The sequence below is a fragment of the Leisingera sp. ABD4_442 genome (assembly GCF_056160905.1).
In genome coordinates this window covers 164,429-275,551 of the sequence record NZ_JBSWYB010000002.1, presented here as the reverse complement: position 1 = coordinate 275,551, position 111,123 = coordinate 164,429, and the positions used below count along the sequence as shown (strand labels likewise).

General features: G+C 62.2%; 117 protein-coding genes and 2 tRNA genes (1 of these 119 running past the window's edge). 31 read left to right on the top strand and 88 right to left on the bottom strand.

Annotated features, from left to right (window positions below; all coding sequences use genetic code 11):
• Positions 1-306 carry the start of a mechanosensitive ion channel family protein gene (locus ACXAHG_RS03315; protein ID WP_475040975.1) on the bottom strand. Its footprint begins 1,026 nt before the window's first position, so the window shows 306 of its 1,332 coding nt (coding positions 1-306); it begins with the start codon at positions 304-306; its stop codon lies off the left edge, out of view.
• A 223-nt stretch (positions 307-529) separates the two neighbouring features.
• Between ACXAHG_RS03315 and ACXAHG_RS03310 the strand changes: the two genes are divergently transcribed.
• From ACXAHG_RS03310 to ACXAHG_RS03275, 8 genes are all read left to right on the top strand, one after another.
• Positions 530-628: an isopropylmalate isomerase gene (locus ACXAHG_RS03310; RefSeq protein WP_475055852.1), complete on the top strand. Its 99-nt coding sequence runs from the start codon at positions 530-532 to the stop codon at positions 626-628.
• 53 nt (positions 629-681) lie between these two features.
• On the top strand, positions 682-2,085 hold the full coding sequence (gene leuC, locus ACXAHG_RS03305) for a 3-isopropylmalate dehydratase large subunit (protein ID WP_475055850.1): 1,404 nt from the start codon (positions 682-684) through the stop codon (positions 2,083-2,085).
• Between the two features lie 16 nt (positions 2,086-2,101).
• A complete protein-coding gene (locus ACXAHG_RS03300; protein WP_475055849.1) occupies positions 2,102-2,929 on the top strand; it encodes a glycosyltransferase family 32 protein in 828 nt (275 codons plus the stop codon).
• Positions 2,929-3,534 (top strand): 3-isopropylmalate dehydratase small subunit, encoded by a 606-nt coding sequence (gene leuD, locus ACXAHG_RS03295; protein WP_475055847.1) that lies wholly within the window; start codon positions 2,929-2,931, stop codon positions 3,532-3,534. Before ACXAHG_RS03300 ends, leuD begins: the two co-directional genes overlap by 1 nt.
• Positions 3,535-3,904: 370 nt before the next feature.
• Positions 3,905-4,741, top strand: a complete 837-nt coding sequence (locus tag ACXAHG_RS03290; RefSeq protein WP_475055846.1) for a hypothetical protein — start codon at positions 3,905-3,907, stop codon at positions 4,739-4,741.
• Positions 4,738-5,781, top strand: coding sequence for an endonuclease/exonuclease/phosphatase family protein (locus ACXAHG_RS03285; protein ID WP_475055845.1), 1,044 nt, complete (start codon positions 4,738-4,740; stop codon positions 5,779-5,781). The genes ACXAHG_RS03290 and ACXAHG_RS03285 overlap by 4 nt, the downstream gene beginning before the upstream one ends.
• A 125-nt stretch (positions 5,782-5,906) precedes the next feature.
• Positions 5,907-7,010, top strand: coding sequence for a 3-isopropylmalate dehydrogenase (leuB, locus tag ACXAHG_RS03280; protein ID WP_475040964.1), 1,104 nt, complete (start codon positions 5,907-5,909; stop codon positions 7,008-7,010).
• Between the two features lie 174 nt (positions 7,011-7,184).
• Positions 7,185-7,261: transfer RNA gene (locus ACXAHG_RS03275), tRNA-Pro, on the top strand.
• 102 nt (positions 7,262-7,363) lie between these two features.
• Here the strand turns inward: ACXAHG_RS03275 and ACXAHG_RS03270 are convergent.
• Positions 7,364-9,745, bottom strand: coding sequence for a transketolase (locus tag ACXAHG_RS03270; RefSeq protein WP_475055843.1), 2,382 nt, complete (start codon positions 9,743-9,745; stop codon positions 7,364-7,366).
• Positions 9,746-9,755: 10 nt separating this feature from the next.
• Complete coding sequence (locus ACXAHG_RS03265; RefSeq protein ID WP_475055841.1) at positions 9,756-10,958, bottom strand: methionine gamma-lyase; 1,203 nt, start codon at positions 10,956-10,958, stop codon at positions 9,756-9,758.
• A 115-nt stretch (positions 10,959-11,073) separates the two neighbouring features.
• Here ACXAHG_RS03265 and ACXAHG_RS03260 point away from each other — a divergent pair, with 115 nt between their 5' ends.
• A complete protein-coding gene (locus ACXAHG_RS03260; protein ID WP_475055839.1) occupies positions 11,074-11,532 on the top strand; it encodes an Lrp/AsnC family transcriptional regulator in 459 nt (152 codons plus the stop codon).
• A gap of 24 nt (positions 11,533-11,556) precedes the next feature.
• Here ACXAHG_RS03260 and ACXAHG_RS03255 read toward each other — a convergent pair whose 3' ends face one another.
• The 10 genes from ACXAHG_RS03255 to ACXAHG_RS03210 all read right to left on the bottom strand — a co-directional run bounded on the left by ACXAHG_RS03255 (position 11,557) and on the right by ACXAHG_RS03210 (position 21,264).
• Complete coding sequence (locus tag ACXAHG_RS03255) at positions 11,557-12,477, bottom strand: LysR family transcriptional regulator (protein WP_475040955.1); 921 nt, start codon at positions 12,475-12,477, stop codon at positions 11,557-11,559.
• A gap of 14 nt (positions 12,478-12,491) precedes the next feature.
• Positions 12,492-13,535, bottom strand: a complete 1,044-nt coding sequence (locus tag ACXAHG_RS03250) for an ABC transporter ATP-binding protein (protein WP_475055837.1) — start codon at positions 13,533-13,535, stop codon at positions 12,492-12,494.
• Positions 13,532-14,527, bottom strand: coding sequence for an ABC transporter ATP-binding protein (locus tag ACXAHG_RS03245; RefSeq protein ID WP_475040952.1), 996 nt, complete (start codon positions 14,525-14,527; stop codon positions 13,532-13,534). The genes ACXAHG_RS03250 and ACXAHG_RS03245 overlap by 4 nt, the downstream gene beginning before the upstream one ends.
• Positions 14,528-14,531: 4 nt before the next feature.
• Positions 14,532-15,482, bottom strand: coding sequence for an ABC transporter permease (locus ACXAHG_RS03240; RefSeq protein WP_475040951.1), 951 nt, complete (start codon positions 15,480-15,482; stop codon positions 14,532-14,534).
• The gene (locus tag ACXAHG_RS03235; RefSeq protein ID WP_475040949.1) at positions 15,479-16,459 is read right to left on the bottom strand and encodes an ABC transporter permease; all 981 of its coding nucleotides are present in this window, start codon (positions 16,457-16,459) and stop codon (positions 15,479-15,481) included. The genes ACXAHG_RS03240 and ACXAHG_RS03235 overlap by 4 nt, the downstream gene beginning before the upstream one ends.
• A 146-nt stretch (positions 16,460-16,605) precedes the next feature.
• On the bottom strand, positions 16,606-18,165 hold the full coding sequence (locus tag ACXAHG_RS03230) for an ABC transporter substrate-binding protein (RefSeq protein ID WP_475040948.1): 1,560 nt from the start codon (positions 18,163-18,165) through the stop codon (positions 16,606-16,608).
• A 261-nt stretch (positions 18,166-18,426) separates the two neighbouring features.
• Entirely contained in the window at positions 18,427-18,558 is a 132-nt protein-coding gene (locus tag ACXAHG_RS03225; RefSeq protein ID WP_475055835.1) for a hypothetical protein, read from the bottom strand.
• Between the two features lie 55 nt (positions 18,559-18,613).
• Positions 18,614-19,372, bottom strand: coding sequence for a gamma-glutamyl-gamma-aminobutyrate hydrolase family protein (locus ACXAHG_RS03220; protein ID WP_475055833.1), 759 nt, complete (start codon positions 19,370-19,372; stop codon positions 18,614-18,616).
• 80 nt (positions 19,373-19,452) lie between these two features.
• Positions 19,453-20,427 carry an amino acid ABC transporter permease gene (locus ACXAHG_RS03215; protein WP_475055831.1) on the bottom strand — a complete coding sequence of 325 codons (975 nt, stop codon included), beginning with the start codon at positions 20,425-20,427 and terminating at the stop codon, positions 19,453-19,455.
• Between the two features lie 9 nt (positions 20,428-20,436).
• Positions 20,437-21,264, bottom strand: coding sequence for a transporter substrate-binding domain-containing protein (locus ACXAHG_RS03210; protein ID WP_475055829.1), 828 nt, complete (start codon positions 21,262-21,264; stop codon positions 20,437-20,439).
• Between the two features lie 111 nt (positions 21,265-21,375).
• On the opposite strand from ACXAHG_RS03210, the gene ACXAHG_RS03205 reads away from it, so the two are divergent.
• From ACXAHG_RS03205 to ACXAHG_RS03195, 3 genes are all read left to right on the top strand, one after another.
• Entirely contained in the window at positions 21,376-22,371 is a 996-nt protein-coding gene (locus ACXAHG_RS03205; RefSeq protein ID WP_475055827.1) for a LysR substrate-binding domain-containing protein, read from the top strand.
• A 118-nt stretch (positions 22,372-22,489) separates the two neighbouring features.
• A complete protein-coding gene (locus ACXAHG_RS03200) occupies positions 22,490-23,554 on the top strand; it encodes a GSCFA domain-containing protein (protein ID WP_475055825.1) in 1,065 nt (354 codons plus the stop codon).
• Complete coding sequence (locus tag ACXAHG_RS03195; protein WP_475055824.1) at positions 23,551-24,312, top strand: hypothetical protein; 762 nt, start codon at positions 23,551-23,553, stop codon at positions 24,310-24,312. Before ACXAHG_RS03200 ends, ACXAHG_RS03195 begins: the two co-directional genes overlap by 4 nt.
• A 61-nt stretch (positions 24,313-24,373) precedes the next feature.
• Here ACXAHG_RS03195 and ACXAHG_RS03190 read toward each other — a convergent pair whose 3' ends face one another.
• From ACXAHG_RS03190 to ACXAHG_RS03155, 8 genes are all read right to left on the bottom strand, one after another.
• On the bottom strand, positions 24,374-25,312 hold the full coding sequence (locus ACXAHG_RS03190) for a 3-hydroxyacyl-CoA dehydrogenase NAD-binding domain-containing protein (protein WP_475055822.1): 939 nt from the start codon (positions 25,310-25,312) through the stop codon (positions 24,374-24,376).
• Positions 25,312-26,052: an SDR family NAD(P)-dependent oxidoreductase gene (locus ACXAHG_RS03185; RefSeq protein ID WP_475055821.1), complete on the bottom strand. Its 741-nt coding sequence runs from the start codon at positions 26,050-26,052 to the stop codon at positions 25,312-25,314. Before ACXAHG_RS03185 ends, ACXAHG_RS03190 begins: the two co-directional genes overlap by 1 nt.
• Positions 26,052-27,470 (bottom strand): aminobutyraldehyde dehydrogenase, encoded by a 1,419-nt coding sequence (locus tag ACXAHG_RS03180; protein WP_475055819.1) that lies wholly within the window; start codon positions 27,468-27,470, stop codon positions 26,052-26,054. The genes ACXAHG_RS03185 and ACXAHG_RS03180 overlap by 1 nt, the downstream gene beginning before the upstream one ends.
• Positions 27,471-27,482: 12 nt before the next feature.
• Complete coding sequence (locus ACXAHG_RS03175; RefSeq protein WP_475040931.1) at positions 27,483-28,283, bottom strand: SDR family NAD(P)-dependent oxidoreductase; 801 nt, start codon at positions 28,281-28,283, stop codon at positions 27,483-27,485.
• A complete protein-coding gene (gene betC, locus ACXAHG_RS03170) occupies positions 28,267-29,808 on the bottom strand; it encodes a choline-sulfatase (protein ID WP_475055817.1) in 1,542 nt (513 codons plus the stop codon). Before betC ends, ACXAHG_RS03175 begins: the two co-directional genes overlap by 17 nt.
• Entirely contained in the window at positions 29,805-30,944 is a 1,140-nt protein-coding gene (locus tag ACXAHG_RS03165) for an aromatic ring-hydroxylating oxygenase subunit alpha (RefSeq protein ID WP_475055815.1), read from the bottom strand. Before ACXAHG_RS03165 ends, betC begins: the two co-directional genes overlap by 4 nt.
• Before the next feature lie 96 nt (positions 30,945-31,040).
• Positions 31,041-32,069: a GlxA family transcriptional regulator gene (locus tag ACXAHG_RS03160; RefSeq protein ID WP_475040926.1), complete on the bottom strand. Its 1,029-nt coding sequence runs from the start codon at positions 32,067-32,069 to the stop codon at positions 31,041-31,043.
• A 224-nt stretch (positions 32,070-32,293) separates the two neighbouring features.
• Positions 32,294-33,454 (bottom strand): MFS transporter, encoded by a 1,161-nt coding sequence (locus tag ACXAHG_RS03155; protein WP_475055813.1) that lies wholly within the window; start codon positions 33,452-33,454, stop codon positions 32,294-32,296.
• 29 nt (positions 33,455-33,483) lie between these two features.
• Between ACXAHG_RS03155 and ACXAHG_RS03150 the strand changes: the two genes are divergently transcribed.
• Positions 33,484-34,881: an aminotransferase-like domain-containing protein gene (locus tag ACXAHG_RS03150; protein ID WP_475055812.1), complete on the top strand. Its 1,398-nt coding sequence runs from the start codon at positions 33,484-33,486 to the stop codon at positions 34,879-34,881.
• Positions 34,882-34,923: 42 nt separating this feature from the next.
• Here the strand turns inward: ACXAHG_RS03150 and ACXAHG_RS03145 are convergent, their stop codons facing one another.
• Both ACXAHG_RS03145 and ACXAHG_RS03140 read right to left on the bottom strand, forming a co-directional pair.
• The gene (locus tag ACXAHG_RS03145) at positions 34,924-35,322 is read right to left on the bottom strand and encodes an ectoine synthase (RefSeq protein WP_475055811.1); all 399 of its coding nucleotides are present in this window, start codon (positions 35,320-35,322) and stop codon (positions 34,924-34,926) included.
• A gap of 23 nt (positions 35,323-35,345) precedes the next feature.
• Positions 35,346-36,095, bottom strand: coding sequence for an SDR family oxidoreductase (locus ACXAHG_RS03140; protein ID WP_475040919.1), 750 nt, complete (start codon positions 36,093-36,095; stop codon positions 35,346-35,348).
• A 118-nt stretch (positions 36,096-36,213) separates the two neighbouring features.
• On the opposite strand from ACXAHG_RS03140, the gene ACXAHG_RS03135 reads away from it, so the two are divergent.
• Positions 36,214-37,092, top strand: a complete 879-nt coding sequence (locus ACXAHG_RS03135; RefSeq protein ID WP_475055810.1) for a LysR substrate-binding domain-containing protein — start codon at positions 36,214-36,216, stop codon at positions 37,090-37,092.
• 229 nt (positions 37,093-37,321) lie between these two features.
• Here the strand turns inward: ACXAHG_RS03135 and ACXAHG_RS03130 are convergent.
• From ACXAHG_RS03130 to ACXAHG_RS03115, 4 genes are all read right to left on the bottom strand, one after another.
• Positions 37,322-37,398: transfer RNA gene (locus ACXAHG_RS03130), tRNA-Arg, on the bottom strand.
• Between the two features lie 132 nt (positions 37,399-37,530).
• Positions 37,531-38,916 carry a sensor histidine kinase gene (locus ACXAHG_RS03125; RefSeq protein ID WP_475055809.1) on the bottom strand — a complete coding sequence of 462 codons (1,386 nt, stop codon included), beginning with the start codon at positions 38,914-38,916 and terminating at the stop codon, positions 37,531-37,533.
• Positions 38,917-38,931: 15 nt separating this feature from the next.
• On the bottom strand, positions 38,932-40,350 hold the full coding sequence (locus ACXAHG_RS03120) for a dihydrolipoyl dehydrogenase family protein (RefSeq protein ID WP_475055808.1): 1,419 nt from the start codon (positions 40,348-40,350) through the stop codon (positions 38,932-38,934).
• 2 nt (positions 40,351-40,352) lie between these two features.
• Positions 40,353-41,117: a TVP38/TMEM64 family protein gene (locus ACXAHG_RS03115; RefSeq protein ID WP_475055925.1), complete on the bottom strand. Its 765-nt coding sequence runs from the start codon at positions 41,115-41,117 to the stop codon at positions 40,353-40,355.
• Between the two features lie 329 nt (positions 41,118-41,446).
• On the opposite strand from ACXAHG_RS03115, the gene rpmH reads away from it, so the two are divergent.
• The 3 genes from rpmH to yidD are packed head-to-tail and all read left to right on the top strand — an operon-like array spanning position 41,447 to position 42,317.
• Positions 41,447-41,581: a 50S ribosomal protein L34 gene (gene rpmH / locus ACXAHG_RS03110; RefSeq protein WP_008554144.1), complete on the top strand. Its 135-nt coding sequence runs from the start codon at positions 41,447-41,449 to the stop codon at positions 41,579-41,581.
• 23 nt (positions 41,582-41,604) lie between these two features.
• Positions 41,605-42,030, top strand: coding sequence for a ribonuclease P protein component (gene rnpA, locus ACXAHG_RS03105; protein WP_475055807.1), 426 nt, complete (start codon positions 41,605-41,607; stop codon positions 42,028-42,030).
• A gap of 56 nt (positions 42,031-42,086) precedes the next feature.
• Entirely contained in the window at positions 42,087-42,317 is a 231-nt protein-coding gene (gene yidD, locus ACXAHG_RS03100; RefSeq protein ID WP_475055805.1) for a membrane protein insertion efficiency factor YidD, read from the top strand.
• Positions 42,318-42,319: 2 nt separating this feature from the next.
• Here the strand turns inward: yidD and ACXAHG_RS03095 are convergent, their stop codons facing one another.
• A complete protein-coding gene (locus ACXAHG_RS03095) occupies positions 42,320-42,856 on the bottom strand; it encodes a hypothetical protein (protein ID WP_475055804.1) in 537 nt (178 codons plus the stop codon).
• Positions 42,857-42,967: 111 nt separating this feature from the next.
• Between ACXAHG_RS03095 and ttcA the strand changes: the two genes are divergently transcribed.
• The 7 genes from ttcA to ACXAHG_RS03060 all read left to right on the top strand — a co-directional run bounded on the left by ttcA (position 42,968) and on the right by ACXAHG_RS03060 (position 50,645).
• Entirely contained in the window at positions 42,968-43,855 is an 888-nt protein-coding gene (gene ttcA / locus ACXAHG_RS03090; RefSeq protein WP_475055803.1) for a tRNA 2-thiocytidine(32) synthetase TtcA, read from the top strand.
• A gap of 66 nt (positions 43,856-43,921) precedes the next feature.
• A complete protein-coding gene (locus ACXAHG_RS03085) occupies positions 43,922-45,466 on the top strand; it encodes a putative bifunctional diguanylate cyclase/phosphodiesterase (RefSeq protein WP_475055801.1) in 1,545 nt (514 codons plus the stop codon).
• 133 nt (positions 45,467-45,599) lie between these two features.
• The gene (yidC, locus tag ACXAHG_RS03080; RefSeq protein WP_475055800.1) at positions 45,600-47,405 is read left to right on the top strand and encodes a membrane protein insertase YidC; all 1,806 of its coding nucleotides are present in this window, start codon (positions 45,600-45,602) and stop codon (positions 47,403-47,405) included.
• Complete coding sequence (locus ACXAHG_RS03075) at positions 47,405-48,157, top strand: MOSC domain-containing protein (protein ID WP_475040904.1); 753 nt, start codon at positions 47,405-47,407, stop codon at positions 48,155-48,157. The genes yidC and ACXAHG_RS03075 overlap by 1 nt, the downstream gene beginning before the upstream one ends.
• Positions 48,157-48,804, top strand: a complete 648-nt coding sequence (yihA, locus tag ACXAHG_RS03070; protein WP_019298036.1) for a ribosome biogenesis GTP-binding protein YihA/YsxC — start codon at positions 48,157-48,159, stop codon at positions 48,802-48,804. Before ACXAHG_RS03075 ends, yihA begins: the two co-directional genes overlap by 1 nt.
• A 5-nt stretch (positions 48,805-48,809) precedes the next feature.
• Positions 48,810-49,175: a DUF2946 family protein gene (locus tag ACXAHG_RS03065; RefSeq protein ID WP_475055799.1), complete on the top strand. Its 366-nt coding sequence runs from the start codon at positions 48,810-48,812 to the stop codon at positions 49,173-49,175.
• 72 nt (positions 49,176-49,247) lie between these two features.
• Positions 49,248-50,645 carry a PepSY-associated TM helix domain-containing protein gene (locus tag ACXAHG_RS03060; RefSeq protein ID WP_475055798.1) on the top strand — a complete coding sequence of 466 codons (1,398 nt, stop codon included), beginning with the start codon at positions 49,248-49,250 and terminating at the stop codon, positions 50,643-50,645.
• A 183-nt stretch (positions 50,646-50,828) separates the two neighbouring features.
• On the opposite strand, the gene ACXAHG_RS03055 is transcribed toward ACXAHG_RS03060, so the two are convergent.
• Positions 50,829-51,557, bottom strand: a complete 729-nt coding sequence (locus ACXAHG_RS03055) for an SDR family NAD(P)-dependent oxidoreductase (RefSeq protein WP_475055796.1) — start codon at positions 51,555-51,557, stop codon at positions 50,829-50,831.
• A gap of 134 nt (positions 51,558-51,691) precedes the next feature.
• On the opposite strand from ACXAHG_RS03055, the gene argB reads away from it, so the two are divergent.
• The 4 genes from argB (at position 51,692) to ACXAHG_RS03035 (ending at position 54,506) form a co-directional block, all read left to right on the top strand.
• Positions 51,692-52,552, top strand: a complete 861-nt coding sequence (argB, locus tag ACXAHG_RS03050; RefSeq protein WP_475040896.1) for an acetylglutamate kinase — start codon at positions 51,692-51,694, stop codon at positions 52,550-52,552.
• 195 nt (positions 52,553-52,747) lie between these two features.
• Positions 52,748-53,449 (top strand): ferredoxin, encoded by a 702-nt coding sequence (locus ACXAHG_RS03045; protein WP_475055795.1) that lies wholly within the window; start codon positions 52,748-52,750, stop codon positions 53,447-53,449.
• Entirely contained in the window at positions 53,446-53,943 is a 498-nt protein-coding gene (locus ACXAHG_RS03040) for a SixA phosphatase family protein (RefSeq protein ID WP_475040893.1), read from the top strand. Before ACXAHG_RS03045 ends, ACXAHG_RS03040 begins: the two co-directional genes overlap by 4 nt.
• A gap of 110 nt (positions 53,944-54,053) precedes the next feature.
• Positions 54,054-54,506 (top strand): DUF411 domain-containing protein, encoded by a 453-nt coding sequence (locus ACXAHG_RS03035; protein ID WP_475055794.1) that lies wholly within the window; start codon positions 54,054-54,056, stop codon positions 54,504-54,506.
• Between the two features lie 100 nt (positions 54,507-54,606).
• On the opposite strand, the gene ACXAHG_RS03030 is transcribed toward ACXAHG_RS03035, so the two are convergent.
• From ACXAHG_RS03030 to rpmC, 35 genes are all read right to left on the bottom strand, one after another.
• On the bottom strand, positions 54,607-55,398 hold the full coding sequence (locus ACXAHG_RS03030) for an amino acid ABC transporter ATP-binding protein (protein WP_475040890.1): 792 nt from the start codon (positions 55,396-55,398) through the stop codon (positions 54,607-54,609).
• Positions 55,399-55,410: 12 nt separating this feature from the next.
• Positions 55,411-56,715 carry an amino acid ABC transporter permease gene (locus ACXAHG_RS03025; protein WP_475040888.1) on the bottom strand — a complete coding sequence of 435 codons (1,305 nt, stop codon included), beginning with the start codon at positions 56,713-56,715 and terminating at the stop codon, positions 55,411-55,413.
• Position 56,716: 1 nt separating this feature from the next.
• Entirely contained in the window at positions 56,717-57,985 is a 1,269-nt protein-coding gene (locus ACXAHG_RS03020) for an amino acid ABC transporter permease (protein WP_475040886.1), read from the bottom strand.
• 125 nt (positions 57,986-58,110) lie between these two features.
• The gene (locus ACXAHG_RS03015; protein ID WP_475040884.1) at positions 58,111-59,127 is read right to left on the bottom strand and encodes an amino acid ABC transporter substrate-binding protein; all 1,017 of its coding nucleotides are present in this window, start codon (positions 59,125-59,127) and stop codon (positions 58,111-58,113) included.
• Positions 59,128-59,358: 231 nt separating this feature from the next.
• Complete coding sequence (locus tag ACXAHG_RS03010; protein WP_475055792.1) at positions 59,359-60,063, bottom strand: ATP12 family chaperone protein; 705 nt, start codon at positions 60,061-60,063, stop codon at positions 59,359-59,361.
• A gap of 3 nt (positions 60,064-60,066) precedes the next feature.
• On the bottom strand, positions 60,067-60,735 hold the full coding sequence (locus tag ACXAHG_RS03005; protein WP_475040881.1) for an HAD family hydrolase: 669 nt from the start codon (positions 60,733-60,735) through the stop codon (positions 60,067-60,069).
• Positions 60,732-61,778: an RluA family pseudouridine synthase gene (locus ACXAHG_RS03000; RefSeq protein WP_475040879.1), complete on the bottom strand. Its 1,047-nt coding sequence runs from the start codon at positions 61,776-61,778 to the stop codon at positions 60,732-60,734. Before ACXAHG_RS03000 ends, ACXAHG_RS03005 begins: the two co-directional genes overlap by 4 nt.
• Positions 61,775-62,155 (bottom strand): fluoride efflux transporter CrcB, encoded by a 381-nt coding sequence (gene crcB / locus ACXAHG_RS02995; RefSeq protein WP_475040878.1) that lies wholly within the window; start codon positions 62,153-62,155, stop codon positions 61,775-61,777. Before crcB ends, ACXAHG_RS03000 begins: the two co-directional genes overlap by 4 nt.
• Before the next feature lie 167 nt (positions 62,156-62,322).
• On the bottom strand, positions 62,323-63,630 hold the full coding sequence (locus ACXAHG_RS02990) for a replication-associated recombination protein A (protein WP_475055791.1): 1,308 nt from the start codon (positions 63,628-63,630) through the stop codon (positions 62,323-62,325).
• Between the two features lie 62 nt (positions 63,631-63,692).
• A complete protein-coding gene (locus ACXAHG_RS02985; RefSeq protein WP_475040875.1) occupies positions 63,693-65,099 on the bottom strand; it encodes a trypsin-like peptidase domain-containing protein in 1,407 nt (468 codons plus the stop codon).
• A 194-nt stretch (positions 65,100-65,293) separates the two neighbouring features.
• Positions 65,294-66,343, bottom strand: coding sequence for a TauD/TfdA family dioxygenase (locus ACXAHG_RS02980; RefSeq protein WP_475055790.1), 1,050 nt, complete (start codon positions 66,341-66,343; stop codon positions 65,294-65,296).
• A gap of 30 nt (positions 66,344-66,373) precedes the next feature.
• Complete coding sequence (locus ACXAHG_RS02975; protein WP_475055788.1) at positions 66,374-66,535, bottom strand: hypothetical protein; 162 nt, start codon at positions 66,533-66,535, stop codon at positions 66,374-66,376.
• A 206-nt stretch (positions 66,536-66,741) separates the two neighbouring features.
• Positions 66,742-67,821, bottom strand: a complete 1,080-nt coding sequence (locus tag ACXAHG_RS02970) for a 3-deoxy-7-phosphoheptulonate synthase (RefSeq protein ID WP_475055786.1) — start codon at positions 67,819-67,821, stop codon at positions 66,742-66,744.
• Between the two features lie 297 nt (positions 67,822-68,118).
• Positions 68,119-70,542: a methyl-accepting chemotaxis protein gene (locus ACXAHG_RS02965; RefSeq protein WP_475055784.1), complete on the bottom strand. Its 2,424-nt coding sequence runs from the start codon at positions 70,540-70,542 to the stop codon at positions 68,119-68,121.
• A 172-nt stretch (positions 70,543-70,714) separates the two neighbouring features.
• Positions 70,715-71,143: a 50S ribosomal protein L17 gene (gene rplQ, locus ACXAHG_RS02960; RefSeq protein WP_475040866.1), complete on the bottom strand. Its 429-nt coding sequence runs from the start codon at positions 71,141-71,143 to the stop codon at positions 70,715-70,717.
• 136 nt (positions 71,144-71,279) lie between these two features.
• Positions 71,280-72,296 carry a DNA-directed RNA polymerase subunit alpha gene (locus ACXAHG_RS02955; protein WP_008553505.1) on the bottom strand — a complete coding sequence of 339 codons (1,017 nt, stop codon included), beginning with the start codon at positions 72,294-72,296 and terminating at the stop codon, positions 71,280-71,282.
• 113 nt (positions 72,297-72,409) lie between these two features.
• Complete coding sequence (gene rpsK, locus ACXAHG_RS02950; protein WP_192965437.1) at positions 72,410-72,799, bottom strand: 30S ribosomal protein S11; 390 nt, start codon at positions 72,797-72,799, stop codon at positions 72,410-72,412.
• Between the two features lie 14 nt (positions 72,800-72,813).
• Positions 72,814-73,182: a 30S ribosomal protein S13 gene (rpsM, locus tag ACXAHG_RS02945; protein ID WP_019298012.1), complete on the bottom strand. Its 369-nt coding sequence runs from the start codon at positions 73,180-73,182 to the stop codon at positions 72,814-72,816.
• Between the two features lie 321 nt (positions 73,183-73,503).
• Positions 73,504-74,151 carry an adenylate kinase gene (locus ACXAHG_RS02940; protein WP_475040864.1) on the bottom strand — a complete coding sequence of 216 codons (648 nt, stop codon included), beginning with the start codon at positions 74,149-74,151 and terminating at the stop codon, positions 73,504-73,506.
• The gene (secY, locus tag ACXAHG_RS02935; RefSeq protein WP_475055783.1) at positions 74,148-75,512 is read right to left on the bottom strand and encodes a preprotein translocase subunit SecY; all 1,365 of its coding nucleotides are present in this window, start codon (positions 75,510-75,512) and stop codon (positions 74,148-74,150) included. Before secY ends, ACXAHG_RS02940 begins: the two co-directional genes overlap by 4 nt.
• Before the next feature lie 112 nt (positions 75,513-75,624).
• On the bottom strand, positions 75,625-76,095 hold the full coding sequence (rplO, locus tag ACXAHG_RS02930) for a 50S ribosomal protein L15 (protein WP_475055782.1): 471 nt from the start codon (positions 76,093-76,095) through the stop codon (positions 75,625-75,627).
• Positions 76,096-76,255: 160 nt separating this feature from the next.
• Entirely contained in the window at positions 76,256-76,969 is a 714-nt protein-coding gene (locus ACXAHG_RS02925; RefSeq protein ID WP_475040860.1) for a restriction endonuclease, read from the bottom strand.
• Between the two features lie 508 nt (positions 76,970-77,477).
• Entirely contained in the window at positions 77,478-77,690 is a 213-nt protein-coding gene (locus ACXAHG_RS02920; protein WP_475055780.1) for a DUF1127 domain-containing protein, read from the bottom strand.
• A gap of 264 nt (positions 77,691-77,954) precedes the next feature.
• Entirely contained in the window at positions 77,955-78,167 is a 213-nt protein-coding gene (locus ACXAHG_RS02915; protein WP_475040857.1) for a DUF1127 domain-containing protein, read from the bottom strand.
• A gap of 284 nt (positions 78,168-78,451) precedes the next feature.
• Positions 78,452-78,640 (bottom strand): 50S ribosomal protein L30, encoded by a 189-nt coding sequence (rpmD, locus tag ACXAHG_RS02910; protein ID WP_019298002.1) that lies wholly within the window; start codon positions 78,638-78,640, stop codon positions 78,452-78,454.
• 13 nt (positions 78,641-78,653) lie between these two features.
• The gene (rpsE, locus tag ACXAHG_RS02905; protein WP_475040855.1) at positions 78,654-79,223 is read right to left on the bottom strand and encodes a 30S ribosomal protein S5; all 570 of its coding nucleotides are present in this window, start codon (positions 79,221-79,223) and stop codon (positions 78,654-78,656) included.
• 116 nt (positions 79,224-79,339) lie between these two features.
• Positions 79,340-79,699: a 50S ribosomal protein L18 gene (gene rplR, locus ACXAHG_RS02900; protein ID WP_475040853.1), complete on the bottom strand. Its 360-nt coding sequence runs from the start codon at positions 79,697-79,699 to the stop codon at positions 79,340-79,342.
• Positions 79,700-79,710: 11 nt separating this feature from the next.
• Entirely contained in the window at positions 79,711-80,244 is a 534-nt protein-coding gene (gene rplF / locus ACXAHG_RS02895; RefSeq protein WP_475040852.1) for a 50S ribosomal protein L6, read from the bottom strand.
• Positions 80,245-80,256: 12 nt separating this feature from the next.
• Entirely contained in the window at positions 80,257-80,649 is a 393-nt protein-coding gene (rpsH, locus tag ACXAHG_RS02890; protein ID WP_008554600.1) for a 30S ribosomal protein S8, read from the bottom strand.
• A gap of 13 nt (positions 80,650-80,662) precedes the next feature.
• Entirely contained in the window at positions 80,663-80,968 is a 306-nt protein-coding gene (gene rpsN, locus ACXAHG_RS02885; protein ID WP_039125969.1) for a 30S ribosomal protein S14, read from the bottom strand.
• Between the two features lie 19 nt (positions 80,969-80,987).
• Positions 80,988-81,551 (bottom strand): 50S ribosomal protein L5, encoded by a 564-nt coding sequence (gene rplE, locus ACXAHG_RS02880; RefSeq protein ID WP_475040851.1) that lies wholly within the window; start codon positions 81,549-81,551, stop codon positions 80,988-80,990.
• Complete coding sequence (gene rplX / locus ACXAHG_RS02875) at positions 81,551-81,856, bottom strand: 50S ribosomal protein L24 (protein WP_475040849.1); 306 nt, start codon at positions 81,854-81,856, stop codon at positions 81,551-81,553. Before rplX ends, rplE begins: the two co-directional genes overlap by 1 nt.
• Before the next feature lie 2 nt (positions 81,857-81,858).
• On the bottom strand, positions 81,859-82,227 hold the full coding sequence (gene rplN, locus ACXAHG_RS02870) for a 50S ribosomal protein L14 (protein ID WP_005621870.1): 369 nt from the start codon (positions 82,225-82,227) through the stop codon (positions 81,859-81,861).
• 100 nt (positions 82,228-82,327) lie between these two features.
• Positions 82,328-82,558, bottom strand: a complete 231-nt coding sequence (rpsQ, locus tag ACXAHG_RS02865; RefSeq protein ID WP_005621877.1) for a 30S ribosomal protein S17 — start codon at positions 82,556-82,558, stop codon at positions 82,328-82,330.
• 11 nt (positions 82,559-82,569) lie between these two features.
• Entirely contained in the window at positions 82,570-82,770 is a 201-nt protein-coding gene (rpmC, locus tag ACXAHG_RS02860; RefSeq protein WP_039125973.1) for a 50S ribosomal protein L29, read from the bottom strand.
• A 310-nt stretch (positions 82,771-83,080) separates the two neighbouring features.
• Between rpmC and ACXAHG_RS02855 the strand changes: the two genes are divergently transcribed.
• Positions 83,081-83,716: a DMP19 family protein gene (locus ACXAHG_RS02855; RefSeq protein ID WP_475055779.1), complete on the top strand. Its 636-nt coding sequence runs from the start codon at positions 83,081-83,083 to the stop codon at positions 83,714-83,716.
• 127 nt (positions 83,717-83,843) lie between these two features.
• Positions 83,844-84,053 (top strand): DUF6122 family protein, encoded by a 210-nt coding sequence (locus ACXAHG_RS02850; RefSeq protein ID WP_475040845.1) that lies wholly within the window; start codon positions 83,844-83,846, stop codon positions 84,051-84,053.
• 442 nt (positions 84,054-84,495) lie between these two features.
• On the opposite strand, the gene ACXAHG_RS02845 is transcribed toward ACXAHG_RS02850, so the two are convergent.
• From ACXAHG_RS02845 to rpsL, 18 genes are all read right to left on the bottom strand, one after another.
• Complete coding sequence (locus tag ACXAHG_RS02845; protein WP_475055924.1) at positions 84,496-85,116, bottom strand: TIGR02466 family protein; 621 nt, start codon at positions 85,114-85,116, stop codon at positions 84,496-84,498.
• Positions 85,117-85,281: 165 nt separating this feature from the next.
• Positions 85,282-85,602, bottom strand: a complete 321-nt coding sequence (locus ACXAHG_RS02840) for a hypothetical protein (protein WP_475040842.1) — start codon at positions 85,600-85,602, stop codon at positions 85,282-85,284.
• Positions 85,603-85,879: 277 nt separating this feature from the next.
• The gene (gene rplP / locus ACXAHG_RS02835) at positions 85,880-86,293 is read right to left on the bottom strand and encodes a 50S ribosomal protein L16 (RefSeq protein ID WP_039125980.1); all 414 of its coding nucleotides are present in this window, start codon (positions 86,291-86,293) and stop codon (positions 85,880-85,882) included.
• Positions 86,294-86,305: 12 nt separating this feature from the next.
• Positions 86,306-87,016 (bottom strand): 30S ribosomal protein S3, encoded by a 711-nt coding sequence (rpsC, locus tag ACXAHG_RS02830; RefSeq protein WP_019297987.1) that lies wholly within the window; start codon positions 87,014-87,016, stop codon positions 86,306-86,308.
• The gene (rplV, locus tag ACXAHG_RS02825) at positions 87,016-87,396 is read right to left on the bottom strand and encodes a 50S ribosomal protein L22 (RefSeq protein ID WP_008557868.1); all 381 of its coding nucleotides are present in this window, start codon (positions 87,394-87,396) and stop codon (positions 87,016-87,018) included. Before rplV ends, rpsC begins: the two co-directional genes overlap by 1 nt.
• Before the next feature lie 3 nt (positions 87,397-87,399).
• Positions 87,400-87,678, bottom strand: coding sequence for a 30S ribosomal protein S19 (gene rpsS / locus ACXAHG_RS02820; RefSeq protein ID WP_008554066.1), 279 nt, complete (start codon positions 87,676-87,678; stop codon positions 87,400-87,402).
• 3 nt (positions 87,679-87,681) lie between these two features.
• Positions 87,682-88,524, bottom strand: a complete 843-nt coding sequence (rplB, locus tag ACXAHG_RS02815) for a 50S ribosomal protein L2 (RefSeq protein ID WP_019297986.1) — start codon at positions 88,522-88,524, stop codon at positions 87,682-87,684.
• A 215-nt stretch (positions 88,525-88,739) separates the two neighbouring features.
• The gene (locus tag ACXAHG_RS02810) at positions 88,740-89,270 is read right to left on the bottom strand and encodes a hypothetical protein (protein WP_475055777.1); all 531 of its coding nucleotides are present in this window, start codon (positions 89,268-89,270) and stop codon (positions 88,740-88,742) included.
• A 6-nt stretch (positions 89,271-89,276) separates the two neighbouring features.
• Positions 89,277-90,428, bottom strand: a complete 1,152-nt coding sequence (locus ACXAHG_RS02805; protein ID WP_475055775.1) for a hypothetical protein — start codon at positions 90,426-90,428, stop codon at positions 89,277-89,279.
• Between the two features lie 143 nt (positions 90,429-90,571).
• On the bottom strand, positions 90,572-90,868 hold the full coding sequence (locus tag ACXAHG_RS02800; RefSeq protein WP_475055774.1) for a 50S ribosomal protein L23: 297 nt from the start codon (positions 90,866-90,868) through the stop codon (positions 90,572-90,574).
• Positions 90,865-91,482, bottom strand: a complete 618-nt coding sequence (gene rplD / locus ACXAHG_RS02795) for a 50S ribosomal protein L4 (protein WP_475055773.1) — start codon at positions 91,480-91,482, stop codon at positions 90,865-90,867. Before rplD ends, ACXAHG_RS02800 begins: the two co-directional genes overlap by 4 nt.
• A complete protein-coding gene (rplC, locus tag ACXAHG_RS02790) occupies positions 91,479-92,183 on the bottom strand; it encodes a 50S ribosomal protein L3 (RefSeq protein ID WP_475034380.1) in 705 nt (234 codons plus the stop codon). Before rplC ends, rplD begins: the two co-directional genes overlap by 4 nt.
• Positions 92,184-92,201: 18 nt before the next feature.
• Positions 92,202-92,516, bottom strand: a complete 315-nt coding sequence (gene rpsJ / locus ACXAHG_RS02785) for a 30S ribosomal protein S10 (protein WP_019298501.1) — start codon at positions 92,514-92,516, stop codon at positions 92,202-92,204.
• A 329-nt stretch (positions 92,517-92,845) separates the two neighbouring features.
• Positions 92,846-93,919: a hypothetical protein gene (locus tag ACXAHG_RS02780; protein WP_475055772.1), complete on the bottom strand. Its 1,074-nt coding sequence runs from the start codon at positions 93,917-93,919 to the stop codon at positions 92,846-92,848.
• Between the two features lie 143 nt (positions 93,920-94,062).
• Positions 94,063-95,238 carry an elongation factor Tu gene (gene tuf / locus ACXAHG_RS02775; protein ID WP_475055770.1) on the bottom strand — a complete coding sequence of 392 codons (1,176 nt, stop codon included), beginning with the start codon at positions 95,236-95,238 and terminating at the stop codon, positions 94,063-94,065.
• Positions 95,239-95,301: 63 nt separating this feature from the next.
• Positions 95,302-97,419: an elongation factor G gene (fusA, locus tag ACXAHG_RS02770; protein WP_475040831.1), complete on the bottom strand. Its 2,118-nt coding sequence runs from the start codon at positions 97,417-97,419 to the stop codon at positions 95,302-95,304.
• Positions 97,420-97,437: 18 nt separating this feature from the next.
• Positions 97,438-97,908: a 30S ribosomal protein S7 gene (gene rpsG / locus ACXAHG_RS02765; protein WP_019298618.1), complete on the bottom strand. Its 471-nt coding sequence runs from the start codon at positions 97,906-97,908 to the stop codon at positions 97,438-97,440.
• Between the two features lie 15 nt (positions 97,909-97,923).
• Positions 97,924-98,295, bottom strand: a complete 372-nt coding sequence (rpsL, locus tag ACXAHG_RS02760; protein ID WP_008204009.1) for a 30S ribosomal protein S12 — start codon at positions 98,293-98,295, stop codon at positions 97,924-97,926.
• Between the two features lie 363 nt (positions 98,296-98,658).
• Here rpsL and ACXAHG_RS02755 point away from each other — a divergent pair, with 363 nt between their 5' ends.
• Positions 98,659-99,465, top strand: coding sequence for a putative rhamnosyl transferase (locus ACXAHG_RS02755; protein ID WP_475055769.1), 807 nt, complete (start codon positions 98,659-98,661; stop codon positions 99,463-99,465).
• Here ACXAHG_RS02755 and ACXAHG_RS02750 read toward each other — a convergent pair.
• The 6 genes from ACXAHG_RS02750 to rplJ form a co-directional block, all read right to left on the bottom strand.
• Complete coding sequence (locus ACXAHG_RS02750) at positions 99,462-100,343, bottom strand: DMT family transporter (protein ID WP_475055768.1); 882 nt, start codon at positions 100,341-100,343, stop codon at positions 99,462-99,464. The two genes, ACXAHG_RS02755 and ACXAHG_RS02750, sit on opposite strands and share 4 nt — an antisense overlap.
• Complete coding sequence (locus ACXAHG_RS02745; protein WP_475055766.1) at positions 100,340-101,155, bottom strand: glycosyltransferase; 816 nt, start codon at positions 101,153-101,155, stop codon at positions 100,340-100,342. Before ACXAHG_RS02745 ends, ACXAHG_RS02750 begins: the two co-directional genes overlap by 4 nt.
• A 129-nt stretch (positions 101,156-101,284) precedes the next feature.
• Positions 101,285-105,529, bottom strand: a complete 4,245-nt coding sequence (gene rpoC, locus ACXAHG_RS02740) for a DNA-directed RNA polymerase subunit beta' (RefSeq protein WP_475055764.1) — start codon at positions 105,527-105,529, stop codon at positions 101,285-101,287.
• Positions 105,530-105,582: 53 nt separating this feature from the next.
• On the bottom strand, positions 105,583-109,719 hold the full coding sequence (gene rpoB / locus ACXAHG_RS02735; protein WP_475055763.1) for a DNA-directed RNA polymerase subunit beta: 4,137 nt from the start codon (positions 109,717-109,719) through the stop codon (positions 105,583-105,585).
• A gap of 248 nt (positions 109,720-109,967) precedes the next feature.
• Positions 109,968-110,342: a 50S ribosomal protein L7/L12 gene (rplL, locus tag ACXAHG_RS02730; protein ID WP_027236232.1), complete on the bottom strand. Its 375-nt coding sequence runs from the start codon at positions 110,340-110,342 to the stop codon at positions 109,968-109,970.
• A gap of 81 nt (positions 110,343-110,423) precedes the next feature.
• Positions 110,424-110,942: a 50S ribosomal protein L10 gene (gene rplJ / locus ACXAHG_RS02725; protein ID WP_475040819.1), complete on the bottom strand. Its 519-nt coding sequence runs from the start codon at positions 110,940-110,942 to the stop codon at positions 110,424-110,426.
• Between the last annotated feature and the right edge of the window lie 181 nt (positions 110,943-111,123).

The window sequence follows — 111,123 nt, the reverse complement described above, 5'->3', positions numbered from 1 at the left end:
GATCAGCACCACGAACAGGATCCCGCGGATCCGTTTGTGCAGTACCAGCGCCATCCGCATCCGCCAGCGCGGCCAGCCGCTGCGGCTGCGCAGCCAGTCATGAAAACCGCGCGCCAGCGGCCGCGCGATCAGGCTGGCCAACACAAAGACCGCCAGCGCTATCCCCACCTGGTAAGCGTTCCAGGGCCGCAGCAGCAGCTCTGCCCCCTGCGCCGCCAGTTCCCACAGGCGCTGGCCAAGCTCCAGCGCCTCGGCGGTGCTTTCTGCGATCGCGTCCCTGGGTGGTGTCTGCTCTTCCGGCTCCATCGCGCGCCCCTTTTTTCCGGCAGTGTGCCGCCCGGCGGCTTCTGGATCAAGGCAAGAGCCTTCCTGCCGGGCTTTCCGATTGGCTGGAAGCAGTACCGGCCGGTGCACAGGAGGTGTACAGGGGGTGCACGCCCTGTGCCGCCCAGGCTGAGAGCGGGGCGCTTTCTTTTCCGGCCCCAGAACGAATCTTGATTGACGGCCCGCCGGGATGTATCTGACAGCCATGACCCTCGTATTGGCGCACAAGATCGAACTGCAAGACCACGCGCGGCTGCGCGAACGGTTCTTTGGCGCCGCCCGCACGGTCCTGGCGCGCCTATAAGGTGCCTGCCCAGCCCAAAGCCAGCATACCCAATACATCACGGGAGAGGACCCATGTCCCCCAAGACACTCTATGACAAGATCTGGGATGCGCATGTTGCGCATGAAGCAGAGGACGGCACCAGCCTGCTCTATATCGACCGCCACCTGGTCCACGAAGTGACCAGCCCGCAGGCGTTCGAAGGCCTGCGCATGGCCGGCCGCAAGGTGCACGCGCCCGAAAAGACCATCGCGGTGCCGGACCACAATGTGCCGACCACGCTCGACCGCGCCAAAGGCATCGAGAACGAGGAAAGCCGCATCCAGGTGGAGGCGCTCGACAAGAACGCCAAGGAATTCGGCGTGCATTACTACCCGGTGGATGACGTCCGCCAGGGCATCGTGCACATCGTCGGCCCGGAACAGGGCTGGACCCTACCCGGCATGACCGTGGTTTGCGGCGACAGCCACACCGCCACCCACGGCGCCTTCGGCGCGCTGGCGCATGGCATCGGCACCTCCGAAGTGGAGCACGTGCTGGCCACCCAGACGCTGATCCAGAAGAAGTCCAAGAACATGAAGGTGGAGATCACCGGCAAGCTGAAGCCGGGCGTCACCGCCAAGGACATCACCCTGGCAGTGATCGGCGAGACCGGCACCGCCGGCGGTACCGGTTATGTCATCGAATACTGCGGCGAAGCGATCCGCGATCTGTCGATGGAAGGCCGGATGACTGTCTGCAACATGGCGATCGAAGGCGGCGCCCGCGCGGGCCTGATCGCACCGGACGAGACCACCTTTGAATACGTCAAAGGCCGCCCGCACGCCCCGAAAGGCGCCCAGTGGGAAGCCGCGCTGAACTGGTGGAAAACCCTGTTTACCGACGAGGGAGCGCATTTCGACAAGGTCGTCACCCTGAAGGGCGAAGACATCGAGCCGGTCGTGACCTGGGGCACCAGCCCTGAGGACGTGCTGCCGATCACCGGCGTGGTGCCGAACCCCGAAGACTTCTCCGGCGGCAAGGTCGAAGCAGCCCGCCGCTCGATCGAGTACATGGGTCTGACCCCCGGCCAGAAGCTCACCGACATCGAGATCGATACCGTGTTCATCGGCTCCTGCACCAACGGCCGCATCGAAGACCTGCGCGCCGTGGCAGACGTGGTGAAGGGCAAGAAGATCAAGGAAGGCATGCGCGCCATGATCGTTCCGGGCTCTGGCCTGGTGCGGGCGCAGGCTGAGGAAGAAGGCCTGGCCGAGATCTTTGAAGCCGCCGGTTTCGAGTGGCGCCTTGCGGGCTGCTCCATGTGTCTGGCGATGAACCCTGACCAGCTGGCCCCGGAAGAGCGTTGCGCCGCAACCTCGAACCGGAACTTCGAAGGCCGCCAGGGCTACAAGGGCCGCACCCATCTGGTGTCGCCTGCAATGGCCGCCGCCGCTGCCTTGACCGGCAAGCTGACGGATGTGCGTGAGCTGATCTGAACCTGAGGGGCCAACGATGCCGTCCAGCCCTTCCCTTCCCGCGGTCGCAAGCCTGTGGATCGGTGACAGCCTGAACTGGCTGCACGAACTGTCTTTGGCCAGTTTCGTGCAGCGCGGCCACGAGGTTGTGCTGTTCCACACCGGGCCTGCGGCGCCGCCGATTCCGGCAGGTGTGCGCACCTGCCCGGCGGCGGAAATCTGGGATCCTGCCTTGGCAGGGCACGGGGAGGCACCGGCCTCGATGCTGTCGGATCTGTTCCGTCTTTACCTGCTGAAGAAGACGGACATGATCTGGATCGACACCGATATGATCTGCTGCCGGCCGTTGCCGGACGCGGACTATCATGTGGGCTATGAGCCGACACGGTCGATCAATGGCGCGGTGCTGCGGCTGCCGAAAGGCTCCGCAACGCTGAACCATCTGCTGGACTGGTTCGAGGACCCCGGGTTCGTGCCGCCCTGGCTGGGCCGCAAGATCCGCAAGGAAGTGGAAGCCGCGCCGCCCGGCAAGCGCCTGCTGACAGCCTTCGAGCTGCAGCGCCCGTCGCTTGGCCCCCGTGCGCTTGACTATACGCTGAACCTGACCGGAGAGGTCGAGCACGTGCGCGAGCCGGAAGTCTTCTATCCGATCCGCGGTGTTCTGACCGACGTGCTGTTCAGCGGCAGCTGCCAGGAAGACGGCTGGCTGACCGAAAACACGCTGGCCGTTCATCTCTATGCATCCATGGTGCGCCGATACCACAAGGCGCACCGGCCCGAAAAACACAGCTTCATCGCACGCCATGCGCAGGAGATCGGCTTTGATCTCAGCGGTTTGAAGCACCAGAAACAAGGAAACGAGTAATGGAAAAGTTCGAGAAACTGCAGGGTATCGCAGCCCCGATGCCGCTGGTGAACATCGACACCGACATGATCATCCCCAAGGTGTTCCTGAAGTCCATCCAGCGCACCGGCTTTGGCAAGAACCTGTTCGACGAGATGCGCTATAATCGCGACGGCACCGAGATCGGGGATTTCGTCTTGAACAAGCCGCAGTACCGCAACGCCGAGATCCTGGTGGCGGGCGACAATTTCGGCTGCGGCTCCTCGCGCGAGCACGCACCGTGGGCGATTGCCGATTTCGGCATCAAGTGCATCATTTCGACCTCTTTCGCCGACATTTTCTTCAACAACAGCTTCAAAAACGGCATCCTGCCGATCGTGTTGCCGCAGGAGCAGGTCGACATTCTGATGGCCGACGCGGAGAAGGGCGAAAACGCCCGCATGACCGTGGACCTGGAAGCGCAGGAGATTACCACTTCCGACGGCGAAGTGATCCCGTTCGAAGTGGATGCATTTAAGAAGCACTGCCTGCTGAACGGTCTCGATGACATCGGCCTGACCATGGAAAAGGCCGACTCGATCAAGTCGTTCGAGGACAAGGCCGCGCAGGAGCGCCCCTGGGTCTGATCCCGCGGCCTTGGCTGAAACACGTGAAAACCGCCCTGCCCCGGGCGGTTTTCTTTTGCCTGCCAGATTCGCGCCGCATTTCCGCCGCAATTCGCTGCCGGCGCCAGCCTTGTGCGCCTCGCGCGCAGGCACACATCATCTAGTGGCCTCACGGTCAACGCCCTCAAATTCAACCAAAACCCTGATGCAATCCGGCACCAGTGCGGCGAAGAAAGTGGCCGCGCACCGGGCGGCGCCTCTTGAGCGGAAAGCCGCCTGCCTGCCACAATGGGGCAAAAATGAGGCAGAGCGCCCCGGACCACTTTCCCGGGGGGCTTCAAATCCGGACAAAGAGGCAAAACGCCCGCGCTGGTTTGAAGGGATTAAGGACGTGTTTGCACGCATCACAGGCGCGGTGTTCCGCGGCATACTGGTGGCCATGCTGTTTGCGATGCCGACGCTGATTCTGCCGGCATCCGCCACCGAGGCGCCGGAAATCATCCTGTTCATCGCACTTTTGGGCTCGGCCTTGGCCTTTACCGAGTATTACTCGCATTTCCCGAGCTTCGTGGAGTTCCGCAACGCGCCGCCGATCAACCGGATGCGGTTTGCCGCGGCTGCCGCCACCGTTGGCGCGCTGAGCCTGCTGGCCGCGCATCCGCTGGCACCAACCGGGCTGACAGCCCTGGTGCAGCGGCTGGGCAGCTGGCTGGGCGGCCAGCTCGACTTTGCCTATTCGCCGGTGCAGCTGACAGTGCTGATGATGCCGCCGCAAGTGCCGGAGGCGGTGGTGCTGTTGGTGCGCGATGCCGCCGGGCTGGCCTGCGCGATTGCCGGAACCGCGATTGCCGTCTTTGCGCTGGTGATCCGGGTCGGCCATTGGCCGGTAGGCAACGGCGCCTTCAACGTTTGGGTCAACCTGCCGCTGTTCGATCCCACCACCGGCGGCGATGTGGTGCAGCGGCTGCAGCGCGACGGGCGGGTCAACATCGTTGGCGGCGTGTTGCTGCCCTTCATTCTTCCCGCTGCGGTCAAGCTGGCCTCGGGCCTGGTGGACCCCAGCATGCTGGCCGCCCCGCATATGCTGATCTGGGTGATCAGCGCCTGGGCGCTGGTGCCGGCCTCGATGATCATGCGCGGCATGGCCATGCTGCGCATTGCCGGTCTGATCGCGCAAAAGCGCCGCGCCGCCTGCATTGACGCCGACGAGGCGATGCAAACCGCATGAGGCGGCTGGCCGCCGGTCTCCTTCTGGCCCTCGCCGCCGCAGCGGCGCAGGCGCAGCCCCTGCGCATCGCCACTTTCAACACAGAACTGTCGCGTGACGGGCCAGGCCTGCTGCTGCGCGATATCACCCGCGGAACTGATCCGCAGGTTGCTGCAGTGGTGGAGGTGATCGCCGCCGCACAGCCGGATGTGCTGGCGCTGCAAGGCATCGACTGGGATTTCGAGGGCCGGACGCTGGCGGCGCTGGCCTCACGGCTGGCGGATCAGGGGCTGGACTACCCTTACCTTGTCGCGCTGCAGCCGAACTCCGGCCTGCCGCCGCCAGAGCCGCTGGACCTGGATGGCAACGGCAAGGCTGGTGAGCCGCGCGACAATCAGGGATACGGGCGGTTCCGCGGCCAGGGCGGCATTGCACTGCTGTCCCGGCTGCCGGTGGACCGGGACGGTATCCGCGATTTCTCGGGGCTGTTGTGGCGGGACCTGCCCGGCGCGCGGCTGCCGCAGCACCCGGACGGCAGCCCCTTCCCTTCCCCCGAGGCGCAGGCGGTGCAGCGTCTGTCTGCAACGGCCCATTGGCTGGTGCCGCTGGAACTGCCGGACAAAAGCCGCCTGAATATCCTGACCTTCCACTCTGCGCCGCCGCTGTTCGACGGGCCGGAGGACCGCAACGGCAGGCGCAATCACGACGAAATCCGCCTGTGGCAGCTGTTGCTGAATGGCGCAATTGGCGCGGCACCTGAACCACCATTTGTCATTGCGGGCGACGCCAATCTCGACCCGGAACGCGGCGAAGGGCGCAGAGAAGCGATCCGCAGCCTGCTAGCGGATCCCCGCCTGCAGGATCCTTTGCCGCAGAGCCCCGAAGCAGGCACCGCCACGGTGGAATGGCAAAGCGCGGGCCGTATGCGGGTGGACTATGTGCTGCCTTCCGCCGGGCTGACCGTGACTGGCAGCGGCGTGGTCTGGCCGGGCGGCCAGGAAACCCCCGCGGCAACCGCCAGCCGGCACCGCCTGGTCTGGGTCGATTTATTGCTGGAGTGACCCGGCCGGCGGCACCTTCATTGCGCAGGTAAATCCCCCGCATTCCCCTTTATTTCCAAGGGGTGTTATTGACCCTGCCCCGCTGTCCCGCTACGCCCTTGCCAGCTGTTTTTAGGAGGATCCCCATGCCCAACCCATCGATTCTGATTCTGCCCGGCGACGGGATCGGTCCCGAAGTCATGACCGAGGTGCGCAAGATCATCACCTGGTTCGGCGGTAAGCGCGGCCTGCAGTTCGATGTGAGCGAGGATCTGGTCGGCGGCGCTGCCTATGACAAGCATGGCAAGCCGCTGGCGGATGAGACCATGGCCAAGGCGCAGGACGTGGACGCGGTGCTGCTCGGCGCCGTCGGCGGCCCGGCCTATGACGACCTGGACTTCTCGGTGAAGCCCGAGCGCGGCCTCTTGCGCCTGCGCAAGGAGATGGACCTTTATTCGAACCTGCGCCCGGCGCAGTGCTTTGACGCGCTGGCGGATTTCTCCTCGCTGAAAAAGGACATCGTTGCCGGTCTGGATATCATGATCGTGCGCGAGCTGACCTCCGGCGTCTACTTCGGCGAGCCGCGCGGCATTTTCGAGGAAGGCAATGAGCGCGTCGGCATCAACACCCAGCGTTATACTGAGAGCGAGATCGAGCGTGCCGCACGTTCCGCGTTTGAGCTGGCCATGCGCCGGAACAAGAAGGTCTGCTCGATGGAGAAGGCCAACGTGATGGAATCGGGCATCCTGTGGCGCGAAGTCGTCACCCGCGTTGCCGCCGATTACCCCGAGGTCGAGCTGTCCCACATGTATGCGGACAACGGCGCGATGCAGCTGGTGCGCGCGCCCAAGCAGTTCGACGTGATTCTGACCGACAACCTGTTCGGCGACATCCTGTCCGACTGCGCCGCAATGCTGACCGGCAGTTTGGGCATGCTGCCCTCCGCCTCCCTCGGCGCACCGATGGAAAACGGCCGCCCCAAGGCGCTCTATGAGCCCGTGCATGGCTCCGCCCCCGACATCGCGGGCCAGGGCAAGGCCAACCCGATCGCCTGCATCCTGAGCTTTGCCATGGCGCTGCGCTACAGCTTCGACCAGGGCGCCGAGGCTGACCGCCTGGAAGCCGCGGTCGAGAAGGTGCTGGCCGACGGTGTGCGCACCGCGGACCTGCTGGCGAGCGAAGGCGTGGAGCCGGTTTCCACCAGTCAGATGGGCGATGCAGTGATTGCCGCATTGGACGCAAGCCTCTGATTTTTAAGCCGCTAATCAGTAAAATCCCAAGCCCCGCCCGGCCGCCGGCGCGGGGCTTTTGCGTGTCTGCGGCGTCTTGGTCGGCGGTGCTGAAAAGAATCCCCGAAAACCGCATCTTTCTGTGGAATCGCCCTTGTCAAACCCCGCGCCCTGAGCTATTTCGCCCTCCACGGTCGGAGTGTAGCTCAGCCTGGTAGAGCACTGTCTTCGGGAGGCAGGGGTCGGAGGTTCGAATCCTCTCACTCCGACCAATAAAACAAGGCGCCCTAGGGCGCCTTTTTTGTTTTTACGATGATCAGAGAACCAGTGGCCATTCCTGCCGGAACAGAATGCCCCGGCAGATGGTCAGGCCCTTAGAACTGCGCGGCACTGCTTACCCGTTTCCCGGCAGTCAGCCCGTTGACCTTGGCAACGATTGCCGCGGCTTCAAGCCCGTGGTGGCGGTAAAGGTCGCCAATGGTGCCGGTCTGGCCGAAATGCTCCACCCCCAGGGGTACGGTCTGATGGCCCGCAACCCCGCCCAGCCAGGCCAGCGTCGCCGGGTGGCCGTCGATCACGGTGATCACCTTGCAATGCGGCGGCAGGCCGCCCATCAGCGTCTCGATATGCGATTGCGCAGCGGCGTTGCCGCGTGAGCGCGCCCGCTGCGCCGCGGTCCAGCCCGCGTTCAGCCGGTCGGCAGAGGTGACGGCGAGCACGCCCACGTCGCGGCGGCTTTCACCGATGATGCCCGCGGCCTTGATCGCCTCAGGCGCAACCGCGCCTTGGTAAGCGATCACCACATCGCAGTTCGGCCCCGGCTTGCGCAGCCAGTAGCCGCCGTCGATGGCGCCCTGGCGGAAGTCCTCGTCGGCGCGCTTTCCGGGCTGCTCCATCGGGCTGGTGGTGAGGCGCAGATAGACCGATCCGCCGGTCTCGTCGCGCAGCCAGGTGCGCTCATCCGGGTCGCCCTCGCCGTCACGCTGCAGGTAGTCGAAGGCCCATTCCATGATCACTGCCAGCTCATCGGCAAAGGCAGGCTCAAACGCCGCCAGCCCGTCCTGCGACATGCCGATGAGCGGCGTGCCGATGGACTGATGCGCGCCGCCTTCAGGCGCCAGCGTCACTCCGGAGGGGGTGCCGACGATCATGAAACGCGCATCCTGATAGCAGGCATAGTTCAGCGCATCGAGACCGCGGCAGACAAAGGGGTCGTAAACCGTTCCAATGGGGATCACCCGCTTGCCAAACAGCGAATGCGACAACCCAGCAGCACCCAAAAGCAGGAACAGGTTCATCTCGGCGATACCCAGTTCCACGTGCTGGCCTTCAGGGGCAAAGTTCCATTTTGCAGTCGACGGGATGCGGTGCTCGATGAAGGCATCCCTTTGCACTTCCCGGGCAAACAGCTTGCGCCGGTTGACCCATGGCCCCAGCCCGGTGGTGCCGGTCACATCGGGCGAGGTGGTCAGGATCCGCGCCGCCAGCTCGCTGTCCCCCTTGGACAGATCATCGAGGATCTTGCCAAAGGCCATCTGGGTGGAGATTTCGCGGGAGGTATCAATCGCAATCGCCGGCACCGGCAGCGGCGCGTCGAAATGACGGCGCGGGCCTTCGGCAAAGAACGGCACCTGGCAAAGAAAGCCTTGCAGCGCGGCGGGGTCGGAGACGGTCGCGAAAGGCTCCCACTCCTCCCCTGCAGCGACGCCCATATGGGCCTGCCAGTCCGCCATCTGCGCCTTGGTCATCAGCCCGCCGTGGTTGTCCTTGTGGCCGGCAATCGGCGTGCCCCAGCCTTTGACCGTATAAGCCAGGAAGCAGACCGGGCGGTCGTGGCCGATGGATGCGAAAGTGTCCGCCATCGTCTCCACGCAGTTGCCGCCGAGGTTTTCCATCAGCTCGGCCAGCTCATCATCGCTGCGCCTGCCAATCAGCGCACTGACCTCCCCCTGGTCGCCCAGGTCATCCATCAGGTGCTGCCGCCAGACCGCCCCGCCCATGTAGGTGAGCGCGGAATACTGCTGGTTCGGGCAGGCGTCGATCCACACGCGCAAGCGCTCGCCGCCCGGCTCCTCGAACGCGGCACGCTGCAGCGCACCGTATTTCACCCGCACCACGTCCCAGCCGAAGGCGTCAAAGATCTTCTCGATCCGCTCAAATAGGCCCTCGCGGACGATGCCGTCCAGCGACTGACGGTTGTAGTCGATGATCCACCAAGTGTTGCGAAGGTCGTTCTTCCATCCTTCCTGCAGCACCTCGTAGATGTTGCCCTCGTCCAGTTCGGCGTCACCCGCCAGCGCCACCATGCGGCCGGTGCGGGCGTCCTTGCCCCAGTCCTTGGCGGTGATGAAATCCTGCACCATCGAGGCCAGCGCGGTGATCCCGACGCCAAGGCCGACAGAGCCGGTGGAGAAATCCACGTCATCCACGTCCTTGGTGCGGCTGGGGTAACTTTGCACCCCGCCAAAGCCGCGGAAGTTCTCCATCTTCTCGCGCGTCTGGTTGCCCATCAGGTACTGCATCGCGTGGAAGACGGGCGAGGCATGCGGTTTCACTGCCACCCGGTCGCCGGGCTTTAGCGCCGAGAAATAGAGCCCCGTCATGATCGACACCATCGACGCCGAAGACGCCTGGTGCCCCCCGATCTTGATCCCGTCCGCCTTGGGGCGGATGTGGTTCGCGTTGTGGATCATCCAATGCGACAGCCACAAGAGCCGCTGTTCGATGGTCTTGAGGTGGGTCAGATCGGGGCGCATGGCTCTCTCCTTACTCGGCGGCGTGCTGCACGGGGGCAGGCAAAGCCTGTTCCAGATCGGCCAGGATGTCGGCCGCATCCTCCAGCCCCACCGACAGGCGGATCAGCCCGTCGCTGATGCCGTGCTCCGCGCGCTCTTCCGGGGTGTAGGTCGAATGGGTCATTGAGGCCGGATGCTGGATCAGGGTTTCCGCATCGCCTAGCGACACCGCGCGCTGGATCATCTGCAGCCCGTTCATGAAGGCGATGCCGCCCTGCAGGCCGCCCTCGACCTCAAAGGCGATCATGGCGCCGGGTTTTGCCATCTGGCGCTTGGCGACATCCGCCTGGGCAAAGCTCTCGTGCCCCGGGAAGGAAACCGATTTCACCGCGGGGTGAGCGGCCAGATAGTCCGCCACGGTCTCGGCGGAGGCGCAATGACGGTCCATCCGCAGCGCCAGGGTTTTGAGGCCGCGCAGGATCAGCATGGCGTTGAAGGGCGCCATCACTGCGCCGGTCATGTCCTTCATGCCGACGAGGCGGATTTCACCGATCTGCTCAGCGGTGCCAACAACCAGCCCCGCCACCACATCGCCATGGCCGCCTAGGTATTTGGTGGCGGAATGCAGCACGATATCGGCGCCCAGCTCAATCGGGCGGGTCAGGTAGGGGGTGGCATAGGTGTTGTCGACCACCACCTGCGCGCCTGCGGCATGGGCGATTTCCGCGGCCGCGGCGATGTCCACCAGACGCATGTTCGGGTTGGCCGGGGTCTCGAAATACACCACGCGGGTTTTATCCGAGACAGCGGCGCGCAGGTTTTCCATGTCGGTCATGTCGACATGAGTAATGGTGACGCCCCATTTCGCCAGCCCGTGGCGCATGAAGGCAAAGGTGCAGCCATAAAGCGTCTTGTCCACGATCACTTCGTCACCTGGGCTGAGAAGCGTCCACAGAACCGCGGTGATCGCCCCCATGCCGCTGCTAAGCGCAAGGCCCGCCTCCGCGCCTTCCAGCGTGGCGATCCGCTGCTCCAGCAGGTCGCAGGTCGGGTTGGAGATCCGGCTGTAGATATGGCCCTGGCGCTCGCCCGCGAACATCTCGCCGCCGGCCTCAGCGGTCTCAAATGTGAAGGTGGAGGTCAGGTGCAGCGGCGGCGTCAATGCGCCTTCGTTGTCCTGCGGGTCATAAGCGTGGTGGATGGCACGGGTGGCAAAGCCGCCGGAGGTTTTCATGGGATGCTCCTGTCTGTTGCTGCAGGCATCATCCGACTGTTTCACAGGCAATGGATTGCGAAGTATTTCCAAGCTGGTATTGATATTGGCAGATTCTGCCAAACGAGGGCGCAATATGGACAGCAAGGACCGCCAGATCATCCGCGCCCTGCAGCGGGACGGCCGGATGACCAACCAGGACCTGGCGGAGGCCGTGAGTCTCTCCCCCTCCCCCTGCCTGCGCCGGGTGCGCAATCTGGAAGCGCAAGGGGTGATCCAGGGCTACAGCGCGGTAGTTGATGCCAAATCCTATGGGCTGCCGATCACCGTTTTTGTCCGCATCAAGCTGGAGCGGCATAATGAAACCGATGTGCAGAACTTTGAGCGCAAGATGCAGCTGATCGACGAGGTGCTGGAATGCCACGTGCTGACCGGCGCGATGGATTACCAGCTGCGGGTGCTGGTGCCGGACCTGGAGGCTTATGAGGAGTTCATCCGCAACCGCATTCATCCGGTTGGCGGCATTGCCTCCATCGACACCAGTTTTGTCTATGGAACAGTCAAGCGGACGGCAGTGTTCCCCCCGGCCCGGTGATACGGTTGTGTGCCGCCCCCCGCGTCAGGCGCCTTCCAAGGCAGAGCTTTTCAACTGTTTCCACAGTACATCCAGCGTCTGCTTTGTGCTGCGCGGATCGCGGTAGAGGCGGATTTCCAGATCGGTGGCCAGCCGTTCATCCACCACGGCAAACCGGCCCTGCCTGATCTCCTCCCGGCACAGGCTCAGCGGCAGCCAGCCCATGCCGAACCCCTCCTGGATCATCGCCTTGACGCTGTTGGCAAGCGCATTTTGATTGACGACAAACACCTTCTGCGTAGGCAGCAGCTGGGTCAGGGCAAACTCCTGCACCGAACGCAACGCGGAAACTGCGCCATAGGACAGCAGCGGCACCGCGTCCTTGCTCCCGGGTTTAAAGGCGAACTCCGCTGCGCCGTCCGGGCTGGTGCGCGAAACCGGCACATAGCGGTCGGTGGACAGCGTCAGATACTCGAAATTGGCAACCTCCAGCGGCCCCAGGAAATCCATCGACGGGTGCCAGTAGGTCAGGATCACGTCGCAATAGCCCTGCTGCAGCGCGCTGACGAACTGGTCGGCGGCCCAGGAAGTGGAGTTGAGGTCTGTATCCACTCCGCCCTCGCTCGCCAACGGCGCAATCAGCGTCTTGTAATGCGTCATATAGAGCGACTGCGAGGCTGCGAAGCGGATCACGTTTTCACCCGCCGCATCAATCGTCTGGCAGCGTTCGATGGTTTCCTCGTAAGTGCGCAGCATGATGCGGGACTGCGACAGGAACACCTCCCCTGCCGGCGTCAGCGTCAGCGGCAGGGTTTCGCGGTTGATCAGCCGCACGCCGATTTCGTTCTCCAGCGCCCGGATGCGGCGGGAGAAAGCCGGCTGGCTGACATTGCGTTCCTCGGCCGCGCGCGAGAAGTTCTTGCACGCGACCAAAGCCTCGAAATCCTTGAGCCAGATGATGTCCAACTGGGCGTCCCGTCTTAACCGGCGGCCACCGCATCCAGCCTGTCTTCTTCGACAGCATGGCAGGCGACTGTGCTGCCATCGGGCTGGTGAATGGCTTTGGGCTTTTCACTCTTGCATCGTGCGTCCGCAAAGGCGCAGCGGCTTTGGAAGGGGCAGCCTTGCGGCAGGTTGATCGGCGTCGGGATCTCGCCCTTGAGGCGGATGTGGTTCGGCCGGTCGTCCTTGAGCTGCGGCACCGCGGACAGCAAGGCCCGAGTATAGGGGTGTTTGGGATTGGAGAACAGCGTCGCCGTATCCGCAACCTCGCAAACCGACCCAAGGTAAAGCACCGCAACACGGGTGCCGAAATGCTCCACAACGCTCAGATCGTGGGTGATGAACAGATAGGTGAGGCTGCGGCTTTCCTTGGCCTCCAGCATCAGATTCAGCACCTGCGCCTGGATCGACACGTCCAGCGCGCTGATCGGCTCATCCGCGATGATGAATTCCGGATCCACGGTCAGGGCGCGGGCAATCGCGATCCGCTGACGCTGGCCGCCGGAGAATTCATGCGGGTAGCGCTTAGCCCAGCTGGGATCGACACCCACCGACAGCATGACCTCTGTCACCTTGTCGCGCACTTCTGCTGCCGAGGCGCTGGGGTAATGATGGCGCACCGGCTCCTCCAGCGCCTGCCGGATGGTCATGCGCGGGTTAAGGGAGGCATAGGGGTTCTGGAAGATCATCTGGATCTTCTTGCGCAAGGGCTGCATGTCGCCGCGCGACAGGTTGTCGATGCGCTGGCCGCCATAATGGATCTCCCCCGCGCTGGGGGTCAACAGGCCGGCCACCAGGCGTGCAACGGTGGATTTGCCGCAGCCCGATTCCCCCACCACGCACAGCGCCTCACCCTTGCGGGCCTCCAGAGAGATGTTGTTCACAGCATGGACCGAACGGCTCTCGCGAACGATCCTGCCCTTTTTGAACTTGAGCGTTTCCAGGAACCCCTGATCCAGATCGAACCGCTTTTCCAGGTTCTTGATTTCCAAGAGCGGGCGGTCAGTTTTTGCGTCGCTCATGCCCGTGCCTCCTGACGGTCTTCGTCGCTGTGCAGCCGCTGCACCTCATGGCAGGCCACTTCGACCTCGCCGTAATGCACAGAGTCCGGTGTTCTGCTGCGGCAGAGGTCGGTTGCGTATTTGCAGCGCGGGTTGAAGGCGCAGCCCTGGGGGATGCTGGCCAGGCCCGGCATGTTGCCGGGGATCTGCTTCAGCCGCTGGCCCGGCACCGTCTGCTGCGGCAGCGCGTTGATCAGGCCTTGGGTATAGGGGTGCTGCGGGTCGTTGATGATCTCGCGGGTGCGCCCCGCCTCGATGATGCGGCCGGCATACATCACCAGCGTGCGCTCGGTCATCTGGCTGACCACGCCCAGATCGTGGGTGATCAGGATCAGCCCCACCTGGTTGGACTGGCACAGCTCCAGCATCAGCTCCATGATGTCGGCCTGGATGGTCACGTCCAGCGCGGTGGTCGGCTCATCCGCGATGATCAGCTGCGGATCCAAGAGCAGCGCAATCGCGATGATGATCCGCTGGCGCATGCCGCCCGACAGCTCGTGCGGGTATTGCTCCAGGCGTTCCTCCGGCGAGGGGATATAGACCTCGCGCAGCTTGACAATGGCAATCTGGCGCGCCTCTTCGCGGCTCAGCTTGCGGTGTGCCATCAGGGTCTCGATCATCTGCTGGCCGATGGTCAGCACCGGATTGAGCGTCACCATCGGGTCTTGAAAGATCATCGCCATCCGATTGCCGCGCAGATTGCGCAGGCGCTTGTCGTTCATCTGAACAACATCCTCGCCCTCGAACAGGATCTGGCCGTTGTCGATATAGCCCGGGCGGCTCAGCAGGTTCATCAGCGAGAAGCCGGTGATCGACTTGCCGGCGCCGCTTTCGCCGACGATGCCCAGACGCTCGCCCTTGGCCAGGTCGAAGGATATGCCGTTGAGAGCAGTGACCGTCTCATCGCGCATGGCGAATTTGACGGTGAGGTCGCGAACGGAAAGAAGGCTCATCGCGTTACCCCTTGTATAGTTTCGGGTTCAGGACGTCGCGCATCCAGTCGCCCAGCAGGTTGATGACAAGAACCAGCACCACCAGCACCACGCCGGGAATGGCGGTGATCCACCAGCTGCCGGAGAAGATGTAGTCGAAGCCGGAGGAGATCAGCGAGCCCAGCGACGGCTGGCTTGGCGGCATGCCCAGACCCAGGAAGCTGAGCGAGGCTTCGGAAATGATCGCATTGGCGACCTGCACGGTAGAGATCACAAAGATCGGCGACAGCGAATTCGGCAGGATATGCCGCACCATGATCCGCATCGGGCCAAAGCCCAGCACCCGGGCGCTGTCGACATATTCTTTCTTCTTCTCTGCTAGCACAGTGGCGCGCACTGTGCGGGCATACTGCGGCCACTCCGCCACCCCGATCACTGCGATCAGGAACACCACGGCATAGCGGTTGAAGGTGTCAGAGCCGAACATCGCCTGCGTGACCGCCAAAAAGATGATCGCCACCATCAGGGTGGAAAACGACAGCTGGATATCCGCCAACCGCATCAGCAGGCTGTCCAGGCGGCCGCCGACATAGCCGGCGATCAGGCCGATGGAAATGCCAAGGAAGGCCTGCAGTGCCACCGCACAGATGCCGATCAGCAGCGACAGCCGGGTGCCGTACAGAATGGTGGACCACAGGTCGCGGCCCTGGTCGTCGGTGCCCAGTACAAACTCCGGCAGCGCGCCGCTGACCCAAGCCGGCGGGTATTCGGAGTTCATGATGTCGATCTGCGCTGGATCATAGGGATCGTAAGGAGCAATCACCGGCGCCAGGAAGGACGCAAACGCGATCAGCAGGAATACGATCATGCTGACCACCGCCACCGGATTGCGGCGGAAGCTGTAGCCCATGTTGGAATTCCAGGCCTTGGACCAGCGCGAGGGTTCAGATTTCGGGGAAAGCGTTTCGGTGCTCATGCGCCCATCCTCGCAATATTCACGGTCGGGTTCACCAGGCCATAGATCAGGTCGACGATGGTGTTGGTGACCACAAAGATGAAGCCGACAACAATCAGGTAGGCGACGATCAGCGGGGTATCCACGCGGTTCACCGCCTCAAGGAACATGAAGCCCATGCCCGGCCACTGGAACACCGTCTCGGTCAGGATGGTGTAGGCGACCATGGTGCCGATCTGCACGCCGCCCACGGTGATTACCGGCAACAGCGTGTTCTTCAGCGCGTGGACAAAGTAAATGCGCCACGGGTTGATGCCTTTGGCCTTGGCGTATTTCACGTATTCAGATTGCAGCACTTCCATCATTTCGGCGCGGATCAGGCGGACAAACAGCGGCAGCATGATCGAGGCCAGCGCAATCGAGGGCAGGATAATATGCATCCAGCCATCCGCGGTGGCAAAGTTGGTCTGCCAGTAGCCCCAGACCTGCACTGTGTCGCCGCGCCCGTAGGAGGGGAACCAGCCGTATTCCACCGAGAACACAAAGATCATCAGGATGGCGGTCAGGAACACCGGGATCGAGATCCCGATGATCGACAGGCCCATGATGATGCGGCTCAGGATGCTGTCCGGCTTGATCGCGGTATAGACGCCCAGCGGCACCGAAAAGCCGACGATGATCAGCGTCGCGCCGAACACCAGCTCCAGCGTCGCGGGCAGTTTCTTCAAGATCACGTCCAACGCCGGCTCCTTGAAGAAATACGAGGTGCCCAGATCGCCCTGCAGCGCATTGCCTGCGAACCTCAGGTATTGCGTCAGGAAGCTGTCGTTCAGCCCCAGCTCATCGCGCAGCTGCTGGCGCACTTCTTCCGAAACCGACTGCCCGACCAGCTCGCGCAGCGGGTCGCCCAGGTTGCCCTGGATGGCAAAGGCAATCAGCGAGATGACGAACATCACGGCAACCGCCTGAATCACTCGCTTCGCGAGATAGGCAAACATCGTCCTGACCTTTGTAGAGTTTGTTGACAGCGCAGGGCGCCATGTCCGGCTGGACCGCGGATCCTGCAAACACAGCCTTGGCGGCCGCTTGTTATTAAGGTGCCCCGGGCCGGCCGGGGGAGACCGGCCCAGGTCTTTTCAGTGGCTTAGCTGCCGGTTTCGACAACCAGGTCACCGAAATAGGGGAAGTTCAGCGCGTTCACGATATCCGCCGAATTCATGCCGGACTTGGAACCCCACGCCAGGTTCTGCCAATGCAGCGGGATAAAGGCCGCCTCGTTGTACAGGATGGCTTCCAGGTTCTGCAGCAGCTCTGCGCGCTTGGCCGGATCGGTTTCCGCGTTGGCCTGGTTCATCAGCGCGTCCGCTTCCGGGTTGCAGTAGTTGCCGGAGTTGTACTGGCCGTTGCCGGTGGCTTCGTCCGGGCAGGCGGTCAGGAACTGGTGGAAGTTGGCGGAATCTTCGGTATCCGCGTGCCAGCCGATCATCATCATATCCGCTGCGCGCTCGTCGAAGGTCGGCCAGTACTGCGCCTTGGGCATGGTCTGCAGGTCAACCTTGATGTTGATCTGCGCCAGCATGGACGCCACTGCCTGAGCGATCTTGTCGTCGTTCACATAGCGGTTGTTCGGGGCCATCATGGTGATCGAGAAACCATCGGCATAGCCTGCCTCGGCCATCAGCGCCTTGGCTTTTTCCAGATCAAAGCGCGGCGCGAGATCTTCGCTGTAGCCCAGGTAACCGGCCGGGCTTGCCTGTGCGCCGACGGTGCCGAAGCCGCGCATGATGCGGTCAACGATGCCTGCGTTGTTCACGGCATAGTCGATCGCCTTGCGGACGCGGGCGTCCTTGAAGGCCTCGACGCGGTTTTGGTTCATCTGGAAGGTGATGATGCGGGTGCCGGGCATGGTGATCAGGTCAACGCCTTCTGCATCCGCCACGCGCTTCAGGTCGGTCGGCGGAACCGGCGCGATGAAGTCCACGTCGCCGGACAGCAGCGCGGCCACGCGGGTCGGGTCTTCCTTAATCGGGGTCAGCACGATCTTGTCGACGTTGCCGGCGTCTGCGTCCCAGTAGCCATCAAAGCGGTCGAACACCACGCGCACGCCCTGCTCACGCTCGGACACAACGAACGGGCCGGTGCCGGAGACATTGCGCGAGGCAAAGCTGTCGCCGTGCTTGACGATCTCGGACTTGTCTTTGCCGCCATCGGTGGTGCCGGTGTAATAAGCGCTGTCCATCGGGAAGATGTAGGTCGCGGTGTGCAGGACCAGCGGATAAGGCTCCGAAGTCTTGAGATCGAAGGTCATGTCATCCACGACTTCGACATCGGTGAACGGTGCGAAGATGCCTTTGAAGTCGTCGCTTTGCTTCAGGCGGTCAAAGGTCCAGTCGACGTCCTTGGCAGTCAGCGGGTTGCCGCTGTGGAAGGTCACGCCGCTGCGCAGCTTGAAGCGCATGGTGGTGCCGTCGATCTGCTCCCAGCTTTCGGCCAGGCGCGGTTCGAACTGCAGGTCCTGGGTCCAGCGCACCAGCGGGTCAAAGACCATGTGCGACAGCTGCAGCGTGCCGCCGGACAGCTGTTCATGCGGATCCAGCGAGACTGGGTCAGCGTCATAAGCAACGCGCACGGTGGTTTCGGCATAGGCAACCGGTGCCATCGCCACCACCGCAGCAGCCGCCAGGCTTCTGACAAATTTCGTCATAAGGCATACTCCCCTGTGATTATGGCGCAAACGCTATCCTGCGGCGCAGGAACTGTGAAATGCCGATATCGCATAGGGTATGCAGGACGCACATCGGGGCTATGCGCGAATTGAATAGCTTATCCTTTGCAAAGGGTTAGGCGCACCTGCCTTGAAGGGGGGAACAGCCGGGCAATGCACGCCCTCCCTCTGCCTCCGGCTGTTTCTCACCCTGACAGCGCCTGCGGCTCCACGCCCTCGCAGTTACCAGGCCAGTCCAAATCAACCCTTCACGAACAGCCTGCGCGGCACCTGCGGCAGGCATTCCGGCGCATCCGCACCCATGCGGATGCTCTCGGTGATCTCATCGCCCCAATCCTCCATCCACAGGCCGGCCAGGAAGTGATAGGTCATGTTTTCCTGCAGCTGCCGGGCGCGGCCGTGTCCGGGCCGGACGGCAGAAGCGGCATCAACAGTTTTGCAGCGCGGGGGCCTGCGGCCGGGATCCGGCGGCCTTCAAATGGCGGGCAAAATGCCGGAACACCGCCTGCGACACGGATGAGCGCCCAGGGCGGTACTCCGGATGCCATTGCACCCCGAAAACACCGGGGGCAGTTTCGTGCTCAAAGGCCTCCACCAGCCCGTCGTCCGACACCGCAACCACCCTCAGGCCGGCGGCCAGCCTGCCGATCGCCTGCACATGAACCGAATTGACCATCGCATGGCGTTCACCGATTTCCGCGCCCAGCCGGGTTTCCTGGTCCACTTGGACCGCATGCTTGCCGCCGTAGATCACCTCGGGATCCGTGGATTTCTCCAGCGCTGGATGGCTGGGAAACCGGTCCGGCCCGGTGATATCGGCCCGCAGCGTCCCGCCCAGCGCCACGTTGATTTCCTGAAACCCGCGGCACAGGCCCAGCACCGGCATCCCGCGCGCCAGCGCGCCGCTGATCAGGCACAGGGCGGCACGGTCGCGCTGCGGATCAAACGGCCCATGGCTTTGCCGGGTGCCGCTGCCGCCATAGAGCGCCGGGTCCAGATTGGACTGATCACCGGTCAGAATCACCCCGTCGACCCGGTCCAGCACTGCAGAAATCTGCGTCGGCTCCAGCAATGTCGGAACCGGCACCGGCAGCGCCTGGCACCCCTGCAGCACGGCGGTCAGGTACTTGTCGTCGATGGTCTGAGTGGTCAGGCCGGTGTCCGGATCCAGGCCGGAATTTGCCATGACGGCAACCGCCGCAGACGGCTTAGTGCTGTGAAATGTCATCTTGAATGCCTTTGTGAGAGTTTCCGCTGCCGCGCAGATCAGCGTTTCAAGGACTTGCTGTAGTGATCCTCGATCCGCTTCTGCACCAGCTCCAGCAGGATCGACATGCCCCAGTAAACCACCGAAGCGGTGATCAGCATTTCCAGGATCCTGAAGTCTGCGCGGCCGATGGTACGCGCCAGGAACATCATGTCCCAGACACCGACCACACTGACCAGGGAGCTGTCCTTGAGCATGGCGATGAACTGGTTGCCCGTCGGCGGCACGATCACCCGCATAGCCTGCGGCAGAATGACCAGCCGGAAGGTGGCCAGCCGGCTCAGTCCCAGCGCATCTGCCGCCTCCCACTGCCCGGCCGGCAGCGACTGGATGCCGGAGCGGAAGATCTCAGTCATATAGGCGCCATAGACCAGCGACAGCGCCGCAATGGCCGCCGGCACCGGGTCCACGATGATGCCGATCTGCGGAAGTCCCATGTAGATCAGGAACAGCTGCACCAGCAGCGGCGTGCCCCGGAAGTAGGAAGTATAAAATGCCCCGATCCCCTGCAGCACGCCGATCCCGGACAGTTTCGCAACCGCCCCTGCCAGAGCAAAGAAAAAGGCCAGCGTAATCGACACCGCCGACACATAAAGCGTTGTCACTGCCCCCTGGGACAGCAGGTACGGCAGCTTGCTGCCAATGAAGCCAAAGCTGAGGTCAAAGGAGGTGAACAGGAACAGCGCCGCAACCGCCAGCCCGCCCCAGGCCGCATAGGCCTGCTTGGCCCGGTCCAGCCCCAGCAGCGCATAAAATACACCGCCGGATATCAGAAAGGCCATAAAGCCCGCCGAGAACCGGCCCCAGGGCCCAGCCAGGGTTTCCGGCGGCAAGGCGGGCTGCAGCAGCCCGCTCCAGCCGCCGGGTCCGCCCGGCAGCATCAGGGCCAGGCCGAACAGCGGCAGCGCCAGGGCTGCCGCAAACTTCAGCCGTCTCGGCCCGTGGTCGAACCGGGCCTTGAACAAGGTGATCATGCCGCGGCCTTACTTCTGCGACACCAGATCGACGCCGTGCCATTTGGAGGACAGGGCCGCCAGGGTGCCATCCGCCTTCATCTCCTCCACGATGGCAGCCAGCCGGGCATTCAATTCTGCGTCGCCCTTGTCGGTTGCAATCGCCAGCGGTTCAAAGAACACCGGCGCGCCCAGGGGCTTGACCGGCAGGCCGGACTTCACAGCCGCATCCACCACCGGCACCGACTGCAGCACCGCGTGCAGCCGCGCCCCGTCGCCCAGCGCCAGGTCATCAAACTCGTTGATGTCGCCATAGGTCTTGATTTGCGCCGGTGTGACCTCATAGGAGAACTTTGGCATTCCGACCACGTCCAGCTTCAGGTCATGCTCCAGGTAGCGGTAATAGGTCGAGGCCGACACCACCCCGACAACCTTGCCGTTCAGATCCGACAGCTCCTTGGCCTCTGAGGTCTTGTGCACCGCAAAGACCGCCGGGCTGAAATAATAGACCGCCGGGAAATCCAGCACCTCCGCCCGTGCCGTAGTCGGCGTCATCGACCCAACCACCATGTCCCAGCGCCCGGACCAGCGCCCCGCAGTCATCACCTCCCAGCCCGGAGTGACAAACTTCACACCGACCCCCAGCCGTTTTGCGATTTCTTCGGAAACCTCAATATCAAAGCCATCCAGCCGGTTTTCGGCATTCATGAATGAATTCGGCCTGTAATCGGAGTTGGTGCCAACAGTCAGCAGGCCTTTTTCAAGGATCCGGTCCAGCGCTTCACCCGCCTGGGAAGCGCTTCCGATCGGCAGCAGGGCGGCCAGGCCCAGAATGGCGGCCAGAATAGGCTTTTTCATCTTCATCTCCCGGTTCAAATTTCTTGTTTGTTCAATTCATTCAGCACAAACACGCCAAGGCCGCAATTTCACAGAATTGACCCAACCATAGAGGGAATCTATAGATCCGCCATGAGCGTCGCGCACCGATACCTCCCCACCCTGCAGGAATTGCGGTCGCTGGATGCGGTTTCGCGGCTGTGCTCGGTCTCTGCCGCGGCCCGGGAACTGGGGCTGACGCAGCCCACGGTCTCCTATCACATCAAGAAGCTGGAACAGAAATGGGGGGCGCGCCTGTTCCGGCTCAAGGGCAAGACGCTGGAGCCAACGGAAATTCTGCGCTCCATCCTGTTTGAGGTACGCACCGCCACCCATCAGGTTGAGCAGATCGGCCAGCTGCTGGGCACCTATCAGCAGCAAAAGGTCCTGTCTGTCAGCCTGACACCGTCGCTGGCCTCTATTGTCTTGCACGGGCGGCTGGACCGGTTCCTGGACCTGTTTCCTGACATCAATCTCAGGGTGTGCGCCACAAACCGCTTCCAGGATCTGCAGAAGGATCAGATCGACGTCGCTCTCCGGCTTCTGCCCAGAACCGAGGCCGCGGACAGCAGCGCCTGGCAGGACATCATGGTGCCCCTGCCGGACGAGAAGATGCAGGTGGTCTGCGCCCCGGCTTACTGGACCGCCCTGACCGCCGGGCTGCCCCCGGCAAAGCAGGACCCCGCCGCCCTGCTGGCTGAGGCAGAGCTGATTCACGAGGATGAAACCGTCCACTGGTCGAAACTGTTCACCTCCTGCGGCTGCAAATCCGCCAATACCCGGCCGCGGCGGCTGACCTTCAGCAACGCCGACCTGATCCTGCAGGCCGCTGTATCGGGCCGCGGGCTGGCGCTGCTGCGGGAAAGCTACACCGCCGAAGCGCTGGCGGCTGGCGGCCTGATTGCGCTGCCGGGCCTGGAAATGCCTTGCGACCGGGTCTTTCAGTTCGTGGTTTCAGACAGCTCCGGCATGACCTCCACCGCGTTGCAGTTTGTCTCCTGGTTCGGGCAGGAGCTGCGCGCCTTGCCGGCGGCGGCCAGACAGACCGGCAAAAGCGCCCCGCAAAGCGGTACTGAAGCAGCACAGTAGCCGCGGAACCGCCGCTGCGGCCGCTTTGATTTCCGCCGCAAACCGCCTAGGATCATCGCAGGCAACAAAAACGGCGGCACGTTCCAAGTGCCGCGCAAGAGGCAGCAAGGGACAGCCAATGAGCAGATCTCCCTACGAAGACATTCCGGCCCGCGCCTTCTGGCGCAGCGGCGTTGCAGAACAGTATCCGCTGGATATCCAGGATATCTACCGGCGCAAATTCCGCATCCGCCGCGATCAGATTATCGCCACCGCAGGCAGCTGTTTCGCCCAGCATATCGCGCGCAACCTTCGGGCGCGGAAGTTCAACGTGCCGGATTACGAGCCCGCCCCGCGCGGCATGGGCGCAGAGCTGGCGCAGAAATACCAGTTCGGCATCTACAGCTGCCGCTATGGCAATATCTACACCGCCGCACAGCTGCTGCAGCTCGCACGGGAGGCCTTCGGCCATTCGGTTCCAGAAGACCGTGTCTGGGAAAAGGACGGGCGCTATTTCGATGCACAGCGCCCCAATACCGAACCGGGCGGCTTTGCCAGCCCGGCTGAAGTGCTGGCAGCCCGCGAACGCCACCTGGCGCAGGTCCGGCAGATGCTGCTGGAGATGGATATCTTTGTCTTCACATTCGGCCTGACCGAAGCCTGGCTGCACCGCAGCAGCGGCACCGTCTTTCCCACCGCCCCCGGCACCATTGCCGGAACCTTCGATCCGGAGGTTTATGAGTTCAAGAATTTCACCCACTCCGAAACCCTGCAGGATTTCATCCGCTTCAAGCGGCTTTTGAAACGGGAGCGGGCAAAAACCCCGCAGTATATCGTCTCTGTGTCGCCGGTGCCGCTGACGGCGACTGCCACTGGCCAGCATGTTCTGGCGGCTTCCACCTATTCCAAGTCGGTGCTGCGCGGCGTGGCCGGAGAGCTGTTTCAAACCTACCGCGATGTCGACTATTTTCCGTCTTTTGAAATCATCACCGCGCCGGTCACCCGCGGGATGTTCTTTCAGCCCAACCAGCGCAGCGTCAGCGAGGCCGGGGTGAACACCGCCATGCAGGCCTTTTTTGCCCAGCATGATCCCGGCGGCCAAAACCCGCAGGCGCCGCAGGCCGCGCCCGCTCAGGCCACCGCCGGCACCGAAGAGGATGATCTCGTCTGCGAAGAGGTGCTGCTGGAGAGCTTCTCGAAATGACCCGCCGGATCTGCGTTCTGGGCAATTCGCACACTGCCGCGCTCAAAGGCGGCTGGGAAAGCGGCGGCCGTCGCCCCGGCCTGGTGCCGGATTTCTTTGGTGCCCTGTCCAGCGGCATGGCCAGCCTCGCCTTCAGCGATGGCCAGCTGCTGCCGCAGGATCCTGAAGCGGCGGCGTTCTTCCGCAGCATCTCCGGCACCGGCAAGGGCGCTATTGCCGCCGATTACGATGCTTTCCTGCTTTGCGGGATGGGGTTGTTCCCAGTGCCCGTGTTTCAGAACTACAGCCGCTTTGCCACCCCCAGCACCCGCAACAGCGATGCGCCCCACTATGTCAGCGACGCCTGCATCGACGATCTCCTGTGGGACCACATCGGCCGCAGCATGATGTTGCATTGTGCCCGCCTGGTCAGGCAGGTGACGGATGCACCCGTGTTCCTGGCCTGGCAGGCATTCTACGCGGAAACCCTCTTTGACATTGAATGGCGGGCTGCTCAGATGACCCCGATCCTGGAAAACGGCGATCAGCCCTATGTGCTGGCCCGCATGAAAGCAGTTGAAGACCGCCTTGCCGCCGAAGGCTTCCAGATCCTGCACCAGCCGCCGGAAACCCTCGCTCAGGGCATCATGACCCGCGCCGAGTTTTCCCGCGGATCCGTCCTGTTCCGCCAAGAGCTGACCCAGCAGCACCGCGCCAATGATGTCTTTCACATGAACAGCGATTACGGCGCCCGCTGCTGGCAGGCCTGGGACATCTGATTTCCCTGGCTACGTGGCAAACCGCGGGCCGCGCTCCACGCCTCATACTGTCTCTGGCGGCTTACGGCTCCTCTTTGACCGTGGCCAAAGCTGCCTGCAGCTGGACGATTCTCCGGTCGCGCAGCGCCGCCAGCCTGTCGACTGACATGCCGCCATACGCTTCGGCCAGCCCCTCCGCCAGCATGTCTGCCACTTCGGGGGTAAGTTGCGGCGTCCCCAAGTCCTCCCACCAGCCATTGAAGGTGCCGGCAAAGTGATCGCAGAAAGCAGGCAGTCCGCCTGATCCGGCACCAAGACTGAACAGCGTTGTCGGCCCCATTGCCGCCCAGCGCAGCCCCGGGCCTGCGGACATGGCCTTGTCGATATCTCCAACGCTGGCCACGCCGGATTGCACCAGATGGATCGCCTCGCGCCAGACTGCGGCCTGAAGCCGGTTGGCAACATGGCCGGGAACTTCCTTGTTCACGCGGATGGTGATCTTGCCAATGTCCGCGTAAAACTGTTCGGCTGCCGGCACCGCATCCGCACCGGTCAAACCGTTTCCCATCACTTCCACCAAGGGGATCAGATGCGGCGGATTGAACGGGTGGCCAAGGATGAAGCGGTCCGGCTTGCGCCAGCCTGCCTGCATCTGGCCAAGCGTCAGGCCGGAGGCGGAGCTGGCGACAATGGCGCCAGGTGCGATCGCGGGTTCGATCTCGGCGAAAACAGCGTGTTTGACTGGCAGGCGCTCCGGGACGTTTTCCTGGACAAAGCCCGCGCCTTCAACGGCCTCGCGCGCGGACCGCACAAAGCTGACCCGGTCCGGATTGCCCCGTGCTGTCAGACCCAGTTCGCTCATAGTTTCCCAGGCTTGAGCAATATAGGCCCGCACGGCAGCCTCGGCACCTTCGGCCGGGTCGTAAACGGTAACGGACCGGCCAGAAGCCAGGAACAGGGCGGCCCAGCTGGCCCCGATGGTGCCTGCGCCCAGAACCGCGGTATGTGAGATTTCCGGCATCAGAACAGCCCTGTGTTGATTGGCGACGCGGCGGTCATGCCGCCGTCGATTGTGAACAGCTGCCCGGTGGCGAAACCCGCCTCGTCAGAGGCCAGCCAGACGGCCATGGCGGCAATGTCGGCAGGCTGGCCGAACCGGCGGGTTGCATGGCGGGCCAGCGCGTCCGCCCGCGCCGCCTGCGGATCATCTGACAGGGCAAAACCTGCCTCCAGCATGCCGGTTTCAATCCAGCCCGGGCAGATCGCATTGCAGCGCACATCAGGCCCGTGATCCACCGCGATGGAGCGCGTCAGCCCATGCACAAAAGCCTTGGATGCATTGTAAAGCGCCATGGAGGGGTCCGCGGTGTTGCCCGAGATGGAGCCGATATTGATGATCGACGCCCCCTTGGACATGACCGGAAGGAACGCCCGGCACACATTGAATACCCCGCGGCAGTTCACCCCCACGACCAGGTCCCAATCGGCATCGGTGCTGTCCGCAACGGTTTTCTCGACCTGGACGCCAGCGTTGTTGACCAGAACATCTATGGTGCCGGCTGCCTGCGCCAGCTCTGCCACCTGCTGAACATCGGCAACATCCACACTATGCCAGGTGACAGCCTCAGGCAGTCCTTCAGGCCGATCCCCGCGGCCGCAGGTGGTGACAGTTGCGCCTTCGTTCAGGAAGGCGTCGGCAATGCCTCGGCCAATTCCCTGGCGTCCGCCGGTAATCAGCGCTCTTTTCCCTGCAAGCCGCATCAGTGCGCCACCATCACATGCCGGACCGAAGTGTACGCATCCAGCGCATAGACGCTCATGTCGCAGCCGGTGCCGGACCCTTTCATTGCCGCCCAGGGCATCTCCGGAGTGGCAACGCCGTGGGTGTTGACCCAGGTAAAGCCATAGCGCAGGCGGCTGGTCATCTCCATCGCGCGCCCGACATTGGCGGTCCAGACCGACGACGCCAGCCCGTAGCGGCCGCTGTTGGCAATACGCAGGGCGTCTTCAGCCTCGCCAAAGCGGGAGACAGACACGACTGGCCCAAAGATCTCGCTGGTTGCGGCCTCAGCATCGTTGCCGACATTGGCCAGCACCGTCGGGCTGTAGAAAAAGCCTTTCCCCTCCCCTGCGGAACCGCCCGCCACAACCTCGCAAGCGGCCTGGGCGCGGTCGACGAACCCCGCCACCCGGTCTCGCTGAGCGGCTGAGATGACCGGCCCCATCTCCGTGCCCTCAGCCTTTTGCGCACCAGTCCGGATCTGGCTGACCTGCGCCTCAATCGCCGCGACCAGCTTGCCGTAGACACCCTCCTGCGCCAGCACCCTGCAAGGCTGGGCGCAGTCCTGGCCTGCATTGAAGAAACTGCCGTAGCGGATGGTTTCGGCAACCGCCTCGATATCAGCATCGTCAAAGACGATCACCGGGGCCTTGCCGCCCAGCTCCAGATGCACATGGCGGATCTGATTGCCTGCCGCGCGCATCGCCGCCATGCCGGTGGCCGGGCTGCCGGTGACGGTGATGGCCTCCATCTGCGGGCTGTTGATCAGCTGATCGCCGATACCCGACCCGGTGCCGTGGATCACGTTCAGCACGCCCTTCGGCAGGATCCCGTTCAACAGCTCCGCCAGACGCAGCGTCGACAAAGGCGTCAGCTCAGAGGGCTTCAGCACCACGGTGCAGCCCGCCGCGATCGGCGCCGCCAGTTTCCAGGCGGCCATCATCAGCGGATAGTTCCAGGGTGCAATGGCCGCCACCGGCCCCACCGGATCGCGGCGGATCATGCTGGTGTGGCCTGCCGCATATTCCCCCGCGGCGGAGCCGGTCATAGTGCGCGCCGCGCCGGCAAAGAAGCGGAAGGTGTCAATGGTCAGCGGCATCTCATCATCGCGGGCAGAAGGCCAGGGCTTGCCGGCATTCAGGCTTTCCAGCTCCGCCAGTTCCTCCTGATGCGCTTCCAGGCAGCCGGCAATCGCCAGCAGCAGTGCAGACCGCTCCGCCGGGGTGCTGCGGGAAAAACTGCCAAATGCCTCCTCGGAAGTCCGCACTGCGGCCTCCACCTGTTCCGGGCTGGCTTCAGGCACCTGGGTGATCTCAGCCCCCGTGGCCGGATCGGTGACTGGCAGCGCCGCTCCGCCCCCGGAAACCAATTCACCGTTGATCAGCATCTTTGTCTGCATGGTCTCTCCCCTTCAGAGCTTCATCTGCTGCACTTGCGCCGACAGCCCGCCATCCAGCACCCACAGCTGGCCCGAGGCATAGCGCGCCTCCTCTGAGGCCAGCCAGTTGACCAGGTTGGCGATATCCTCCGGCGTGCCATAGGTGCGCATCGGATGCACATCGCGCACCGCCTGCTGCAGCTGACCGATGGTCTTGCCGCCGCCGCCAGAGCCATCGCCAGTAAAGAAGCTTTGCAGCATCGGCGTGTCGATATAGCCGGGACAGATGGCGTTGACGCGGATGCCCTCGGGGCCATGGTCGCAGGCCATCGCCCGGGTCAGCGCATGCACCGCGCCCTTGGTGGCGCAATAAGCGGCAAGACCGGGATCGGCGATGAACCCGTCATAGGAGCCGAAGTTGATGATGCTGGCGCTGCTGCCCGATTTGGCCGCCGCGCGCAGCAATGGCAGCGCGTATTTCGACGCCAGGAAAGTGCCGGTGCAGTTCACCGCAAAGCTGCGGTTCCACTCCTCCAGCGTGGTGTCCTCGATGGTCCTTTCAATCTCGATCCCGGCGGCGTTGACCAGAATGTCCAGCCTTCCGGATTCTGATTTCACCTGTTCCATCGCGGCGATGGCATCAGCCTCTTGGGTGACATCCAGCTTGACGAAGATGCTGCCGTCCTCGTCATGCGCCGCTAACGATCCTTGCGGGGTCAGATCGGCCGCATAAACCCGCGCGCCTTCGCGCAGGAACCGCGCAACAATGGCGCGGCCAATGCCGCCGCGCCCGCCCGTGACCAATGCGGTCTTGCCGTCAAGTTTTCCTGTCATCTGTGTTCCCCGGGTTCAAACGGTAGTGCTCAGCAGCCACGGTCCAGTCCATGTGGTTGCGCACATACTGCTGGCCGGCATCTGAGGGCGGATTGTAATCCCAATGCTCCCCGGCCCCCGCTTCCATGGCGGCATGCAGGACGCGGCGGGATTTCTGGGTGGCAATGATGTTGCGGCGCAGTTCCTCGCTGTCCCAGCGTCTGCGGGTCTCTGCCGCAAAACCCGCAGCGGCCTTCGCATAGGCCGGATCGCGTGCCACGTTCCTGGTCTCCAAAGGGTCCCGGGCCAGATCATACAGCTGCGGCGGATCGGCGTCGCAATGGATGTACTTGAGGCTCCCGCGCCGGATCATGAAGACCGGATAAGGCGTCATCTCGGCGCAGTATTCGCCAATCGCTTCATCCACCGGATCCGCCTCTCCGCGGGCCAGCGGCAGCAGCGAGCGGCCATCCACCGGTTCCCCCAGCACCGCCGCATCGCCGCCCGCGATATCGACAAAGGTTGGCAGCAGGTCGATCAGCGAACAGGCATTTGCGGCCCTGCCCTGCTGAATGCCCGGCCCCGCCATCACCAGCGGCACCCGGGCGGAATGCTCAAAGAAGTTCATCTTGTACCACAGCCCGCGCTCCCCCAGCATGTCGCCGTGGTCGGCGGTGACGATGATGATCGTGTCCTCACGCGCACCGATTTCGTCGACAGCTTTGACGATTTCACCAACCTTGCTGTCGAAATAGCTGACATTGGCCAGATAGGCGCGGCGGGCGCGGCGCAGCTCTTCGTCGCTCAATGGGACGACACTGGCTTCAATCCCGTCCAGGACACGCCGCGAAAACGGATCTTGCGCCTCCAGGCTTGGCACATATTCGGGCATCGGGATCTCTTCGCCTTCGTAAAGATCCCACCACTCCGGTTTAGCGACATAGGGGTCGTGCGGGTGGATAAAGCTCGCCACCAGGCAAAACGGCGCCTCCTCCCCGGCGGCCCGCGCGCGGCCCCGGTCAATCAGCCAGCGGCGCGCGGCAAATCCGGCCTCGTCGTCGTAGTCGGTCTGGTAGGTGGCAACCGCGACACCGCTTTCCTTGACCGTTTCCATGTTGTGATACCACTTGCCGATCCGCTCATCCGGGGCCTCCCAGTCCGGGGTCCAGGCAAAATCCGCCGGATAGATGTCTGTGGTCACCCGGTCCTGAAAGCCGTGTTTCTGGTCCGGGCCGACAAAATGCATCTTGCCGGACAGGCAGGTGCGGTATCCCAGTGCTTTCAGGTAGTGGGCAAAGGTCGGCACCGAGGCGCGGAATTCGCTGGCGTTGTCATAGGCGGCAATGCGGCTGATCAGCTGCCCGGACATGAAGGCAAACCGCGAAGGCGCACACAGCGGCGAGTTGCAATAGGCCGCATCAAACCGCATGCCGCGCGCCGCCAGCGCATCAATATGCGGGGTCTTCGCCACCGGGTGGCCATAGGCGCGGGTCCAATGCGGCGCCAGCTGGTCGGCCATGATGACGACGATATTGGACTGGGTCATCCCGCGGCCCCGGCGTAGGCCTCCAGCACCAGCCCGTGAAAATGGTGCACCGCATGCTCGGACTTGCCCGACCCTGTGGGGTCGTTGACGATGCGCCCCTGGGTAAAGGCTGGCGTGTTCATGCCGCGCTGCACGCTTTCCACCAGATTGATGTCCTCGACCTGCAGCACCTCATCCAAATAGCGGATAGCATCCAGCTCGCCCGCGTCAGGCTCCGGCGTTTCCAGGAAGAAATCATAGGTTTCCAGCGTCCGGTCCGGCCCCACCGGGATGATGTTCAGGACAATCATGCTGGACCGCCCCGGATAACGCATCAGGCAAGTGGTCGGCCACAGCCACCAGACCGCATGGGTGCGCACGGTGGCGTTGGACACGTCATAGGCCGAATTTGCGCCCTTACCGGCATCCGCCATATGGCTGGAGTAGATCCCATGCGTGGTAACCTTGTAGGTGTCCATATCCACCAGATCGCAGAAATCCTTGTGCGCGGTCGGGCAGTGGTAGCATTCCAGGAAGTTGTCGACGACGTTCTTCCAGTTCGACTTGATGTCATAGGTCAGACGGTGGCCGAAGGTCAGCTGGTCGATGTCCGGCGCCCAATGGCGGATTTCGGTTTCCAGATTGCCGGACTGTTCTCTCAGCGGCGCGGCAGCTGGATCCAGGTTGACATAGACAAACCCCGCAAACTCCTCTGCCTGCACCTGATCCAGGCAGATATCGCCGGTGCTGAAATTCTCCAGATGCTCGGTTTCCGGCGCCCGCACCAGCTGGCCGTCCAGCTTGTAGACCCAGGCATGATAGGGGCACATGATGCGGGTGGTGCTGCCCTCGCCTTTCAGCAGCTCATGGGCGCGGTGCTTGCAGACGTTGTAAAAGGCGCGCAGCACCCCCTCGCGGTCCCGGACCACCACCACTGGCTGGCCCGCAATATCAACGGTGACGTAGGAACCCGGGTCGCGCAGCTTCTCCACGTGGCAGACCCATTGCCAGGACTTGGCAATGATTTCACGCTGATCGGCGGCAAACCACTCGCGCTGAACATAGGCATCCGCCTTCAGCGATTGCGAATTGCCCGCATCCGCGGAATATCCTTCTGCGATGTTAGCGAACTGGGCCTTGGTCGGTAGGTCTGTCACGCTGAACACTCCTTTGCCTGCCTGTTAAGGTCGTCAAAGACATGATCCGCGAAAAGCCGATCCCCCTACAGCACCCAGGCAGCCACCAATTGAACTTTATTCGCCATTCTGCAGGGCTGCCAACGGCCGGTACATGGGCCAGGCCCGGAATTCAAAAGGCACCCGCCCTTCGATCCGGTCCCGCCGCGGCGGCAGCCCGAACCGCTGCTTATAGGCGCGGGCAAAATGCACATGGCTTGGAAAGCCGCAAGCCTGGGCAATCTCGGAGATCGGCAGCTCCGTCTGGGTGACCAGCCCGCGCGAGCGGTCCAGCCGGATGTCACGGTAGTACAGTTGCGGGCTTGTCCGCACATATTCCTGGAACAGCCGGTTCAGCTGGCGCTGCGACACCCCGGCCAGCCTGCACAATTCGGGAATGCTGATCAGCGTCTCCAGGTGGCGCTCCATAATGGCTATCGCTTCCCGGACTTTGGGCGGCGCCGTATTCCCCAAGGGTTCCAGCTGATCGTCTGTCTGATGCGCGCCCAGCCCCCGCAGATTGCGGTAAAACAGGTATTTCGCGCAGTCGTTTGTCAGCGCATCACCAACAATCCCGTGCAGCAGAAACAAGGCAAACTCGCCCGCCGCAGCCCCGCCGCAGCAGGTTCCGGTTCTGCCCTCATGAACAAATACATCTTCGCTGACTTCGGTGTGCGGGTACTTTTCCGCAAAGGCGTCGATATGCTCGTAATGAACCGTCGCGCGCCGTCCCCGCAGCAGGCCGGCCTGGGCCAGGATAAAGGCGGCTGTATCGATCCCGGCCACATAAATACCCGCCCGGGCGTACTTCCGTATTGCAGACAGCAAGCGCTCGCCGGTGAAGGCTTCGGGGGTCCAGCTGCTGGACACAACAACAATATCCGGTTGCAGCTGCTTCAGCGTGTCCAGCGCGCTGACGGCAAGTTCCAGCCCATTGCTGGCCCGGCACAGCGCGCCGGCTTCGCTCGCAATATGCCATTGGAACAGCTGCCTCCCGGCCAAGTAGTTTGCGGCCCGGAACGGATCCAGGAACGCCATTGTCGCAGCCAGGTTGAAATGCGGCGTGACCAGGACCAGGATTTCAGTGGTTTCGTTTCTCTTCAGCATGGCCTCAGTGCAGCGGATTACGGGAAGCTCGGGCACAAGGCCAGAAAACCACCCCCGCCGCGAAAACGCCAGCCTTCCCCGATTGCAGCCATGAGCGCTGCCGCGAAAGCTGTTACAAAAACCGGCCGAAGCAAATGCCGCCCACGCCCTGCGGAATTTCGAGGATCCCCGCGGTACCGGCAGGGTTTCTATAGTTCCAGCCTTGCGGCCTGCAAAAGATCTGATCAGGCGGGCTCTGCCTCACTATACGGTGCGCGAACCAGCCAGACGGCGACAGACAAGGCCGTCACGGCCAGCAGGACAAGGAAGAAGGCTCCCATAGCGGGCAACAGACCGAACGTATCGGCAAGCGCACCGCTGGCGATGACCGGAAGGGAGAACCCGGCATAGGCGTAGACAAACAGGCCAGCAGTTGCACGGGCCCGGTTGTCAGGTGCCCGCACGGAGAATTCCGACAGCCCGGAGAGATAAACGAACCCGTAGCTGGCGGAACTGGTCAGGCCGGTTCCGGCAAGAACCAGAATGATGGATTGTGCCCAAACTCCGCCCAGCACCGTCAGAAAGCCCAGAGGCACCAGAACATACCCGGCAAGCAGAGCCCTGGCGCTGCTCAGCCGGCGGGCAAGCGGCTGGCACAGAAAGCCAACGAAGATCGCCAGGAATATGACCAATCCCGTATAGGCACCAAAACCCTGCGCCTCCAATTGCAACGGAACAACGGCGATTGTCATCCCTGTGGTGGACCAGGCGAGTGCAAGTGCGACGCCAAAAGGCCAGGTCCGCGGCGGAAAGACAGGCAGCCGCAGCATCGACACTGGTTTACGCACATCCACCCGGGGTAAAAACAGCGCGCAACCTGCCAGAACCGGCGCCAAGGCAAACAGCACCAGGAAGCTTGCCGGCATGATGCTGGGGCCCTGCAGGCCCAGGCTGATACCCGTTGCCAGGGCGCCGCCGCCAAACCCAAGCGAGGTTGCAGAGGTGACATACAAAGCCGCTTGCCGGGCTTTGGCTTCCCCCAGGACCTCGGTCATATAGGCGGTGCCCGCGGTGGTGGCTAAACCGGTTCCGGCACCCAGCATGAAGCGGGCTGTAACCAGCACCGTCCAGCTTGGCGACAGGACAAGAAACACGGTCGCCGCAAACCCGAGCAGCAGCGCAATCGCAATCGGAACCCGGCGCCCGATGCGGTCGGACAGGCCGCCCAGCAGCATCAGGGCTGGCATCAATCCAGCGGCATAGGCGGCAAAGGCAAAGGTCACCGCCGTTGCGCCAACACCGCTTTCAGCAGCGTATACGCTGTACAGCGGGGCTTGAAGATTGACGGCAAAGGTCACTGTGAACAGTGCCGCAGCGAGTAGTGAGCAGGGAAGAATTTTCGCCATAAGTGTACCCACGCCATTCAAACTTACTTTTGGTTGACACAGCGCCAGCAACAGTACAATTCTTTTATTGTACTAAGGACGGCGGCATTTCGCTTATGATGAAATACACAGACCTGGCGGCGCTGATCGGGGAACGTATCAAAGACGGCGACCTCCCGCCGGGCACCCGGCTGCCAACCCACCGGACCTTTGCCGAAGAGCACGGTGTCGCCCTCGCAACAGCCACCCGCGCCTATACTGAGCTGAAGCGGCAAGGCTTGATCCTGGGAGAGGCCGGCCGGGGGATGTTTGTGCGCGACCCGGCATTACAACTGACACTCGGGCTGGAGCAGGGCGGCAATGACGGACTGATAGACCTGGTTTTCAACATCCCAGGCGGCGCCGGCGACGCGGAAATCCTGCGATCCGGCTTGAAGCGGCTTGCGGCCTCCGGCGATCTGGAAGCCATGCTGCGCTACCAGCCGCATGGAGGACGGCCGCATGAACGCAAAATTGCGGCCGGCTACTTGTCATCCGCGCCCGATCAGATGGACCCGCAACGCGTATTCCTGACGTCAGGCGGCCAGCATAGTCTGGCCATCGCCGTTCTTGGCTTGCTGCAAACCGGCGATGCCGTCGGCACGGACGGCCTGACATATCCTGGTTTCGCTTCGGTTGCAGGGCTGCATGGAATTTCACTGGTTGCCGTGCCCGGCTGTCAGGGCTTCATGAACCCAGGCGAGCTCGAAAAACTATGCCGGGAGCGGAAACTCAAAGCGCTCTACTTGATGCCGACGGTGCATAATCCGTTGGGTTCTGTTATGCCCGAAGACATCCGGCTGGCAATTTGCGATGTGGCACGGCGGCACGATCTGATCCTGATTGAAGACAGCGCGTATGCCTTTCTTGAAAACAACCCGCCTCCCCGGTTTGTGGACCTGTTGCCAGAGCAGACTGTCTATGTTGGCAGCTTCTCCAAGAATATCGCAACGGGGCTGCGTATCGGCTACATTGCGGTTCCCGAACGCTTCACCAGCGCGGCCTCCAGGGTGATCCGGGCGACCACATGGAACACACCCGCTTTGATTTCCGCACTCGTTACACATTGGATTGAGGACGGAACAGTTCAGGAATTAGAAGCCGGGCGGCGCGCCCTGGGTGTGCAAGTCCAAGGGCTTTGCCAGGAAATCCTCGGCGCGTTTCCGATGTGCGCGCATCCCAATGCAAGTTTCACTTGGCTGCCCCTGCAGACAGGAAAACGCGCAGAACCCGTAATTGCCCGTTTGTCCGAGCAGGGGATTGCAGTCTCCTCAGCTGAGCCATATGCGATCACCGAAGCGGTGCCGCAAGCAATTCGCCTTGCCTTTGGCGGTGTCTCCGAACAGGAATTGAGATTCAGCTTGGAGAAGATCCGCAATGAGCTGAGTACCCTGCCCCCCGCGCATTGAAGAGCCTTGGCAGGACCTCACCGTCCCTCTGATACTGTCGGCCTAGGTATTGCAAGCCCCGGCTGGCGCGTAGCTTCCGTCTTCCCTGTGTATTTCCCGGCCGCTCAGCGGCGGATTGAAGACGCAAACAAGCCGCAGGTCCGCATCCAGCGCTTCCACCACGTGGCGGTCGTGCTGCTCCAGGGCGTAAAGCGTAAACGGTTCCAATGTGCTCCACATCTGTTCGTCAGACCGGCGGATCCGGCCCGTGCCTTCGATGCAATAACAGGCCTCCAGATGATTGGTGTACTCAAGCTCAAGCACTGCGCCCTGTTTGATGATGGTGTCCGTCAGCGAAAACCCCATCCCGTCGGAGGCAAGCAGCAGTCTTCTGCTGTTCCAGCCCGGGCCGGCAACGTCCCGTTCAGTGCCAAGGATCTTCTTGAGGCTTCTAACGATCATGATTTGCTCCTAGTGTCAGGACCCTAACGAACAGCACGGTTCATGCCACCGTCTGACAGGATACTCTGACCGTTGATATAGCGCGCGCCATCACTGGCCAGGAACACACAGGCCTGGCCGATCTCCTCAAATGTTGCCGGCCGCTGCGCAGGGATTTCCCGGCGTGCCCGTTCAGACAGGTTCACGTTCTCGCAAAACCCTGGCAGCAGATTGTTCATGCGGATGTTATAGCGGGCATAGCGATCCCCGTAGAGCTTTGAAAAGCTGTGCAATGCCCCGCGCAGCATGCTCATCGGATAGGGGGCACGGGGTTCAATGGTGTTCATGGACGAGATGTTCACGAAGGCGCCGCCCCCCTGTTCGATCAGGATGGGTGTCACGATGCGGGCGATCTTGACGACATTCAGCACATACATGTCCAGGCTTTCGTGCCATAATTCGTCGCTAAGCTCCAAAAGCGGCCCGTCAAAATCTGCGTCAAAGCCCACTGTCTTGATGGCCTCAGGCACCGTGCCGCCATGCCCCATATTGCTGACAATCGCGTCAATGCGCCCATATTTGCTCATTGTGGCGTCGATCATTGCTTGCAGATCATCAGCCTCAAGCACCGAGCCGCGGCGGCCGATGCCCCCCAGCTCTTTTGCCAGTTCGATCGAACGCTCCGACGGAGACATCAGAGAGACCTTGTAGCCTGCTTTGGCCATTTCGACGGCACAGCCCCGGCCAATTCCCTGGCCGGTTCCCGTCATTAAGGCGACTTTCAATCCGGACATGGCCGTCTCCTTCCATGTGGCAATCTGGTGTGAGGTTTTTTAATCATTCCTCAATGTAACCCGCTGCATCCAAGGAAACCTATCGAGTTTAATGCAGCTTGATGTTAGGTTTTCTCACATGGCCAAGACCCTGAGACACCTGCGCGCCCTGCAAGCCTTTGATGAGACGGCGACGCATTCCAGCCTGAGCAAGGCCGCAGATGCCCTGAACGTCACCCATGGGGCAATCAGCCGCCAGATCAAACTGCTGGAACAGCACCTTGGGGTCAGCCTGTTTCACCGCCGTCCCAATGGCGTCGAACTGACGAATGCTGGCGAGCGTTTGCACCAATCAACCCGCGGGGCGTTCTCGGCGCTGCTGCTGGGGGTCCGGGACGTCAAGCGGATGACCCCCCGCCAGTCGATCACAGTGTCCCTTTCGACCTCGCTGGCGCTCAAATGGCTGGTGCCATTGCTGGCGTCGTTTCAGAAGAAGCATCCTGGCATCGCCCTGCTGCTGGATACCAATGATGCCTTTGCCGACTTCGATGCAGCGGAGGTTGATGTGGCCCTTCGATTCGGGGAACCCGGCTGGGATGGGCTGCACCACGAGCTGATCCAGCGGGAGGAACTGATTGCTGTTGCCTCGCCATCTATAGTGGATACTGCTGATCTGCCGATGCGCGCAGAGCAGATTGCGCGTCTTCCACTGCTGCATGATGCCTTCAACGCCGGGTGGGAGATCTGGGCCGAACAGGCCGGGATTCGCGGCGGTCAGATCATCGCACAGAATATCAAATACGTGGATAGCGCTGTTTTGCTGGAGGCCGCAATTGATGGTCAGGGCGTGGCGCTGGCAAGGCATCTGCTGGCTGCGCGGGATCTGGAGAATGGCCGGCTGGTCCGCCTTGATGACACCAGTGTCGCGCTGGACCGGGGACTTTATTTTGTCTGCCGCGCCGGCGATCAGGAACGCGCTGCAGTCAGGCATTTCAAAAACTGGCTCATGGCTCTCTGAGGTCGTGGCGCCGCCGGCATTCGCCACTGCGGCCACACACGCAGCCGCATTGCATGGCAGGGATACCCCGGGAGTTGGGCGATGCGGCCTGTTACAGGCGGCGGCCGGAGTATGGCACCATGGATGTACCGGACGTCCGGCGGCAGAGGCGCCGGAGGCCGGAAGTAGCAGCCGGACCAGCAATCTGACGAAAAGGTCAGTTCTGCTTAATATCCGGCAATTTGGGAAGTGGCGGACCGAGGAGGATTCGAACCCCCGACCCCTTGATTCGTAGTCAAGTACTCTATCCAGCTGAGCTATCGGTCCACTGCGGCGGGGTTTAATCTTAGCACTGCGCGGGTGCAACCCCAAAAACAAAAATAGTTTCACCCGCCTGTCATATTCCAGTCCGTTATTTTCCCGCCTGCCGCATTCCCGCCTGCAGGCCGCGGGCGTCCGTCACAGGGTGCCGTCGCCTTTTGGCAGGCAGATCTCGAACACCGTGCCTTCGGCGCTGGTTTCCTTCAGCGACACTGAGCCGCCATGGCCGCGGGCCAGCTCGCCGGCAATCGCCAGCCCCAGCCCGGTGCCGCCCTTGCGCGCCCCGCCCTGGAACGGTGTGAACAGATTGTCCTGTGCCTTTTTCGGCAGGCCGGGGCCGGTGTCGGCCACGGTGATCCACCAGGCCGCGTCTTCTTCCTGGGCGCTGATGGTAATGCGGCCCGGCTGGCCGGTGCCTGCAATCGCTTGCCGGGCATTGCGCACCAGGTTCATCACGATGCGGAACAGCTGTTCCGGATCGGCGCGCAGCATCATCGGCTTGGGCACGGCGTTGACGATCTCCACCAGGGCGCTGTCCGCGGCCAGCAGCTCGCTCTCGGCTATATCCGCCGCGACTTCATGCAGGCAGACCACCGCAAAGGTGGGCGACGGCTCCTCTGCCCGCCCAAAGGCCAGCGTGCCTTCGCACAGGGACACCGCACGGGTGATCGAATTCACCAGCTTCGGCGCCAGGCGCCGCACCAGAGGGTCTTCGCTCATCTCGATACGGTCAGTGAACAGCTGCGCCGAGGTCAGGATGTTGCGCAGATCGTGGCTCACCTTGGCCACGGCGCCGCCCAGCTGCGCCAGCCGCTCGCGCTGCTTCAGCGCATGGGTGAGCTCGGTCTGCAGCTGCATCAGCGCCTCTTCCGCCTCGCGCAGCTCCACCACGCCGGAACTGGGGTGGATGATACCGCGCGCATCCTCCGGCGCGGCCGCATAGCGCTGCATATAGCCGACCACACCCTTGATCGGCTTCACCAGCACAATCCGCACCGCCACAAACAGCAGCAAGGCAGTGAACACAGAGATCACCGCCGACAGAATCAGGATCCGCACCCCGTAGTCTATCATCGCCGCCCGCAAGGGCGCAGTTTCCATCGTGACCTCGATCAGCAGACCGGCATCGCGCACCGGTGCGCCGATCACCCGGATAATCTCGTTTTCCGGCCGCGACAGCCGCATCACCGCATCCTTGATCAGCGTCATGGCACCTGCCATGCGCAGATCATAGGTCGCTCCGATCTGCTGCGGAATGGGCGAGGCCAGCATCAGCTGGCGGATTTCATCGCGGCGCAGCACCACGTTGTAGACGCCCGCGTTCTCCAGAAGCTCCGCTTCCAGCTCTGTCTCCAGCATGTCGTCGGCCAAAAGCGCCAAGGAGGCGATCTGCGCCCGCTGCAGCCGGTCAGACAGGTAATCCTCGCGGAACCGCGCAATCGACGGCACGAAGATCAAAACCTCGGCCAGCATCACGAAGACCGTGGTCAGGATCAGGAATCTGCCCGAAAGCGTGTTGAGCATTCCGCCGCCTTTGCCTCAAGAAATCCAGCGCTGAACAAAGCGCACTGCGCGTTTCACAAAGCTACTCTCAAACAATCGCGGGGAAAAATAGGCCCCCGCCGCCCGTTTGTTAACTTCGCTGATACTGGGGTAAGGCGCAACCATCGCCGCCACCTGGCTCATTTTCAGGTTGTTGGCGATGGCCATCGACCACAAACCGATCAGCTCGCCTGCCTGATGGCCCGCGATGGTAACGCCGACCGGACGGCCCTTGAACACCATCACCTTGATGAACCCCTTGGTCTTGCGCTCGGCAATGGCGCGGTCGTTGTGGTGGTAATCGAACCGCGCCACCTCCAGCTTGACGCCGTAGATATCGCGCGCCTGTGCCTCGGTCAGCCCCACCTGCGCCAGTTCCGGGTCGGTATAGGTGGCCCAGGGGATATGGCTGGTCCTGGCCTTAGACGGCAGGCCGAACAGGGCGGAGCGGATGATGATGCCCGCGTGATAGCCCGCCACATGGGTGAACTGCAGCCCGCCCGCGACATCGCCGATGGCGTATACTTTCCTGTTAGTGGTCAGCAGGCTCTCATCCACCTTGATGCCATTGCCCTGGGTCTCAATCCCGGCGGCCGCCAGGTTCAAGCGCTCCATATTGGCCTTGCGCCCCACCGCCATCAGCAGGTGGCTGCCCTTAAAGGTACTGCCGTCCTTGGTCTCGACCTCGATGGCCCCAGCCTGGCCGCCGACGCGGGACACCATGGCGCCCTCGACGATCTCCACGCCCTCGGCCCGCAGATTGTCCAGCACAACGGCCGCCGCCTCAGGATCATCCTTGCCCAGCGCCTTGAGGCCCTCGATCACGGTGACCTTGCTGCCCAAGCGCACATGCGCCTGCGCCATCTCCATGCCGATCGGCCCGCCGCCGATGATCAGCAGATGCTCCGGCTTTTCGCGCAGCTCAAACAGGGTTTCGTTGGTTTCATAAGGTACGGTGTCCAACCCCGGGACCGGCGGCACCAGCGGCGAGGAGCCGGTGGCAATCACCACCCGCCGCGCCTTGATGCGGTGCGGGCCGGCCTCGACCTCAGTAGGCGACACAAAATGCCCGAACTCGCGGATCACCCGCACGCCAAAACCTTCAAACCGCTCCTGGCTGTCCACCGGTGCAATGGTATCAATCACTGCCTGCACATGGTCCTTGGCCGCGGCATAGTCCGCCTGCGGCAGCTGATCCGCCACGCCAAAGGCTTGTGCCTGCGCCTGCACATGCGCCGCCTTGCCGCTGGCCAGCAGCGCCTTGGAGGGCACACAGCCGTAGTTCAGGCAGTCGCCGCCCATCTTGTGGCCCTCCAGCAGAACCACATCAGCGCCCATCTGGCTGGCCCCGGCTGCCACCGACAGCCCTCCGGACCCGGCGCCGATAACCAGGAGATCACATTCAATGCTGCTCATGTTCAGACGTCCTCGTTCTTCTTGCCGCGGATGGATTTCACGATAATCGGCATCGCCGCCAGCACGCACAGGCCCAGGATCGGCCCGATCACATGCGGCTCCCACAACAGGCTCAGGTCCGGGCTTTCGCCGCGGTCAAAGACTTCGCCCAGACCAACCCCGATCCAGGTAAAGACGATAGCGCCCGGAATGATGCCCACCGCGGTGGTCCACAGGAAGTTGCGGAACTTTACCCCAACCAGCGCAGGCAGCAGGTTGGCAACAAAGAACGGCACCGCCGGCACCAGCCGCAGCAGCAGCAGCACCTCGATCTCGTTCTGCCGCAGCGCCTGTTTCAGCATCTGCACCCGGCCCTCGGCCGATTCCATCTTGGCGGTCAGCGTCGCCCCCAGCCCCCAGCGCGCGGCCAGAAAAATCCCTGCCGCCCCAATGGTCGCCGAAATCACGTTGAAGGCGGTCCCGGTAACCAGCCCGAACAGGAACCCGCCGGTGACCGAGGCCACCGCGGCACCCGGCAGCGAGAACACCACGATCACGATATAAATGCCGATGAACAGCGCCGCGAGCCCCGCGTAGTTCTGGTCACGGAACGCCATCAGCGCCTCGCGGTTGTCGCGCAGCGTGTCAAAGGTCAGGTAGTCCTTCAGCGTCACTGCCCCGATCAGCGCCACCGCCACCACGGCAATCAGCGGCAGATGGCGGGCCAGTCCCGGCTTGGCCGCCGGATCTGTACTGGGCTGGGAATCGGTTTTCGGGGTCTCGCTCATATCGGTCATATGTCCGTCTCTAATAGGTGCCTTTTGTTGCTACGTGTTAAATGGCCCGCATGCGAGGGCACGGCAGCCCTGCTCACGCCCGCTTGATCACCTGCCCCCGGATTCGTGAGCTTTGTGGCAGAATCACTGCCCGGATGTTACATCCCCCCTGCCCGGAGGCCGTGCCGGTGCGGTTTTTGGCAGAAATGTTGCATATCTCCCCGAAAACCCGCCCCGCAGGGTTTGACTTACCTGCCATTCCCTCCTAAAGACCGGGCTTCGAGATAGACCCCGGGCGGGCGATTCCGCGCACCCGAAGATAAAATGTGGAGACCGGAGCGATGAAACGCACCTATCAGCCTTCGAACCTGGTTCGCAAACGCCGCCACGGCTTCCGTGCGCGCATGGCCACCAAGGCAGGCCGCAAGATCCTGAACGCACGCCGCGCACGCGGCCGCAAAGAACTGAGCGCATAAGCTCAGTTCCCGTTCTGACGGACATGACACCGCCGGAGGCCCCCAAGGACGGCAACGCTGCCCGAGGGGACACGCCTCCGGCGGTGTCCGTTTGCGCATCACCCGCGCAAAAGATCGAGGTCATGGCCAAGCGCCGTGATTTCCTCGCCTGCGCCCGCCCGCCTGCCCGCAAGCAGGGCACAAAGGGCATGATGGTGCAGGGCCGGAACCGCCGCGACGACGGCGGCATCCGCATGGGCTTTACCTGCTCCAAGAAAGTCGGCAACGCGGTGGCCCGCAACCGCGCCAAGCGCCGCCTGCGCGAGGCCGCACGGATGATTCTGCCCATCCACGGCCGCCCCGGCTGGGACTACGTGCTGATCGGCCGCGCCGTGGAAACGGACCAACGCCCGTTCGAAGAGCTGAAGCGCGACCTGATCTACGCGCTAAAAAAGATCCACAGCCAATAACCGGCTGGCTCTTTGGCCGCATTGCCACCTGGCCGCCCCGCTCCTATCTATCCGCCATGACCCCGCTGGCTCATATCTTTGCCCTGCCCGTGCGCGCCTACCGGCTGCTGTTCAGCCCCTGGGTCGGCTTCAACTGCCGCTACCAGCCCACCTGCTCGGCTTATGCCTTGGAAGCGCTGGAGAAGCACGGCGCCATCAAAGGCGCCTGGCTCACCATCCGCCGCATCGGGCGCTGCCACCCCTTGGGCGGTGACGGCTATGACCCGGTGCCGGACAGGAAAGACTAAACTCACTTCTTCCGGTTCAGCCCGCGCACGATGGTGTCGACGATCATCCACATCAGGATGATGAACGGCAGGAAGGCCATCATCGGATCGCCCGCCGCCTTGCCCGCCTTGGCCGCCTTCAGCAGGGTGCCCACGCCCTTGGGCGGCTGGCTGATATAGCTCTCCAGCTCGCGTGACGCCTTGACCAGGATGCCGTAATCCTTGTCCGGCTTCTTCTGCATCAGCTTCAGCGCGCCGGCCAGCCGCCCCAGCACGTTGTTCAGCTCATTCACCACACTGTCGAGCCAGGTCACCCCGTCCTGCACATCCACGGGCAGCTCACCGAAGAACGGCGCGTTCTGCAGCTTGGTGACCTGCGCCTGCTTTTTCATGAAAGCGGTGACCTTCTGCGCCGCGGCCTTGCCCTTGGCGGGCGTCATTGCGCCCTTCTCGAACTGCTTGACCACGCCGCGCAGCTCTTTCTCCAGGCCTTTCAGGCCGGTCTCCGCCTCGCCCACGGCCTTGCGGACGATCCGCGCCTCCTTGCTTTCCTCGCTCATCAAATACCCTCACTGATCAAATCGCCTTACCGTGCAAGCTTAGCCCCCGCCCCACAGTGCCGCACAGCTTTTTTCCTTGGCAAAACGCGCAGCCTCGGCTAGGGCGCGGCCATGCTTGATGATGATCTGGACGAAATCCATCCGCTGTTTGCCGGCGCCCCCGCGACCACTGAGTTCAAGAAGCTCAGGAAACGCATCGTGCGTTACGCGCGCGAGGCGATCGAACAATACGGCATGGTCGAGCGCCGCGAAGACGGCAGCACGCCGAAATGGCTGGTCTGCCTGTCAGGCGGCAAGGACAGCTATACCCTGCTGGCAGTGCTCTATGAGCTGAAGTGGCGCGGCCTGCTGCCGGTGGATCTGCTGGCCTGCAACCTCGATCAGGGCCAGCCCGGATTTCCGGCCACCGTGCTGCCGGAGTTCCTGGAAAAGATGGGCGTGCCGCACCGGATCGAATACCAGGACACCTACAGCATTGTGGTCGACAAAGTGCCGCAGGGGCGTACATATTGTGCGTTGTGTTCGCGCCTGCGCCGCGGCAACCTCTACCGCATCGCGCGTGAGGAGGGCTGCTCGGCGGTGGTGCTGGGCCATCACCGCGACGACATCCTGGAAACCTTCTTCATGAACCTCTTCCAGGGCGGCCGCCTGGCCACCATGCCGCCCAAGCTGGTCAATGAGGAAGGCGACCTCTTTGTGTTCCGCCCCCTCGCCCATGTGGCAGAAGCCGACTGCGAGAAATTCGCCCGTTCCATGAACTATCCAATCATTCCCTGCGATCTTTGCGGCAGCCAGGACGGGCTGCAGCGCCAGCAGGTGAAACAGATCCTGGACCAGTGGGAATCAAATTCGCCCGGCCGCCGCCAGGTGATGTTCCGGGCGCTGATGAATGCGCGGCCTTCGCATCTTCTGGACCCGAAACTGTTCGATTTCGCGGGTTTGGAACTGAAGAATACCGATATTGAGCCCGAAATCCCCGGAATTCCCAGGCTGCGTTAACCCCCGGGTTAGAACAGCGCCTTAGTCTCAGGCCCGAACGACTGGCTGCAGACAAAGGGTCTGAGAATGACAAATACGGGTTCAGGTCTCCTGGCACGGCTCCGGCAATCGCTTGCCCCGGCACTTTTCGGGCCTCCGGTGCTTGCCTTTCTGCCTGCCTTGACCCTGGCAACCTATTGGCTTGGCGGTGAAACGGCTCTGCTCTCGGTGGCGCTCGGCCTGCCGGTGCTGCTGGCTGCGGCCGGCGGTTTCAGCAAGCTGGGCGGCGGCGGGCTGCCGCGCGACAGCGTGACCGGCATGATGCTGCGCGACGGGTTCGAAAAAGAAGCCGCCCGCGTCTTTAGCGATTGCATCGACACCGACCTGCGCTCTGCCGTCTTTATCCTGGAGCTGGACGACTACAAGGAAATGGCCGACCGCCACGGGCAGGAGGCCGGCGACCGGATCATGCAGCATTGCGGTGCGCAGATCGCCTCTGCCCTGCGCCAAAGCGATACGCTCGCCCGGATCGGCGACAGCCGGTTTGCCGTCTGCCTGGCACCGACCCTGCAGCTGGATCTTGAATTGTGCATTCAGCTGGCCGGCCGCATGCAGGCCGCGGCCGAAGAACCGGTGCCGCTCGACGGCACCACCATCTATATGACGACGTCGATCGGCTTCTGCCAGCGCAACCGGGCACCGGGCAGCAGCTGCTCTGAATGGACCGGTGCCGCGCTCTCTGCCCTGGCAGAGGCGCAAAGCAACGGCCCCGGCGGCATCCGTGCCTATTCGGCAGACATGTCCGGCCGCGGCAATGCACGCTCCAACCTGCGCGAGGAAGCAGCGGCAGCGCTGGAAACCGGCCAGATCCAGGCCTGGTTCCAGCCGCAGATCTGCACCGACACCGGCCGCGTCTCCGGGTTCGAGGCGCTGGCGCGCTGGTCGCATCCCGTTCAGGGTCTGATCCCCCCCTCCACCTTCCTGCCCGCGCTGGAAGAGGCCGGGCTGATGGACCGGCTGAGCCAGGTCATGCTTTATAACGCCCTGGTCGCGGTCAAAGCCTGGGATGCCGCGGGCGTGGATGTGCCCCAGGTCGGCGTCAACTTTGCCACCCAGGAGCTGCGCAACCCCGGGCTGGCCGGGCGCATCAAATGGGAGCTGGAACGCTTTGACCTGCCGCCGGAGCGCCTCTGCGTGGAGATTCTGGAAACCGTGATGACCGATCAGCCCGACGATGTGGTCACCCGCAACATCCTCGCCCTCAGCGAGCTGGGCTGCCAGATCGACCTGGATGATTTCGGCACCGGCCATGCTTCCATTGCTGCCGTGCGCCGCTTCAACATCGCCCGCATCAAGATCGACCGCTCCTTTGTAATGAAGGCGGATCAGGACCCGGAACAGCAGAAGCTCATTTCTGCCATCCTGACCATGGCCGAGCGGCTGGAGCTGGAAACCCTGGCCGAGGGCGTGGAAACCGCGGGCGAACACGCGCTGCTGGCGCAATTGGGCTGCGGCCATGTGCAGGGCTTCGGCATCGGCCGCCCGATGCCCTTTGACCAGACGCTGGACTGGATCACCGCCCATGAGGCCAAGCTGCAGGATGCGCCGGTGATTGGCCGCCAGACCCCCTGATCACTCAATTCCCTTGAATTTCTGCCGCGCCGGGACGCTCTGCCGCCCCGGCGCGGCCTGATTCTGCTTGACCTTTGCGGTCCACCTCTGTTGAACCCCTCCTGTCCTTCCCTACACGAGGTGGCAGTCCCCAATGGACGATCAGAACAAAAATCTTATTCTCGCAACCGTACTCAGCTTTCTGGTGATCCTCGGGTGGTATACCTTCTTCCCGCCGCCGGAACCGGAACAGGCGCCGGAGACCGCGGTCACTGAAACCGCCCCGGGCGGCAACACCGCCGCCGCGCCCAGCGCCGCCGGCGCCGATGCGGTGGCAGACACCGCAGCCGAACAGGCCGCCGCCCCGGATGCGCCGCGCGTCGCCATCGACACGCCCCGCGTCACCGGCAGCATCTCGCTGCAAGGCGGCCGGATCGACGATCTGTCGCTGAAGGACTACCGCGAGACGCTGGACGAAGATTCCCCGATCGTCAAACTGCTGAAACCGGTGGGCGAAGCCGGCGCCTATTACGCGCTCTACGGCTGGGCCCCGGGTGCAGGCCTGGCGCTGGAGGACGTGCCCGGCGCCAACACCCTGTGGTCGCTGCACGAAGGCGGGACCCTGACCCCGGACACCCCCGTCACCCTGTCCTGGGACAACGGCAAGGGCCTGACCTTCTTCCGCACGGTTTCGATCGACGAGGACTATATGTTCCGGATCGTCCAAAGCGTGATGAACGAAAGCGCGGGCACCGTGTCGCTGGCGCCCTATGGCACCCTGGCCCGTCACGGCCAGCCCGAGGGGCTGAAGAACTTCTTCATCCTGCACGAGGGCCTGGTCGGCATGACCGACGGCGAACTGGCCGAGACTGACTATGACGACATGGCCGACTTTGAGCCCGATCCGCGCGACGGTTCCAAGTCCAGCATCAAGCAGGTCGAGGCGAACGGCTGGATCGGCTTCACCGACCACTACTGGATGTCGACCCTGGTGCCCGAACCCGGCCAGGGCTTCCGCTCCATCGCCAAATTCGACGAACGCCGCGAGATCTACCAGACCGACATCGTTCTGCCGACCGTGACCCTGGCCAATGGCGAGGGCAGCGACGCTACCACCATGCTGTTTGCCGGCGCCAAGGAATGGGACGCCATCCGCGGCTACGAGAAGGCAGGCATCGAGGGCTTCCTGGACGTGATCGACTGGGGCTGGTTCTTCTTCCTGACCAAGCCGATGTTCTGGCTCTTGCACAATCTCAACGTTCTGATCGGCAACATGGGCTGGGCGATCATCGGCCTCACCGTGGTGATCAAGATCCTGGTGTTCCCGCTGGCCTATAAATCCTACGCCTCCATGGCGAAGATGAAAGAGCTTCAGCCGGAGATGGAGAAGCTCAAGGAACGCGTCGGCGACGACCGCCAGAAGATGCAAAAGGAGATGATGGAGCTGTATAAAAAGGAGAAGGTGAACCCCGCCGCGGGCTGTCTGCCGATCCTGATCCAGATCCCGATCTTCTTCTCGCTCTACAAGGTGATCTTCGTCACCCTGGAGCTGCGCCACGCACCGTTCTTCGGCCCCTTCCAGGACCTCAGCGCGCCGGATCCGACCTCGATCATGAACCTCTTCGGCCTGCTGCCCTTTGCGGCGCCCGCGCCCGAGAGCATCCTGGCGCTGGTCTTCATCGGCATCCTGCCGATCCTGCTGGGTATTTCCATGTGGCTGCAGCAAAAGCTGAACCCGGCGCCCACCGACCCGACCCAGCAAATGATCTTTGCCTGGATGCCTTGGGTGTTCATGTTCATGCTTGGCGGCTTTGCCTCCGGCCTGGTGGTCTACTGGATCGCCAACAACACGATCACCTTCACTCAGCAGTATCTGATCATGCGCAGCCACGGCTACACGCCGGACGTGTTCGGCAACATCAAGTCGAGCTTCAAGAAAAAGCCCAAGGCTGACAGCTGATGACGCACCAAGTTACAGATATCTGGCGCCACCCGCTCAAATCGCACGGGCGTGAGGCGCTGGAAAATGTAACCCTGACCGCCGGGCAGACCATGCCCGGCGATCGCGTTTGGGCGGTCGCGCATGAGGCCTCCCGGGCGGATGGCTCCGCATGGGCGCCCTGCCAGAATTTCACCCGCGGCTCAAAGGCGCCCGCGCTGATGGCGATCAACGCCCGGCTGGACGATGCCAGCGGCCGGCTGACGCTGAGCCACCCGGCGCAGCCCGATCTGACGTTTGATCCGGAAAACCCTGACGACTTGCAGCGGTTCCTCGATTGGGAAAAGCCGCTGACACCTGCAGACCGCGCCGCCTCTGCCCGGATCATCCGGGTGCCTGGCCGCGGCATGACCGACACCGATTTCCCCTCGGTATCGCTGGCCAACTGGTCCTCGCACCGGGCGGTGGAACAGGCTATCGGCCATGATCTGTCACCCCTGCGCTGGCGCAGCAATATCTGGTTTGATCTGGGTGATCCTTGGGCCGAACACGAGTGGCTCGGCCGCGAGGTGCAGATCGGCGAAGCCGTTTTTGCGGTGCGCGAGCGGGTGGTGCGCTGCCTGGCGACCACTGCCAACCCCGAAACCGGCGCACGCGACGCCGATACGCTCAAGACCCTGAAAGAGAATTGGGGCCACCAGGATTTCTCGGTCTATGCCGAGGTGGTGCGCGGCGGTGATATCCGCCTGGGCGACGCGGTAAAGGTGCTGTGATGCAGATGCAATTTTCCCTGGCCGAAGCGCCGGACGATATTTCCGCCGAGAAGGGCCGCAAGCTGTTTGCGGGTGAGACCGAATTCCTGAAAGGCGTGGTGGCGATGAACGGCCTGCCGGACGCCGACCGGGTGGAGGTCTGCTTTGCCGGCCGTTCCAACGTTGGCAAGTCGAGCCTGATCAACGCGCTGACCGGCACCAAGGGCATCGCGCGCGCCTCCAACACACCGGGCCGCACACAGGAGATCAACTTCTTCACCCAGGGGCCTGAGCTGTATCTGGTCGACCTGCCCGGCTATGGCTATGCCAACGCGCCGCTCAAGGTGGTGGAGCAATGGCAGAAACTGCTGAAACGCTATCTGTCGGGCCGCCAGAACCTGCGCCGCGCCTTTGTGCTGATCGACAGCCGCCATGGCGTCAAGGCGGTGGATGACGAGATCATGAAACTGCTGGACAGCTCTGCCGTTACCTTCCAATGCGTCATGACCAAGGCCGACAAGGTCAAGGAAAAGGACCGCGCCAAGGTGCTGGAACAGGTGAAGGGCGCGCTGGCCAAACACCCGGCGGCTTACCCTGAGATCGTGCTGACCTCCTCCGAGAAGGGCGACGGCATCGCCACCCTGCGCTCCATCATCGCCGGGCTGTAACAAACGTGCTCAGGCGCCTGCCCTCCCTGCTGGTTGTGATTGCCCTGGCCGTGGCCGGGCTGATCCCTTCCGGCTGGATGCCGGCCTCGGCGCAGGACGGCAAGGTGCTTCTGGTGATCTGTACAGGCACCGGCCCGGTGGAAACCTGGGTCGATCTGGACAGCGGCGAACCCCATGCGCCGGCGGAGCAGATGGAGGACCGCAGCTGTCCATTTGCGGCCCTTGGCGCGGTGGCGCTGCTGCCGGACAATCTTGTTGAACTCGACCTGAACGAACCTCTCAGCGACCGCTGGTCGCGCGAGGCCTTCACCCATCACACCGCCGGTTTCCACTGGCGCTATGACGCCCGCGGCCCGCCCGCGCTCTCCTGACTTTCTGAACAAAACTGACATTTCCGCCGGCGCCCCTGCGCGACCGGCCCTGTTCCGATATGGAGAGACCCAATGGCAACCAGCCAACCGCAACCCGCGGGCCAGTCCCGCCCGCTTACTGAGAAATTCTACTTCGCCGTCTGGCGCTGGCACTTCTACGCCGGCCTGTTTGTGATCCCCTTCCTGATCATGCTGGCCGTCACCGGCCTGATGATGATGTTCATCACCCAATTCGACGGCCGCGACGGCGAGAAGATTACCGTCACCCAAGGCGCCGCCGAACTATCCCTGCCCCAGCAGGAGGCCGCCGTATTGGCCGCGCAGCCCGGCACCCTCGCCGAATGGATCGGCCCCAAGGCGCCTGATCTGGCCGCAGTGTTCCGGGTAAAAACAGATGAGGGCCAGCGTCTGGTCGCACTGGATCAATACACCGGCGAGGTGCTTGAGGTCTGGGACCGCCGCGCTGGCTGGTATGACCTGGCCGACAATATCCACTCCACCTTGCTGATCGGCGACACCGGCGACCGGCTGATCGAGATCGCCGCAGGTCTTGGCATCGTGCTAGTGCTGACCGGCCTCTACATGTGGTGGCCGCGCGGCAATGCCGCCAGCGCCTTCATCCCCAATTTCCGCGCCAAGGGCCGTGCGATGTGGAAGAACCTGCACGCGGTCACCGGCTTCTGGATGTCTGCGCTCTTGGTCATCTTCCTGATCTCGGGCCTTTCCTGGACCGGCATTTGGGGCGGCCAGATGATGCAGGCCTGGAGCACTTTCCCAGCGGCAAAATGGGACAACGTGCCCCTGTCTGATGACATCCACGCCAGCATGAACCACGGGTCCACCAACGACGTGCCCTGGGCGCTGGAGCAGACCCCGATGCCCGCTTCCGGCTCTGACGCCGGGATCACCGGCACGGCCGAGGGCGCGCCCGTGGACGCCGCCAGCCTGATCGCCCTGGGCCGCACCTTGGGAATGGAGGGCCGCTTCCGCCTCGCCTATCCGGGCGGCGAGACCGGCGTCTGGACCCTCAACCGCGACAGCATGAGCGGCGACGGCGACAGCCCCTTCATCGACCGCACCGTGCATGTGGACCAGTACAGCGGCAAGATCCTGGCGGATGTGAAATACGACGACTACTCGCTCGCGGGTAAGGCGATGGCGGTCAGCATCCCCTTCCACATGGGGCTTATGGGCACCTGGAGCTTCGTGCTGAATGTGGTGTTCTGCCTGGCGGTGATCTTTGTCTGCGTCTCCGGACTGGTGATGTGGGTCAAGCGCCGCCCCGCCGGTGCCGCCCGCCTGGCCGCGCCGCCGGAACCGGCAGAGATGCCGTTCTGGAAAGGCGCTGCGCTGATTGCCGTGCTGGTGTCGCTGGCCTTCCCACTGACCGGCCTGGTGCTTTTGGCCGTGCTGGCCTTTGACGTGCTGTTGCTGGGCAACCTGCCAGTGCTGAAACGCGCGGTGAGCTAGCCGCGCATAGGCGCAACCTTTGAGAAGGGTAACGCCTGTCCACAGGGTGGGCGTCCCAAGCCATGGTGTGGCAGTTTATCCCGCAAACCACATCCCCGGCGGCGTATGCCCGACCCGTCCCAAAACGCCCGCCCGAGGGGGCGGACGGGCGTTGCCCGGCGCGCTACGCGCTTGTTCCGGGCTTTAGACGTGCTGCGCGCCGTTCACCTCGATCTCGGCGCCGGAGATATAGGAGCTGCCCTCCGAACAAAGGAAATAGATGGCTGAGGCCACCTCCTCCGGCTGGCCCAACCGCTGCATCGGCAGCTTAGCGACGATCTTTTCGGTGCCAGGCGACAGGATTGAGGTTTCCACCTCCCCCGGCGCAATCGCATTGACCCGCACGCCCAATGGCCCGAAGTCATGCGCCATTTCCCGCGTCAGCGCCGCCAGCGCCGCCTTCGACGTGGCATAGGCGGCCCCCGCAAAAGGATGCACCCGGCTGCCCGCAATCGACGTCACGTTGACGACGGATCCCTTGGCCGCCGCCAGCTCATCCTTCAGGCCGCGGGCCAGCACCACAGAGGCAAAGAAATTCACGTGAAACACCTTGCCCCAATCCATCAGGTCGGTGTTGAGCGTGCTGAGCCGCTCCCCCTCCGGCCCCTTGGGCGAAATGCCTGCGTTGTTGACCAGGGCATCCAGCCGGCCGTCCAGCATCTCCTGGATCCGGCCCACCGCATTGATCGTGTCCGACGGGTCCGACAGGTCCAGCTGCACATGGTTTTCCTGGCCGCCGCCCCAGGGGCATTCCTGCGGGAACGGCTGGCGCGAGCAGGTGATGACCCTCCAGCCCTCGGCGTTGAAGCGGCGCACGGTGGCATGGCCGATGCCGCGGCTGGCGCCTGTCAGCAGTAGTGTCTTCTGGCGCATGGCGCCCTCCTGATGAGAGAATCTGGCCTGAGCCTAGCATCCGCGCCGCCATCCGCAACGGGGTGCGCCAATCGCAACCCTTGGCAGCGGCGGCGGAACCCCGTAACACATCCTTGCCAAGGGATGATGCAGCAATGAAGAAACAAGATATGAACCGCGATTGGATTGCCACCGCCGAAACCCTCTCCAGCGCGCTGCCGTATTTCCAGCGCTTTGCCGGGGCGATTGTCGTCATCAAGCTGGGCGGCCACGCCATGGGCAGCGACGAGGCGATGGAGACCTTTGCCCGCGACATCGTGCTGATGCGCCAGGTCGGCGTGAACCCGGTCATCGTGCATGGCGGCGGGCCGATGATCAACGCGATGCTGGAAAAGCTCCAGATCAAGTCGGAATTCGTGAACGGCAAGCGCGTCACCGATGCTGCCACTATGGAAGTGGTGGAAATGGTGCTGTCCGGCGTCGTCAACAAGCGAATCGTGCAGGCGATCAACAGCCAGGGCGGCCGCGCTGTCGGCCTGTCGGGCAAGGACGCGAATCTAATCACCTGCGACCAGGCCGATCCGGATCTGGGCTTTGTCGGCGCGCCAGCGGAAATGGACCCCAAGGTGCTGCACGGGCTGTTTGAGAAAAACATGATCCCGGTGATCGCGCCCATTGGCGGCGGCCGGGACGGTGAGACCTACAATATCAACGGCGACACTGCGGCCGGCGCCATCGCCAAGGCGCTGCAGGCAGACCGCCTGCTGCTGCTGACGGATGTGGCCGGCGTCAAAAACGGCGACGGTGATGTGGTGACAGAGCTGAAAGCGGCGGATGTCGAGGAAATGACCGCCAGCGGCGTGATCGCGGGCGGCATGATCCCCAAGACCGAAACCGCGCTGGATGCGGTCCGCAACGGCGTGCGCGCCTGCACCATCGTTGACGGGCGGGTCCAGAATGCAGTGCTGCTGGAACTGTACACCGATCACGGCGCAGGCTCGATGATCCGCGCCTGAGGCGCCGGTTTTCAGGAAACAGGGGGCACCGCCCCTCCAGACTCCGGATGGATTGCAGAATACGGCGGCCGTGGCCGCGGGTCTGATCCGGGCGGCGGGAAGACGCCGGCAGGACAGGACCGGACGTTTTTGCGCTCCGGCAGCTGGCCTCGCGCTGCTAGGCTCCCCCCAAAGCGAGCAGAGCGGAGGCGCAAAATGACCCTGACCGGCCAGCCTGACACCGGCGCGCAGGACGCGCTGTTCTATGCCGGAAGCGCACAGGCCGCGGCAGCGGCCGGGCTGGCCATCCATGGCGCGCTGCACCCTGCCCGCCAGCCGGTCCAGGCGCTGACCGGCGGCACGCTGCTCCTCTTGGGCACCGAAGGCGCCTTCTGGCCGCTGTTCCAGGCCAGCCCGGAATACCGCGACGGCCACCCGGACCCCGTTGACCGCTGGTCGCAACGGGTGGTCTCCGCGCTGGCAAAGCGGCTGGGGGCCACGGCCTATTTCCCCTTTGGCGGGCCGCCCTATACGCCCTTCATCAACTGGGCGCTGGCCTCGGGGCGGTTTTTCACATCGCCGTCACAGATGATGGTGCATGATCGCACCGGGATGCTGATTTCCTTGCGGGGGGCCCTTCATTTCGACCAGGAATTTGACATTCCCCCTCCGCCTTTGGCAGACTCTCCCTGTCAAAGCTGCCCTGCCCGCCCCTGCCTCAGCGCCTGCCCCGTTTCGGCCCTGGCAGAGGGAGGCCCCTACGATCTGGCGGCCTGCCACGACTATCTGGACACCCGCGCAGGCGCCGGCTGCATGACCGACGGCTGTCTTGCACGCCGGGCCTGCCCGCTCAGCCGCGATGCCGGCCGGGATCCCGGACAAACCGCACACCACATGAGGCATTTTCACCCCCAATGACCTGTACTTTGATCCTGACCCGCCACGCCAAATCCGCCTGGGACGCCAATGTGCCCAGCGACCACGCCCGCCCGCTGAACAAGCGCGGCCGCCGTTCTGCCCCCGCAATTGCCGCCTGGCTGCGCGGCAACGGCTACCTGCCGGATCAGGTGATTTCCTCGTCATCGCAGCGCACCCGCGAGACCTGCGAACTGATGGAGCTGGGGGTGCCCGCGCGCTTCACCGAACGGCTGTATCACGCCAACTCCGAGATCATGTTCAAGGTGCTGAGCGAGGCAGAACAGCCGCGGGTCATGCTGATCGGCCATAACCCGGGCATTGCCGCTTTTGCCCATTCCATCGTCTCCCGCCCGCCTGATCATGTGCGCTTCGACGACTACCCGACCGGTGCGACACTGGTGGCGGAGTTCGATATCAGCAGCTGGCGGGATCTGGCCTGGAGCAGCGGCAGAACCGTGGATTTCGCCGTCCCGCGCGAGCTTTTGGGCGAATGACCGGACCGCAGATGCGGCAATAGCGCGCATCCCGCGCGGGAGGGGCATAGCAGCTGCGCGCTGATGGGCCTAGTTTTGCCCCGGTACATCCTGCCGGACTGGAGACTGTCATGCACCGCCGTTCCCTGCTGCTGGCCGCAGCCGCCCTGCCCCTTACCGCCCTGCCGGGCTTTGCCGCGGCAGCGGAGACCATCCGCATCATGAAGTCGCCTTCCTGCGGCTGCTGCACCGCCTGGGCGGATCACCTGGCCGCCGCCGGTTTCCGGACCGACGTGCGCAATGTGGCCGATGAAGACCTCTGGGCGATGAAGGAGCGGCTGGGCATCAGCGGCGACCTGTCCTCCTGCCACACCGCCATGGCCGGGCCCTATGTGATTGAGGGGCATGTGCCGGCAAAGGACATCCAGAGATTGCTGGCGGAACAGCCCGCGGCCCTGGGGCTGACCGTGCCGGGGATGCCCATCGGCTCTCCGGGGATGGAAATGGGGGAGGAGCGCGAGGCGTTTGACACCCTGCTGATCCTGGCAGATGGCACGACCGAAGTGTTCGCCAGCCATTCCTGATCCAACTTGCCAGACTAAAAAAGGCCGGGCGCAGTGCCCGGCCTTTTGTGTTTCATGAGCCTCGCAGGGCGGGCGGTTCCGCCCGCCGCCAGCCGTCGCCTCAGTGGCCCAGGATCTGGCTGAGGAACAGTTTGGTGCGCTCGCTCTTCGGGTTGTTGAAGAACTCTTCCGGCTCGTTCTGTTCGACGATTTGGCCCGCATCCATAAAGATCACCCGGTTCGCCACCTGGCGGGCAAAGCCCATCTCGTGGGTCACACAGAGCATGGTCATGCCTTCCTCGGCCAGTTCGATCATGGTGTCCAGGACCTCCTTGATCATCTCCGGGTCGAGCGCCGATGTCGGTTCATCGAACAGCATGATGCGCGGCATCATGCAAAGCGAGCGCGCGATGGCCACACGCTGCTGCTGGCCACCCGACAGCTGGCCGGGGTACTTATGGGCCTGGTCCGGGATCTTGACCTTTTCCAGGAAATGCATCGCCCGCTCGATCGCCTCCTTCTTGGGAGTCTTGCGGACCCAGATCGGCGCCAGCGTGCAGTTCTCCAGGATCGACAGATGCGGGAACAGGTTGAAGTGCTGGAACACCATGCCAACCTCGGACCGGATCTTGTCGATGTTCTTGAGGTCGTTCGACAATTCGGTGCCATCCACCACGATCTTGCCCTGCTGGTGCTCTTCCAGCGCATTCAGGCAGCGGATCAGGGTGGATTTGCCGGAGCCGGACGGGCCCGCGATCACGATCCGCTCGCCCTGGTTGACGGTCAGATTGATGTCGCGCAGCACGTGGAAGGACCCGTACCACTTGTTCATGTTGGAGATTTCGATGGCGACCTCGTCGCTCACCTGCATCTTGGAGCGGTCGATTTGACGGTCAGTCATAAGTTCAGACATATGTTGAACTCCTTAACGATGGCCAGTCTGAAGCTTGCGCTCCAGGTACATGGAATAGCGGGACATGCCGAAGCAGAAGACGAAGAACAGCAGGGCGATGAAGCCATAAAGCTCCCAGACGATGCCGTTCCAGTTGGCGTCTGCACGGATTGCGTTGGAAAGGCCCAGCGGGTCCAGAAGCCCGATGATCGAGACCAGCGTGGTGTCCTTGAAGACGCCGATGAAGGTCGAAACGATACCGGGGATCGAGATCTTCAGCGCCTGCGGCATGATGATCAGCCGCTGCGCCTGCCAGTAGTTAAGGCCGAGTGAATCGGCGCCCTCATACTGGCCGCGGGGCAGCGCTGCCAGGCCGCCGCGGATCACCTCGGCCATATAGGCCGCGGCAAACAGCGTCACCATGATCAGCACCCGCAGGATGATGTCAAAGTTGGTTCCCGGAGGCATGAAGATGTTCAGCAGAGTCGAGGCCACGAACAGAAGCGTGATCAGCGGCACCCCGCGGATGAACTCGATGAAGCCCACGCAGATGTATTTGACGATCAAGAGATCCGACTGACGGCCCAGCGCCAGCACGATGCCGATCGGCAAGGAGCAGGCAATGGCCACAACACCGATGGTGACCGACAGCATGAAGCCGCCGAATTTGCGGCTTTCCACCGCTTCGATGCCGATGGGCAGGATCGAGTCGACCACGCCCGCAACCGGTGCTGCCAGCAACAGCCACCAGACAACAGCAGCCACCACGCCAAGGATCACGCCCAGCAGGGTGCTCATCGCTTCGGAGACGAACTTGTAGACCAGCCCGCCGATCACAAAGCCTGCCAGCGCGGCAACGGGCATCCAGATGGAGCCGCCCCACAGAAGCCAGGGGAAGATGAACGGGTAAAGCGCCGAGAAGATCAGCAGCTTCGACGGCACCTTGTCCGAGAACAGAACCGGGGCCAAAGCCGCGCCCAGCAGCAGGAAGGCAGCAACCGGGCGCCAGTACAGGTGGCTCGGGTAGAAGCCGAAGATCAGCTGGATCCAGCGTTCCTTGATCACACCCCAGCAGGCGCCATGGGCATCGCCATGGCCGGCCGCAGTCAGCGTCTCGCGGCAGTTGGACAGCGAGGTGCCGTCCCAGGTCGGCGACAGGATCCAGGGCACGATCGCCGCCAGCACGGAATAGATCGCGGCAATCGACGCCAGGGTCAGGATCGAGTTGAACCAGCTGGAGAACAGGTTATGCCGCGCCCAGCCGATCACACCGACCTCAGAGGCCGGGGGATCCTGCTCGGGAAGCATTTCGGTGCGGACAAATCCGATATCAGACATCTCAGCGCTCCTTCAGCTTCACGGCTTCGTTGTACCAGTTCATGATCGCCGAAATGGTCAGCGAGATCGCCAGGTACACCAGCATCAGCAAAAGAACGCACTCCAGCTCGCGGCCGGTCTGGTTCATGGTGATGCCGCCCAATGTCCCGGTAATGTCCATGTAGCCCACGGCAATCGCCAGCGACGAGTTCTTGGTCAGGTTCAGATAGTTGGAGATCAGCGGCGGGATGATCACCCGCAGCGCCTGCGGCAGGATCACCAGCGACATGATCTTGTTGGAACGCAGTCCCAGCGCCTCGGCGGCTTCGGTCTGGCCCTTGGAGATCGCCATGATGCCCGCGCGCACGATTTCCGCGATGAAGGCCGCAGTGTACAGCGACAGCGCCAGCCACAGGGCAATCAGCGAGTTGCGCAGATGGGTGCCGCCCTTGAAGTTGAAGCCCTTCAGCTCCGGGTAGCCCAGGTGGAAACCCAGCACCGACAGCAGGATCACCATCGGCAGAACCACTACGGCGGTGCGGATGTGCCAGGTCTTGGGACGGTCGCCGGTGGCTTCCTGGATGCGGTCGGCGCGCTGGCGGATCTTCAACGAGGCAAACAGGCTGAGGCCCAGCACCACCAGAATGGCCACCAGGTCCAGGCTGACATCAAACCGCAGCGAGGCATCGCCCAGCAGGTGAACGTCACCCAGCGAGCGCGAGAACAGCGGTTCGGGGATATAGACACCGCGGTTGGTCACGGCAACGCTGTCCATCAGGCTCATCGTGGCTTCGGGGTTTTCACCCCGGAACGCCCGCGGCGCCGGAAGGGTTTCGATCAGGATCGCCATCACGAACACGATCCACAGAAGCACCGGCACGTTGCGGAACATCTCGACGTAGATCGTCATCAGGCGGGCCACCAGCCAGTTCGACGACAAGCGCAGAACACCGATAACCACCCCTAGGACGGTGGCGGTGATACAGCCCAGAAAGGCGACGACCAGCGTATTCAGAAGCCCCATCAGCGCGGCCCGCAAATGGGTATCGCGAGACGTGTACTCCAGCAGGCGCTGGTTGATGTCATAGCTGGCGGGCTCCGCGAAGAAGCCGAAGTCGATCGGCTTGCCCAGCGCGGCCAGGTTGCTCAGCGTGTTATTGATAAGCCAGGCTGCCAAAAGCATGAACCCGAACATGGCGATGACCTGGATGGTCCCCGACCGGTAACGGGTATCGTAAAGGAGCATAGACAGCCGGAACTGCTCCTTTGGCGGGTCAGTAAGCGTTGACATATATTGTGATCCCCTGACTCCGGCTCTCTATCCTGGCGGGGTTGTCCCCGCTCCGCAGCGGTCCGGAGCTTTTTTCAGATAGGAAAAGGGCGCAGGAAATACCTGCGCCCCTCCCGGTGGTGTGTTTAGCGGAACGGCGGCGAGTACAGCAGGCCGCCTTCGGTCCACTGTGCGTTCAGGCCGCGGGCCAGGCCAACCGGAGTGTCTTCGCCGATGTTCTTGGCAAAGACTTCACCATAGTTGCCCTCGGAAGCGATGGCTTTCTGCGCCCAGTCAGCCGACAGGCCCAGCATTTCGCCCAGGGTGCCTTCGGTGCCCAGCAGGCGGTTGATTTCCGGGTTCTCTGTGCCGGCAGCCATTTCGCTCAGGTTGGCGGAGGTGATGCCCAGCTCTTCAGCCGAGACCAGCGCGTTCAGGGTCCAGCGGACAACGTCGCCCCACTCGTGGTCGCCATGGCGGACCAGCGGGCCCAGCGGCTCCTTGGAGATGATTTCCGGCAGGATCACATGCGCGCCCGGATCGTCAAAGGTTGCGCGGGTCGCGGCCAGGCCGGAGGCATCGGTGGTGTAGACGTCGCAGGCGCCAGCCAGGTACTGCTGCTGCGCTTCGGCGTTGGTCTCGATCGGCACCGGCTCATAGCTGATGTTGTTGGAGCGGAAGAAATCCGCCAGGTTCAGCTCGGTGGTGGTGCCGGTCTGGATGCAGACGGTGGCGCCGTCCAGTTCCTTGGCCGAGCTGACGCCCAGCTCTTTCGGGACCATAAAGCCCTGGCCGTCATAGTAGTTGACGCCGGTGAATTCGAATTTCAGGTCCACGTCGCGGCTGAAGGTCCAGGTGGTGTTGCGGGCCAGCATGTCGATCTCGCCCGACGCCAGCGCGGTAAAGCGGGTCTTGCCGGTGGTCGGCACGAATTCCACAGCTTTGGAATCGCCCAGCACGGCTGCAGCCACAGCACGGCAGACGGCAACGTCAAAACCTTCCCATTCGCCATTCGCATTCGGAGCCGCAAAGCCGACCAGGCCAACGGTGACGCCGCAGTTCAGTTTGCCGCGCGCCTTGACGTCGTCCAGGGTGCCAGCAGATGCAGCGCCAGCCGCAAGACCGGCAAAGGTCATTGCGCCCAAAATTACGGATTTTTTCATTTTTACCTCTTCCTGATAGTCCGCCATTCGGCGGTTCTTATTAACCGGCGATCCCCCGCCGGTAATGAGACTGAAGAAGGGTTTACCCCTAATTCGCGCCCAAGTGTGGGCGCATTCATCAACAAACGTCAAGGGCGGGATCATGAAATTCGATGTGCGCAGCGCGCACAAACTATTCCAGCGTATAATTTTCTGTCGATCCGAGGGGGTGAAAGGTAATTTTTTGAACTGTCAGGAAAAATCGTAGAATCGCTTGGCGTGCAGAAACTCCTGCCGCTTCACTTCGGCGGCAGCCTGGGCTTCCTCGTCAACGCCCCATTGCTCCTCCTGCCAGCGCTCGTCCAGACGCGACAGCAGCCAGATCTCATCGGCGCCGCGCCAGCCCTGCGCAGCCGCAAAGCCAAGGATCAAAGAGCCCGAAATCCCTACCAAATCATGGAAAGCCGCCAGCTGGAACGGGGTCATCTCATGCACTTTGTCCGACAGCACGGCCAGCGCCGTGGCGTCCTGCGGCTGGTGCAAAACACCCGAACGCGGCTGCAGCCGGGCGCCCAGAACCTCCGCCGCCCAGTCCAGAACCGGGTCCCATTCCCGCGCCTGACGCAACGTCAATTCCACGGGGGCGTCGGCGCGGTAGCACAGCAGGTCGGAATCGCCGTATTCGGCCAGCATGGCCGCCACTTCACTGTGCTGATGTGTCACCTTGTCAATCGCAGCGTTGGCAGACCGGGTGCAAGGCATGGTTTTCGGGTCAACTGATTCGGTCTGGGCGTCCCATTCCGCGGCAATGGCCTCTGCCATGGCGCGGGTCGGCACAGCCAGCGGTGCCTTGGCCGGGGTCTTCACCCGGCGCCCGTCCAATTCAATGGCAAAGCCGTCTCTGGTCTCCGCCAGCGTGACCTCTTTCCAGAACCGTTTCTGTGCCCAGCCGCTCATCTCTTAGCCTTTCCAGATCTCTGCCAGCAGCGGGCGCAGCTCCGCGAAATCGCGGATCAGGTAATCGGCGCCCAATGTCTCTGCCGGGTGATAGCCCCAGGGCACGGCGATGGTGGTGACCCCCGCTGCGCGCCCCATTTCAATGTCATACCGCGTGTCGCCGACCATCACGGTGTTTTCGCGGCCCACCCCGGTTTCCGCCATCGCAGTCAGCACCATCGACGGATGCGGCTTGGACGGGTGGTGATCCGCCACCTGCCGGGTCACGAAACAAGTCAGCCCATGCGCCGCGATCAGCGCATCCACCCCGCGCTGGGATTTGCCGGTGGCGACCCCCAGCAGATATTCCGGCACCTCATTGAGCTCTGCCAGCATCTCCTGCGTGCCGGGGTAAAGCGGCGAATGCGCCGCGCCCGCCGCCTCGCGCGCCAGCATGTAAGAGGATTTATAGCCCTCCACCAGCGCCTCCAGCGTGGCGGCGTCCTGTTCCGGCGCCAGCTCGCGCATCGCCAGCGGCAGCGACAGGCCGACGATGGACAGGATCCTATCGCGCGGCGGGGTTTCCAGCCCAACCCCTTGAAAAGCCTCTGCCATGGCGCCGGTGATCGCGCCCTGGCTGTCCACCAGGGTGCCATCCACGTCAAACAGGATCAGCCGCAGGTCCGCGCTCACTTCAGATCCTCGAACGGGTCATCGGCGGCCAGGTCCTCGGTCCAGCCGAAGGTGTCCCAGCTTTCCTTCATGTGGTCGGGCAGCGGCGCCACAACCGACACCGGCTTGCGGGTGACGGGATGCTCAAACACCATCCGGCGCGCGTGCAGGTGCAGCTTCTTGGAGATCACGCCGCCGATCGAGGCGCCCCATCCGTCGCCCAGGTTCTCCTGCCCCGAGCCGCCGTATTTGCCGTCGCCCGCAATCGGATGCCCCATGCCGGACATATGCGCCCGCAGCTGGTGGGTGCGGCCGGTGATCGGCTCCATCGCCACCCAGGCAGCGCGGCTGGCCACCCGGTAGAGCGTGGCATAAAGCGTATGCGCCCGCTTGGCGCCATAGGTGTCGTCGATGTCCTGCGGATGCACGTTGATCATCTTTTCGCCTTCGCCGGATTTACCATGGCCCGGCGCCTTCACCAGCCCGTTCTTGATCTCACCCAGATACGGCGTCGGCACGCCCGCCACCAGCGCCCAGTAGATCTTGCGGGTGTTCTTGTGGCGGAAGGCCGCGGTCAGGCCTTGCGCCGCCTTGCGGTTGCGCGCCAGCACCAGTACGCCAGAGGTGTCCTTGTCGATCCGGTGCACCAGCTTGGGCTTATCCTCCAGCCCGAACTTCAGCGCCTCTGCCAGCCCGTCCACATGCTTGGTGGTGCCAGAGCCGCCCTGCACTGCCAGGCCGGCGGGCTTGTTCAGCACGATCACGTCATCGTCGCGGTAGATCACGCAAGACTGGATCATTTTGGCATCGGCGTCCGAGATTTTCATCTCGCGCGGCGCAGCCGGTTTCAGATCGCTGTCCGCCAGCGGCGGCACCCGCACCACCTGCCCCGCCTCGACGCGGGTATTGGCCTTCACCCGGCCGCCATCCAAGCGCAGCTCGCCCTTGCGGCACATCTTCTCGATGCGGCCCTGGTTCACATGCGGAAACAGCCGCCGCAGCCAGCGGTCGATGCGCTGGCCGCTGTCGTCTTCGCTGACGGTAATCATCTGAACGCCGCTCATGCGAACACTCCCCTTGCGGCCATCAGGCCCAGAAACAATCCGCCGACCGACAGGCCCACGGACAAAGCTACATACAGCGCCGCCTGCCCGAAGGCGCCGCGCTCGATCAGGTTGGCGGTCTCCAGCGAGAACGCTGAAAACGTGGTGAACCCGCCCATCAGCCCGGTCATCACCAAGGGGCTGAGCCAGGTCAGGTCCCGCAGCGCCGCCGCCACCACGAACATCCCCATCAGAAAGGATCCGAGGATATTCACCGTCAGGATCGCCACCGGAAAGTCATGGTGCCCCAGGACCCGGATGATGCCCAGCCCGGCCAGATAGCGGCACACCGCCCCAACAGCGCCGCCAAAAGCGACCATGGAAACCGAAGAAATCATCCCCGTCCTGTCGCGCGCGCGTACGGAGATGTCAAGTTTTCCCCGTATTGCACCGCGTGCAAGGCTCAAGCGCTGCACCCGCAGCCCGGCACCTGCCCTTTCATCTTGCCCGAAATACTCCCGCCGGAGGCATCGGTTTTCCGCCAGGAAAGCCGGTCAGCCCGGCTTCAGCCAAACCGCTTCGGCACCGGTTTGCCGGTCACCCGTTCCCAATACTCATCGGCGCGCTTTTCAAAGGTCGGCGACTGCCGCGCCTCGCTGCAGTAAAACCGGCCCGGCGCGATGCCCGGCGCGTATTCCTGCTCCAGCCAGCCCCGCGGGTCCTTGTGCGGGCTGCGGTAGCCCTCATGGCCCAGCTCCGCCGCCCCCTGGTAATGGGCATCGCGCAGATGCAGCGGCACCGGCAGCGGCGGCTCATTCGCCACCGCCGCCAGCGCTGCCGAAATGCCATGGTTGGCCGAACCCGACTTGGGCGCGCGCGCCACATGCAGCGCCGCGTGGGACAGGATGATCTGCGCTTCCGGATAGCCGATCATCTCCACAGCCTGCGCCGCGGCCACCGCCGTTTGCAAGGCGGTATTGTCGGCCAGCCCCACGTCCTCGGAGGCGTGGATCATGATCCGCCGGGCAATAAAGCGCGGATCCTCGCCGCCATGGATCAGCCGCGCCAGCCAGTACAGAACCGCGTTGGGTTCGCCGCCGCGCATCGACTTGATGAAGGCGGAGATCACGTCATAATGCTGGTCCCCCGAACGGTCGTGATTGACCGGTGCCGCCTGGTAGACCTCCGCAATCATCCCGTCCGACACCACCACCGGTGCGCCCGGGGCATGGCCAACGGCCAGGCTCTCCAGCGTTGTCAGCGCCCGGCGCGCATCGCCCCCGGACCGGCCCGCAATCAGCCGCAGCTGATCCGGGCTCAGCTGCACCTCGATACCGGATTTGGCCAAGTGGCGGATGCCGCGGTCCAGCACCGCCTCCATATCCCCGATCGACACCGGCTCCAGCTTGAGGATCGTCGAGCGCGAGACAAGCGCCTTGGGAAGCGCCGTATAGGGGTTCTGGGTGGTGGCGCCGATGAAATCCGCGGTGCCCTCTTCGCAGATTGCCAAGAGGTCGTCCGCCTGGGTGGCGGAAAACCGGTGCACCTCGTCGACAAAGATCAGCAAGGGGCGGATGCGTGCCTCATCCGCCAGCTGGCGGATATCCTTGACCCCGGCGCGGGTCGCATGCAGCGGCCGGAATTCCTTGTTCAGCATGTCGCCCACTGCCCGCGCGATCGAAGTCTTGCCCACCCCCGGCGGCCCGTAGAGCACGATGCTGCCCAGCTGCCCGGCGGCAATGCGCCGCCGCAGGATCGAGCCTTCGGCGGTCAGCGCCTGCTGGCCGATCACCTCGTCCAGGGACCGGGGCCTCAGGGCAGCGGCAAGCGGCTGGTTGCCCTGGCCCCCGCCTGCGTCAAAGAGATCCGCCATGTTTTACCTCGCCTTTGCGGTCCGCCGGGTCTGCCGGACGCCGTTACAGGATGAGCCGCCGCTTAGAGCCGGAACTTCAGCGTGACCCGCTGGCCGCGGCGGTTCAGGTCCAGCTGGATCCAGCGGCTGCTGGCGGACAGGATTGCCTGAACATCCCCGGTGCTGGCCACCGGCTGGCCATTGACGGCCAGCAGCGCATCACCCGGCTGCACCCCGCCGCGCCCGGCATAAGGGCCGGGGTCGGTCACCACCACCCCCTCTGCCGACAAGGGCAGGCCGAGACGGGCAATCACCTGCGGATTGATCCGTGCCACGGTAAGGCCCGGCAGCGCGGTGGTCTCATCCAGCTGCACCGGGTTGGCGGGCGGCTGATCCGGCGCCGTGATCATCGGCACCTCGACCTCTTCCCGCTCGCTGCCGCGCAGGCGGGTGATGGAAGACAGCCCGTTCAGCCCCGCCACCGACATCCGGAACACCATCTCGGAGGGCGAGTTCACCACCTCGCCATCCACATGGGTTATCACGTCGCCCACCTTGAAGCCCGCCTTGGCAAAGGGGCTTTCGCGGTGCAGGTCCGAAATCACCATGCCCTCGGGCAGTTCCATGCCCAGAGAGGCCGCCAGATCCGCGTCTACCGGCTGCCCCGCCATGCCGGCCCAGGGGCGCTGGAACTCTTCTGAGCCGCGGCGGGCCTGGCTGACGAACTCCTTCACCAGATTGGCGGGGATGGCAAAGCCGATGCCGTTGGAGCCGCCGGAACGCGACAGGATACGGGTGTTGATGCCGATCAGATCGCCGTTCACGTCAATCAGCGCGCCGCCGGAGTTGCCCGGGTTGATCGGCGCGTCGGTCTGGATGTAGTAGCCAAAGCCGTCGCCCGCCCCCATGCCGGTGCGCGCAAGGCCAGAGATGATGCCGCTGCTGACAGTCTGGCCAACGCCAAAGGGATTGCCGATCGCCAGCGCCAGCTCGCCCACCTCAACCTGATCGCTGTCGCGCAAGTTCAGAAAGGGCAGGTCTTCGGCGGCTTCCAGCTGCAGGATCGCCAGGTCGCTGGCCTTGTCGCCCAGGATCACCCGCGCATTGTATTCGCGCCGGTCCGCCGTCACCACGCGGATTTCGGTCGCCATGCCGACGACATGGTAGTTGGAGACCACGATGCCGTCCGCCGACAGGATCACGCCGGAGCCCAGCGAGTTCTCGACCCGCGGCTGCGGCTTGGCAAAACCGCGGAAGAAATCATCGAAGAACGGATCGTTCATGAAAGGCGAGCGGCGGCGCTGCTGCACCTGGCGCACCACCTTGGCATAGATGTTGACCACCGCAGGCGAGGCCTGTTTGACCAGGGGCGCAAAGCCCAGCGCGATTTCCGCCTGGTTCTGCGGCACCCGGGTTTCGGCGGCAGCAGGCCAAGCCATCGCAGGCAGGGCAAGGCAAAAGGCAAGGGCGGTCAAGGCTGGTCGGATCATGCGGGCTCCGTTTGTTGCTGCCCGAAGGATATGCGGAGGACGCGCGCGGATTGCAAGGCAGGACAGTGCCAGGCGGGAACAGGGTGCAGGGGCGCTGCCCCGCAGGTTTGAAAAGAACAGGGGCACTGCCCCTCTTGGCCTCACGGCCAATTCACCCCGGAGTATTTTGAACCAGAAAGAAGCAGTGGCTGTTCTTAGTCCAGCGGAGCGTGCAGCCTTGTGCCCCTGGTGATGATGCCGCCGCGGCGGCCGGGGGTGATGCTGCCGTAGCGCTGCTTGAAACAGGCAGGCAGTTCCCGGTCACCGTCGGGTGACAGCCACAGGCGCAGCAGATGGCGGCGGCGCGCGGGCTCCGGCCAGTCGGTAAAGCCGGTGCGGTCATGCAGCTGGGAGTGGTTGTAGACAAACTGCATGTCGCCGGCCTGCAGCCGCATGGTCAGATGCAGCGCCGGATCATTGGCGAGGGCGTCGAACATGTCGAGCGCTTCCACATGCTCCGGCGTCAGCCGCATGGCTTCGGGGAACCGCTGAGCGCTGTCGATATACTGGCGCTGGTAAAACACGGTGAGCTTGCCCGCGTGCCAGCTGAGCGGCGGGATGGTCATGAAGGGCTGCATCCCCTCCGGCACCTCGCCGCGCCGGTCGGTGGCAATCGGGTCGAACAGACGCGCCAGCAGGTCCGGGCGTTCGGCGCGCATCCGGTTATAGATCGCCTCGGCGCTGACCAGCAGGGATTCGCCGCCTTCCCGCGCCTCCTGCAGGCACAGGAGGCCCACAACATCAGCGCTGTCGGTGTGGAAGGTCTGGCGCGCATGGGTCTGGTAGATACGGGTATTGGGGTCATTGGCATCAGCCCCGGTGTCGCGCACATGGCCCAGGATATGGCCTGCTGCATTCTGCGACCGTGCCGATCCCAGATGCGCGCCCACCCCGCAGAAAATGGCGGCGGCCATTTCCTGGCAGTAGCCCGCCACCGGCAGGCCGCGCAGCACCTCGAAGCCGATGCCGGTGAGCAGTTTGCCCTTCAGCGCCTCCAGATGCGCGGCAAAGCTGCGGAGCGGAAAATCCGCCCGGGTGATTTCCCCGATGCCGCGGCCAAGACTCAAGTAGTGGCGGGCGGCCTGTTCCAGGTCGGCAATATCTTCTGGCGCCAGCTGCACCAGCCAGCGTCCGGGATCCGCCTGCATGTCCCGCCCGGTCCAGGCGGCTGGGCCTTCGATCCGTTCCGGCAGTTGTTCCAGCATGGTGCCCCTCCCTTCTGGCGCGGCCGCACCTCATGGTTTCCGCTTCAGGAACTTGAGCCCGGACCAGCCCTGATCCACCGCGCAGACCCTTACATCCCCCCAGCCCAGCAGCAGCACCGCGGCGCGCAGGTCATCCTCGGAAAGGCCGTGGTGCAGTTTCGGGCTTTTCCTGGTCCGGGACAGCCAAAGCATGCCGCCTGCGTGCAAGGCGGCGATAGCCTGCTCTGCGGCCTGCCGCGCGATGCCGGGTGCGCGCCGGCCGCAGCGGCCCGGAAGCCGGGTTTGGAACCCAGTTTCTGATACAGCGGTTTTCCGGACTGGCCTGCGGTTCCCATGCCCGCATGATCCGCAATTTGCTGCGGCTGGCAAGGGGGCAGGCCCCTGCCCCCACTTTGGTCTCAGGCCTCAGCCAGTTCCGGCTTGACCGTTGCGGCCTGGCGGCTGGCAACCGCTGCAGCCAGATGCTCCAGCGCGGCGACGGTGTCCTCCCAGCCGAGGCAGCCGTCGGTGATGGACTGGCCGTAGGTCAGCTCCCCTTTGCCCAAATCCTGGCGGCCGGCCACCAGATGGCTTTCCACCATCACCCCGGTGATGCGGCTGTCGCCGCCGGCGATTTGGCCTGCCACATCGCGCAGCACAGCAGGCTGCTGCATCGGGTCCTTGCCGCTGTTGGCGTGGCTGGCGTCGATCATCACATGGCCGCGGATGCCGTCCTTTTCCGCCAGCTTGCAGGCCGCATCAACCGAGGCCGCGTCAAAGTTGGTGCCGCCGCCGCCGCGCAGGATCAGATGGCAGTCCGGGTTGCCGCTGGTGGCCGCAATTGCGGCGCGCCCCGATTTGGCCAGCGCCATGAAATGATGCGGATGGGCGGCGGAGCGCACCGCGTCCACTGCGATCTGCACATTGCCGCGTGTGCCGTTCTTGAAGCCGACCGGGCAGCTGAGGCCGGAGGCCATCTCGCGGTGGATCTGGCTTTCGGTGGTGCGGGCGCCGATGGCGGCCCAGGCCACCAGGTCAGAGATGTATTGCGGCACCGCGGTATCCAGGAACTCAGTCCCCACCGGCAGGCCCAGGGCGTTGATGTCCAGGCACAGGCGGCGCGCCAGACCCAGGCCTTCGTTGATGCGGAAAGAATTGTCGAGACCGGGGTCATTGATCAGCCCCTTCCAGCCCGAGATAGTGCGGGGCTTTTCGAAGTAGACCCGCATCACGATCTCCAGCTGCCCGGCCAGGCGCGCGCGCAGCGGCGCCAGCCGTTCGGCATATTCCATCGCCGCCTTGGTGTCGTGGATCGAACAGGGGCCGACAACAGCCACCACACGGCCGTCGCGGCCATGCAGCACGTCCTGGATCGCGGTGCGGCTGGCCAGCACCGTACCGGTGGCTGCTGCTGTTGCGGGCATCTGGGAGGCCAGATCCTCGGGCGAGATCAGTTCCTGCATGCCGGTGATGCGGAGGTTTTCGGTCTGGGGTGTCATGGGTGTGCTTCCTTGGCGGGAGGCCCTTGGCGCTGCGGCGGATACAAAAAAACCGCCTGCGGGCTGCGGGCGGTTGGTGGTATCCTGGTGCTATCTGAGCTGTCTGTTCAGAATGCGCTGACCCCTCCGTCCGCCATGTGGCGCGGATAAAAGAAATACCAGAGTGCGGCATAGGTACGGGTCATGGGGCGGACGCTAGCGGAGATTCGCCCCCCTGTCACCCCTGAAATTCCCGCGACGGAATCGCAAGAGCCCTCCCGCGCGGGAGGGCCCTTGGCATTTTCCTGAAGGCAGAGGTCAGAAGTCCTGCCACAGATCGCGGGCGGCGTTGCCTTCGGCGGCGGGTGCTGCAGCCGGCGCCGGGCCGGCCTCCGGCTCCCAGCCGCCCCAGCCGTCATCACCGTGGGCAGAGGGCTGCGCTTCGGCCGCAGCGGGCGCCGCCGGGACCGCCAGCGCAGCGCTGCTGCCGTCGACCTGGAACCGCGCCACCAGCTCTGCAAGCTTTGTGGCATCGGTGTTCAGCATATGGCCGGCGGCAGTGGCCTCCTCCACCATTGCGGCGTTCTGCTGGGTCACCTGGTCCAGCTGGGTGACGCCGGTGTTGATCTCATGCAGGCCGGTCGACTGTTCCTCTGCCCCTTCGGCGATTTCGGACACCAGCTGCGAGATATGGCTGACGCGGCCCACGATGGACTGCAGCGCCTCGCCTGCGCGGCCGACCAGATCGACGCCCTCGTCCACCTGGCGGGAGCTGTCGGAGATCAGCGTCTTGATCTCCATAGCGGCATCCGACGAGCGCTGCGCCAGGGCGCGCACTTCGGAGGCCACCACCGCAAAGCCGCGGCCTGCCTCGCCCGCGCGGGCGGCCTCGACGCCTGCGTTCAGGGCCAGCAGGTTGGTCTGGAAGGCGATGTCGTCGATGACCGAGATGATCTGGCTGATCTTGTTGGAGCTTTCCTCGATCCCGCTCATCGCGGCCACGGCGTTCTGCACCACCTCGCCGCTGCTTTCGGCTTCCTGGCGGGCCTCCTGCACGGTGGATTCCACGTTGCGGGCGCCCTCGGCTGCGGATTTCACGCTGGCGGTCAGCTCATCAATCGCCGCAGCGGTCTGTTCCAGGGTTGCTGCCTGGCTTTCGGTGCGGTGCGACAGGTCGTCAGAGGCCTGGCTGATCTCCGCCGCGCCGTTGCGGATACTGGAGGAGGCGCCGATCACCTGCTGCACGGTGGCGTTCAGATTGTCGATCGAGCCGTTGAAATCGGCGCGCAGCTGCTCGTACTCCTCGGGGAATGCCTCAGCGATGCGGATCGTCAGGTCGCCATGGGACAGGCGCGACAGGCGCTCGCTCAGCTCGCGCACGACACCGGCCAGTTCGGCATCCTTGCTTTGCGCCTTCTGCTGCTCGGCCTCCTGCATCTTGACCAGCTCATCGCGGAATTTCTCCAGCGCGCGGGCCATTTCGCCCACCTCGTCGCCGCGGGCCTGGCCCTGGATCTCCACCGCATTGTTGCCCTCGGCAAGACCGCGCATGGACACCACGATGCGGCGGATGCCCGACGCAATGCCGGAGCCGGTGACCAGCGCCATCACCGCACCGATCAGGATCGCGGCGCCGATGGCGGCCGGGATCATCATCCGGGTCTGGGCGGTAATCTCCTCGCTGGCGGTGCGGCTTGCGGCCATGATGCCTGCCGCCTTGGTCTCAAGTGCGGCCATGGTGTCGCGGAAGCTGTCGAAATAGGCCTTGCCCTGGCCCTGGGCCACGAAATCGGCCATGTCATCCATGGTGGCCGCATCACCGATGTCCCGGCGCAGCTGGATCATCGGCACGGCAACATCCTGACGCCAATTGTCGATCACCCTGGAGGCCGCATCCAGCCGGTTCAGTTGGATCGAGTCGTCAATCATCGCCAGGCGCAGCATGCCCATGACTGAGCGCAGACGGGTGCTGCCTTCCATGAACGGGGTGAGGAACTCCCGGTCGCCCGCCAGCAGAAAGCCGCGCATCCCGGTTTCCATGTCCACGGCGGCGGCCATCAGGTCCTTGGCGGTGCTGATCGTCTTGTGGGTCTTCTCGACTGCTTCGAGCGAGGTGTTCAGATACTCCGGATCTGCGATCCCTGCGTTCACCAGAGAGGTAAATGTGTTGCGGCGGTCGGCAAGGTTGACCTCCTCCTCCTCGATGATCTTGGCGACCTCGGCGCGGAATTCATCAAAGAACACCCGGCCCTTGGACTGTTTCACCTCATCGGCCATGTCGTTCATGGTCATGGCGTCGCCGATTTCGCGGCGCAGCCCGATGGCGGTGGCGGCGACAGTCTCCTGCCAGCCGTTCAGCGTCTGCTCCGCCGCGTCCAGATCCGCGATCAGCGCTGCGTCGCCGGAGGCCAGATCCCGCAGGCTTTGCAGCGCCTCAGCCACCTCCGCCTGGCCCTCCTCGAAGGGCACCAGATATTCCTCGCGGCCTGCCAGCAGATAGCCCCGCAGCCCGGCTTCCATTCCCGCTGCCGCCTCTGCCAGCGCCTGCGATTCACTCAGGATCTTCTGCGCGTGCGCCACATCGCCGGAGGCCCGTTCCATCCGGCCCAGATCAACAACTGCCATGACGCCGACACCCAGCACCAAGAGCAGCGGAAACATGGCCACCGAAACGATTTTTGCCTTGGTGCTGAGATTTGCCAGTGAGAACCGCCTGGCCGCGGAAGTCTTCTTGTTCGTCATCGCATCCGTTCCGGAGTTTTCTTGGATGCGGCAGTAAAACCAGAAGAAAATTACGATTCCCTTTCGCACAAAAAGTGAATTCTAAACATCCCGAAGTTGCCGTCGCGGAACGAAAAACCCCCGCTCCGGGCGGAGCGGGGGCTGACAGGCGAACCCGAGGGTTCTAAGCGTCTTATTCTTCAGCTTCTGCAGCTGCTTCTTCCGCTGCCAGGCGGGCCTTGTCGGCGGCGCCTTTGGCGGAGGTGTCGCGGTCGACGAACTCGATGATCGCCATCGGAGCCATGTCGCCGTAACGGAAGCCGGCCTTCAGGATACGGACATAGCCGCCCTGACGGTCCTTGTAGCGCGGACCCAGAACCTCGAACAGTTTCGCGACGTCCTTGTCCTCTTTCAGCTTGGAAGCGGCCTGGCGGCGGGCGTGCAGGTCGCCGCGTTTTGCCAGGGTGATCAGTTTTTCAACGATCGGGCGCAGTTCTTTTGCTTTGGGCAGGGTTGTTTTGATCTGCTCGTGCTCGATCAGCGAGCCGGCCATGTTCGAGAACAGGGCTTTACGGTGCTCATGAGTACGGTTCAGGCGGCGGTAACCACGTGCGTGACGCATTTTTCAGTTCCTTTAATTGCGTTTTGCTTTGTCAGGCGGCTGATGCGTGTCAGCTGCTCACCTTGGGGCGGATGCCCATGTCGTCCCCGGCCAAACCCGGGCATTGAAGAGGAGGGCCGGAGCCCTCCTCGAAATCTTAGAAGCTGTCTTCGAACTTCTTGGCCAGATCTTCGATGTTGTCCGGCGGCCAGTCCTCGACGTCCATGCCAAGGTGCAGGCCCATGCCCGACAGAACCTCTTTGATCTCGTTCAGCGACTTGCGGCCGAAGTTCGGGGTGCGCAGCATCTCCGCTTCGGTCTTCTGGATCAGGTCGCCGATATAGACGATGTTGTCGTTTTTCAGGCAGTTTGCCGAACGGACAGACAGTTCCAGCTCGTCCACTTTCTTCAAGAGAAGCGGGTTGAACTCCAGACCGTCGTCCTCGTCCTGGCGGCCAGCCGATTCCGGCTCGTCGAAGTTGACGAAGATGCCCAGCTGGTCCTGCAGGATGCGGGCAGCAAAAGCCACGGCGTCATCGGGGGTGATGGAGCCGTCGGTTTCCACCTTCATGGTCAGCTTGTCATAGTCCAGAACCTGGCCCTCACGGGTCGGCTGAACGTCGTAGGAGACCTTTTTGACCGGCGAATAGATCGCGTCGATCGGGATCAGGCCGATCGGGGCGTCTTCCGGCTTGTTCTTGTCTGCCGAGACATAGCCTTTGCCGGTGTTCACGGTCAGTTCCATGAACAGGTCGGCGCCGTCGTCCAGGTGGCAGATCACGTGGTCGCGGTTCAGAACCTCGATGCCTGCGGTCTCGGCAATGTCGCCAGCGGTGACGACAGCCGGGCCTTTGGCATTGATCGACAGGCGCTTGGGGCCTTCGACTTCCATGCGCAGGGAGACCTGCTTGAGGTTCAGGATGATGTCGGTGACGTCTTCACGCACACCGGCGACAGACGAAAACTCGTGCAGGACGTTGTCGATCTGCACGCTGGTGATGGCGGCGCCTTGCAGCGAGCTCATCAGGACGCGGCGCAGCGCGTTGCCCAGGGTCAGGCCGAATCCGCGTTCCAGCGGCTCTGCGACGACAGTTGCCTGGCGTGCAGGATCGTTGCCCGGCTTCACTTCCAGCTGTGCCGGCTTGATCAGCTCTGCCCAGTTCTTATGGATCATGCGTTCCCTCCATTCCTGTCCTTGCCCCATGTCCAAAAGGCCAAGGACGCCCGAGGTTTAAATGACGCACTGGGGCCCTGCGAATCAAGCGGGGCCCCAGCAAAAATTTGCGCTTAGACGCGGCGGCGCTTCGGCGGACGGCAGCCGTTGTGCGCGATCGGGGTCACATCACGGATCGAGGTGATGTTGAAACCGATTGCGGCCAGCGCGCGCAGCGCCGATTCACGGCCCGAACCGGGGCCCTGAACTTCGACTTCCAGGGTCTTCACACCGTGTTCCTGGGCTTTCTTGCCCGCGTCCTCAGCAGCCATCTGAGCCGCGTAAGGAGTGGATTTCCGGGAGCCTTTGAAGCCCATGGTGCCGGCGGACGACCAGGAGATCGCGTTGCCCTGCACGTCGGAGATCAGGATCTTGGTGTTGTTGAACGAAGAGTTCACGTGAGCAACGCCGGAGGCGATGTTCTTGCGCTCTTTACGCTTAATGCGGGATTTATCGCGTGCCATTGATCAAGCCCCCCTTACTTCTTCTTGCCGGCGATCGGCTTCGCCGGGCCCTTGCGGGTGCGGGCGTTGGTGTGGGTACGCTGACCGCGGACCGGCAGGTTGCGGCGGTGGCGCAGGCCACGGTAGCAGCCCAGGTCCATCAGGCGTTTGATGTTCATGGTCACTTCACGGCGCAGGTCGCCTTCGACGGTGTAGTTGGCGTCGATGTGCTCGCGCACGGCCAGGACTTCAGCGTCGGACAGTTCGTTCACACGACGGGTTGCGTCGATACCAACAGCCTCGCAGATGGCTTTCGCCGAGGTGTTGCCGATACCGGTGATGTAGGTGAGGGCGATGGGAACCCGCTTTGCAGTCGGGATGTTAACGCCGGCAATACGTGCCACGTGTCACTTTCCTTTTCGTTGCGGTTCCGTAACGCCGGAACCTTTTTTCACAACACTTGACCGTGGCAGTGTGGCCAGAGGGTCCAGCATTTCGAGGTGGTAAGGCAGACAGACGAATCCATCCGCCGGGAATCATTCCCAGAAGGGATGGGGTTGCCTATGTGGAATTGCCACGGGGGTCAACCCGTGATCTGCGAAAACGCACCCCTCCCCGCTTGCCTCCGCCCGGACCGGCCAGGATAGGAAAGACCGAGGGCTCCTGAATAGAAAATGCCCCGCAGCCATGCAGCCCGGGGCATTTCGATCCGGCACACCGGTGGTTTATTCGCCCATGATCCAGGCCATGTCCTTGCGGACGTTCTCGATCGAGGCCAAGCCGTCCAGGCGCTGCAGGTTGCCCTTGGCGTAATAGTAGCCGATCAGCGGCGAGGTTTTCTTGTAGTATTCCATCAGGCGGGTCTTGAGGCTGTCCTCATTGTCGTCCGCCCGGCGTTTCACATCATCGCTGCCGCAGTTGGCGCATTTGCCGTCCGCCGGCCAGGGTTTGGTCTGGTCATGGTAGACCTCGCCGCAGCCGCCGCAGGTGGAGCGGCCGGTGATGCGGGCAACCAGCGCCTCGTCATCGACCTGCATCTCGATCACAGCATCAAGCTTGAGACCCATCTCTTCCAGCAGCTTGTTGAGCGCGTCGGCCTGAGCCAGGGTGCGCGGGAAGCCATCGAAGATGAAGCCGCCCTCGGCACCATCCCGCAGTTTTTCGCGGATCAGGCCAATGACAATCTGGTCGGTAACCAGCTTGCCTTCGGCCATGATGGCGGCAACTTTCTTGCCCATTTCGGTGCCGGAGGTCTGAGCCTCCCGCAGCATGTCGCCGGTGCTGAGCTGCACCATGCCGCGGGATTCAACCAGGTAGCGCGCTTGCGTACCTTTGCCCGCACCAGGCGGGCCAAGGAGAATAATGTTGGTCATCGGCGAGAGGGTCCCCGTTTTGTCCGTTTCTTGTTACGCCCGCGCAGCTGGCTCTTCTCGATAAGGCCCTCATACTGATGCGCGAGGAGGTGGCTTTGCACCTGCTGAATGGTGTCCATGGTGACGGATACCACAATCAGAACGGACGTGCCGCCAAAATATACCGGGATGGCGAATTGGCCGCGGAGGACCTCCGGCAGGAGGCAGACCAGCGCCAGGTAGCCGGAGCCCAGAACCAGGATGCGGTTGACCACATACTCGATGTATTCCGCGGTTTTCTTGCCCGGGCGGATGCCGGGAACAAAACCGTTCTGGTTCTTCAGGTTGTTCGCCACGTCCTCCGGTTTGAAGGAGACGTTGAAAGTGTAGAAATAGGCAAAGAACACGATCATCGCGACGAAGAACAACAGATACAGCGGCTGGCCGGGGCCGAAGTTCGCCAGCAGCCAGGACATCACCGGACCGGTCGCCGCACCCGAGGAGAACGCCGAGATGGTGGTCGGCAGCAGCAGCAGCGAGGAGGCGAAGATCGCCGGGATCACGCCCGCCGGGTTCACCTTGACCGGCAGATGCGAGGAGCCGCCGTCATAGACCTTCATGCCGACCTGGCGGCGCGGGTACTGGATGTGGATCTTACGCAGCGCGCGTTCCATGAAGACCACGAACATGATCACCGCGACGACCATCAGGATCACGCCGATGATCACGGCGGGGCTGATCGCGCCGGAGCGGCCGGAGGCGAAGAACTGGGCGATCGCTGCCGGAACCTCGGCGATGATGCCCACGAAGATGATCAGCGAGATGCCGTTGCCGATGCCGCGCTGGGTGATCTGCTCGCCCAGCCACATCAGGAACATGGTGCCGCCGACGAGCGTAATCATGCAGGCCATGCGGAAATACATGCCCGGATCAGTCGCCAGGTCGCCCTGCTCCAGCGACACGGCAAGGCCATAGGCCTGTGCTGTCGCCAGCGCCACGGTGCCGTAGCGGGTGTACTGGTTGATCTTCTTGCGGCCCTGCTCGCCCTCTTTCTTGAGCTGCTCAAGCGAAGGCACCATCGAGGTCAGAAGCTGAACGATAATGGAAGCGGAGATATAGGGCATGATGCCAAGGGCAAAGATCCCCATGCGGCCAAGCGCGCCGCCGGTGAACATCGACACCATGCCGCCGATGCCCTGGCCTGCCTGCTCCATGAACTGGCGCAGGGCGGCTGCGTCGATGCCGGGAACCGGGATGAAGGTGCCCAGGCGGTAGACAATCAAAAGGCCGATGGTGAACAGGATGCGGTTGCGCAGATCCGTAGCCTTGCCAAGGGCAGCCCAGCTGGTGTTTGCCGCCATTTGTTCTGCTGCTGATACCATGAAAAGGTCTCTTCTTTAGCGGAAACGCCGCCCGGAACCGTTTTCCGGCTCGGGCGGCGTTCTAGGAAAACTCGAAGACTATGTAAGCGGCATTGGCGCCGCTCACAAGCCGTTACTCTGCGGCGGCGGGGGCTGCCACAGTCAGAGTGCCGCCAGCTTTTGCAACAGCGTCAACGGCAGCGGCGGATGCGCCGGTGACGGAGATGGTTGCTTTGGCGGTGATTTCGCCTTTGGCCAGGACGCGGACGCCGTCCAGCTTGCGGCGCACCAGGCCGGAAGCAACCAGCGAATCCTCGGTGATTGCGCTCGCGTCCAGCTTGCCTGCGTCGATGAACTTCTGGATCAGGCCCAGGTTCACAACCGCGTATGCCTTGCGGTTCGGCTTGTTGAAGCCGCGCTTGGGCAGACGCTGGTAGAGCGGCATCTGGCCGCCTTCGTAGCCATTGATCGAGACGCCCGAACGGGACTTCTGGCCTTTGATACCACGGCCGCCCATTTTACCTTTGCCCGAACCCGGGCCGCGGCCCACACGGGTGCGTTTCTTGGCGGCGCCAGCGTTGTCGCGCAGTTCGTGAAGTTTCATATCGCTTCTCCTTGCCGGATGTGGCCCCCGAAGCGTGATGGGCCAACCGCGGCGTTTCTTGATTGGTGATTCCGTGGCGCAGAACGCCACCGGGTGCCTATAGACGGGTTGGGGCGGGGGATCAAGAGCCAGCTCTAGCGTTCAAGAGCTTGAAGACGGTTCAAAGCCAGAGGTTTGGAAGGCTAAAGTGATTGGTGGCATCTGTCACGCTTTGCTTGAGCATTTCAAAGTGCTGCCTTGGCGACTTGATCGTTACATGCTTTTGCTCCGTCGGCTCGCCTCTGGGGTCCACAACACTTAGTGGGTAGGTCTCTTCCATTCCAAATGACAACCGACTCTCGCGATTGAATAGAAGTTGGTACTTCTGGTCGACATTCACACCTTCAAGCAAATCAGGACGGACCAACTCGAGGCCATTCTCATGGAAACCGATCACCGCGCGCTTAACTGGCAGAACCTGATCATGCCACTTGCAAATTTGCTCATAAACACTTCTTCTCCAATCCCAGAAATATGTCTCCTGGAATTGTTCGAATGTTACCAAGTGGACATTGGTGAAGATGGATTTTTCTCTAGCCCCTGACTGAAAACCTTCCTTGGAAATTATTAGTCCGAGATTTGCCCCAGCATCCGCGCAGACAGCCCTGAATGCATGTACAACGCTCTGCGGAACTGAATTTTGCCAATGTTTACATTCGCAAAGCACCCAGAGAGGAATCGGACCGTCCTGAACCGCTGCCACATCAATGGCTACTTTACCACGTGCTGTTGGCAAATTACCTCGGTGGGTCACGCAACCGATCTCGCAGAAGGCTTGCTCGACCATTCGTTCCAATGAACGCCAATCCTCTGGGTCGCGGTCAAAAATCTTCAAATTCGCACCTTAGCTTCTCAAAAAGAGAGCAAACTGTTGTTCAGCCTGCGTGCTACTGCTGTACACGATAGCAACTCAAAGGAGTATGCAAGACTTCACCCAGCCAAGGCCCCTGCCCTGCCGGTTGCAGTTCTTGCTGTCTCTGATGCTGTCCGGTCCGTCTGAGGCCGTCCGTTAAAGGGTGGCGGCGCCGCCGGGGTGGAGATGGGATGGGGTTGCCCCCATGCGAAGACGCGTATCGCGCGCTCCGGGTGCCAGACCGGAGCCCTGTTCCAGGTGCCGGGGGTGTCAGGCCCGGCGGGTGATCATGACCGGGGATGATATTGCCAGAGCCGGGTTAAAACGCCGTAGGCGGTGCGTACGGTGGGTACGCAACGGTCAGTACACCCCGGCCTTGCGGCCGGGCGGGGCGCTGAACCTGAAAACAAAAACGCCCCCGCCGGGATGGCAGGGGCGCTTTGGGGCCGGGCTTTGGAGAGGGAGGAGGATCCGCAGCCGGCCGGGGAGATCACTTGCCGTAGACATGCTCGCGGGCGGCGCCGGGAATGGCGCAGCGGCTGAGGCCGATGTCGGCCAGGTCGCGGGCGGACATGGCGCGCAGGGCGCGGACCGTGTGCTTGTACTCGCGGCGCAGTTTCCAGTTTTGGATCAGGCCGGCGGTCAAGCCGGCCAGGCGGGCGGGTAGGCCCGCTGAGGGGGCGGAAAGAGTTGAATAAGCCATTGTTCTTGTTCCTTAGCTGCGGTGCCGGAACGTGCTTCCGGTGCGTCGCTGGATCTGTTCGTCTGAAGTAGCAGGGAGATAAGGACGGCCCGGCAGCGGCACAACGGACGCTTTGGTCTGGCGGCTATGCGGCACACGCATAGCACGTTTGCGTGAGGCGGCTTGAGCCTTGCGCAAAAGAAAACGCTCCCGCCCGTCTGGGCAGGAGCGCTGCAGCCCGGGCGCGAAGGAGGAGGAGAGGAGTGCCCGGGAGGGAGAGAATTCTTAGCCGTACACGTGCTGGTGCGCGATGTCGGCGATATCGCTGCGGCGGACGCCGATGTCGGACAGCTCATGATCGGACAGCGCGTCCAGCTCATTGAAAGTGCGCTGGAATTCGCGGGCCTTCATCCAGGAGTCGGCAAAGCCAGCGACGGTTGCGCGGATGCGGGCGGTGAGGCTGTGGCCGGAGTGTGCGGCGGAAATAACATGTGCCATCGTATGGGTCCTTCGTGTCTGGTGCCGGGCCTATTCCCGGCGGTGCGTGTTTGGTCTTTTGCTGTGACACCGAGATAGGACCGGGGGATGAGTCGAACAACCGGCGCAACCGGCAACCCGCTATGCAAGGTCTGCAAGGCGCCTTGCTGACGGGTTAACGCGCGCACGGCCCCGGAATGGCGGGCAGGTTGCCCGCCCTGCGGCGCGAGCCGGCGCCCTGCCCCAACGAAAAACGCCCCCGGCAGAACCGGAGGCGTTTTCCAAAGTCTGAAACCGAAAAGGGCTTAGCCGCGCTCTTCGATGATCTGAACCAGGTGCGGGATCGAGTTGACCATGCCGCGCACGGAGGGGGTGTCCTCCAGCTCGCGGGTCTTGTGCATCTTGTTCAGGCCCAGGCCAACCAGGGTTGCGCGCTGTTTGGCGGGGCGGCGGATCGGCGAGCCGATCTGCTTGACGACGATGGTTTTTGCCATGTCTCTCTACTCCTTACGCTTCAGCTTCGGCAGCTGCCGGCGCTTCGTCCCGCTTGGGCAGGATGTCAGCAACTTTTTTGCCGCGGCGCTGAGCCACCGAACGCGGGCTCTGCTCTTTCTGCAGGCCGTTCAGGGTGGCGCGGATCATGTTGTAGGGGTTCTGCGAACCGATCGACTTGGAGACCACGTCCTTGATGCCCAGCATCTCGAACACGGCACGCATCGGGCCACCAGCAATGATACCGGTACCTTCAGGCGCGGTCCGCATCACAACTTTGCCGGCGCCGTGGCGGCCGTTCATGTCGTGGTGCAGGGTGCGGCCTTCTTTCAGCGGCACACGGATCATCTGACGCTTGGCCTGCTCGGTCGCCTTGCGGATCGCCTCAGGCACTTCTTTCGCCTTGCCCTTGCCAAAGCCGACGCGGCCTTTCTGGTCGCCAACGACAACCAGGGCTGCGAAGCCAAAGCGCTTACCGCCTTTTACGGTTTTCGACACGCGGTTGATCGCGACCAGGCGATCTGCAAATTCCGGTGCCTCTTCACGCTCGCGGCGGGGGCCGCGGCGGTTTTCACGTTCTGCCATCAGGCATTCCTTTCATAGGGCGCTAGGCGCCTGTTCTATCAATCCTTGGTGAGAACCGGCCCAAAGGCCGGTCTCCCGGATCATCGGGGCGGCCCCGAAAGGCCGCCCGCATGAGATTAGATCTTCAGGCCGCCGTCACGCGCAGCGTCGGCCAGAGCCTTCACCTTGCCGTGGAACAGGAAGCCGCCGCGGTCGAAGTAGGCTTCGGTCACGCCAGCCGCTTTCGCGCGCTCGGCGATCGCGGCACCGACTTTGGTCGCTGCTTCGATGTTGTTCTTGCCGACAACACCCAGATCTTTTTCCAGGGTCGAGGCCGCTGCCAGGGTCACGCCGCGCAGGTCGTCGATCAGCTGAACAGAGATGTTCTTGTTCGAACGGTGCACGGACAGGCGCGGACGGCCTGCGTTCACTTTGCGAAGCTTGTTCCGGACGCGCAGCCGGCGCTTCAGAAACAGGGTACGTTTGCTGTTTGCCATTTTGCTGGTCCTTACTTCTTCTTGCCTTCCTTGCGGAAGATGAACTCGCCCTTGTAGCGGATGCCTTTGCCCTTGTAGGGCTCCGGACGGCGCCATTCGCGGATTTTCGCCGCGACTTCGCCCACCTGCTGCTGGTCGATGCCTTCCACAACGATTTCGGTCTGCTTCGGTGCGGTGATGGTGATGCCATCGGGTGCAACGAAGTCGACGTCGTGGCTGTAGCCCAGGTTCAGCTTCAGGGTGTTGCCCTGCATCTGAGCCCGGTAACCCACACCCTGGATCTCCAGCTCTTTCTTGAAGCCCTGGGTCACGCCGGTCACGAGGTTGGCCACCTGAGTGCGGGACATGCCCCACTGCTGACGGGCACGCTTGGACTTGCCGCGCGGCTCGATGGTGACAACGTTGTCGTTCACGGTCAGGGTGACGTCGTCGGTTGCGGTGAAGGTGCGGGCGCCTTTCGGGCCTTTCACTTCGATGGTCTGGCCGGATACCGAAGCGGACACACCGCTGGGCAGTTCGACCGGTTTTTTACCAATACGGGACATTGCGAGGCCTCCTTAGAAGACGGTGCAAAGCACTTCGCCGCCAACGTTGGCTGCGCGTGCGTTTGCGTCCGACATCACACCCTTGGGGGTGGAGACAATCGACACGCCCAGGCCCTGACGGACCGACGGGATGTCATTGACGCCCATGTAAACGCGGCGGCCGGGCTTGGAGACCCGCTTGAGCTCGCGAATGACAGGTTCGCCGTCGAAGTATTTCAGGCTGATTTCGATGGCCGGGTGGCCATTTTCACCAGTGGTCTTCTCATAACCGCGGATGTAGCCCTCGTCTGCCAGCACGTCCAGCACCCATGCCCGCAGCTTGGAAGCCGGGGTCATGACGGTGGATTTGCCGCGCATCTGAGAGTTACGGATACGGGTGAGCATATCGCCGATAGGATCGTTCATACCACTCTCTCCCTTACCAGCTCGATTTCACCAGGCCGGGGATCTGACCAGCAGAACCCAGCTCGCGCAGCGCGATACGGCTGACCTTCAGCTTACGGTAGTAAGCGTGCGGACGGCCGGTCAGCTGGCAACGGTTGTGCAAACGGCTCGGAGCCGAGTTGCGCGGCAGTTTCGCCAGTTTCAGACGCGCTTTGAAGCGCTCTTCCATCGGGCGGGATTCGTCGTTTGCGATCTCTTTCAGCTCGGCGCGCTTTGCGGCGTATTTTGCCACCAGGCGCTCGCGCTTCTTCTCGCGCTCGATCATGCTTTTCTTAGCCATGGTCTCTTCCTTCCCGCGATCAGCTGTTGAAGGGCATGTTGAAAGCTTTCAACAGCGCCTTAGCTTCCGCGTCGGTTTTTGCGGTGGTGGCAATTACGATGTCCATGCCCCAGGGCTCGTCGATCTTGTCAAAGTCGATTTCCGGGAACACGATGTGCTCTTTCAGGCCCATGGCATAGTTGCCGCGGCCGTCGAAAGAGGTGCCGGACACACCGCGGAAGTCACGGATACGCGGCATCGCGATGGTGATCAGACGGTCCAGGAATTCGAACATCCGGTCGCCGCGCAGGGTCACCTTGGCGCCCATCGGCATGCCTTCGCGAACGCGGAAGCCGGCGATGGAGTTCTTTGCCACGGTGGTCAGAGCCTTCTGGCCCGCAATCGCGGTCAGGTCTGCCTGTGCGGATTTGGCTTTCTTGCTGTCTTTGACAGCAGCGCGGCCGCAGCCGATGTTCAGAACGATCTTCTCCAGCTTGGGGATCATCATATCGTTCTTGTAGCCGAATTCCTCTTTCAGGGAGCCGCGGATGGTCTCCTTGTAGAGGGTCTTCAGACGCGGGGTGTAGGTTGCAGCGTCAAGCATCAGACAGTCTCCCCGGTGGTCTTGGCGAAGCGCACCTTCTTGCCGTCTTCCTCGCGGAAGCCGACGCGGGTTGCTTTGCCGTTGCTGTCCAGCAGTGCCAGGTTCGACAGGTCGATCGGCAGTGCCTTGGGCAGACGGCCGCCCTGTTCGTTTTGCGACTGGCGGGTGTGGCGGATCGCCATGTTCACGCCTTCGACAACAGCTTTGCCGGCTTTCGGGTCAACGGAGGCGATGGTGCCTTCCTTGCCCTTGTCGCGGCCTGCCAGCACGACGACCTTGTCGCCTTTACGGAGTTTCGCAGCCATGATTACAGCACCTCCGGAGCCAGCGAGATGATCTTCATGAAGTTCTTCGCGCGCAGTTCACGAACAACCGGGCCAAAGATACGGGTACCGACCGGCTCGTTGTTGTTGTTCAGGATAACGGCTGCGTTCCGGTCAAAACGGATCGCGGTGCCGTCTTCGCGGCGGACTTCTTTGGCGGTGCGCACGACAACGGCCTTACGGACGTCGCCTTTTTTCACGCGGCCGCGCGGGATGGCTTCTTTAACCGAGACGACGATGATGTCGCCAACGGAAGCGTATTTACGCTTGGAGCCACCCAGAACCTTGATGCACTGAACTCGGCGGGCGCCGGAGTTGTCAGCAACATCCAGATTTGTTTGCATCTGGATCATGTGGTTTCTCCCGACCTATGGGGCAGCGATGCGTGCTGTAATCCCCCAGGGTTTCGACTTTGCTTTTCAGCCTAGCCGCCAGGAGTCTCAGATGAGACTCTTAGGCTTCCAGAACTTCCCAGCGTTTCGTTTTCGATTTCGGCGCGCATTCGATGATGCGTACGGAATCGCCGACCTTGAAAGCGTTCTTTTCATCGTGAGCCCGGTATTTCTTGGACTTACGGATGGTTTTCTTCAGAACCGGGTGCGTGAAGCGGCGTTCAACCGAGACGGTGACGGTCTGGGCGTTTGCGTCGCTGGTCACAACGCCTTGCAGGATACGTTTGGGCATTGTGTCGCTCCTTATTCGGCTGCTGCTGCAGCTTTTTCGTTCAGGATGGTCTTGACGCGTGCAGCATTGCGGCGGGCCGCCTTGATGCCTGCGGTCGATTCCAGCTGACCGGTTGCCTGCTGAAAGCGCAGGTTGAAGCTCTCTTTTTTCAGGGATGCGAGCATATCGCGGAGTTCATCCACGGTCTTCTCGCGCAGATCATTGGCGTTCATCGCCTTTGTTCCTTGTCCAAAGCACCAGAAGGCCCCGAGGGTCACCTTTTTACCTGGTGGGTTATGTCAACCGCACCGGAGAAGCGCGGCAAAAAAGAATCACTTTGCCCCGATCCAATGCGGATTGGGGGCAAGCGATGGGTCCCTATAGAGGAGACGGGGTGCGGGGGCAAGGGAAAGGTTTGCGGCGGCAGCACATACGGCAAGCTGTGTCCCTAACGAGGAATACTGGGTAGCGGCTCACTCCAAAACCGATAAGAAAGGGCTTGGCACCTTTGGGCCTGCCTTTACCGACAGGACAACACCTCAAATGCTTAAAACACCTCTTTTCATCGAAAAACGCAACCTAACCGAAACCAGTGACTACTACTCGCTAGCCACATCATGCATTGGCCATATTGACAGAATGGACTATACGGGGTTTCCGATGCCGGACGAGTTCAATCAACTTCTGTCTTTAGATATTTACATCGGCCGCGGATCAAATGCTGGGCACCGAGCATTCTTTCACTCGAACTACGCGTTAAAGGAATTTGTCGCAACATGCCGGGATGCAGCCCAGTTGATTGGCTTTCATGAGCTCGATGGACTGCTGCAGGACTTTGGGAAATGGTCTTCCCGCCTCATGCCTTGGACACGCCGAACTGCAAGCTCAAGTAGGTCGATAAGAAACACCAAACTTGAAAAACAACTTGAGGAATTTGACAGCAGGTTGCTGTGGGAAGCGCAGCCGTTGCGCCTAAGTGAAATAACTCAAAACGCTCGCGCGGAAGCTGCCGGTTGGGTTAACGAAAGAGCACCCAGCGATGCCTTACCCATTTACGAACAATATTATTTTTATTGCTCCGCATGGTTTCTTGGCAATGTCCCCCTGAAAGTGTTCGACGATTACGAAAGCCGCATTGCTGCCCTGGAGGAGTTCAGTCAGCCCCCTCCTAACCAATGACATTTCTCGCATTGCTCCCGCCCCTCATCCACTACGGTTTCCACTTTATCGCCCCTTTCCCGGTTGCCCGCCTTCTCTTTGGCCGCCAGCGCTGACTGATGGCCGCCGGGCTGATGATCCTGGCAAAGTGATTGATGCCGACCACCTGCTGGCTACGCCGATCTTCGACCCGAACCGCTGCAGCCTCAGCTTTCACCCGCTGCACTCAGGCCTTGCTGCCGCCGCTTACGCCGCTGCACTGCTGGTGCCGAGCTGGAAAATCCGCGCCCTGGCGCTGGGTGCCCTGTGGCACCTGGGAACTGACGGGCTGGACTGCGGGATGCAGGGGACATGGTGACCAAGCCCCTTTCATCCTCCTTTAGCAGGGCTTCCGCTCAACCACTCGGTCGGCACCAGCAGTCCGGGCAGCCTCCATCTTACGCCCTCGCCGTTTCCGGCTGTATATATTCATTGCCGCCAGAACACAGGTAACAAGGAACACCCCAGCCATCAGCGGATGAGTTACGTCCTCGCCGAGACCAAAGACCCGGTCCAACGCAGCTATAATCGCGACGACGGGCAAACATACGACAAAGGCCGTTAATTGAACGATCAAACTCCACTTGAGCAGTCAGATCAGAAATTTGACATAGAGCACTAAGGCAAATACGAGCAGCAACAAGATAGCCAAAATGCCAATGGCGACCCCCGCGGAAACTAATGTAACTTCCAACAGCTCGAGCCTCTTCTTGAGTAGCCTATCTAGCGCCCCTTTGCTTTAAGTGACAAGTGCTGCCGCCTCACTCCCACTTGTAGTTAAAACTCACTGAAATCCGCTCTTCCTCGGCCATGTTCAGCGGCACCTCGTGGCGGATGAAGCTCTCCCACAGCAGCACATCGCCCACCGCGGGCGACTGATAGACAAATGTCTTCAGCTCCTGGCGGCAGTCCTTCAGGCGCGGCGGGTGCGCCATCATCATCGCGTGGCGCGGGTCTTCCAGTTTCAGGGCAGAGGCGCCATCGGGCATCGACACGTAAGTGGTGCCCGAGATCACCGAATGCGGGTGGATGTGGCTGGCGTGGGTGCCGCCTTCGGGCAGGATGTTGATCCACAGATCCTCCAGCACCAAGTTGCGGCCGTCCAGATCCAGCTCCAGATCCTTGGCAAAGGCCGCCACATGCAGATCCAGCGATTTCACCACATCAGCAAAGATCGGGAACCGCCAGGGCAAATCCGTCAGCGAGGCATAGGAGGTATAGCCCGGGTAGCCGTTCTCCTCGCACCAGTCCTGGCCTGCGTCGTCGTCGCCGGCGATCACAAGACAGGAGTTTTCCAGTTCCTGCGCGTCAACCTTGGGTCCGTATTCGGACAGCTGCGCGCGGTAGAGGCGGGTCACGAAGAGCGAGTCAATCTGGGCCATACCGGTCTGATACCCCAGCGCCCGCCCCTTGGCGAGCAGCATCCGCACCGCAACCCCGCTTCTTTCTGGTGGAAAATACTCCGGGGGAGCCACCGCAGGCGGCGGGGGCGGCGCCCCCATTCTGCGCAGGCGCAGACCGGTGCCTGTGCCGCCGGGCGCCCCGGGTCAAACCCCGCCCGCCACAGAGTTGGGGCAACCGCGGTGCGCCTTGGGCATGCCCACGTGGTGCGGGTTCTGCACAAGGTACCAGACCGGCGCATAACCCCGTGCCTGGGTCCGGGAATATGTGCAGCCTTCCGGAGTGATCCAATGCACAGCGGTGCCGCCTGCCGAGACATAGCCCGATTGCGGCGCAGCGGCCGTTTCCGCTGGCGGCCCGCCCGCGGGGGCCGGGGAAAAGGCCATTGAGACCGACCCGCGGTCCGGCGCGGAAGAGCCGCAGGCCGAGGTCAGCAAAAGACAGGAGGCAGAGATCAGCATACGCATTAGAGAGTACTCCAAACAATCAGGCGCCCCTGCCGCTGAGGCCCGGCAAACTGAAAAACCTCCTGCCGGCGGGGCACATTAACAACCACGGCCCAACAATAGGAACAAAATGTGAACAAATGATGTGCGGCCAGAGACATCCGCATCGGCCGCAATCCATTCTGCAGAGGATGTCAAAGCTTCTCAGCCAAAGAAAAACCCCCGCTGATCGCTCAGCGGGGGTTCTTAATTTTAACAACCGGCTGCGCTGCCGCGCAGGCGGCGGCAAAGCCGCCGTTTACCAGTCTTCGCGGACCACGACGCGGGTCTTGACCGGCAGCTTCATCGCGGCCAGGCGCAGGGCCTCGCGGGCGATTTCATCGCTGACGCCGTCGATCTCGAACATCACGCGGCCAGGCTTAACCTTGGCTGCCCAATAGTCCACGGAGCCTTTACCTTTACCCATACGGACTTCGGTCGGCTTCGAGGTCACCGGGGTGTCCGGGAAGATACGGATCCAAACACGGCCCTGACGCTTCATGTGGCGGGTCATGGCACGGCGGGCAGCCTCGATCTGGCGTGCAGTCACACGCTCAGGGGTGGTTGCCTTCAGGCCATAGGTGCCGAAGTTCAGGTCGGAACCGCCTTTTGCCAAGCCGTGGATCCGGCCCTTGTGCATTTTGCGGAATTTAGTGCGCTTTGGCTGAAGCATCTCAAATCCTCCTTAGCGACGGCCGCCACCAGCACCACGGGGTGCAGGGCCGTCCTGGATTTCTTGTGCTTTACGGTCACGCGCCGAAGGATCGTGCTCCATGATCTCGCCTTTGAAGATCCAGACCTTGATCCCGATGATCCCGTAGGGGGTCATCGCTTCGGAGTGTGCGTAATCGATGTCGGCACGCAGGGTGTGCAGCGGTACGCGGCCCTCACGGTACCATTCGGTACGCGCGATTTCCGCACCGCCCAGACGGCCAGCGACGTTCACCCGGATACCCAGGGCGCCCATGCGCATGGCGTTCTGCACGGCCCGTTTCATGGCACGGCGGAAGGACACACGGCGCTCCAGCTGCTGGGCGATGGACTCGCCGACCAGCTGAGCGTCCAGTTCCGGCTTGCGCACTTCAACGATGTTGAGGTGCAGCTCGGAGTCGGTCATCTTGGCAATCTTCTTGCGCAGGACTTCGATGTCCGCGCCTTTCTTGCCGATGATGACGCCCGGACGGGCGGTGTGAATGGTCACGCGGCATTTCTTGTGCGGGCGCTCGATGATGACGCGCGCAATGCCGGCCTGCTTGCATTCTTCCTTGATGAACTCGCGGATTTTCAGGTCCTCGAGCAGCAGATCACCGTAGTCTTTGGTGTCGGCGTACCAGCGGCTGTCCCAGGTGCGGTTGACCTGAAGGCGCATGCCGATCGGATTGACTTTCTGACCCATTAGGCTTGCTCCTCAACTTGACGCACCTTGATGGTGATCTCCGCGAACGGCTTCAGGATTTTGCCGAACCGGCCACGGGCACGCGGACGGCCGCGCTTCATGGTCAGGTTCTTGCCAACCCATGCCTCGGCGACGATCAGTTCATCGACGTCCAGGTTGTGGTTGTTTTCAGCATTCGCGATGGCGGACTGAAGGCATTTCTTCACGTCCTGCGCGATCCGCTTGTTGGAGAAAGTCAGGTCGGTCAGGGCCTTCTCGACTTTCTTGCCGCGGATCATCTGCGCCACCAGGTTCAGTTTCTGCGGCGAGGTACGGAGCATGCGCAGTTTTGCCATTGCTTCGTTGTCTGCCACGCGGCGGGGGTTCTTTTCCTTGCCCATGACTTACTTCCGCTTCGCTTTTTTGTCTGCGGCGTGGCCATAATAGGTGCGGGTCGGCGAGTATTCACCGAACTTCTGACCGATCATGTCTTCCGAGACGTTGACGGGGATATGCTTCTGGCCGTTGTACACACCAAAGGTCAGGCCGACGAACTGCGGCAGGATGGTGGAACGGCGCGACCAGATCTTGATCACTTCATTGCGGCCCGATTCACGCGCTGCTTCGGCCTTTTTCAGGACATAAGCATCAACGAAGGGGCCCTTCCATACGGAACGTGCCATGGATTAGCGGCCTTTCTTCTTGGCGTGGCGCGAGCGGACGATAAGCTTCTGCGACGCCTTGTTTTTGTTGCGGGTCCGTTTGCCCTTGGTCGGTTTGCCCCAGGGGGTCACCGGGTGGCGGCCACCGGAGGTCCGGCCTTCACCACCGCCGTGGGGGTGGTCGATCGGGTTCATGACGACACCACGCACGGAGGGACGCTTGCCCTTGTGGCGCATACGGCCGGCTTTACCGAAGTTCTGGTTCGAGTTGTCCGGGTTCGACACGGCACCGACGGTGGCCATGCATTCCTGACGCACCAGGCGCAGTTCGCCCGAGGACAGGCGGATCTGAGCGTAACCGCCGTCACGGCCAACGAACTGAGCATAAGTACCGGCTGCACGGGCGATCTGGCCGCCTTTGCCGGGCTTCATTTCGATGTTGTGAACGATGGTACCGATCGGCATGCCCGAGAACGGCATTGCGTTGCCCGGCTTGATGTCGGCTTTTGCAGACGCGACGACCTTGTCGCCAACAGCCAGACGCTGCGGCGCCAGGATGTAGGCTTGCTCGCCGTCTTCGTATTTGATCAGCGCGATGAATGCGGTCCGGTTCGGGTCGTATTCGATCCGCTCAACGGTGGCCGCTACATCAAATTTGTTCCGTTTGAAGTCAACGATCCGGTAGAGGCGCTTTGCGCCGCCGCCACGGCGGCGTGCAGTGATCCGTCCGGTGTTGTTCCGGCCGCCCGATTTGGTCAGGCCCTCAGTGAGGGATTTGACCGGACGCCCTTTCCAAAGCTCCGAACGGTCGATCAGAACCAGCCCACGCTGGCCCGGCGTCGTCGGTTTATACGACTTGAGTGCCATGCTTTCTGTCTTCCGTTTAGCGTGCAGGCCCTTAGGTTCTTGTCTTTGGACCCGCTATGTTTAAGGCCCCCGTAGGTGCCTGAGTTATAGGGCCCCGAAGGTCCCCAGGTTCGAACATCCTGACAAACGTAACGACCCCGGAGCGAATCCGGGGCCTTCAGGATGGATGGCGTGTAGCAGAGGTGTTTGGGGGAGTCTAGGGGTAAGCGAGACAATCAAACACTTGATGGAAGAGTCCTCGTAAAACTCCCGATATGCCCCTCAATGGCGTCGGCAAAGGTTCGGGCTGCGACGTCCCAACGATCAACAGCCCTTAAAAGGTTGGCCCGCGTTGACGGGTCAGCAGGATCTAGACCAACCAAAGCGCCAGTCAATGATGCAATACTCTCACGATAACTGTCAGACGCTTCGACCATATCACTGCTAACATTATCAACTTGAGTGACAGTTCCAGACAAACGAAGCAAAGCCTTTTGCAGAGACTGAAGTTGTTCAACTGAGGGCGCTCTATCCTTATTCGCTCGGCTAGGAACTGTTGAGTAGATTAAATCTAGAACCTCTAGCTGCTGTGCTTCAACAGCCTTGTACTGCTCAGCAACCCTCTTAGTCACCCAGTCCCGATGATCAAAGAAGCCATAGTACAGCAGGCTTCCCAACGTAAAAAGGATCGAGACTATGGAAACGACATTCCAGATAAAGCGCACCGGCGCACTGGCTTGATATATTTCACGTATTGCTCGCAACATAACAAGTTACTCCACTACAGCATCAGTGGTCGCACGAGTACGCTCTTTCACTTCCCCCAACCTTTCACAGACTCGCGCGATTTCTTCTTCCCCCATCAAATTAAGGATACCAAAGAGCCGATCCTCAATCAAACGTGGGAACTCGTCATCTTCCGGGCACTTAGTGTTTTTGACGTTAATGGACAGTGCGCCACCTGTTGCACCCTGCGCACGTTGTCTCGCCTCATCAGCGATTTCTTGCGCGCTAACCGCTCCAGAAAAAGCAAGGAGGACGCTCAGAAGCATGGGCGTAACACTTCGAGCGGCAATCTGAACAACACCTGGCGAGTTCAACCGCGCGTGTAACATAAGTTCAGATTCGTCAAATGCCAGGAATAATGCCTCCACAAATTCAGTTGCCGTGCCCTCACCACGCTCAAGTTTCTGGAGGTTGTCTTCAACAAGGTTAGCGACTCCACTCAAAATCGCCGCATCAGCAGGACGAAATACGTCGCTCGGAATATCTACTTCTACCTGTGTCACGCCCCCCTTAATCGAGAATGAACCGTAGAACAGCCGGTAGACCCGTTCTGAAAGGCCGTCCTCAAGTTCAGTGACCACACTTTGACGTGACTTCGCTTCCAGAATTTCTGGAGGCACAAGGCGCATCGGCACCCGCTTGATATTTTGCACAGGTCGGCCAAGATACTTGAAGGCCTTAGCCTTACCGCCCCCCTGGAACACCTTTCTTGGCTCATTTGGGTCACCAAGCTCGCAAAAGAAACCCTGACCTGACAAATCTGAGTTCGGAACGAAAATCACTGTCCCTTTAGGCAGATCCCACAAGATCAGGGTAGTGTTATCGATATAGCTATCGTGGTAACGACGCTTTTCTTCCCCAGCATAATCATCCAGCGAAACAGAATACTCGGTCGCGCGGCGGTCAGCCTCATTCAGGTCAAGCCAATCCCGCAGAGATCGAGCACGATTAACCTGCAAATCAATGTTCCGAGCATCTCGAGGACTAGTTCCATCTGGTACAATCAGCTCGGGAAGATCAGAGGAAATCACGCCATGACCAAGAAATGGGCCGAAAAGATGGTAACCTTTTCCCGGGTGTACCATATACGCACGTTGCCGTTCCTCAAGGATCGCGGTTTGCAAATCAACTTTATGCAAAAATCTTCCTCCCGAAATTGGGCACACTATCTTTGGAACAGCCAAGCAGCGCAACCAAAACTAGAAGCGATAAGATCTACCTCTCGTCAAAAAGGCCCCCGCTTGGCAGCGAGGGCCTCTCAATCTTGTCAAAAAGGCAGATCTCAGAGTCCGGTGGACACGTCGATGGTGTTGCCTTCTTCCAGGGTCACATAGGCTTTTTTCACGTCCTTGCGGCGGCCGGTCTGGCCGCGGAAACGCTTGACCTTACCCTTGGTGACGGTGGTGTTGACCGCTTTCACCTTGACGCCAAAGAGAGCCTCAACGGCTTCCTTGATCATCGGCTTGTTGGAGTCGATTGCCACTTCGAACACCACTGCGCCGTTTTCAGACGCCATGGTGGATTTCTCGGTGATGATCGGCTTGCGGATCACGTCGTAGTGTTCTGCTTTCGCGCTCATTTCAGGCGAGCCTCCAGTGCTTCGACACCTGCTTTGGTGATCACCAGGGTGTCACGCTTCAGGATGTCATAGACGTTGGCACCGATGGTCGGCAGGATGTCCAGACCTTCGATGTTGCGGGACGCTTGCAGGAAGCCTTCGTTCACGGCAGCGCCGTCGATGACCAGAGCGCGTTTCCAGCCCAGGTTCTTCACCTGTTTGGCCAGAGCGGCGGTCTTGCCCTCAGCTGCGGCGTCCTCGATGATGACCAGTTCACCCGCTTTTGCTTTGGCGGACAGCGCGTGGCGCAGGCCCAGCTTGCGGAACTTCTTGGTCAGCTCGTGGCCGTGCGAACGCGGAGTCGGACCCTTGTAGATACCACCCTTGCGGAAGATCGGCGCGTTGCGGTCACCGTGGCGTGCGCCGCCGGTGCCCTTCTGGCGGTAGATCTTCTTGGTCGAGTAGGAGGTCTCCGAGCGGGTCTTCACCTTGTGGGTGCCGGCCTGCGCGTTGTTGCGCTGCCAGCGGACCACGCGGTGCAGGATGTCCGCACGCGGCTCCAGGCCGAACAGGTCTTCGGACAGTTCGATGTCGCCTGCCTTGGCGCCGTCCAGTTTGATCACGTCAAGTTTCATGCTTCACCACCTTCCGCGGGAGCTTCCGCAGTTTTCAGAGCGGCCGGGAAAGGCAGACCCTCGGGGGCTTTCTTCTTCACGGCGTCCTTGACGGTAACCCAGCCGGATTTCGGGCCCGGTACGGCGCCCTTGATGAAGACCAGGCCGCGCTCGGCGTCGGTTTTCACCACTTCCAGGTTCTGGGTGGTCACGCGGGCAGCGCCCATGTGGCCGGCCATTTTCTTGCCTTTGAAGACGCGGCCGGGGTCCTGACACTGACCGGTCGAACCGTGCGAACGGTGCGAGATCGACACACCGTGCGAGGCGCGCAGACCGCCGAAGTTGTGACGCTTCATTGCACCTGCAAAGCCTTTACCGATCGAGGTGCCGGTGACGTCCACTTTCTGGCCAGCCAGGAAGTGTTCGGCCGAGATCTCGGCGCCGACTTCAATCAGGCCGTCCGCGGGAACGCGGAATTCGGCCAGCTTGCGCTTGGGTTCCACCTTGGCAGCAGCGAAGACACCGCGCATGGCTTGCGAAGTACGCTTTGCCTTGGCAGAGCCTGCACCCAGCTGAACAGCGGTGTAGCCGTCTTTTTCCTCAGTACGCTGAGCAACAACCTGCAGGCCGTCCAGGGACAGAACGGTCACAGGGATCTGCTTGCCGTCTTCCAGGAACAGGCGGGTCATGCCCACTTTTTTAGCGATAATACCGGAACGCATAATCTATACCCTCCGATCTTACGACTGCAGCTTGATTTCGACGTCAACGCCGGCGGCCAGGTCGAGCTTCATCAGCGCGTCCACGGTCTGCGGGGTCGGGTCGACGATGTCGAGAAGGCGCTTGTGGGTGCGGATCTCGAACTGGTCGCGGGATTTCTTGTCGACGTGGGGGCCACGCAGAACAGTGAATTTCTCGATCTTGTTCGGCATCGGGATCGGGCCGCGCACTTGCGCGCCGGTCCGCTTGGCAGTGTTGACGATCTCTTGCGTGGACGCATCCAGCACGCGATAGTCAAATGCCTTCAGCCGGATACGGATGTTTTGGCTTTGCATCGTACAGCCTTTTATTCAGGCGTTGGGGTTGAGAGGAGGGCCTGCGACCACCGCAACCCCTCATCGAACCCAAAAGGCGGGAATCATCCCGCCCCTATTCGCACTTGGCGAACTCGCGCCCTATACGCCTGAAAGTGCAGTGTGGCAAGGGGTTTCGCACCGAAACCGTTGCGTTTGAGGCGTGCGGTAGGTTTGAGGTTTGTTAGACTTCCTAAAGGGCCGGTTACAGCGGGCAGGTTGCCCACCGTACACTGTTGAAAGGGAAGTGTAGCAAACGCCTCCTGTCAATTCAGCAGTACTGCGTGAAGAACCCACGCTAAACTCGTCTACTAGTCTTGCCGAGTGAGCTTCCATATCACTGCACGGTTCCCCGCCTCACCAGTAGAAGTTCCAACAACAGTAAGGCTGTCTGAGCTAACATCGCTGGCTTTGCTAAAAAGATATCCCCCTGTCTTGCTCAGCCTGCCAAGCAATTTCCAAGACCCATCCGTCTTCCTGATAAAGGCATTCTGCGCTCCAGAACCCTTCACGTATCCCACAAGAGTTGTCCCCAGACGGTTAACTGCCAAAGCTCCGCTTTTCTTAAACTCAGCTACAGAAAACAATACCTGTTTCTTACCCATTGGGTGCCAGTAGAATACCTTACTTCTGCTATTTGACCCTGCTTCGCCAACAATAACCGAGCCGTCCAAGGAAGCATCATGCGCATACATAAGTTTTTCCCCCTGCACCGATTTTAGCAAAACAACTCCCTCACTGGCTGTCCATCGAAAAGCCCGGGATCCTACGCGCCCGACAATGACTTGGCCGTCGCCACTGACGCCAAGAGCCGCACTGTCTCTGTGAAGATCTTCGGTCTCAATAAAAGTTATTCCGCTATCGGCGGTCCAGCGAAAAGCACTGCGACCTCCAAGGCCGACAGCGCTGCCAACAACAACTGTACCATCTGCACTCACTCCAGTTGCACCAATTTCCCTGTGCCCATCGACCTCACCGAGGCTGACCATGCCCGTTTCTTTTGTCCACCGGAACGCACGCCAGCCAGCTTCACTGCCACTCTTGCCTACAATTGTTGAACCATCAGCGCTTATAGCCCTGGCCTGGCTCTCAGTTCCTCCAGGCAGGACCCCGAGACTGACCATCCCCTGCTCTTCAGTCCACATAAATGCGCGCTCTCCAACCGAAGAGCCGCTCACACCAACGACAATGCGGCCATCATCGCTTACCGCTCTTGCGAAGCTGCTTTCCCCGCCTTTCAGAACCCCCAGATCGCAGATAACCACGCCTTCGATGTTGCTCTCCACTGGCGCTTCACAGGTCGCAGCAGAAACATCGGGGCTGGAAAACAATTGCACCAAAGAAACCAAAGATGACGCAATGAGCGTCCGAAAATTATTGAACATCTAAAATGCCTTGCTGAAAACAAATGACGATAACGGCAGTGCCGCACCCGGCTTGAAGACAATAACAAAGTGACCATTTTCGCCACAACGAAAAAGGGCCGCTCGGATGAGCGGCCCTTTCTATCAAGTATCAGGAAACCTGATTACTCAATGATTTTGGACACAACGCCGGCGCCGACGGTGCGGCCGCCTTCGCGGATGGCGAAGCGCAGGCCGTCTTCCATCGCGATCGGGGCGATCAGCTCAACCGCGAACTTCAGGTTGTCGCCCGGCATCACCATCTCGGTGCCTTCCGGCAGGGTCACGGTGCCGGTCACGTCGGTGGTGCGGAAGTAGAACTGCGGACGGTAGTTCGCGAAGAACGGGGTGTGGCGGCCGCCTTCTTCCTTGGTCAGGATGTAGGCTTCGGCTTCGAACTTGGTGTGCGGGGTCACGGAACCCGGCTTGCACAGAACCTGGCCGCGCTCGACGGAATCACGGTCCACACCGCGCAGCAGGGCGCCGATGTTGTCGCCGGCTTCACCGCGGTCCAGCAGCTTGCGGAACATTTCCACGCCGGTGCAGGTGGTTTTCGAAGTGTCTTTGATGCCGACGATTTCGATTTCGTCGCCAACGTTGATCACACCGCGCTCGACACGGCCGGTCACAACGGTGCCGCGGCCGGAGATCGAGAACACGTCTTCGATCGGCATCAGGAACGGCTGGTCAACCGCGCGCTCGGGGGTCGGGATGTACTCGTCCACGGCCGCCATCAGCTCTTTGATCTTCTCTTCGCCGATGTTGGCGTCGCGGCCTTCCATCGCCGCCAGGGCGGAACCGGCGATGATCGGAATGTCGTCGCCCGGGAACTCGTAGGAGGACAGCAGCTCGCGGACTTCCATTTCCACCAGCTCCAGCAGCTCTTCGTCGTCGACCTGGTCAACTTTGTTCATGAAGACAACCAGGGCCGGAACGCCAACCTGGCGGGCCAGCAGGATGTGCTCGCGGGTCTGCGGCATCGGGCCGTCAGCGGCGTTCACAACCAGGATCGCGCCGTCCATCTGGGCTGCGCCGGTGATCATGTTCTTGACGTAGTCGGCGTGGCCGGGGCAGTCGACGTGCGCATAGTGGCGCGCTTCGGTTTCATATTCGACGTGCGCGGTCGAGATGGTGATGCCGCGGGCTTTTTCTTCCGGTGCGCCGTCGATCTGGTCGTAGGCTTTGAAGTCACCGAAGTATTTGGTGATAGCCGCGGTCAGAGTGGTCTTGCCGTGGTCAACGTGGCCAACGGTGCCGATGTTGACGTGCGGTTTATTACGTTCAAACTTTTCCTTAGCCATGATGGCCTCCTTTTGTTTCGAGAGGGGCACGCAACGGCTGCGGACCCCTCAATTTTCTGACGCTTACGCGTATTTCGCCTGGATCTCGTCGGAGATGTTCTGCGGCACCGGATCGTAGTGATCGAACTGCATGGTGAACTGGGCGCGGCCCGAGCTCATCGAACGCAGGGTGTTGATGTAGCCGAACATGTTCGCCAGCGGCACAAAGGCGTCGATGGCGATTGCGTTGCCGCGGTTCTCCTGGCCGGACACCTGGCCGCGGCGGGAGGTCAGGTCGCCGATGATGCCGCCGGTGTATTCTTCCGGGGTGATCACTTCGACCTTCATGATCGGTTCCAGCAGCTTGGCGCCAGCTTTCTTCATGCCTTCGCGCATGCCCATGCGGGCGGCGATTTCAAAGGCCAGAACGCTGGAGTCCACGTCGTGGAACTTACCGTCGATCAGGGCAACTTTGAAGTCGATCACGGGGAAGCCGGCCAGCGGGCCGCTGTCCATGACGGACTGGATGCCTTTTTCAACACCGGGGATGTATTCCTTCGGAACCGCACCGCCGACGATGCGGGATTCGAAGGAGTAGCCTTCGCCGGCTTCGGTCGGCGAGATGATCAGCTTCACCTCGGCGAACTGGCCCGAACCACCCGACTGCTTCTTGTGGGTGTAGGAGTGCTCGACCTCTTTGGAGATGGTCTCTCGGTAGGCCACCTGCGGCGCACCGATGTTGGCTTCCACCTTGAACTCGCGCTTGAGGCGGTCAACCAGGATGTCCAGGTGAAGTTCGCCCATGCCCTTCATGATGGTCTGACCGGATTCCAGGTCGGTTTCCACACGGAAGGACGGGTCTTCGGCGGCCAGACGGCCCAGACCCTGGGACATTTTCTCCTGGTCGGCCTTGGTTTTCGGCTCAACCGCGATCTCGATCACCGGATCCGGGAAGGTCATGGTTTCCAGAACAACCGGATCGTTGACGGCACAGAGGGTGTCACCGGTGGTGGTGTCCTTCAGGCCTGCCAGCGCGATGATGTCGCCTGCGAACGCTTCGGTGATTTCCTCGCGGTCGTTGGAGTGCATCATCATCATCCGGCCGACGCGCTCTTTCTTACCCTTGGTGGAGTTCAGAAGCGTGTCGCCCTTGTTCAGGACGCCGGAATAGATGCGGGTGAAGGTCAGCGAGCCGACAAACGGGTCGTTCATGATTTTGAACGCCAGGCCGGAGAACGCCATTTCATCGTCCGCACGGCGGGCAATGTTACGCTCTTCGGTTTCGTCACCGGGTTTGAAGCCCATGTAGTCGACAACGTCCAGCGGGCTGGGCAGGTAGTCGATCACGGCGTTCAGCAGCGGCTGCACACCTTTGTTCTTGAACGCGGAACCGCCCAGAACCGGAACAAACGCCAGCTCCAGGGTGCCCTTGCGCAGCAGTTTGCGCAGGGTGGCAACGTCGGGCTCTTCGCCTTCCAGGTAGGCTTCCATGGCGTCGTCGTCCATTTCGACGGCCGCTTCCACCATTTTGCCGCGCCATTCGTCAGCCATGTCTTTCAGGCTGTCACGGATCGGAGCTTTGATCCAGGATGCGCCCAGGTCTTCGCCCTGCCACAGCCATTCTTCCATGTTGACCAGGTCAACCAGGCCTTCCAGCTCATTCTCTGCGCCGATCGGAACACCAACCGGAACCGCGCGGGCGCCGGTACGGTCTTCGATCATGTTGACGCAGTTGAAGAAGTCGGCGCCGATCTTGTCCATCTTGTTGACGAACACCATGCGCGGAACCTTGTAGCGGTCAGCCTGACGCCACACGGTTTCGGTCTGGGGTTCAACACCGGCGTTGGCGTCCAGAACACAGACCGCACCGTCGAGAACCGCCAGCGAACGCTCAACTTCGATGGTGAAGTCAACGTGGCCGGGGGTGTCGATGATGTTCAGGCGGTGCTTGGGCGAGTCGGCGGTCTTACCGTCTTCGGTGCGTTCCCAGAAAGTGGTGGTCGCAGCCGAGGTGATGGTGATACCGCGTTCCTGCTCCTGCTCCATCCAGTCCATGGTGGCTGCACCGTCGTGCACCTCACCGATGTTGTGGGATTTACCAGTGTAATACAGGATGCGCTCGGAGCAGGTGGTTTTACCTGCATCGATGTGCGCCATGATACCGAAGTTACGGTACAGGTCGAGGGGATATTCGCGTGCCATAGGTCTATGTCCTCTAGCTTACCAGCGATAATGGGAGAAGGCTTTGTTGGCCTCTGCCATCTTGTGGGTGTCTTCGCGCTTCTTGACCGCGGTGCCACGGGACTGGACAGCGTCCAGCAGCTCGCCTGCGAGGCGCTCTTCCATGGTGTTTTCGTTGCGGTTGCGGGCAGCGGCGATCAGCCAGCGAATGGCCAGCGCTTCGCGGCGCTCGGGGCGGACTTCAACCGGAACCTGGTAGGTTGCACCGCCAACACGGCGGGAGCGGACCTCGACGGACGGTTTGATGTTGTCCAGGGCTTCGTGGAAGACCTCAACCGGAGCGCGCTTGATCTTGCCTTCGACGCGGTCGAACGCGTTGTAGACGATACGCTCTGCGACCGACTTCTTGCCGTCGATCATCAGGTTGTTCATGAATTTGGTCAGAACGCGGTCGCCGAATTTGGCGTCGGGCAGAACTTCGCGTTTTTCAGCGGCGTGACGACGTGACATATCAGCCTCTCCTTCTTACTTAGGACGCTTCGCGCCGTACTTCGAGCGGCGCTGCTTACGGTCTTTGACGCCCTGGGTATCCAGAACACCGCGCAGGATGTGGTAACGGACACCCGGAAGGTCTTTTACACGGCCGCCGCGGATCAGAACCACGGAGTGTTCCTGAAGGTTGTGGCTTTCACCGGGGATGTAGGAGATCACTTCGAAGCCGTTGGTCAGGCGGACCTTCGCAACTTTCCGCATAGCGGAGTTCGGTTTCTTCGGAGTGGTGGTGTACACGCGGGTGCAGACGCCGCGCTTTTGCGGGCACTGCTCGAGGTGCTGGGACTTCGAAACTTTACGCTTCGGCTGACGCGGCTTGCGGATCAGCTGCTGGATCGTTGGCATTCAGGTATTCCCCGTTTAGCAACTTGTCATGCACGCCGGCGCGTGCGGGTGATTTCGCTGCACCTGTGCGTCCACAAGCGCAAAAACCGCAATCGCTCCCATTCCGAGGTGAGACGACGCGGTGTGTTTACAGAGGATCCGGGTGATAAAAGTGCCCGGACCTTGAGCCACTGCAATTTTGAATTCGGCTGACGAAGAATACACTCCGGGTGCCGGATAGGCGCGCGTATATGGGGAGTCGCGGGGGTTGTCAACAGCGGCCCCTCCAGGATCCTGCCGGCCGCGGCCTGTTGCATCTTGCCCGGCCCCGGGGGGACCGGCATAGTCAGCGCACCCAGCATTGCACGCAAAATGGATTTAAACATGCAGGTCATCGGATTGTGCCGGTTTTCATACCCGGCCATCGGCGGATTTCAAGTGGAGCATGAAACGCTGGAAGAGCGTCTGGCCTATCTCTATGCCGAGGCCCGGATGGAGGAGCGGTTCCGGTTGTTTGAGACCGTAGCCCTGCCCTGCCTGCGGGAGCAGACAGACCAGGAATTTGACCTGATTCTGGTGATTGGCGGCAGCCTGCCCGGCAAGTACCGCGACCGGCTGGAGGCGCTGACAGCCGGAATGCCGCAGATCCGCATTCATGCTGAGCCGCCGCGCAAGCACCGGGAGGTCATGAAAGAGCTGCTAAACAATGCCCGGCAAAATCCCAAGGCCCCCTGCCTGCAATTCCGGTTCGACGATGACGACGCGGTGGCCACCGATTTTGTTGAACGCCTGCGCGAGACCGCTGATGACTGCGCAAAATTGTTCGCCCGCTCCTCAGCGGCGGCGATTGATTTCAACCGGGGCTATGTTGCCGAATTCGGCGCCGCAGGCATTGCCGCAGCGCCGGCCGTGCGCCCCTATTTCACCGCGGCGCTGGGGATGTATGCGGCAGGCGGCAGCCGCAAGACGATCATGAATTTCGCGCATCACAAGATCCACCACCACATGCCCTCGGTCACGATCACCGACGCGCCAATGTGGGTGCGCAGCCACAATGGCTATAACGATTCCCGCCAGTCCGGCGCCAAACCGGTGGATGTCACGCCGCTGACGCGGGAACAGCAAACGGAATTTGCCACTGTTTTTGGCATCAGGACTGCCAGCGTGAAACAAGCATTTGCCCAGGCTTAACCTGCCGCCGCTGCCGCCCGCGCAGCCTTGCGCTCGCGGTAGAAGGTGAACAGCCCGGCCCCAGCGACAATTGCCGCGCCGGCCAAGGTCAGCATATCCGGCCATTCGCCAAACACCGCCCAGCCCAGGATCAGCGCCCAGATCAGGCCGCTGTAGCGGAACGGCGCCACCACGGCGACCTCACCTACCCGCATCGTCATCACCGAACAGAGGTAGCCCGCAAAGATAAACACGGCCGCCCCCATCAGCGCCAGGAGGTCGGCAGTGCCAGCCGGCTGCCATTCGGTGGTGGCGGAGGCCGCAATGCCGAACACAAGCACCGAGACCGAGGCCGACAGCGTCACGGTCATGGACGGCACCTCGGCCGGCACCCGGCGGGTCACCAGGTCGCGGGCGGTGATGCAGGCCACCGCAGCCAGGGCATAAAGGGCACCGTTACTGAACCCGTCCGGGCCCGGGCGCACGATCAGCAACATCCCGGCAAAGCCCGCGGCAATAGCGGCCATCCGCCGCCAGCCCACCGGTTCCTGCAGGAACAAGGCGGCGCAAAGGGTCACGGTCAGGGGCAGCACCTGCAGTACCGCCGTCAGATTTGCCAGCGGCATCAGCATCAGGGCCGTGAGGAACAGATAGGTGCAAGCGACCTCGAAACCGCAGCGCAGCGCGATCATCGTCCAGGCCTTGCCGGACAGGCGGAGGCGCAGGCTTCCAAGGCGTCGGGCAAGAAACAGTATGAGAACGCTCGCGGCAATGCCCCGTATGGTCAGGATCTGCGCCAGCGGCAGGGAGGAGCTGACCAGCTTGACCAGCGCGTCGTTGAAGGTGAAGGCGGCCATACTGCCTGCCATCAGCAGAGCGCCGGCCTGATTGGGTGTCATGGCAGCAGTTCCCTGAGCCAATCCGGGTCAAAGCCGAAATGCCGCTCTAGCGCTTGATTGACCTGGCGCCGACGCCATTTGCGGGTGATCCCCATCTGCGCCGGATCGGATTTGTTGTCACCGTGAATTGTGCGCAGGAACGCAGGCACCGAGATGTCGGAGAATGTGTTGTAATGCTGCGCAATCTTGCGGTGATTGTAAGCATAGGGGTTGGCGTTGCTGCTGAGCGGCGCTACCAGCGACAGGCCGGCCGAAAGCGGCGAGCGTTCGCAGGTATCGTAGATCTCGCAGCCCTTGCTGGTTTTTTCCAGGTAAAGCCCGCGGTTATGCGCAATCATAAATGGCGTCTGCCCCTCGTCCTGGAGCGGGATCATGCCGCGCGCAAAAGCCTTGGTGCGTTTGATGAAATCACGGTCCAGCGCATCGTCATCATCCAGCCGGAACAGAACCCGGTGCGTCGCCCGGCGCAGGTGGACAAGCCCATAAGCCGCTTTCAGCTGCTGATAGTGAATGTCAGGGGCGGCGCCGTGACAGTAGATGTTGCTGAAGGGCTCTGTCAGATCCAGCAGCCGCTGAAGGTAAGGCGCCGGCAGATCCTGCGAAGTCAGCACAATCAGCCGGAAACTGCTGTCGGTTTGTTGTGTCAGAGACCGCAGGCACAGGTTTTCAAACAGCCGGAAGCGCAGCTCCATCCGCTCCGGTGAGAACAGGTGCTCTGCCTTTTCGTCCAGGGTCTTGAACCGGTCCGAATAGTAATCTGTGCTGAGGACGGAAAACCGCACCAGCCCGATCATCCGAAGCCTGATATCCATCGGCGCCCCCTGCCCGCGGAATATGTGCTGATCCGCTTCCCTCAACCAACACATAGCCGCGGTTCAGAACACAAAAAAGCCCCCGCATGTGGCATACGGGGGCTTTTTCATGACTTTCGGCGCCAGGGATTAGTCGCGGCTTTCCGGAGTGTCGACCAGGTTGTCCAGGCCGCCCTCGTCCACCACGCCGTCGTCCATCACCGGCGCAGCCAGGGCTGCAGCGGCTTCGGCTTCCTCGCGGCGGGCTTCCAGAACCACGTTGTCGCGGCCCTGGGCGATCTGACGCACCCGCTGGGTGGCGCCGCCGGTGCCGGCCGGGATCAGGCGGCCCACGATGACGTTCTCCTTGAGGCCGACCAGCTTGTCCTTCTTGCCCTGCACCGAGGCCTCGGTGAGAACCCGGGTGGTCTCCTGGAAGGAGGCTGCCGAGATGAAGGAGCGGGTCTGCAGCGACGCCTTGGTGATGCCGAGCAGGATCGGTTCGCCCTGCGCCGGACGCTTGCCGCGGGCAAGGGCCTTCTCGTTGGCGGCGTCGAACTCCTGCTTGTCCACGTGTTCGCCTTTCAGCAGCGTGGTGTCGCCGGAGTCGGAGATCTCCCACTTCTGCAGCATCTGGCGGACGATCACCTCGATGTGCTTGTCGTTGATCTTCACACCCTGCAGGCGGTAGACGTCCTGAACCTCGTCGATCATGTAGTTCGCCAGTGCCTCGACACCCATGATGGACAGGATGTCATGCGGCGCCGGGTTGCCGTCCATGATGTAGTCGCCCTTCTGGACAAAATCACCTTCCTGAACCGGAATGTGCTTGCCCTTGGGCACCATGTATTCGACGGCTTCCATCGACTCGTCCGACGGCTCGATCGCGATACGGCGCTTGTTCTTGTAGTCGCGGCCGAAGCGCACGTAACCATCAATTTCGGCGATGATCGCGTGATCTTTCGGGCGGCGGGCTTCGAACAGTTCCGCAACGCGCGGCAGACCACCGGTAATGTCCTTGGTCTTGGCGCCTTCACGCGGGATACGCGCAACAACGTCACCTGCCATGATCTGCTGGCCGTCTTCGACCGACAGGATGGCGTCCACGGACATCGGATAGGTCAGCGGGTTGCCAGCATCGTTGCGCACCGGCTCGCCATTGCCGTCCACCAGGATGATTTCCGGCTTCAGGTCGGAACCTTTCGGAGCCGCACGCCAGTCGATCACGATCTTCTGGGTCATGCCGGTGGCTTCGTCGGTCTCGTCGCGGACCGCCAGGCCCGAGATCAGGTCGACATACTTAGCCGTACCCGGCTTCTCGGCGATGATCGGCAGGGTATAGGGATCCCATTCGAACAGCTTGTCGCCGCGGGCAACATTCTGGCCTTCCTTGACGAACAGCTTGGAGCCGTAGCCCAGCTTGTGGCTGGCGCGCTCTTCGCCGTGCTCGTCCTGGATGATCAGCTTCATGTTGCGGCCGACGACCAGGGTCTCGCCGTTGGCGTTCTCCAGGGTCTGCGGCATCTCGAAGACGATCTTGCCTTCCTGGCTTGCTTCCAGGAACGACTGCTGGCCACCCTGGGCAACGCCGCCGATGTGGAAGGTCCGCATGGTCAGCTGGGTGCCGGGTTCACCGATCGACTGCGCCGCGATGATGCCGACGGCCTCGCCGGTGTTGACGCGGGTGCCGCGGGCCAGGTCACGGCCGTAGCACATGGCGCAGACGCCCTCTTCGCTCTCACAGGTCAGCGGCGAGCGGATGCGGGTCGACTGAACGCCGGCCTCTTCCACTGCGTCGGACATGCGCTCATCGATCAACTGGCCTGCGGCCACGATGATCTCGTCGGTGCCAGGACGCTTGATGTCATCCGCAGCCACACGGCCCAGGATGCGCTCGCCCAAGCTGGCCACGACCTCGCCGTCGTTCACAGCCGCTTCTGCGGTGATCGCACGCTCGGTGCCGCAATCGATCTCGCGAACGATGCAGTCCTGCGCCACGTCCACCAGACGGCGGGTCAGGTAACCCGAGTTCGCCGTCTTAAGCGCGGTATCCGACAGACCTTTACGGGCACCGTGGGTCGAGTTGAAGTACTCGAGAACGGTCAGGCCTTCTTTAAAGTTCGAGATGATCGGAGTCTCGATGATGTCGCCGTTCGGCTTGGCCATCAGGCCGCGCATGCCACCCAGCTGCTTCATCTGCGTAACCGAGCCACGCGCACCAGAGTGGGCCATCATGTAGACCGAGTTCGGTTCCATCACGGCGCCGTTTTCGTCCCGCTTGTCAGCGGAGATCGAGCCCATCATCGCCTCGGTGACCTTGTCGTTACACTTCGACCAGGCGTCGACAACTTTGTTGTACTTTTCGCCCTGGGTGATCAGGCCGTCCATGTACTGCTGTTCAAAGTCTTTCACCTGATCGCGGGTGTCGTCGACGATGGTCCACTTGCCGTCCGGGATCACCATGTCGTCCTTGCCGAACGAGATGCCGGCCTTGAACGCTTCGCGGAAACCCATGGTCATGATCTGGTCACAGAAGATAACCGACTCTTTCTGGCCGCAGTAGCGGTAGACGGTGTCGATGACCTGCTGAACCTCTTTCTTCCGCAAGAGGCGGTTGACCAGTTCAAACGGCGCCTTGGCGTTTTTCGGCAGCAGCGCGCCCAGGCGGACACGGCCCGGGGTGGTCTCAAAGCGCTTGAGAACCTCGTTGCCTTCCTCATCAATCTGAGTAATCCGCGCAGTGATCTTGGTGTGCAGGTGCACTTCGCCGGCGTCCAGCGCGTGCTGAACCTCGTCGATGGTGCCAAAGATCTTGCCTTCACCGGGCATGCCTTCGCGTTCCAGGGTCACATAGTAGAGACCCAGGATCATATCCTGCGACGGAACGATGATCGGTGCGCCGTTTGCGGGCGACAGAACGTTGTTGGTCGACATCATCAGGACGCGCGCTTCCAGCTGGGCCTCAAGGCTCAGCGGGACGTGAACAGCCATCTGGTCGCCGTCGAAGTCCGCGTTGAACGCCGAGCAGACCAGCGGGTGCAGCTGGATCGCCTTGCCTTCGATCAGCGTGGGTTCGAACGCCTGGATACCCAGACGGTGAAGCGTCGGCGCGCGGTTCAGCATCACCGGGTGCTCGCGGATCACCTCATCCAGGATATCCCAAACCTCGGGACGCTCTTTTTCGACCAGTTTCTTCGCCTGTTTCACAGTCGAAGACAGACCCTTGGCTTCAAGGCGCGAGTAGATGAAGGGCTTGAACAGCTCCAGCGCCATCTTCTTGGGCAGGCCGCACTGGTGCAGCTTCAGTTCCGGACCGGTCACAATCACCGAACGGCCGGAGAAGTCGACGCGCTTACCCAGAAGGTTCTGACGGAAGCGGCCCTGCTTGCCTTTCAGCATGTCGGACAGCGACTTCAGCGGTCGCTTGTTAGCGCCGGTGATGACGCGGCCGCGGCGGCCGTTGTCGAACAGCGCGTCAACGGATTCCTGCAGCATCCGCTTTTCATTGCGGACGATGATGTCCGGCGCGCGCAGTTCGATCAGCCGCTTCAGGCGGTTGTTCCGGTTGATCACGCGGCGGTACAGGTCGTTCAGGTCGGAGGTCGCAAAGCGGCCACCGTCCAGCGGAACCAGCGGGCGCAGTTCCGGCGGAATGACCGGGATCACGGTCATGATCATCCATTCCGGACGGTTGCCCGATTCCAGGAAGGATTCCACAACTTTCAGACGCTTGATGATCTTCTTGGGCTTCAGTTCGCCGGTTGCTTCGGCCAGTTCGGCGCGCAGCGTTTCGGCTTCCGATTCCAGGTCGATCTGGGCCAGCATGTCACGGATCGCTTCAGCGCCGATGTTGGCGGTGAAGGCGTCCATGCCATAGGCGTCCTGGGCGTCCATGTACTCTTCTTCGGTCATCATCTGACCGTAGCTGAGGTCGGTCAGGCCCGGCTCGATGACAACGTAGTTTTCAAAGTACAGAACCCGTTCCAGATCGCGCAGGGTCATGTCCAGCATCAGGCCGATGCGGGACGGCAGCGACTTCAGGAACCAGATGTGCGCAACGGGTGCGGCCAGTTCGATGTGGCCCATGCGCTCGCGGCGCACTTTCTGCAGGGTGACCTCGACGCCGCATTTTTCGCAGACGACGCCACGGTACTTCATCCGCTTATATTTGCCGCACAGGCATTCGTAGTCTTTGATCGGGCCGAAGATGCGGGCGCAGAACAGGCCGTCGCGCTCCGGCTTGAAGGTCCGGTAGTTAATGGTCTCGGGCTTTTTGATTTCGCCATAGGACCAAGACAGGATCCGTTCCGGGCTGGCCAGCGAGACTTTGATTTCATCAAAGACCTTCGGCGGGGTCAGCGGGTTGAACGGGTTGTTGGTGATTTCCTGGTTCATTTTGATACCTCAAATCTTGCGGAAGGGGGGAGCGGGAGAAGGGCGCGGGGCCCTTACTCCTCAACCTCCGCATCCAGGAGTTCCATATTCAGGCCGAGGCCGCGGACTTCTTTAACCAGAACGTTGAACGATTCCGGCACGCCCGCCTCGAAGTTATCCTCGCCCTTGACGATCGACTCATAGACCTTGGTCCGGCCGGCGACGTCATCCGATTTAACGGTGAGCATCTCCTGCAGGGTGTAGGCGGCGCCATAGGCTTCCAGCGCCCAGACTTCCATCTCACCAAAGCGCTGACCGCCGAACTGCGCCTTACCGCCCAGCGGCTGCTGGGTAACCAGCGAGTACGGGCCGGTGGAACGCGCGTGGATCTTGTCGTCCACCAGGTGGTGCAGTTTCAGCAGGTACTTGATGCCGACGGTCACTGGACGCGCAAACTGCTCACCGGTGCGGCCGTCGAACAGGATCGACTGGCCGGACTGGTCAAAGCCCGCACGCACCAGGGCGTTGTTCACATCGTCTTCCTTGGCGCCGTCAAAGACCGGGGTCGCAATCGGCACACCGCGGGTCACGTTGCCTGCGGCTTCGATCAGCGCGGTCTCGTCCATATTGGCGATACCTTCGTCATAGACATCGTCGCCATAGGCGTGGTGCATCGCTTCACGGACCGGAGTCAGGTCGCCAGAGCGGCGGTATTCCTGCAGCGCGTCATCCACCTTGATGCCAAGGCCGCGTGCGGCCCAGCCCATGTGGGTCTCCAGGATCTGACCGACGTTCATACGCGACGGCACGCCCAGCGGGTTGAGGCAGAAGTCGACCGGGGTACCGTCGGCGAGGAACGGCATGTCCTCCATCGGCACCACTTTCGAGATCACACCTTTGTTGCCGTGACGGCCGGCCATCTTGTCGCCCGGCTGCAGCTTGCGCTTCACCGCGATGAAGACCTTGACCATCTTCATCACACCCGGCGGCAGGTCGTCGCCGCGGCGGACCTTCTCGACCTTATCCTCAAAACGGGCGTCCAGAGCACGCTTCTGCGCCTCGTACTGCTCGTTCAGGGCCTCGACAACCTGGGCGTCCTGCTCATCCTCAAGGGCAAGCATCCACCACTGGCCGCGGCTGAGGCTGTCCAGCAGGTCCTGGTCGATCGGGGCACCGGCGCGCACGCCTTTCGGGCCCTTGACCGCGGTCTTGCCCAGCAGCATGCCGTGCAGACGCGCATAGATGTTGCGGTCCAGGATCGCCAGCTCGTCGTCCCGGTCACGGGCCAGACGCTCAACTTCCTCACGCTCGATCTGAAGCGCACGCTCGTCTTTTTCCACGCCGTGGCGGTTGAAGACGCGTACCTCGACCACGGTGCCGTAATCGCCCGGCTTCACGCGCAGCGAGGTGTCGCGCACGTCGGAAGCCTTCTCGCCGAAGATGGCGCGCAGCAGCTTCTCTTCCGGGGTCATCGGGCTTTCGCCCTTCGGAGTGATCTTGCCGACCAGAATGTCGCCCGGCTCCACATCCGCACCGATGTAGACGATACCCGCCTCGTCGAGGTTGCGCAGGGCTTCCTCGCCGACGTTGGGGATGTCGCGGGTGATTTCTTCCGGCCCAAGCTTAGTGTCACGGGCGGCGACTTCGAATTCCTCGATGTGGACCGAGGTGAAGACGTCGTCACGCGCGATGCGCTCGGAGATCAGGATCGAGTCTTCGTAGTTGTAGCCGTTCCACGGCATGAACGCGACGACCACGTTTTTGCCCAGTGCCAGTTCGCCCATATCGGTCGACGGGCCGTCGGCGATAACCTCGCCCTTGGCAACGGTGTCGCCCACCTTGACCAGAGGCTTCTGGTTGATGGTGGTGTTCTGGTTGGAACGCTGGAACTTGCGCAGACGGTAGATGTCAACGCCCGCGTCGCCCAGCTCCAGATCGGAGGTGGCACGGATCACGATACGCTGTGCATCCACCTGGTCGATGATGCCCGCGCGTTTCGCCTGGATGGCTGCGCCGGAATCGATCGCAACCTTTTCCTCGATGCCGGTGCCGACCAGCGGCGCCTCTGCACGCAGCAGCGGAACCGCCTGACGCTGCATGTTCGAGCCCATCAGAGCGCGGTTGGCGTCGTCGTTTTCCAGGAACGGGATCAGCGAGGCAGCGACCGAGACCAGCTGCTTCGGCGACACGTCGATCAGGTCCACGCTTTCGCGCGGCGCCAGGGTGTAGTCGCCGGACTGGCGGGTCGACACCAGGTCGTTGATGAACTTGCCGCTCTCGTCCAGGGTCGCGTTCGCCTGCGCCACGGTATGGCGCATTTCCTCGGTTGCCGACATGTAGTGCACTTCGTCGGTCACCTGGCCTTCGTTCACCACCCGGTAGGGGGTTTCAATGAAGCCGTATTTGTTGACGCGCGCGAAGGTCGCCAGCGAGTTGATCAGGCCAATGTTCGGGCCTTCCGGGGTCTCAATCGGGCACATCCGGCCATAGTGGGTCGGGTGCACGTCGCGGACCTCAAAGCCGGCGCGCTCGCGGGTCAGACCGCCCGGGCCAAGCGCCGAGAGGCGGCGTTTGTGGGTGACTTCCGACAGCGGGTTGGTCTGGTCCATGAACTGCGACAGCTGCGAGGAGCCGAAGAATTCACGCACAGCAGCCGCAGCCGGTTTCGCGTTGATCAGATCCTGCGGCATCACGGTGTCGATCTCGACGGAGGACATCCGTTCCTTGATCGCACGCTCCATGCGCAGCAGGCCGACGCGGTACTGGTTTTCCATCAGCTCGCCGACGGAACGCACGCGGCGGTTGCCCAGATGGTCGATGTCGTCGACATCGCCGCGGCCGTCACGCAGGTCGACCAGCGCCTTGATACAGGCGACAATGTCTTCCTTGCGAAGGGTGCGCTGGGTGTCTTCGGCGTCTAGTGCCAGGCGCATGTTCATTTTGACACGGCCAACGGCGCTGAGGTCGTAACGCTCAGAATCGAAGAACAGGGTGTCGAACAGCGCGGAAGCGGCTTCGACGGTGGGCGGCTCGCCCGGGCGCATCACGCGGTAGATGTCCATCAGCGCGCTGTTGCGGTCCAGGTTCTTGTCCTGCGCCATGGTGTTGCGCATGTAGGGACCGACGTTGACGTTGTCGATGTCCAGAACCGGAATGTCGGTGATGCCAGCGTCCAGCAGTTCCTTCAGGGAGCCGCCGATCAGTTCGCCGTCCTTGTCGTATTCCAGGGTCAGTTCATCACCAGCCTCGACATAGATTGCGCCGTTGTCTTCGTTGATGATGTCCTTGGAGACATATTTCCCGACGATGTGCTCGAAGGGGACCAGCAGCTCGGTGATGGTGCCTTCTTCGATCATCTTCTTGACGGCGCGCGGAGTAACCTTCTTGCCGGCTTCGCAGATGATCTCGCCGGTGGCAGCGTCCACCAGGTCGTAGGTCGGGCGGGTGCCGCGCACGCGTTCCGGGAAGAACGGGGTGACCCAGCCGCGGGATTTCTCCAGCTTGAACTGCACGGTGTTGTAATAGGCATCCATGATGCCTTCCTGGTCCAGGCCCAGGGCGTACAGCAGGGTGGTCACCGGCAGTTTGCGGCGGCGGTCGATACGGGCAAAGACGATGTCCTTGGCGTCGAACTCAAAGTCCAGCCAGGAGCCGCGGTACGGGATGATGCGGCAGGCAAACAGCAGCTTGCCCGAGGAGTGGGTCTTGCCTTTGTCGTGGTCGAAGAACACGCCCGGCGAGCGGTGCATCTGGGACACGATCACGCGCTCGGTGCCGTTCACGATGAAGGTGCCGTTCGGGGTCATCAGGGGCATGTCGCCCATGAAGACGTCCTGTTCCTTGATGTCCTTCACCGACTTCGCGCCGGTGTCCTCATCGACATCAAACACGATCAGGCGCAGGGTGACCTTCAGCGGCGCCGAGTAGGTCATGTCGCGCTGCATGCACTCTTCGACGTCGTACTTCGGCTTCTCGAACGAGTATTTCACGAACTCCAGAACGGAGGTTTCGTTAAAATCCTTGATCGGGAATACCGACTGGAACACGCCTTTGATGCCTTCGCCGTCCAGCGGCTCTGCTGCATCGCCGGAGCGCAGGAACAGGTCATAAGAAGATTTCTGCACCTCGATGAGGTTCGGCATCTCCAGCACTTCGCGGATTTTGCCGTAATATTTACGTAGACGTTTCTGGCCAAGGAACGATTGAGCCATGTCAGATGTCACCTTTCGAGTTCTCACCGGTCAAGGAAGCCGCCGGGCCCCGGCTCCTTGCCCATACGAGACAGCGCGTTCGGATCAATTCATGGCCACCGTCCCGAAGGCAGCCTCCCGATCCCTTGAACTCCGCCTAAGAAAACGCCTCTTGGATGAGGCCCTTTCTAAGACAGGTTCGGCTGGGCCCGGAAAAATCCGGACCCAGCCAAATTTCCGATGCATCGGCGATGCACCAGAGGCAGGACTTAGGCCAGCTCGACTTCGGCGCCAGCTGCTTCCAGCTTGGCTTTGATGTCTTCTGCTTCGGCTTTGTCGATGCCTTCTTTGATTTTGCCGCCTGCTTCGACCAGCTCTTTGGCTTCTTTCAGGCCCAGGCCGGTGATGCCGCGAACTTCTTTGATCACGTTGATCTTGGAAGCGCCGGCGTTCTTCAGAACGACGTCGAATTCGGTCTTTTCTTCTTCAGCTGCACCGCCGGCGTCGCCGCCAGCTGCCATGACAACTGCGCCGCCAGCTGCGGGCTCGATGCCGTATTCGTCTTTCAGGATGGTTTTCAGTTCTTGTGCTTCCAGCAGGGTCAGACCCACGATGCTTTCTGCGAGTGCTTTCAGATCAGCCATTGTATCAGCTCTTTCCGTTTACAGTATGTGTGTTCCAACGTGCGGGACATTTCCCCACGCCAGTCATTCAGTGCCAACCGCTTACGCAGCTTCCGCCTTCTCTTCGATGGTCGAAAGGATGCTTGCGATGTTGCTTGCAGGTGCGCCAATTGCGCCGGCGATGTTCGAAGCAGGTGCGCCAATGCAGCTTGCGATCTGAGCGATGAGCTCGTCGCGGGACGGCATTTTGGACACAGTTTCGACGCCTGCGCGGTCCAGAGCATTCTCACCCATTGCACCGCCGAGGATCTCAAACTTTTTGTTATCCTTGGCGAAACCCTCGGCCACTTTTGCAGCGGACACAGGGTCTTCCGAATAGGTCAGAACGGTCATCCCTGTCAGCAGGTCGGCCATGCTTGCACACGGCTTACCCTCGAGGGCGATTTTGGCGAGCCTGTTTTTGGCAACACGCACGGAGCTGTTCGCGTCACGGGCACGTGCGCGCAGATCCTGCATCTCGGCAACTGTCAGACCGGCGTAGTGAGCTACCACCACGACGCCAGAGCTTTCGAAGATCTGGCCGAGTTCCTCGACCACTTTCTCTTTCTGGGCTCTATCCACAGTTCTCTCCAAGTTAGGGATGCTTACACATCCCGGCTCATATTTGCCGAACCAGATGGCCCGGCGTTCAGGTCCGTTTTACGGGATGAGCCAAATCCGCCCGAGGGAATGAAAACCCCCGATCTTCTTGGTCTGTACCCGTCTCAGGAGGGAAATTAAGGCCAGATCGGAGGCCACCCAC

Bases quoted from the DNA above. Each gene is read 5' to 3' on its own strand.
- ACXAHG_RS03310 (WP_475055852.1), top strand. From the start codon at position 530: ATGACCCTCGTATTGGCGCACAAGATCGAACTGCAAGACCACGCGCGG.
- leuC (WP_475055850.1), top strand. From the start codon at position 682: ATGTCCCCCAAGACACTCTATGACAAGATCTGGGATGCGCATGTTGCG.
- ACXAHG_RS03300 (WP_475055849.1), top strand. From the start codon at position 2,102: ATGCCGTCCAGCCCTTCCCTTCCCGCGGTCGCAAGCCTGTGGATCGGT.
- leuD (WP_475055847.1), top strand. From the start codon at position 2,929: ATGGAAAAGTTCGAGAAACTGCAGGGTATCGCAGCCCCGATGCCGCTG.
- ACXAHG_RS03285 (WP_475055845.1), top strand. From the start codon at position 4,738: ATGAGGCGGCTGGCCGCCGGTCTCCTTCTGGCCCTCGCCGCCGCAGCG.
- leuB (WP_475040964.1), top strand. From the start codon at position 5,907: ATGCCCAACCCATCGATTCTGATTCTGCCCGGCGACGGGATCGGTCCC.
- ACXAHG_RS03270 (WP_475055843.1), bottom strand. From the start codon at position 9,745: ATGCGCCCCGATCTGACCCACCTCAAGACCATCGAACAGCGGCTCTTG.
- ACXAHG_RS03265 (WP_475055841.1), bottom strand. From the start codon at position 10,958: ATGAAAACCTCCGGCGGCTTTGCCACCCGTGCCATCCACCACGCTTAT.
- ACXAHG_RS03260 (WP_475055839.1), top strand. From the start codon at position 11,074: ATGGACAGCAAGGACCGCCAGATCATCCGCGCCCTGCAGCGGGACGGC.
- ACXAHG_RS03250 (WP_475055837.1), bottom strand. From the start codon at position 13,535: ATGAGCGACGCAAAAACTGACCGCCCGCTCTTGGAAATCAAGAACCTG.
- ACXAHG_RS03245 (WP_475040952.1), bottom strand. From the start codon at position 14,527: ATGAGCCTTCTTTCCGTTCGCGACCTCACCGTCAAATTCGCCATGCGC.
- ACXAHG_RS03240 (WP_475040951.1), bottom strand. From the start codon at position 15,482: ATGAGCACCGAAACGCTTTCCCCGAAATCTGAACCCTCGCGCTGGTCC.
- ACXAHG_RS03235 (WP_475040949.1), bottom strand. From the start codon at position 16,459: ATGTTTGCCTATCTCGCGAAGCGAGTGATTCAGGCGGTTGCCGTGATG.
- ACXAHG_RS03230 (WP_475040948.1), bottom strand. From the start codon at position 18,165: ATGACGAAATTTGTCAGAAGCCTGGCGGCTGCTGCGGTGGTGGCGATG.
- ACXAHG_RS03225 (WP_475055835.1), bottom strand. From the start codon at position 18,558: ATGACCTATCACTTCCTGGCCGGCCTGTGGATGGAGGATTGGGGCGAT.
- ACXAHG_RS03220 (WP_475055833.1), bottom strand. From the start codon at position 19,372: ATGGCAAATTCCGGCCTGGATCCGGACACCGGCCTGACCACTCAGACC.
- ACXAHG_RS03215 (WP_475055831.1), bottom strand. From the start codon at position 20,427: ATGATCACCTTGTTCAAGGCCCGGTTCGACCACGGGCCGAGACGGCTG.
- ACXAHG_RS03210 (WP_475055829.1), bottom strand. From the start codon at position 21,264: ATGAAAAAGCCTATTCTGGCCGCCATTCTGGGCCTGGCCGCCCTGCTG.
- ACXAHG_RS03205 (WP_475055827.1), top strand. From the start codon at position 21,376: ATGAGCGTCGCGCACCGATACCTCCCCACCCTGCAGGAATTGCGGTCG.
- ACXAHG_RS03200 (WP_475055825.1), top strand. From the start codon at position 22,490: ATGAGCAGATCTCCCTACGAAGACATTCCGGCCCGCGCCTTCTGGCGC.
- ACXAHG_RS03195 (WP_475055824.1), top strand. From the start codon at position 23,551: ATGACCCGCCGGATCTGCGTTCTGGGCAATTCGCACACTGCCGCGCTC.
- ACXAHG_RS03190 (WP_475055822.1), bottom strand. From the start codon at position 25,312: ATGCCGGAAATCTCACATACCGCGGTTCTGGGCGCAGGCACCATCGGG.
- ACXAHG_RS03185 (WP_475055821.1), bottom strand. From the start codon at position 26,052: ATGCGGCTTGCAGGGAAAAGAGCGCTGATTACCGGCGGACGCCAGGGA.
- ACXAHG_RS03180 (WP_475055819.1), bottom strand. From the start codon at position 27,470: ATGCAGACAAAGATGCTGATCAACGGTGAATTGGTTTCCGGGGGCGGA.
- ACXAHG_RS03175 (WP_475040931.1), bottom strand. From the start codon at position 28,283: ATGACAGGAAAACTTGACGGCAAGACCGCATTGGTCACGGGCGGGCGC.
- betC (WP_475055817.1), bottom strand. From the start codon at position 29,808: ATGACCCAGTCCAATATCGTCGTCATCATGGCCGACCAGCTGGCGCCG.
- ACXAHG_RS03160 (WP_475040926.1), bottom strand. From the start codon at position 32,069: ATGCTGAAGAGAAACGAAACCACTGAAATCCTGGTCCTGGTCACGCCG.
- ACXAHG_RS03155 (WP_475055813.1), bottom strand. From the start codon at position 33,454: ATGGCGAAAATTCTTCCCTGCTCACTACTCGCTGCGGCACTGTTCACA.
- ACXAHG_RS03145 (WP_475055811.1), bottom strand. From the start codon at position 35,322: ATGATCGTTAGAAGCCTCAAGAAGATCCTTGGCACTGAACGGGACGTT.
- ACXAHG_RS03140 (WP_475040919.1), bottom strand. From the start codon at position 36,095: ATGTCCGGATTGAAAGTCGCCTTAATGACGGGAACCGGCCAGGGAATT.
- ACXAHG_RS03135 (WP_475055810.1), top strand. From the start codon at position 36,214: ATGGCCAAGACCCTGAGACACCTGCGCGCCCTGCAAGCCTTTGATGAG.
- ACXAHG_RS03125 (WP_475055809.1), bottom strand. From the start codon at position 38,916: ATGCTCAACACGCTTTCGGGCAGATTCCTGATCCTGACCACGGTCTTC.
- ACXAHG_RS03120 (WP_475055808.1), bottom strand. From the start codon at position 40,350: ATGAGCAGCATTGAATGTGATCTCCTGGTTATCGGCGCCGGGTCCGGA.
- ACXAHG_RS03115 (WP_475055925.1), bottom strand. From the start codon at position 41,117: ATGAGCGAGACCCCGAAAACCGATTCCCAGCCCAGTACAGATCCGGCG.
- rpmH (WP_008554144.1), top strand. From the start codon at position 41,447: ATGAAACGCACCTATCAGCCTTCGAACCTGGTTCGCAAACGCCGCCAC.
- rnpA (WP_475055807.1), top strand. From the start codon at position 41,605: ATGACACCGCCGGAGGCCCCCAAGGACGGCAACGCTGCCCGAGGGGAC.
- yidD (WP_475055805.1), top strand. From the start codon at position 42,087: ATGACCCCGCTGGCTCATATCTTTGCCCTGCCCGTGCGCGCCTACCGG.
- ACXAHG_RS03095 (WP_475055804.1), bottom strand. From the start codon at position 42,856: ATGAGCGAGGAAAGCAAGGAGGCGCGGATCGTCCGCAAGGCCGTGGGC.
- ttcA (WP_475055803.1), top strand. From the start codon at position 42,968: ATGCTTGATGATGATCTGGACGAAATCCATCCGCTGTTTGCCGGCGCC.
- ACXAHG_RS03085 (WP_475055801.1), top strand. From the start codon at position 43,922: ATGACAAATACGGGTTCAGGTCTCCTGGCACGGCTCCGGCAATCGCTT.
- yidC (WP_475055800.1), top strand. From the start codon at position 45,600: ATGGACGATCAGAACAAAAATCTTATTCTCGCAACCGTACTCAGCTTT.
- ACXAHG_RS03075 (WP_475040904.1), top strand. From the start codon at position 47,405: ATGACGCACCAAGTTACAGATATCTGGCGCCACCCGCTCAAATCGCAC.
- yihA (WP_019298036.1), top strand. From the start codon at position 48,157: ATGCAGATGCAATTTTCCCTGGCCGAAGCGCCGGACGATATTTCCGCC.
- ACXAHG_RS03060 (WP_475055798.1), top strand. From the start codon at position 49,248: ATGGCAACCAGCCAACCGCAACCCGCGGGCCAGTCCCGCCCGCTTACT.
- ACXAHG_RS03055 (WP_475055796.1), bottom strand. From the start codon at position 51,557: ATGCGCCAGAAGACACTACTGCTGACAGGCGCCAGCCGCGGCATCGGC.
- argB (WP_475040896.1), top strand. From the start codon at position 51,692: ATGAAGAAACAAGATATGAACCGCGATTGGATTGCCACCGCCGAAACC.
- ACXAHG_RS03045 (WP_475055795.1), top strand. From the start codon at position 52,748: ATGACCCTGACCGGCCAGCCTGACACCGGCGCGCAGGACGCGCTGTTC.
- ACXAHG_RS03040 (WP_475040893.1), top strand. From the start codon at position 53,446: ATGACCTGTACTTTGATCCTGACCCGCCACGCCAAATCCGCCTGGGAC.
- ACXAHG_RS03035 (WP_475055794.1), top strand. From the start codon at position 54,054: ATGCACCGCCGTTCCCTGCTGCTGGCCGCAGCCGCCCTGCCCCTTACC.
- ACXAHG_RS03030 (WP_475040890.1), bottom strand. From the start codon at position 55,398: ATGTCTGAACTTATGACTGACCGTCAAATCGACCGCTCCAAGATGCAG.
- ACXAHG_RS03025 (WP_475040888.1), bottom strand. From the start codon at position 56,715: ATGTCTGATATCGGATTTGTCCGCACCGAAATGCTTCCCGAGCAGGAT.
- ACXAHG_RS03020 (WP_475040886.1), bottom strand. From the start codon at position 57,985: ATGTCAACGCTTACTGACCCGCCAAAGGAGCAGTTCCGGCTGTCTATG.
- ACXAHG_RS03015 (WP_475040884.1), bottom strand. From the start codon at position 59,127: ATGAAAAAATCCGTAATTTTGGGCGCAATGACCTTTGCCGGTCTTGCG.
- ACXAHG_RS03010 (WP_475055792.1), bottom strand. From the start codon at position 60,063: ATGAGCGGCTGGGCACAGAAACGGTTCTGGAAAGAGGTCACGCTGGCG.
- ACXAHG_RS03000 (WP_475040879.1), bottom strand. From the start codon at position 61,778: ATGAGCGGCGTTCAGATGATTACCGTCAGCGAAGACGACAGCGGCCAG.
- crcB (WP_475040878.1), bottom strand. From the start codon at position 62,155: ATGATTTCTTCGGTTTCCATGGTCGCTTTTGGCGGCGCTGTTGGGGCG.
- ACXAHG_RS02990 (WP_475055791.1), bottom strand. From the start codon at position 63,630: ATGGCGGATCTCTTTGACGCAGGCGGGGGCCAGGGCAACCAGCCGCTT.
- ACXAHG_RS02985 (WP_475040875.1), bottom strand. From the start codon at position 65,099: ATGATCCGACCAGCCTTGACCGCCCTTGCCTTTTGCCTTGCCCTGCCT.
- ACXAHG_RS02980 (WP_475055790.1), bottom strand. From the start codon at position 66,343: ATGCTGGAACAACTGCCGGAACGGATCGAAGGCCCAGCCGCCTGGACC.
- ACXAHG_RS02975 (WP_475055788.1), bottom strand. From the start codon at position 66,535: ATGCTTTGGCTGTCCCGGACCAGGAAAAGCCCGAAACTGCACCACGGC.
- ACXAHG_RS02970 (WP_475055786.1), bottom strand. From the start codon at position 67,821: ATGACACCCCAGACCGAAAACCTCCGCATCACCGGCATGCAGGAACTG.
- ACXAHG_RS02965 (WP_475055784.1), bottom strand. From the start codon at position 70,542: ATGACGAACAAGAAGACTTCCGCGGCCAGGCGGTTCTCACTGGCAAAT.
- rplQ (WP_475040866.1), bottom strand. From the start codon at position 71,143: ATGCGTCACGCACGTGGTTACCGCCGCCTGAACCGTACTCATGAGCAC.
- ACXAHG_RS02955 (WP_008553505.1), bottom strand. From the start codon at position 72,296: ATGATCCATAAGAACTGGGCAGAGCTGATCAAGCCGGCACAGCTGGAA.
- rpsK (WP_192965437.1), bottom strand. From the start codon at position 72,799: ATGGCACGCGATAAATCCCGCATTAAGCGTAAAGAGCGCAAGAACATC.
- ACXAHG_RS02940 (WP_475040864.1), bottom strand. From the start codon at position 74,151: ATGACCAACATTATTCTCCTTGGCCCGCCTGGTGCGGGCAAAGGTACG.
- secY (WP_475055783.1), bottom strand. From the start codon at position 75,512: ATGGTATCAGCAGCAGAACAAATGGCGGCAAACACCAGCTGGGCTGCC.
- rplO (WP_475055782.1), bottom strand. From the start codon at position 76,095: ATGAAACTTCACGAACTGCGCGACAACGCTGGCGCCGCCAAGAAACGC.
- ACXAHG_RS02920 (WP_475055780.1), bottom strand. From the start codon at position 77,690: ATGGCTTATTCAACTCTTTCCGCCCCCTCAGCGGGCCTACCCGCCCGC.
- ACXAHG_RS02915 (WP_475040857.1), bottom strand. From the start codon at position 78,167: ATGGCACATGTTATTTCCGCCGCACACTCCGGCCACAGCCTCACCGCC.
- rpmD (WP_019298002.1), bottom strand. From the start codon at position 78,640: ATGGCAAAAACCATCGTCGTCAAGCAGATCGGCTCGCCGATCCGCCGC.
- rpsE (WP_475040855.1), bottom strand. From the start codon at position 79,223: ATGGCAGAACGTGAAAACCGCCGCGGCCCCCGCCGCGAGCGTGAAGAG.
- rplR (WP_475040853.1), bottom strand. From the start codon at position 79,699: ATGGCAAACAGCAAACGTACCCTGTTTCTGAAGCGCCGGCTGCGCGTC.
- rplF (WP_475040852.1), bottom strand. From the start codon at position 80,244: ATGTCCCGTATTGGTAAAAAACCGGTCGAACTGCCCAGCGGTGTGTCC.
- rpsH (WP_008554600.1), bottom strand. From the start codon at position 80,649: ATGAACGATCCTATCGGCGATATGCTCACCCGTATCCGTAACTCTCAG.
- rpsN (WP_039125969.1), bottom strand. From the start codon at position 80,968: ATGGCTAAGAAAAGCATGATCGAGCGCGAGAAGAAGCGCGAGCGCCTG.
- rplE (WP_475040851.1), bottom strand. From the start codon at position 81,551: ATGCTTGACGCTGCAACCTACACCCCGCGTCTGAAGACCCTCTACAAG.
- rplX (WP_475040849.1), bottom strand. From the start codon at position 81,856: ATGGCTGCGAAACTCCGTAAAGGCGACAAGGTCGTCGTGCTGGCAGGC.
- rplN (WP_005621870.1), bottom strand. From the start codon at position 82,227: ATGATCCAGATGCAAACAAATCTGGATGTTGCTGACAACTCCGGCGCC.
- rpsQ (WP_005621877.1), bottom strand. From the start codon at position 82,558: ATGCCCAAACGTATCCTGCAAGGCGTTGTGACCAGCGACGCAAACGCC.
- rpmC (WP_039125973.1), bottom strand. From the start codon at position 82,770: ATGAACGCCAATGATCTGCGCGAGAAGACCGTGGATGAACTCCGCGAT.
- ACXAHG_RS02855 (WP_475055779.1), top strand. From the start codon at position 83,081: ATGCTTAAAACACCTCTTTTCATCGAAAAACGCAACCTAACCGAAACC.
- ACXAHG_RS02845 (WP_475055924.1), bottom strand. From the start codon at position 85,116: ATGGCCCAGATTGACTCGCTCTTCGTGACCCGCCTCTACCGCGCGCAG.
- ACXAHG_RS02840 (WP_475040842.1), bottom strand. From the start codon at position 85,602: ATGCGTATGCTGATCTCTGCCTCCTGTCTTTTGCTGACCTCGGCCTGC.
- rplP (WP_039125980.1), bottom strand. From the start codon at position 86,293: ATGCTTCAGCCAAAGCGCACTAAATTCCGCAAAATGCACAAGGGCCGG.
- rpsC (WP_019297987.1), bottom strand. From the start codon at position 87,016: ATGGGTCAGAAAGTCAATCCGATCGGCATGCGCCTTCAGGTCAACCGC.
- rplV (WP_008557868.1), bottom strand. From the start codon at position 87,396: ATGGGCAAGGAAAAGAACCCCCGCCGCGTGGCAGACAACGAAGCAATG.
- rpsS (WP_008554066.1), bottom strand. From the start codon at position 87,678: ATGGCACGTTCCGTATGGAAGGGCCCCTTCGTTGATGCTTATGTCCTG.
- rplB (WP_019297986.1), bottom strand. From the start codon at position 88,524: ATGGCACTCAAGTCGTATAAACCGACGACGCCGGGCCAGCGTGGGCTG.
- ACXAHG_RS02810 (WP_475055777.1), bottom strand. From the start codon at position 89,270: ATGTTGCGAGCAATACGTGAAATATATCAAGCCAGTGCGCCGGTGCGC.
- ACXAHG_RS02800 (WP_475055774.1), bottom strand. From the start codon at position 90,868: ATGAGCGCGAAAGCAGAACACTACGACGTGATCCGCAAGCCGATCATC.
- rplD (WP_475055773.1), bottom strand. From the start codon at position 91,482: ATGAAACTTGACGTGATCAAACTGGACGGCGCCAAGGCAGGCGACATC.
- rplC (WP_475034380.1), bottom strand. From the start codon at position 92,183: ATGCGTTCCGGTATTATCGCTAAAAAAGTGGGCATGACCCGCCTGTTC.
- rpsJ (WP_019298501.1), bottom strand. From the start codon at position 92,516: ATGCAAAGCCAAAACATCCGTATCCGGCTGAAGGCATTTGACTATCGC.
- ACXAHG_RS02780 (WP_475055772.1), bottom strand. From the start codon at position 93,919: ATGTTCAATAATTTTCGGACGCTCATTGCGTCATCTTTGGTTTCTTTG.
- tuf (WP_475055770.1), bottom strand. From the start codon at position 95,238: ATGGCTAAGGAAAAGTTTGAACGTAATAAACCGCACGTCAACATCGGC.
- fusA (WP_475040831.1), bottom strand. From the start codon at position 97,419: ATGGCACGCGAATATCCCCTCGACCTGTACCGTAACTTCGGTATCATG.
- rpsG (WP_019298618.1), bottom strand. From the start codon at position 97,908: ATGTCACGTCGTCACGCCGCTGAAAAACGCGAAGTTCTGCCCGACGCC.
- rpsL (WP_008204009.1), bottom strand. From the start codon at position 98,295: ATGCCAACGATCCAGCAGCTGATCCGCAAGCCGCGTCAGCCGAAGCGT.
- ACXAHG_RS02755 (WP_475055769.1), top strand. From the start codon at position 98,659: ATGCAGGTCATCGGATTGTGCCGGTTTTCATACCCGGCCATCGGCGGA.
- ACXAHG_RS02750 (WP_475055768.1), bottom strand. From the start codon at position 100,343: ATGACACCCAATCAGGCCGGCGCTCTGCTGATGGCAGGCAGTATGGCC.
- ACXAHG_RS02745 (WP_475055766.1), bottom strand. From the start codon at position 101,155: ATGGATATCAGGCTTCGGATGATCGGGCTGGTGCGGTTTTCCGTCCTC.
- rpoC (WP_475055764.1), bottom strand. From the start codon at position 105,529: ATGAACCAGGAAATCACCAACAACCCGTTCAACCCGCTGACCCCGCCG.
- rpoB (WP_475055763.1), bottom strand. From the start codon at position 109,719: ATGGCTCAATCGTTCCTTGGCCAGAAACGTCTACGTAAATATTACGGC.
- rplL (WP_027236232.1), bottom strand. From the start codon at position 110,342: ATGGCTGATCTGAAAGCACTCGCAGAAAGCATCGTGGGTCTGACCCTG.